This window comes from Kordia jejudonensis (genome assembly GCF_001005315.1).
GTDB classification, from domain to species: domain Bacteria; phylum Bacteroidota; class Bacteroidia; order Flavobacteriales; family Flavobacteriaceae; genus Kordia; species Kordia jejudonensis.
On record NZ_LBMG01000007.1, the window covers coordinates 1 to 115,343 of the forward strand.

At 35.1% G+C, this 115,343-nt stretch carries 92 protein-coding genes, 1 tRNA gene and 1 pseudogene (1 of these 94 running past the window's edge); 57 read left to right on the forward strand and 37 right to left on the reverse strand.

The genetic code is table 11. The features are described from left to right. Nucleotides 1-191 precede the first annotated feature (191 nt). The 4 genes from AA089_RS25430 to hflX form a co-directional block, all read right to left on the reverse strand. The gene (locus AA089_RS25430) at nucleotides 192-365 is read right to left on the reverse strand and encodes a hypothetical protein (RefSeq protein ID WP_173427046.1); all 174 of its coding nucleotides are present in this window, start codon (nucleotides 363-365) and stop codon (nucleotides 192-194) included. 65 nt (nucleotides 366-430) lie between these two features. Then, the gene (locus AA089_RS25435; protein WP_173427047.1) at nucleotides 431-604 is read right to left on the reverse strand and encodes a hypothetical protein; all 174 of its coding nucleotides are present in this window, start codon (nucleotides 602-604) and stop codon (nucleotides 431-433) included. A 24-nt stretch (nucleotides 605-628) separates the two neighbouring features. Continuing rightward, nucleotides 629-784 (reverse strand): hypothetical protein, encoded by a 156-nt coding sequence (locus tag AA089_RS25440; protein ID WP_173427048.1) that lies wholly within the window; start codon nucleotides 782-784, stop codon nucleotides 629-631. 218 nt (nucleotides 785-1,002) lie between these two features. After that, the gene (hflX, locus tag AA089_RS05135) at nucleotides 1,003-2,217 is read right to left on the reverse strand and encodes a GTPase HflX (RefSeq protein WP_046755863.1); all 1,215 of its coding nucleotides are present in this window, start codon (nucleotides 2,215-2,217) and stop codon (nucleotides 1,003-1,005) included. A gap of 82 nt (nucleotides 2,218-2,299) precedes the next feature. Between hflX and AA089_RS05140 the strand changes: the two genes are divergently transcribed. The 27 genes from AA089_RS05140 to AA089_RS05265 all read left to right on the forward strand — a co-directional run bounded on the left by AA089_RS05140 (nucleotide 2,300) and on the right by AA089_RS05265 (nucleotide 41,650). Beyond that, entirely contained in the window at nucleotides 2,300-3,262 is a 963-nt protein-coding gene (locus AA089_RS05140) for an endonuclease/exonuclease/phosphatase family protein (protein ID WP_046755864.1), read from the forward strand. 91 nt (nucleotides 3,263-3,353) lie between these two features. Beyond that, a complete protein-coding gene (locus AA089_RS05145; protein WP_082113201.1) occupies nucleotides 3,354-8,795 on the forward strand; it encodes a fibronectin type III domain-containing protein in 5,442 nt (1,813 codons plus the stop codon). 50 nt (nucleotides 8,796-8,845) lie between these two features. Beyond that, nucleotides 8,846-9,763, forward strand: coding sequence for a PorP/SprF family type IX secretion system membrane protein (locus AA089_RS05150; protein WP_046755866.1), 918 nt, complete (start codon nucleotides 8,846-8,848; stop codon nucleotides 9,761-9,763). Nucleotides 9,764-9,780: 17 nt separating this feature from the next. After that, complete coding sequence (locus AA089_RS05155; protein ID WP_046755867.1) at nucleotides 9,781-11,658, forward strand: OmpA family protein; 1,878 nt, start codon at nucleotides 9,781-9,783, stop codon at nucleotides 11,656-11,658. 81 nt (nucleotides 11,659-11,739) lie between these two features. After that, nucleotides 11,740-12,270 (forward strand): hypothetical protein, encoded by a 531-nt coding sequence (locus tag AA089_RS05160; protein ID WP_046755868.1) that lies wholly within the window; start codon nucleotides 11,740-11,742, stop codon nucleotides 12,268-12,270. 151 nt (nucleotides 12,271-12,421) lie between these two features. Beyond that, entirely contained in the window at nucleotides 12,422-13,261 is an 840-nt protein-coding gene (locus AA089_RS05165; protein ID WP_046755869.1) for a helix-turn-helix transcriptional regulator, read from the forward strand. A gap of 286 nt (nucleotides 13,262-13,547) precedes the next feature. Beyond that, entirely contained in the window at nucleotides 13,548-14,126 is a 579-nt protein-coding gene (locus tag AA089_RS05170; RefSeq protein ID WP_046755870.1) for a DUF4255 domain-containing protein, read from the forward strand. Then, nucleotides 14,123-14,929 (forward strand): hypothetical protein, encoded by an 807-nt coding sequence (locus AA089_RS05175; protein ID WP_046755871.1) that lies wholly within the window; start codon nucleotides 14,123-14,125, stop codon nucleotides 14,927-14,929. The genes AA089_RS05170 and AA089_RS05175 overlap by 4 nt, the downstream gene beginning before the upstream one ends. Nucleotides 14,930-14,978: 49 nt before the next feature. Further along, on the forward strand, nucleotides 14,979-16,559 hold the full coding sequence (locus tag AA089_RS05180) for a phage tail sheath family protein (protein ID WP_046755872.1): 1,581 nt from the start codon (nucleotides 14,979-14,981) through the stop codon (nucleotides 16,557-16,559). A 62-nt stretch (nucleotides 16,560-16,621) separates the two neighbouring features. After that, nucleotides 16,622-17,083 carry a phage tail protein gene (locus tag AA089_RS05185; protein WP_046755873.1) on the forward strand — a complete coding sequence of 154 codons (462 nt, stop codon included), beginning with the start codon at nucleotides 16,622-16,624 and terminating at the stop codon, nucleotides 17,081-17,083. Continuing rightward, nucleotides 17,076-17,522: a phage tail protein gene (locus AA089_RS05190; protein WP_046755874.1), complete on the forward strand. Its 447-nt coding sequence runs from the start codon at nucleotides 17,076-17,078 to the stop codon at nucleotides 17,520-17,522. The genes AA089_RS05185 and AA089_RS05190 overlap by 8 nt, the downstream gene beginning before the upstream one ends. Nucleotides 17,523-17,622: 100 nt before the next feature. Continuing rightward, nucleotides 17,623-17,793 (forward strand): DUF5908 family protein, encoded by a 171-nt coding sequence (locus AA089_RS24575; protein ID WP_156168908.1) that lies wholly within the window; start codon nucleotides 17,623-17,625, stop codon nucleotides 17,791-17,793. Between the two features lie 9 nt (nucleotides 17,794-17,802). After that, nucleotides 17,803-18,477, forward strand: coding sequence for a CIS tube protein (locus AA089_RS05195; protein ID WP_082113202.1), 675 nt, complete (start codon nucleotides 17,803-17,805; stop codon nucleotides 18,475-18,477). Further along, nucleotides 18,478-20,274, forward strand: coding sequence for a type VI secretion system tip protein VgrG (gene vgrG / locus AA089_RS05200; RefSeq protein WP_046755875.1), 1,797 nt, complete (start codon nucleotides 18,478-18,480; stop codon nucleotides 20,272-20,274). 374 nt (nucleotides 20,275-20,648) lie between these two features. Continuing rightward, nucleotides 20,649-20,951 (forward strand): PAAR domain-containing protein, encoded by a 303-nt coding sequence (locus AA089_RS05205; protein WP_046755876.1) that lies wholly within the window; start codon nucleotides 20,649-20,651, stop codon nucleotides 20,949-20,951. Further along, complete coding sequence (locus AA089_RS05210) at nucleotides 20,944-21,372, forward strand: GPW/gp25 family protein (protein WP_053002205.1); 429 nt, start codon at nucleotides 20,944-20,946, stop codon at nucleotides 21,370-21,372. The genes AA089_RS05205 and AA089_RS05210 overlap by 8 nt, the downstream gene beginning before the upstream one ends. Then, nucleotides 21,373-25,551: a hypothetical protein gene (locus AA089_RS05215; RefSeq protein WP_046755877.1), complete on the forward strand. Its 4,179-nt coding sequence runs from the start codon at nucleotides 21,373-21,375 to the stop codon at nucleotides 25,549-25,551. Next, nucleotides 25,548-28,382, forward strand: coding sequence for a hypothetical protein (locus tag AA089_RS05220; protein ID WP_046755878.1), 2,835 nt, complete (start codon nucleotides 25,548-25,550; stop codon nucleotides 28,380-28,382). The genes AA089_RS05215 and AA089_RS05220 overlap by 4 nt, the downstream gene beginning before the upstream one ends. Continuing rightward, nucleotides 28,375-33,045 carry a contractile injection system tape measure protein gene (locus AA089_RS05225; protein WP_046755879.1) on the forward strand — a complete coding sequence of 1,557 codons (4,671 nt, stop codon included), beginning with the start codon at nucleotides 28,375-28,377 and terminating at the stop codon, nucleotides 33,043-33,045. The genes AA089_RS05220 and AA089_RS05225 overlap by 8 nt, the downstream gene beginning before the upstream one ends. Nucleotides 33,046-33,182: 137 nt before the next feature. After that, entirely contained in the window at nucleotides 33,183-35,438 is a 2,256-nt protein-coding gene (locus tag AA089_RS05230) for a DUF334 domain-containing protein (protein WP_046755880.1), read from the forward strand. A gap of 5 nt (nucleotides 35,439-35,443) precedes the next feature. Further along, the gene (locus tag AA089_RS05235; RefSeq protein ID WP_046755881.1) at nucleotides 35,444-36,307 is read left to right on the forward strand and encodes a hypothetical protein; all 864 of its coding nucleotides are present in this window, start codon (nucleotides 35,444-35,446) and stop codon (nucleotides 36,305-36,307) included. Nucleotides 36,308-36,352: 45 nt separating this feature from the next. Next, a complete protein-coding gene (locus AA089_RS05240) occupies nucleotides 36,353-37,273 on the forward strand; it encodes a hypothetical protein (RefSeq protein ID WP_046755882.1) in 921 nt (306 codons plus the stop codon). Then, nucleotides 37,263-38,618: an ATP-binding protein gene (locus tag AA089_RS05245; protein WP_046755883.1), complete on the forward strand. Its 1,356-nt coding sequence runs from the start codon at nucleotides 37,263-37,265 to the stop codon at nucleotides 38,616-38,618. Before AA089_RS05240 ends, AA089_RS05245 begins: the two co-directional genes overlap by 11 nt. A gap of 10 nt (nucleotides 38,619-38,628) precedes the next feature. Then, nucleotides 38,629-39,147, forward strand: coding sequence for a hypothetical protein (locus AA089_RS05250; protein WP_156168909.1), 519 nt, complete (start codon nucleotides 38,629-38,631; stop codon nucleotides 39,145-39,147). A gap of 17 nt (nucleotides 39,148-39,164) precedes the next feature. Then, nucleotides 39,165-39,929: an eCIS core domain-containing protein gene (locus AA089_RS24170; RefSeq protein ID WP_082113203.1), complete on the forward strand. Its 765-nt coding sequence runs from the start codon at nucleotides 39,165-39,167 to the stop codon at nucleotides 39,927-39,929. 28 nt (nucleotides 39,930-39,957) lie between these two features. Beyond that, on the forward strand, nucleotides 39,958-40,740 hold the full coding sequence (locus tag AA089_RS05260; protein ID WP_046755885.1) for an N-acetylmuramoyl-L-alanine amidase: 783 nt from the start codon (nucleotides 39,958-39,960) through the stop codon (nucleotides 40,738-40,740). 73 nt (nucleotides 40,741-40,813) lie between these two features. Beyond that, entirely contained in the window at nucleotides 40,814-41,650 is an 837-nt protein-coding gene (locus AA089_RS05265; protein ID WP_156168910.1) for a DMT family transporter, read from the forward strand. 229 nt (nucleotides 41,651-41,879) lie between these two features. Here the strand turns inward: AA089_RS05265 and AA089_RS05270 are convergent, their stop codons facing one another. The 4 genes from AA089_RS05270 to AA089_RS05285 all read right to left on the reverse strand — a co-directional run bounded on the left by AA089_RS05270 (nucleotide 41,880) and on the right by AA089_RS05285 (nucleotide 45,301). Continuing rightward, complete coding sequence (locus AA089_RS05270; RefSeq protein ID WP_046755886.1) at nucleotides 41,880-42,455, reverse strand: DUF2911 domain-containing protein; 576 nt, start codon at nucleotides 42,453-42,455, stop codon at nucleotides 41,880-41,882. 2 nt (nucleotides 42,456-42,457) lie between these two features. Beyond that, complete coding sequence (locus tag AA089_RS05275) at nucleotides 42,458-43,270, reverse strand: DUF6503 family protein (protein ID WP_046755887.1); 813 nt, start codon at nucleotides 43,268-43,270, stop codon at nucleotides 42,458-42,460. 152 nt (nucleotides 43,271-43,422) lie between these two features. Next, the gene (locus tag AA089_RS23505) at nucleotides 43,423-44,685 is read right to left on the reverse strand and encodes a MutS-related protein (protein WP_053002206.1); all 1,263 of its coding nucleotides are present in this window, start codon (nucleotides 44,683-44,685) and stop codon (nucleotides 43,423-43,425) included. Nucleotides 44,686-44,701: 16 nt separating this feature from the next. Then, nucleotides 44,702-45,301: a class I SAM-dependent methyltransferase gene (locus AA089_RS05285; RefSeq protein ID WP_046755888.1), complete on the reverse strand. Its 600-nt coding sequence runs from the start codon at nucleotides 45,299-45,301 to the stop codon at nucleotides 44,702-44,704. A gap of 207 nt (nucleotides 45,302-45,508) precedes the next feature. On the opposite strand from AA089_RS05285, the gene AA089_RS23510 reads away from it, so the two are divergent. After that, complete coding sequence (locus AA089_RS23510) at nucleotides 45,509-46,171, forward strand: class I SAM-dependent methyltransferase (RefSeq protein WP_053002207.1); 663 nt, start codon at nucleotides 45,509-45,511, stop codon at nucleotides 46,169-46,171. Between the two features lie 63 nt (nucleotides 46,172-46,234). Here AA089_RS23510 and AA089_RS05295 read toward each other — a convergent pair whose 3' ends face one another. The 8 genes from AA089_RS05295 to AA089_RS05330 form a co-directional block, all read right to left on the reverse strand. Then, entirely contained in the window at nucleotides 46,235-47,404 is a 1,170-nt protein-coding gene (locus AA089_RS05295) for a glycosyltransferase family 2 protein (protein ID WP_046755889.1), read from the reverse strand. Beyond that, nucleotides 47,394-48,638 (reverse strand): glycosyltransferase family 39 protein, encoded by a 1,245-nt coding sequence (locus AA089_RS05300; protein WP_046755890.1) that lies wholly within the window; start codon nucleotides 48,636-48,638, stop codon nucleotides 47,394-47,396. The genes AA089_RS05295 and AA089_RS05300 overlap by 11 nt, the downstream gene beginning before the upstream one ends. Nucleotides 48,639-48,766: 128 nt before the next feature. Beyond that, on the reverse strand, nucleotides 48,767-49,855 hold the full coding sequence (locus tag AA089_RS05305) for an SGNH/GDSL hydrolase family protein (protein ID WP_046755891.1): 1,089 nt from the start codon (nucleotides 49,853-49,855) through the stop codon (nucleotides 48,767-48,769). A gap of 118 nt (nucleotides 49,856-49,973) precedes the next feature. Continuing rightward, nucleotides 49,974-50,813 (reverse strand): DNA damage-inducible protein D, encoded by an 840-nt coding sequence (dinD, locus tag AA089_RS05310; protein ID WP_046755892.1) that lies wholly within the window; start codon nucleotides 50,811-50,813, stop codon nucleotides 49,974-49,976. Nucleotides 50,814-50,869: 56 nt separating this feature from the next. Beyond that, a complete protein-coding gene (locus AA089_RS05315) occupies nucleotides 50,870-51,643 on the reverse strand; it encodes a LytR/AlgR family response regulator transcription factor (RefSeq protein ID WP_046755893.1) in 774 nt (257 codons plus the stop codon). Next, a complete protein-coding gene (locus AA089_RS05320) occupies nucleotides 51,640-52,704 on the reverse strand; it encodes a sensor histidine kinase (RefSeq protein ID WP_046755894.1) in 1,065 nt (354 codons plus the stop codon). Before AA089_RS05320 ends, AA089_RS05315 begins: the two co-directional genes overlap by 4 nt. Before the next feature lie 111 nt (nucleotides 52,705-52,815). Beyond that, entirely contained in the window at nucleotides 52,816-53,616 is an 801-nt protein-coding gene (locus tag AA089_RS05325) for a hypothetical protein (protein WP_046755895.1), read from the reverse strand. 2 nt (nucleotides 53,617-53,618) lie between these two features. Further along, complete coding sequence (locus tag AA089_RS05330; RefSeq protein ID WP_046755896.1) at nucleotides 53,619-54,041, reverse strand: ABA4-like family protein; 423 nt, start codon at nucleotides 54,039-54,041, stop codon at nucleotides 53,619-53,621. A gap of 419 nt (nucleotides 54,042-54,460) precedes the next feature. Here AA089_RS05330 and AA089_RS05335 point away from each other — a divergent pair, with 419 nt between their 5' ends. Beyond that, the gene (locus AA089_RS05335) at nucleotides 54,461-61,762 is read left to right on the forward strand and encodes a T9SS C-terminal target domain-containing protein (RefSeq protein ID WP_046755897.1); all 7,302 of its coding nucleotides are present in this window, start codon (nucleotides 54,461-54,463) and stop codon (nucleotides 61,760-61,762) included. A gap of 7 nt (nucleotides 61,763-61,769) precedes the next feature. Beyond that, the gene (locus AA089_RS05340) at nucleotides 61,770-62,774 is read left to right on the forward strand and encodes a PorP/SprF family type IX secretion system membrane protein (RefSeq protein WP_046755898.1); all 1,005 of its coding nucleotides are present in this window, start codon (nucleotides 61,770-61,772) and stop codon (nucleotides 62,772-62,774) included. Between the two features lie 121 nt (nucleotides 62,775-62,895). Here the strand turns inward: AA089_RS05340 and AA089_RS05345 are convergent, their stop codons facing one another. The 4 genes from AA089_RS05345 to AA089_RS05360 form a co-directional block, all read right to left on the reverse strand. Next, a complete protein-coding gene (locus AA089_RS05345) occupies nucleotides 62,896-63,402 on the reverse strand; it encodes a hypothetical protein (RefSeq protein ID WP_046755899.1) in 507 nt (168 codons plus the stop codon). Nucleotides 63,403-63,710: 308 nt separating this feature from the next. After that, nucleotides 63,711-63,784: transfer RNA gene (locus tag AA089_RS05350), tRNA-Asn, on the reverse strand. Nucleotides 63,785-63,894: 110 nt separating this feature from the next. Next, complete coding sequence (rseP, locus tag AA089_RS05355; RefSeq protein ID WP_046755900.1) at nucleotides 63,895-65,220, reverse strand: RIP metalloprotease RseP; 1,326 nt, start codon at nucleotides 65,218-65,220, stop codon at nucleotides 63,895-63,897. 122 nt (nucleotides 65,221-65,342) lie between these two features. Continuing rightward, the gene (locus tag AA089_RS05360) at nucleotides 65,343-67,097 is read right to left on the reverse strand and encodes a M1 family metallopeptidase (RefSeq protein ID WP_046755901.1); all 1,755 of its coding nucleotides are present in this window, start codon (nucleotides 67,095-67,097) and stop codon (nucleotides 65,343-65,345) included. Between the two features lie 141 nt (nucleotides 67,098-67,238). On the opposite strand from AA089_RS05360, the gene AA089_RS05365 reads away from it, so the two are divergent. The 4 genes from AA089_RS05365 to AA089_RS24580 all read left to right on the forward strand — a co-directional run bounded on the left by AA089_RS05365 (nucleotide 67,239) and on the right by AA089_RS24580 (nucleotide 70,495). Then, nucleotides 67,239-67,907, forward strand: a complete 669-nt coding sequence (locus tag AA089_RS05365; RefSeq protein WP_046755902.1) for an SCO family protein — start codon at nucleotides 67,239-67,241, stop codon at nucleotides 67,905-67,907. 77 nt (nucleotides 67,908-67,984) lie between these two features. Continuing rightward, entirely contained in the window at nucleotides 67,985-68,209 is a 225-nt protein-coding gene (locus AA089_RS05370) for a FeoA family protein (protein WP_046755903.1), read from the forward strand. A gap of 4 nt (nucleotides 68,210-68,213) precedes the next feature. Next, nucleotides 68,214-70,370 carry a ferrous iron transport protein B gene (feoB, locus tag AA089_RS05375; protein ID WP_046755904.1) on the forward strand — a complete coding sequence of 719 codons (2,157 nt, stop codon included), beginning with the start codon at nucleotides 68,214-68,216 and terminating at the stop codon, nucleotides 70,368-70,370. A gap of 5 nt (nucleotides 70,371-70,375) precedes the next feature. After that, on the forward strand, nucleotides 70,376-70,495 hold the full coding sequence (locus tag AA089_RS24580; protein WP_156168911.1) for a FeoB-associated Cys-rich membrane protein: 120 nt from the start codon (nucleotides 70,376-70,378) through the stop codon (nucleotides 70,493-70,495). Nucleotides 70,496-70,514: 19 nt separating this feature from the next. Here the strand turns inward: AA089_RS24580 and AA089_RS05380 are convergent, their stop codons facing one another. Next, nucleotides 70,515-71,165 carry an outer membrane beta-barrel protein gene (locus tag AA089_RS05380; RefSeq protein WP_046755905.1) on the reverse strand — a complete coding sequence of 217 codons (651 nt, stop codon included), beginning with the start codon at nucleotides 71,163-71,165 and terminating at the stop codon, nucleotides 70,515-70,517. Nucleotides 71,166-71,527: 362 nt separating this feature from the next. Between AA089_RS05380 and AA089_RS05385 the strand changes: the two genes are divergently transcribed. From AA089_RS05385 to AA089_RS05400, 4 genes are all read left to right on the forward strand, one after another. After that, on the forward strand, nucleotides 71,528-72,091 hold the full coding sequence (locus tag AA089_RS05385; protein WP_046755906.1) for a Crp/Fnr family transcriptional regulator: 564 nt from the start codon (nucleotides 71,528-71,530) through the stop codon (nucleotides 72,089-72,091). 70 nt (nucleotides 72,092-72,161) lie between these two features. After that, nucleotides 72,162-72,698 (forward strand): SRPBCC domain-containing protein, encoded by a 537-nt coding sequence (locus AA089_RS05390; RefSeq protein WP_046755907.1) that lies wholly within the window; start codon nucleotides 72,162-72,164, stop codon nucleotides 72,696-72,698. Then, nucleotides 72,695-73,198, forward strand: coding sequence for a DUF1905 domain-containing protein (locus AA089_RS05395; protein ID WP_046755908.1), 504 nt, complete (start codon nucleotides 72,695-72,697; stop codon nucleotides 73,196-73,198). The genes AA089_RS05390 and AA089_RS05395 overlap by 4 nt, the downstream gene beginning before the upstream one ends. A 78-nt stretch (nucleotides 73,199-73,276) precedes the next feature. Next, the gene (locus AA089_RS05400; RefSeq protein WP_046755909.1) at nucleotides 73,277-73,534 is read left to right on the forward strand and encodes a hypothetical protein; all 258 of its coding nucleotides are present in this window, start codon (nucleotides 73,277-73,279) and stop codon (nucleotides 73,532-73,534) included. Nucleotides 73,535-73,826: 292 nt separating this feature from the next. Here the strand turns inward: AA089_RS05400 and AA089_RS25495 are convergent, their stop codons facing one another. The 6 genes from AA089_RS25495 to AA089_RS05430 form a co-directional block, all read right to left on the reverse strand. Beyond that, the gene (locus tag AA089_RS25495; RefSeq protein WP_046755910.1) at nucleotides 73,827-75,215 is read right to left on the reverse strand and encodes a metal ABC transporter permease; all 1,389 of its coding nucleotides are present in this window, start codon (nucleotides 75,213-75,215) and stop codon (nucleotides 73,827-73,829) included. Then, nucleotides 75,208-76,293: a metal ABC transporter permease gene (locus tag AA089_RS05410; protein ID WP_394334125.1), complete on the reverse strand. Its 1,086-nt coding sequence runs from the start codon at nucleotides 76,291-76,293 to the stop codon at nucleotides 75,208-75,210. The genes AA089_RS25495 and AA089_RS05410 overlap by 8 nt, the downstream gene beginning before the upstream one ends. A gap of 41 nt (nucleotides 76,294-76,334) precedes the next feature. Continuing rightward, nucleotides 76,335-77,099 (reverse strand): hypothetical protein, encoded by a 765-nt coding sequence (locus tag AA089_RS05415; RefSeq protein WP_046755912.1) that lies wholly within the window; start codon nucleotides 77,097-77,099, stop codon nucleotides 76,335-76,337. 10 nt (nucleotides 77,100-77,109) lie between these two features. Beyond that, nucleotides 77,110-77,847, reverse strand: coding sequence for a metal ABC transporter ATP-binding protein (locus tag AA089_RS05420; RefSeq protein ID WP_046755913.1), 738 nt, complete (start codon nucleotides 77,845-77,847; stop codon nucleotides 77,110-77,112). 76 nt (nucleotides 77,848-77,923) lie between these two features. Continuing rightward, complete coding sequence (locus AA089_RS05425) at nucleotides 77,924-78,838, reverse strand: metal ABC transporter solute-binding protein, Zn/Mn family (RefSeq protein ID WP_046755914.1); 915 nt, start codon at nucleotides 78,836-78,838, stop codon at nucleotides 77,924-77,926. 207 nt (nucleotides 78,839-79,045) lie between these two features. Continuing rightward, nucleotides 79,046-79,699: a metal-dependent transcriptional regulator gene (locus AA089_RS05430; protein WP_046755915.1), complete on the reverse strand. Its 654-nt coding sequence runs from the start codon at nucleotides 79,697-79,699 to the stop codon at nucleotides 79,046-79,048. Between the two features lie 104 nt (nucleotides 79,700-79,803). Between AA089_RS05430 and AA089_RS05435 the strand changes: the two genes are divergently transcribed. Further along, nucleotides 79,804-82,077, forward strand: a complete 2,274-nt coding sequence (locus tag AA089_RS05435; RefSeq protein WP_046755916.1) for a TonB-dependent receptor — start codon at nucleotides 79,804-79,806, stop codon at nucleotides 82,075-82,077. Between the two features lie 145 nt (nucleotides 82,078-82,222). On the opposite strand, the gene AA089_RS05440 is transcribed toward AA089_RS05435, so the two are convergent. Continuing rightward, complete coding sequence (locus AA089_RS05440) at nucleotides 82,223-83,197, reverse strand: polyprenyl synthetase family protein (RefSeq protein ID WP_046755917.1); 975 nt, start codon at nucleotides 83,195-83,197, stop codon at nucleotides 82,223-82,225. A gap of 129 nt (nucleotides 83,198-83,326) precedes the next feature. Between AA089_RS05440 and AA089_RS05445 the strand changes: the two genes are divergently transcribed. From AA089_RS05445 to AA089_RS05460, 4 genes are all read left to right on the forward strand, one after another. After that, nucleotides 83,327-83,932, forward strand: a complete 606-nt coding sequence (locus tag AA089_RS05445) for a TetR/AcrR family transcriptional regulator (RefSeq protein ID WP_046755918.1) — start codon at nucleotides 83,327-83,329, stop codon at nucleotides 83,930-83,932. A 1-nt stretch (nucleotide 83,933) separates the two neighbouring features. Beyond that, nucleotides 83,934-85,361, forward strand: coding sequence for a TolC family protein (locus tag AA089_RS05450; protein WP_046755919.1), 1,428 nt, complete (start codon nucleotides 83,934-83,936; stop codon nucleotides 85,359-85,361). 84 nt (nucleotides 85,362-85,445) lie between these two features. After that, nucleotides 85,446-86,615 (forward strand): efflux RND transporter periplasmic adaptor subunit, encoded by a 1,170-nt coding sequence (locus AA089_RS05455; RefSeq protein WP_046755920.1) that lies wholly within the window; start codon nucleotides 85,446-85,448, stop codon nucleotides 86,613-86,615. Nucleotides 86,616-86,627: 12 nt separating this feature from the next. Further along, on the forward strand, nucleotides 86,628-90,191 hold the full coding sequence (locus tag AA089_RS05460; protein ID WP_046755921.1) for an efflux RND transporter permease subunit: 3,564 nt from the start codon (nucleotides 86,628-86,630) through the stop codon (nucleotides 90,189-90,191). Between the two features lie 223 nt (nucleotides 90,192-90,414). On the opposite strand, the gene AA089_RS05465 is transcribed toward AA089_RS05460, so the two are convergent. Further along, a complete protein-coding gene (locus AA089_RS05465; protein ID WP_046755922.1) occupies nucleotides 90,415-90,771 on the reverse strand; it encodes a toxin-antitoxin system YwqK family antitoxin in 357 nt (118 codons plus the stop codon). A gap of 272 nt (nucleotides 90,772-91,043) precedes the next feature. Between AA089_RS05465 and AA089_RS05470 the strand changes: the two genes are divergently transcribed. After that, nucleotides 91,044-91,721: a DUF6345 domain-containing protein gene (locus tag AA089_RS05470; RefSeq protein ID WP_053002208.1), complete on the forward strand. Its 678-nt coding sequence runs from the start codon at nucleotides 91,044-91,046 to the stop codon at nucleotides 91,719-91,721. A gap of 25 nt (nucleotides 91,722-91,746) precedes the next feature. Then, entirely contained in the window at nucleotides 91,747-92,646 is a 900-nt protein-coding gene (locus AA089_RS05475; protein ID WP_046755923.1) for a hypothetical protein, read from the forward strand. 302 nt (nucleotides 92,647-92,948) lie between these two features. On the opposite strand, the gene AA089_RS05480 is transcribed toward AA089_RS05475, so the two are convergent. Then, nucleotides 92,949-94,328: a TlpA family protein disulfide reductase gene (locus tag AA089_RS05480; protein WP_162200412.1), complete on the reverse strand. Its 1,380-nt coding sequence runs from the start codon at nucleotides 94,326-94,328 to the stop codon at nucleotides 92,949-92,951. Between the two features lie 4 nt (nucleotides 94,329-94,332). Next, the gene (locus AA089_RS24590; RefSeq protein WP_046755925.1) at nucleotides 94,333-94,596 is read right to left on the reverse strand and encodes a hypothetical protein; all 264 of its coding nucleotides are present in this window, start codon (nucleotides 94,594-94,596) and stop codon (nucleotides 94,333-94,335) included. A 238-nt stretch (nucleotides 94,597-94,834) separates the two neighbouring features. Here AA089_RS24590 and AA089_RS25780 point away from each other — a divergent pair. The 10 genes and pseudogenes from AA089_RS25780 to AA089_RS05535 form a co-directional block, all read left to right on the forward strand. After that, nucleotides 94,835-94,993 (forward strand): annotated as a pseudogene (locus AA089_RS25780) (hypothetical protein); the annotation flags it as partial. Nucleotides 94,994-95,044: 51 nt separating this feature from the next. Continuing rightward, complete coding sequence (locus tag AA089_RS05490) at nucleotides 95,045-95,293, forward strand: hypothetical protein (RefSeq protein WP_046755926.1); 249 nt, start codon at nucleotides 95,045-95,047, stop codon at nucleotides 95,291-95,293. Nucleotides 95,294-95,487: 194 nt separating this feature from the next. Beyond that, entirely contained in the window at nucleotides 95,488-97,242 is a 1,755-nt protein-coding gene (gene aspS / locus AA089_RS05495) for an aspartate--tRNA ligase (protein ID WP_046755927.1), read from the forward strand. A gap of 618 nt (nucleotides 97,243-97,860) precedes the next feature. After that, the gene (locus AA089_RS23515; RefSeq protein ID WP_053002209.1) at nucleotides 97,861-98,406 is read left to right on the forward strand and encodes a hypothetical protein; all 546 of its coding nucleotides are present in this window, start codon (nucleotides 97,861-97,863) and stop codon (nucleotides 98,404-98,406) included. Continuing rightward, nucleotides 98,378-99,289, forward strand: coding sequence for a tetratricopeptide repeat protein (locus tag AA089_RS05510; RefSeq protein ID WP_046755929.1), 912 nt, complete (start codon nucleotides 98,378-98,380; stop codon nucleotides 99,287-99,289). The genes AA089_RS23515 and AA089_RS05510 overlap by 29 nt, the downstream gene beginning before the upstream one ends. A 224-nt stretch (nucleotides 99,290-99,513) precedes the next feature. Continuing rightward, nucleotides 99,514-100,029 (forward strand): hypothetical protein, encoded by a 516-nt coding sequence (locus AA089_RS05515; protein ID WP_046755930.1) that lies wholly within the window; start codon nucleotides 99,514-99,516, stop codon nucleotides 100,027-100,029. Between the two features lie 163 nt (nucleotides 100,030-100,192). Then, nucleotides 100,193-101,971 carry a chloride channel protein gene (locus tag AA089_RS05520; protein ID WP_046755931.1) on the forward strand — a complete coding sequence of 593 codons (1,779 nt, stop codon included), beginning with the start codon at nucleotides 100,193-100,195 and terminating at the stop codon, nucleotides 101,969-101,971. Between the two features lie 36 nt (nucleotides 101,972-102,007). Continuing rightward, nucleotides 102,008-102,517 carry a hypothetical protein gene (locus AA089_RS05525; protein WP_046755932.1) on the forward strand — a complete coding sequence of 170 codons (510 nt, stop codon included), beginning with the start codon at nucleotides 102,008-102,010 and terminating at the stop codon, nucleotides 102,515-102,517. 25 nt (nucleotides 102,518-102,542) lie between these two features. Beyond that, on the forward strand, nucleotides 102,543-102,782 hold the full coding sequence (locus AA089_RS05530) for a hypothetical protein (RefSeq protein WP_046755933.1): 240 nt from the start codon (nucleotides 102,543-102,545) through the stop codon (nucleotides 102,780-102,782). 81 nt (nucleotides 102,783-102,863) lie between these two features. Further along, nucleotides 102,864-103,058 carry a cold-shock protein gene (locus tag AA089_RS05535; protein ID WP_046755934.1) on the forward strand — a complete coding sequence of 65 codons (195 nt, stop codon included), beginning with the start codon at nucleotides 102,864-102,866 and terminating at the stop codon, nucleotides 103,056-103,058. 91 nt (nucleotides 103,059-103,149) lie between these two features. Here AA089_RS05535 and AA089_RS23520 read toward each other — a convergent pair whose 3' ends face one another. Then, the gene (locus tag AA089_RS23520) at nucleotides 103,150-103,938 is read right to left on the reverse strand and encodes a TlpA family protein disulfide reductase (protein WP_082113205.1); all 789 of its coding nucleotides are present in this window, start codon (nucleotides 103,936-103,938) and stop codon (nucleotides 103,150-103,152) included. Nucleotides 103,939-103,958: 20 nt separating this feature from the next. Continuing rightward, nucleotides 103,959-104,414, reverse strand: coding sequence for a nucleoside deaminase (locus tag AA089_RS05545; protein WP_046755935.1), 456 nt, complete (start codon nucleotides 104,412-104,414; stop codon nucleotides 103,959-103,961). A 254-nt stretch (nucleotides 104,415-104,668) separates the two neighbouring features. Here AA089_RS05545 and AA089_RS05550 point away from each other — a divergent pair, with 254 nt between their 5' ends. After that, a complete protein-coding gene (locus AA089_RS05550; RefSeq protein ID WP_046755936.1) occupies nucleotides 104,669-106,438 on the forward strand; it encodes a 1-deoxy-D-xylulose-5-phosphate synthase in 1,770 nt (589 codons plus the stop codon). A 65-nt stretch (nucleotides 106,439-106,503) separates the two neighbouring features. Here AA089_RS05550 and AA089_RS05555 read toward each other — a convergent pair whose 3' ends face one another. Genes AA089_RS05555 through AA089_RS05570 form a run of 4 tightly spaced genes read right to left on the reverse strand, consistent with a single transcriptional unit; the run spans nucleotide 106,504 to nucleotide 114,082 of the window. Next, nucleotides 106,504-106,914 (reverse strand): DUF1801 domain-containing protein, encoded by a 411-nt coding sequence (locus AA089_RS05555; protein WP_046755937.1) that lies wholly within the window; start codon nucleotides 106,912-106,914, stop codon nucleotides 106,504-106,506. A 19-nt stretch (nucleotides 106,915-106,933) separates the two neighbouring features. Continuing rightward, the gene (locus tag AA089_RS05560) at nucleotides 106,934-109,738 is read right to left on the reverse strand and encodes a T9SS type A sorting domain-containing protein (RefSeq protein ID WP_053002211.1); all 2,805 of its coding nucleotides are present in this window, start codon (nucleotides 109,736-109,738) and stop codon (nucleotides 106,934-106,936) included. A gap of 59 nt (nucleotides 109,739-109,797) precedes the next feature. Beyond that, nucleotides 109,798-112,701 (reverse strand): M4 family metallopeptidase, encoded by a 2,904-nt coding sequence (locus AA089_RS23525; protein WP_082113206.1) that lies wholly within the window; start codon nucleotides 112,699-112,701, stop codon nucleotides 109,798-109,800. Between the two features lie 37 nt (nucleotides 112,702-112,738). Beyond that, entirely contained in the window at nucleotides 112,739-114,082 is a 1,344-nt protein-coding gene (locus AA089_RS05570; RefSeq protein ID WP_046755938.1) for a deoxyguanosinetriphosphate triphosphohydrolase, read from the reverse strand. A gap of 248 nt (nucleotides 114,083-114,330) precedes the next feature. Between AA089_RS05570 and AA089_RS05575 the strand changes: the two genes are divergently transcribed. Beyond that, nucleotides 114,331-115,343, forward strand: partial view of an inorganic phosphate transporter gene (locus AA089_RS05575; RefSeq protein WP_156168913.1) — the 5' end (the start) only. It continues 1,561 nt past the right edge of the window; the window shows 1,013 of its 2,574 coding nt (coding positions 1-1,013); its start codon is at nucleotides 114,331-114,333; its stop codon lies beyond the right edge, outside the window.

Consider the following 115,343-nt stretch of genomic DNA (forward strand, 5'->3'; position numbering starts at 1 on the left):
AGGCGAAACAGTTTCTAGCTTTTTGAAGCAAGAAGAAGGATTGTAGTGATGAGAGAAAATTAAATAAATTATAATATAAAAAAGAGGCTGTCTGAAATTCTGAATTGATACTGAATCAAGTTCAGCACATGATTCAGAATGACGTTTTTATACTTTTCAGGCAGCCGCTTTATCCGTTTTAAAATATATTTTTAAAAATCTCGTCTTGGTGGACAGTGATAACACATTGTTTGAAGTGTTGGATCTGTCGTCGTTAAAATAGTATCAATTGTTTTGATAGTATCTGCTATTCCTCCTTTAATTTTTTGAGATAAATTGGAAACTGATTTCTTATTCAGTTCCAGCTTTTTAAGACTTTGTTTCATATGACTAAGTTTTCTTAATTAGTTCCTACTCGTACGTTTTTCGGATACCACGTATTGTTTGTACCCTATAACGTATCAGGTGGACATATAAAACACATTGTCAATGCTGTTGGACCACCTGGTCCTGTAGTAAAGGTGTCAAATGTATCTTCTTGTCTTCTAAGTCCTCCTTTAATTGTAGTTGATAAATCTGAAACTGACTTTTTGTTGAGTGTTAATTTGTTGAAACTTTTTTTCATAAGTATATGGTTTTGGTTATTAAATTAATAAGTTACTGAGCAATCAAAACATCCTGTATTTGCTGTAGGATCATTGGTTGGAAACGTATCATTAGCTCTTCTAAATCCTCCTTTAATTAATTGACTCAAATTTGAAATAGCACTTTTGTGCAAGGTTAATTTTTGCAAACTTTTTTTCATGTTACTTTATTTTAATATTGCTCCTACTCTTACGTTTTTCGGATTCCACGTACACATGTGCAATGCTTTTGTAACAACAAAAACACAGCAATGCAACAGTATTAAAAGTTTTAAGGGGAATATATACGCAATTAGAATGACCTAATTTTGACATAAATTTAAAAAAAATAGCGAACAGTATCTACTATTCGCTATTCTTTTATGAAATAAGACGGTAATTAAGAGTCCAACTCTTCATAATCAGGATACAAAAAGTTGTTGTAAGGAAAGCGAGTTACGTGTATTTCACGAACCACTGTATATACTTTACGTTTGAACTCGTCTATGTTTTCTTTGTTAATGGCAGAAATAAATAAGGCGTTTTCGCCCATGGCATTCATCCACGTTCGTTTCCAATCGTCTAAAGTATAATGCGCTTTGGTTTTTTCAGTAACCAAATCGTCACTATCAATAGTTTCATGACTATACGCATCAATTTTATTGAACACCATTACTGTTGGTTTATCGGCACTTTTTATTTCTCCTAAAATTTTATTAACCGAAGCAATATGATCTTCAAAATTAGGATGCGAAATATCTACAACATGCAATAATAAATCTGCTTCACGCACTTCATCCAAAGTACTTTTGAATGAATCTACCAATTGTGTCGGCAATTTTCGAATAAATCCTACGGTATCACTCAACAAAAAAGGTAAATTTCCAATAACAACTTTACGAACCGTAGTATCTAAAGTGGCAAAAAGTTTGTTTTCAGCAAATACATCACTTTTACTAATTACATTCATCAAGGTCGATTTCCCAACATTGGTATATCCTACCAACGCTACACGAATCAATGCTCCTCTATTTCCACGCTGAACCGCCATTTGCTTATCAATGGTAACCATTTTTTTACGAAGCAACGAAATTTTATCACGTACAATACGTCTGTCCGTTTCAATTTCTGTTTCTCCAGGTCCACGCATTCCAATTCCACCTCGTTGACGCTCCAAGTGTGTCCATAAACCTGTCAATCGTGGTAATAAATATTGGTATTGTGCCAGTTCTACTTGTGTACGCGCATAACTCGTTTGTGCACGCTGTGCAAAAATATCTAAAATCAATCCTGTACGATCAATAATTTTACATTTCAACAAACGCTCAATATTCTTTTGTTGTGAAGGCGATAATTCGTCATCAAAAATAACCGAACCAATATCATTTGTTTTCACAAACTGCTCCACCTCTTCCATTTTTCCTGTTCCAATAAATGTTTTCGGATTTGGAATTTCCATCTTCTGTGTAAATCGTTTTACGACTTCGCCGCCAGCAGTATACGTCAAAAACTCAAGCTCGTCCAAATATTCTTTCGATTTGGTTTCGTCTTGTTCTTTTGTAATCACTCCTACAAGTACAGCGCGTTCGTACGCAATAGTTTTCTTTTCTAACATAAATAAAATAAAAAGCAAAGTTACGCAATTCCTTTATTGATTTTAGTACATTTATGTCTTATAAAGGACTTTTACATATAATATGGAGAAAAACAACACAAAACAATCCTATCATACGGTTGCATTTTACAATCTAGAAAACTTATTTGATACTGTTGATGATGAAAATGTGTTGGATAATGATTTTTTGCCTGAAGCAGATCGGAATTGGACTCCAAAACGTTATGAAAAGAAACTCTACAAACTAAGTACTGCTATTGCTAGCTTAGGTACCGATGAAACAGGAAATGCTCCTGTAATTATTGGTGTTGCTGAGGTAGAAAACAAAAAAGTATTGACCGATTTAGTGCATTCTGAAAAACTCCGCGCGTTTGATTATGACATTGTTCATTACGATTCGCCTGACGAACGAGGAATTGATGTTGGCTTAGTATATCAAAAAGGACATTTTCAAGTTATCCATTCCGAATCGATCCCTATATTATTATATAATGAAGAAGGCGTACGTGATTATACCAGAGATACGTTGTATGTAAAAGGTGTAATGCATGGAGAAGACATTCATGTTTTTGTAAATCATTGGTCGTCTCGTAGAGATGGTTCGGCGGAAACTGCTCACAAACGCATTGAAGCAGCACAAGTAGTTCGTAAAAAAATAGAAACCATTCAGGATACAGAATTTGATCCGCATATTATTGTTATGGGTGATTTTAATGACAATCCAACTGATGATAGCATACAAAAACACTTAATGCGGGCTGATTTATACAATCCGATGGAAAAGCTATTAACAATCTACAAAGGAAGTCTTAATTATAGAGGCGAATGGAACCTATTTGATCAAATTATTTTCTCTACAAACTTCTTCAATTACAAAAAAGGGACACACAGCTTTGCGTCGGCAGATATTTTTGACGATCATTTTCTGACCAATTGGAAAGGAAGATACGAAGGAACTCCTTTTAGAACCTACTCTGGGAGAAAATACCTAGGTGGCTACAGCGATCACTTTCCTGTATATATAAAATTAAAATTTAACCAATAAGGCGCATTTTTCGCAACTTAAATGTTAAAGTAAAGTTAAGTTTACTTTTTTTTACTATTTTTAGGGCTACTAACTATTAACCAACTTTTTTATGAAAAAAATTACATTGCTATGTATGGCAACGTTATTTTACACGTTTTCATATGCACAAGTATTAAATCAACCCGCGAGTTGGCCAAACACAAACTGGTCAGTTACAGGTACATATAATACAGATCCGAACGCATTTGAAGCAGATCCAACACTAACAGGAAACTTCGCTTTTGACGATGATGATGCAGGTAATGGCAACAATAATGACATTGCCGCAGAATCACCAGTTATAGACATTTCAGCAGCTTTTACCGCTGGAGAAACATGGCTTAATGTCAATGTTGACTACACCTACAATGACTTAGGAGGCTCGCTAAACCTAGAATACTGGGATGCTGATGCAGCTGCTTGGGTAGTCTGGCAAGTGTTTGGCCCTAGCGCAGACCAACCTCTTGGAGACTTTTGTAGTGGAACAAGAGATTCATTTTCGAGTGATCCTTTAGATATTTCAGGATTTACAGCAACACAACAATCTGGTTTTCAATACCGATTGGCATTTGATGATGCCGATGGTTGGCAATGGGGTTTCTGTTTTGACGCTCCGACAATTGTATCATCGCTTCCTCCTTCTTGTTTTGACATTTCAAACTTAACATCTGCAAATGTTACAGCTACAACTGTTGAACTAAGCTGGGACGCCAATAGTGGCGAAACTGCTTGGGAAGTTGCTATCCAAAACGCAGGAACTGGTGTTCCAACAGCTGCAGGAACTGGCGTAACTGCCAATGCTCCTTACCTTGCTACAGGATTAAGCGCAAGTACAGCGTATGAAGTATATGTAAGAGCTGATTGTGGCGTCGTAGACGGATTCAGTAACTGGATCGGTCCTATTAACTTTACAACATTAAACTTACCTCCACCAGCACCAGTTGGTGTTACGTGTACTACAGGAACTTCTTCTTTTATATTTACTGAAGATTTTGACGATGATCCACCATCAGGTTGGACAGGTACAGGTTTTGACGGAAGTAACGGAAACTGGGATATTACTGCCGGAGGCATAAACTCTGGAGGAACAGGTCCTTCTGCTTCTTTTAGTGGAGGAACTCACTTAGAGTATGAAGCATCAGGAAACTCTTCTACGATTGCTTCTGCGATTAGTCCAGCAATTGACTTAACACCTGCTGTAGACGGTGCAGAATTATCATTCTATCTACACGCATTTGGTGAAGATATTGGAACATTAAATGTAAATGTTGGAACTTCTCCAACAGGTCCATTTACAAATGTATATTCTTGGACTGGCGATTTACAAGCTACTGATACAGAAGCTTGGGTTCCAGTAGGAATTGACTTAGCTGCCTATTTAGGACAAACTATTTACGTAGAATTTAGCTACGGTGGAACAGGTGCAGGTTTCGAAGGAGATTTATCAATTGACTTCGTACGTGTTGAAGCATGTGGATCTTTCTGTATAGCACCGAGTAGCTTAACAGCTTCCAATGTTGTTGATACAAGTGCTGATATAAACTGGTTAGCCAATAGTGGCGAAACGGAGTGGGAATATGTTATACAACCTCCTGGAACAGGTGTTCCAACAGGTGCTGGTACTTCTACAACAACAAATCCAGTTACAGCAACAGGATTAACTTCTAGCACGGCTTATGAAATATATGTAAGAGCTATTTGTGGCCCTGGAGTCGAAAGTGTTTGGGCAGGTCCAATAAACATTTTGACTTTACCACAAGCTCCAGTTGGAGTAACATGTACTACAGGTGCTTCTTCTTTTATATTCACTGAAGATTTTGACGATGATCCACCATCAGGTTGGACAGGTACAGGTTTTGATGGAAGTAACGGAAACTGGGATATTACTGCTGGAGGTGTAAACTCTGGAGGAACAGGTCCTTCTGCTTCTTTTAGTGGAGGAACTCACTTAGAATATGAAGCATCAGGAAACTCTTCTGATATTGCTTCAGCGATTAGTCCTGCAATTGATTTAACACCTGCCGTAGATGGTGCAGAATTATCATTCTATCTACATGCATTTGGTGAAGATATAGGAACACTAAACGTAAATGTTGGAACTTCTCCAACAGGTCCTTTTACCACTTTATATACTTGGTCTGGAGAATTACAGACTGATGATACCGATGCTTGGGTTCCTGTAGGAGTTGACTTAACTGCTTATTTAGGACAAACGATCTACCTAGAATTTAGTTATGGTGGATCAGGTGGCGGATTTGAAGGAGATTTATCTATTGACTTCGTACGTGTTGAAGCATGTGGATCTTTCTGTGTTGCTCCAAGTAACTTAACCGCTACAAATATTACAAACAGTAATGTTGACTTAAACTGGTTAGCCAATAGTGGCGAAACAGAGTGGGAATATGTTGTACAACCAGCTGGAACAGGAATTCCAACAGGTGCAGGTACTTCTACGACAACCAATCCAGTTTCGGTTGGTGGTTTAATGTCTGAAACAGATTATGAAGTATATATAAGAGCTATTTGTGGTCCTGGAGACGTAAGTGTTTGGACAGGTCCTATAACATTTACAACTGGTATTGGTGTAGACTGTAATGGAGCACCTGTAAATACTACTTATTGTTATACAAATAATGACAATACTTCATTTACTTTCTTTAGTTCTGACGCAACCTCTACACTTGCTGTAATATTTAATGCAGGACAAGTAGAAAATAACTGGGATGAATTAATCATAACAGACTCCGACGGAACAGTAATATATAATGATTACGGAAATGCTGGAGACTTAGCAGGATTGTTTTTCCAATCTTCAGGTTCTTCAATAACCGTATCAATTAGTTCTGACTTTACGATTGGATGTCAATCATCAGGATTTACACCTTGGGATTTCACAGTTGCTTGTGTTGATCCTACTGCACCTCCAACTTGTGTTAGCTTAATTAGTCCACAAGATGGCGATACCGCTGTTGATATTATAGGTGGTGTAATCACTTGGGGGAATGCAATTGGTTCTCCTGCTGGATACATCTTAACTGTAGGTACAACACCAGGTGGAAATGATATCGTAAACGGATTAGATGTTGGAAATGTTAATACATATGCTCTAGGAGATTTAGTATATGATACAACATATTATGTGACTATCCTTGGATATAACGGAAATGGACTAGCATCTGGATGTGTTGAAGAAAGCTTCACGACACGCCCAGATCCAAACCAAGTATTTAACTTAGTTTGTGCTAATGGTCCTGTAAATGTGAATCACTGTTATACAAACAATGATGACAATACCTTCTTGTTTACATCTGATAATGGTTTCCCATTAGAATTGAATTTTACAGCAGGAACAATTTTAGATGATGATGATATTATCATTATATATGATGGTTCAGACAATACATTCCCTGTACTATATTCTGGAAATAATGCTGGTGACCTTGCTGGTTTGACAATCACATCTAGTCTTGGAAACTTATACATAGAAGTTATTAGTGATGGATTTACTAGTTGTGCTTCTGGAACAGGAGTTCCATGGGAATGGTCAGTAAGATGTTTAACATGTTTTAGACCAACTGCTTCCTATACAATTGTTGATGATTGTGCAATGGGAGATCAATTCTTAGTAGATGTAGAAATACTAGATACAGGAGATGCCGCTACTATTACAATTACAGATGATTTTGGTAGTGCACCACAAGTAGTTTCTGCTACTGGAATTTATACATTTGGACCGTATCCAAATGCTACACAAGTAGTATTTACTGTAGCAGATACAGATGATACAAACTGTGTATTGACAAGTAACCCACAAACACAAGCATTCTGTCCAGACCAAGCCTGTGGAATTATAAATGCAGGATACGATCAGTTACAAACATGTGATGAAACGTCAACAGATTTATCTGCTACTTTCATGACAAGTGCAATTACAACTGATACAAGTACGTACGGAATTACAGGATTACAATGTCCTCCTGATAACTTAACTGGATTACCAACATCTATTACATTAGATGATAGATGGTCTTCAGCGATCAACTTAGATTTTGAATTCCAATATTTTGGAAATACATATACACAAGTAATTATTGGAGCAAATGGACTCGTTTCATTTGATATTTCTGATGCTGGAAACTTCTGTCCATGGAACATTAATGCGGCAGATTTAATACCAACAGCAAACATGCCTACCAATGCAATTCATGGTGCATATCATGATATTGATCCAAGTGTTGCAGGTAACCACTACATAGAATATGCAGTAGTTGGCTCGGCGCCAGAAAGACAATTTAAAGTAACGTTCTTTGAAATTCCACATTTCTCTGCGGCATGTAACAACTTGTTAACGACACAGCAAATCATTTTACACGAATCGTCTAACGTGATTGATGTATTATTAATTGAAAAACCAGTTTGTACAACATGGAATCAAGGATTGGCAGTTGTAGGTATTCAAAATGGAGCAGGTAGTGTTGGATATTCGCCACCAGGAAGAAATACTGGTGCTTGGGCAGTAACACAACAAGAATTATGGAGATTTGTTCCAGAAGGAAATCCAAACTACACATTTGAGTGGTTAGATGAAAATGGAAATGTCATCAGTAATAATACTGATATTACCGTATCACCAACGGAAACAACAACATATACCGCATCTATTACCTATGCACTTGTTGATGGAACATTGGTAACACTAACAGATGATATGACAGTAACTGTTGAGTCAAATCCTGAAATTGCGAATACAATCGTAATTGAAGCTTGTGATGATGACTTTGATGGAATTACAGAATTCGATCTTTCAGCACAAGATGCGGAAGTTATTGGAACACAATTAGACGTTTCTGTTTCTTACTACGAAACACTTGCTGATGCAGATGCTGGTACAGGTATGTTAGCAGATCCAACTGCATATGTAAATACAACGCCTGATACGCAAACATTATATGTTCGTATTCAAAATAATACGACAGGATGTTTCACAACAGGACCATTTGACATTGAAGTATTAGAGATTATTGATCCTTCTGATATCGCTATTGAAGGAGAATGTATCAATGACGAATACACCATGACAGTTACACCGCTAAATGGCTCGTATGATCCAGCTACCGTAACGTATGAATGGTCTGGAGGATCTTCAACGAATAACACTGGTTCGCAATTCATTGCAACTGACGATGGAGAATACACCGTTTCAATTACAACTCCTGATGGATGCGTAAGTATGAAATCATTCACTGTAGTAAACTCTATGTGTTCATTCCCAAGAGGTATTTCACCAAACGGAGACGGACTAAATGACAATTGGAATTTAGCTGCATTTAGAGTACAGCAGTTAGAAATTTTCAACTCTCATGGACGCTCAATATATAAGAAACAAAATTATGTAGACGAATGGTATGGTCAGACAAATGAAGATGATGCATTGCCTGTAGGAACTTATTTTTACGTATTAACACTTGAAAATGGACAATCTAAAAACGGATGGATTTATCTAAACAAATAAGATGTCCACATACGTAAAAACTAACTCTATACTATAAATAATATCATATCATGAAGAACATATATATCGCACTATTTATATTACTTTTTACGCTGCCATCATTTGCGCAACAAGATCCACAGTATACGCAATACATGTACAATATGGCAGTTATAAACCCTGCGTATGCAGGTTCTAGAGAAGGAATATCTTTAGGTGCACTATACAGAAATCAATGGACCGGATTTGACGGTGCCCCAAGAACACTTACGTTCTTTGGGCATTCGCCAGTCGGTAAAAATGTTGGTCTAGGATTATCATTAATATCTGACCAAATAGGACCTGTAAAAGAAACAAACACCTATGCTGATTTTGCATACACTTTAAATTTAGGAGGCGCACATAAATTAGCCTTTGGATTAAAAGGAGGACTAACGTTTCACGATATCGGACTATTAGACCTTGTAGATCCTACGCTCATCGATGCAGGAGATGAAGCATTTTCTAGCAACGTGAGTGAAACTACATTCAACTTAGGAGCTGGTTTATTTTACTATACTGATAATTATTACTTAGCCTTATCAGTACCTAACTTTTTAAAAGGAAAACATTTAGATGTTAATGGAAGAAGCTATGGTTCGGAAATATCGCACTATTTCTTAACTGGTGGTTATGTATTTCAGGTAACACCAAATACAAAACTGAAACCTTCATTTTTAGTAAAATCGGCATTTGATGCGCCAACTTCGTTTGACCTCAACATGAATGCCCTATTTTATGAAAAATTTGAAATTGGAGCTTCTTACCGTTTAGATGATTCTTTTAGTGGAATGGTCAACTTTGCGATTAACCCGAGATTACGTATAGGTTATGCCTATGATGCAGTAACTTCAGAAATTTCTTCTGTAGCCAATGCTTCTCACGAAGTATTCTTATTATTTGATTTATACTTCCCAAGAAAAATTTCTCGTTCGCCTAGATATTTCTAACCTAACTCGCCAAAAAAATGAAAAAAATACTAATATTAATTCTCGTTCTAGCAACTTCAAACGTTTTTGCGCAGAACGACAGAACCAAAAAAGCTGACAAGCTCTATAACAGACTTGAATACGTAAAAGCGGCTGAGGAATATTTAGAAATCGCTATTGACGATGCTGATGCTTACGTATACGAACAACTAGCTAACTGTTATTACAACTTATTTCAAACCAAAGACGCTGAGCGTTGGTACAACCAAGCCATCACCGAAGGAAGTACAAGTGCTGATGTATATTTCAAATATGCACAAATGCTAAAAGCGAATGGTAAATACAAAGAACACAACGAATACATGGCTAAGTTTGCAGCTGCAAAACCAACGGATAAAAGAGCCATTGCATTTAATGAAAATCCGAATTATATTCCTCAAATTCTTGCGAAAGTAACCAAGTTTGAAGTGAAAAACTCTGAAATTAACTCAACTAATTCTGAGTTTGGAGCAGTAGCATCAGGCGGAATGGTGTACTTTACCGCTACACGTGATGGAGGAAAAAAATACGGTTGGAATGATCAGCCTTTCTTAGATATCTATATGGCTTCGTATGATGGAGACGGAAATTTGTCAAACGCTCAAGCCTTGTCTAAAGATATCAACACAAAGTTTCACGAAGGAACACTAGCATTTTCTCCAGACAAGAAAACGATGTATTTCACTCGTGAAAACTACTATGAAGGAAAGTTTAAAAAGGATGATGAAGGTATTGGGACACTAAACCTATACAAAGCTACGATGTCAGATGGCGAATGGTCTAATGTAGAACCGTTACCATTTAACAATGACGAGTATTCTGTAGGACATCCAACGGTTAGTGCTGATGGAAAAACGCTATATTTTGCTTCTGATATGCCAGGTGGACTTGGACAATCAGACATTTATAAAGTTGCCATCAATGACGACGGATCATTTGGAGAACCAGAAAACTTAGGTGGAGACATCAATACAGAAGGAAGAGAATTTTTCCCATTCATCAGTAACAATAATACTTTATACTTCTCATCTGACGGACACTTAGGAATTGGAGGACTAGATGTATTTGCGTCTAAAGTAAACGGATCATCTTATGGTGCAGTTCGTAACTTAGGAACACCTTTAAACAGTAATTCAGATGACTTCTCATTTACTTTTGATGAAGATGCTAAAAAAGGATTTGTCGCTTCAAACCGTGACGGTGGAAAAGGAAGTGATGACATTTATGAAACAACACTTATCAATCCTATTTGTGATGTTGACTACGTAATTTCTGTTACAGATAAAGAAACTGGCGCTGCATTAAGCGGAGCAAAAGTAGTATTAGCAGACGATCAAGGAAACAGCGTTGGAACTAAAACAACTGACGCAGACGGAAAAGTAACGTTCAAAGTAGAGTGTGACAAATCTTCTCAAATAGAAGCAACTATTCAAGGATACGTTCCACAACAAATTGATGTAAATAGTGGAGACAATCCTGAAAGAAGAGTTGATATTGCCTTAGCTCCTATTGAAGAAATCATTGAAGATGTTATTGTTTTAAATCCTATCTATTTTGATTTTGACAAACACAACATCCGACAAGATGCTGCTTTTGAGTTAGATAAAGTTGTCAATGTAATGACAAAGTATCCTAATATGGTAATTAAAGTGGAAACTCACACCGATATTAGAGGTCCAGCCTCTTACAATCAAAAATTATCTGAAAGAAGAGCAAAATCGACAGTTCAATATATCATTTCTAAAGGAATTGATGCAACGCGCCTAAGTAGTGAAGGAAAAGGAGAATCTTCTCCATTAATTGACTGTACAAAATGTACTGACGAAGAACACCAACAAAACCGTCGTTCTGACTTCATTATCATTAGCAAAGACTAAACATACACTAAGTTATGTACACAAAGCCTGTAATGTAAAAATTACAGGCTTTTTACATTTATAGATAATTCATACAACCTCATGAAAAAACTAGTACTCGTACTACTACTCTGTATTTTCTCGGCATGTGCAACGAAAAAAGACCAAAATATCGTTCTGATTGCAGCTATACATAAAGAAATTATCAACGCTGAACTCCAAAAAGATAGCACGCTTGCTGTCTTAGACACATCAAGAAACAATACATATCTTGACTTTCCTGAATTCACATCTTTTTTTGGCGATAAAGACACCACAATTCAACTCTCAAAAAATATATTAAAAGGAATAAAAGTGTACAGTTCGGATAGTTTAACAGCTTTTGCAAAAAAAAGTAGCAAAGGAAAAAACAAGCTTTCTGATTTTTTACCAACTTACAATGGCGAAATACTTCTATATCTATCCATCCCGTTTGGGAACAAAGATAAAAGCTCTGTGATCTGCGAAGCATCAATACTCAATCCTACAAACGAATCATTTGTAAGTCGTTTTTACAGTCTACAAAAAACAGAAACCGGATATACAATACGCAATATACGAACGCTAGATAGTACAGGAAAAGTTGTTGAATGAAAAGTTTCTTATCCAAAAATTAACATTAAAACGTCAAAAATCAAGTATTTCTACCGTGTTATAGCATCATTTTTTGAATTACATTTGAAACTATACTTTTATAAAGTTCTCCCTTACCAAAACTAACGTAAGATATAATTATAGTAAAATAATGGCTACGCATAGAAATATACTTATTGGGAGCGATACTTCTTCGTCTTTAACAGCTATCATAAAAAGCTTACAAGAAGTAAATAAATATAGCTTTATTACGGCTACGCGTGTGTCAGACATTGTACAAATTTCTAAATCATTACAACCTACACTCATCATTCTGAGTTTTAGAAACAATCAACAAGTATTAAGTTCACTATATTCCTATTTTCCAGAATTTGAAACTCCTGTAGTTTGTCTTCGACAGAGAAACGAATACAAAAATATTCAACTAAAAGAACACAATATTATATTTACTTATTCATACGAATATGGTGTACAACACAACAATTTAGGGAATAATGTAAAAGGAATTCTAAAGCTTTTACAAGCTGAAAAAGAATCAAAAAGCAATACAAATTACAGCAAACAGAATAACGATTTAACACGGTATACTTTAGAGTTAGATCAAAAAAAACAAATGCTTGATAAAATAAAGGAGCGCATCAAACAATTATATACCAATGTAGATACTGCCACAAAAACAAAACTAATGTCCATTGTGAACTCTATCAAAATGACGCACAACAATAACAAGCATTGGGACGATTTTAAACTGTACTTCGAAAACATAAATCCTAACTTTTTAAAGCAGCTTTCTTCTAAATTTCCGTGTTTAACGTCCAAAGACCTAAAATACTGCTGCTACCTAAAAATGAACATGTCTAATGAAGACATTCGTTTCATACTAGGCATCAATCAAGAAAGTGTACGTACACACAAATACCGCTTAAAGAAAAAAATGGTGCTAAACAAAGAACAAGACCTCAGAATGTTCATTCAATCCTTTGCGAGTTAAACACAAACCAACTCAACTAACATCATTGCTATTTCGTATCTTACTACAGTGTGAAGTATTGCTATCTTCAGCCAACACAAATTAAAAAAATTATGAACCACAAAATTGATGCATGCGCATGCATGTGTATATGACTTGTGACGTGTAAAAACAATTGTCTACGTTTTGTCTACGGTAAATTACTTACAACCGCAAAATGTATATAAATGGTATACGGTCATTATAGTTGTGTATGCATTGATATAGCTAATTTTAGCATACTCGATTTTCTAACCAACAACCAGTTATGATTGAAAAAGCATTTCAATTTACCGCAAAAACACTAAATCAATACGTTAAAAACAAATTTAGCCTAGATGATGATGCTGTAGTTATCAACAGAATTATTGAACAAGATGGTAAAATTCCTCAGTTGAATAAAAATCATATTGTGCTCTCTCTAATTCATGTAGAAGAAGAAACTTCGAAACAGTTTTACAACAGAGTGGAAACCGTTTCAGACGGAAACTATGTCAAAAAACCTGTTTCCAACCGATTCAATCTATACATGTTAGTAACACCAAACTTTGATGATTACAATGAAGCATTAAAATTTTTAAGTGTCACGATGCAGTTTTTTCAAACCAATGAACTCATTGACGCTACCAAATATGCTAACATTCCAACAGAAATAGAGCGACTAGAATATGAATTCCAAAAAGGAGATGGTTACATGCAAATGCAAAACCTTTGGACAGCACTTGGCGCCAAATATCAACCATCAATCATATACAAAATGCGAATGATCACAATTGCTTCTGACGAAATAGAAGGATTTGAAACCAAAGTAGATAGTATCCGAAATACCGCAAATCCAAAATCATGAATACGAGCTACACATCCTTATTCAGTCTAACAACCATGCACAGCTATTTTGCATCAGGTAGTTGCGAAACTGTAGCTTACCATCCAAGTGTGGAAACTAAGAAAATGATGGATACGTATGGCCTACTAATGCGAAAAATGCCCAATGGTTTTCAAATATACACTTCAACTAGTCAGTCCATTGAAACGTATATAAACTACATCACACAAGTAACAGGAATAGATGCTTTAAAATTTAACGGAACTGCTACAGAACAAGCGTTTTATAACTATACAGCACAAATTCCCTTAAATGAAATTGGAATGCTTTCGTATACCAATACACATCAAACAAATACGCCTGTACTTTTACAAGAAACATTCATTTCGCAGTCAAGCACAAACGATATCTTACAAATAACAATAACGTTTGAAGACATTGTACAAGCACAAAAAACGGGTACGGACTTAGCATATCAAATTCAATTCACTGCTCGTGAAACGCAATGGAACTATTACATTATTAACACTTCTAATCAAAACTATCATGAAATAGCGATTCAGAGTAGTACGGAAGAAATACAATTTTCAAATAAAGGAGAAACCACGTTACAAAACGGACAAAAAGCAATACTATTTTCCTCAGGAACTTTGCTCTCACTAAAAGATATTGCACAGCACAAATTTGATCTTATCAACACAAAACAAACCATAGCTGGCAATCGCAAGGAAACCATATTCAAAGGATTACCCATACCAAATGCATCGAACTTACAACTATTAGACAACAGCACCATTGCTTCACCAATGTATGTCTATATCTAATATGTATATAACAACCATAAAAATTATTACGAATTAATAACTATGTTTTATGAATTTATCAACCATTAAATCTCCAGGGGTTTATATCAATGAAATAAATGGGTTTGGAAACTCTGTTGTCCCAGTGGCAACTGCCGTTCCTGCTTTCATTGGATACACTCCACAGGCCATGTACGAAGGGAAATCGTATACGAATGTACCTACGAAAATTACATCATTCAGTGATTTTCAGGCAATCTTTTGTTATCCAGATGCTGCACCACCGGCAGATCCTGCAAAACAATACAGTCCACAGTACTACTTAGTAGCTGAAAAAAGTCAACCCGAAAAAGGCGATTACATGCTCATCGGCGACACGTACTATTCCATTGTACCCGATCCAAATACGGTATACTATCTATACAACAGTATTCGCTTATTCTACGAAAATGGTGGAGGAGACGCATACATTGTATCAGTAGGAACGTACGGAGAAGGTTCAGGTGCTGGAATGACACCAGGCGACCAAATTGTAAACCCTAATGTACAACTCGGCGATCTTACAGACGGACTTGCTTTATTGAAAAATGAACAAGAACCTACCATGTACATCTGCCCTGAAGCAACATTACTTTCGGTAGCAAACAACGGAACACTGATGGCTTCTATGTTGTTACAAGCAGAAACAATGCAAACTTCTGTTGCTATTTTAGACATCATCGGAGGAAGAAATCCTGATCCAATCATGTGGACGAATGACATTGAAACATTCCGTGACAATACAGGCGCAAACGGATTAAACTACGGAACAGCATACTATCCGTTTGTAGGAACAACCATTATGCAAACTTCTGACATTGACTATACAAACTTATTTGGTGGCGATGTAAAACAATTGCAACCATTACTAAGTCCTGCTTCCGATCCAAATCCTACGGTGGAAACCATTCTATCAAACATTGAAAACCCGCCAGGAACGCCTTTAACGGTAAGCCAATACAACAACTCACTAATTACTGCTAGTAAAACGTATAGCACCATCATTAATCATGTATTAAGTGATGCTAACATGCTTCCGCCAAGTGGAGGAATGGCTGGAGTAATTACAGTAACCGACAATGAAGTTGGTCCTTGGCAAGCACCAGCAAACACATCAATGGTAGGTGCTTCTTCACTTCCTATAAAACTATCAGAATCGCAACAAGGAGACTTAAACGTTGATGCCGTTTCTGGTAAATCAATCAATGCAATTCGTTTCTTCAACGGACTTGGAATTCTTATTTGGGGAGCCAGAACCTTAGACGGAAACAGTCAAGATTGGCGCTACCTTTCGGTAAGAAGAACCATGAATTTCTTAGAACAATCGTGTAAACTAGCGGCGCAAGCTTATGTATTTGCACCAAACGATAAAAATACATGGGAAGGTGTAAAATCGATGATTGGTAGTTTCCTTACGGGAATATGGAAACAAGGAGGTTTACAAGGAGCAACTGCTGCAAGTGCCTTTTCTGTTGAATGTGGACTCGGTTCTACAATGACGTCAGATGATATTTTAAACGGATTTATGAATGTTACGGTAAAAGTAGCCGTTGTACGTCCTGCAGAATTTATTGTATTAACATTCCAACAACAACAAGCTACATCTAGCTAAGCGTTTAGAATAAATACAAAAACTGAATAAAAATTAATTAACAAAACTAAAAATATAACATTATGGCAGATGATGGAAGTAAACAAGGCGCAACATGGCCCATGCCAAAGTTCCGATTTGAAGTAGACTTAGGAACTGAACTTAAAGGTGTTGCATTTCAAGAAGTATCTGGAATGGACGTAGAAAACCAAATCATTGAATACCGCAAAAGCAATAGCCCATTATTTTCTACCGAAAAAATGCCTGGCATTGTAAAATATGGAAACATAACAATGAAACGTGGTGTTTTTGTAAATGACAATACCTTCTGGGATTGGCATGCAGAAATTTCAATGAATACCATTAAAAGAAGAACAGTACTCATAAAACTATTAGATGAAACTGGAAAAGTAACGATGCAATGGCAGCTCAACAATGCGTGGCCAACAAAAATTACAAGTACCGACTTAAAATCTGATGGAAACGAAGTTGCTGTAGACACATTAGAAATAGCGCACGAACAACTAATTATTACAAATGGCTAATACTGATTATCCTGTTGGATTTTACTTTTCGCTCTCGTTTGAAGGTGAAGATGCGGCTTTCAAAGAAGTATCTGGCATCAGTAAAGATCTAGGCATAGAAGAAATAACAAGCGGTGGCGAAAATCGATTCAAATATCGATTGCCCAACGTAAGTTCTAGCCAAAATCTGGTACTCAAAAGAGCCATAGTTCCAACAGGATCAAAATTAATAACATGGTGCTCAAGTACGTTAGATGATGGCTTAGCAGCCGCTATTCAAACCAAAGATGTCTCTGTGAATTTATTAGACAACGAAGGAAAAGTGCTTAAAAAATGGACGTTTTACAATGCATATCCAGTAAAATATGCCGTTTCCGATCTAAAATCACAAGAAAGTGAAATTCTAATCGAAACCATTGAACTCGCATACAACTATTTTGATGTAGGTTCAAGCACGTAAATAACGAAAGTTTGATATAAAAGTGAGTTGCATCTTTTCCGGAAAATAGTAGCGAGTTTTCGTTAAAAGCGTATAGCAAATAGGTCTAAAAAAATTATTCATGCCGATAGAAATTAGAGAATTAGTGATCAAAACAGAAATACAATCAGTAACTCGAAATACAACGACAAGTCATCAAAAGCAAGACTTATCACGTTTAAAAAACGAATTGCTCGAAACATGCAAACGTATGATTTCTGAAAGTCACAAAAAAGAAAAGTATAAACGATAAATTACGATTATGGCTTTAGAATATATGAAAATAACTGGTTATCAAGACGAGGATTTCAAAAAACCTGTGTCTGGTGATCCATATAATCTAATGATTAATCCAGAATCCATAAAGTGGAATCGAACCATAGAATACAATGAACAACAACCGATAGATACAAGTTCAACGTCTCAAAAATACAAAAGTACACCAAGTGACAATCTCAGTTTTGACATTGTTATTGATTGTACTGGAGTGGTAGACAACAAACGAACCGATTTATCAAAAGAAATTCAAACGTTAGAAGACATCGTATATACCTATAACGGCGAAATTCACAGACCAAACTTTGTAAAAATCCAATGGGGAAGCAATCTTGTATTTTACAGTGTGCTCAAATCATTTGACACAACTTATACACTATTCAAACCTGATGGAAGTCCGCTAAGAGCTAAAATTTCCTTGAGTTTTGGAAAATATATCTCTGCTGATAAGCGTACCAAAGAAGACAGCGAAAGCTCACCAGATATTACACATATGGTAGAAGTTGTAGAAGGCGAAAGCTTGCCGCAACTATCCGAAAAAGTGTGGAACTCTCCCTACTATTATGTACAAGTGGCACAGTTCAATGACTTAAACAAATTTAGACAGCTAAAAGGCGGACAACAATTACTATTTCCTCCAATTATAAAACCAACAAGCTAAATGAGCGCAACAGAAATTACTAGTGGCGGATTGGTCACATTTACAATTAAATCTGAAGGAAGTGCTATTCCTGACACAATGGACGTGCAATCAATTCATGTGGAAAAAGGTGTCAACCGAATTTCAACAGCAACTATTGTCATCATTGACGGAAGTCCTGCTACGGAAACATTTGAAGCAAGTTCGTCTTCTACGTTTGTACCTGGAAACAAAATTATTATTGAAGCAGGGTACGATACCAAAAACGAAAGTATTTTTGAAGGAATTGTTACCAAACAAAGCATCCGAATTCACGGTGCAGAAGGTTCAGTTTTAATTGTAGAATGCCGTGATGAGGCTGTAAAAATGGTCGTAGGACGCAAAAGTGTAACCTATGCAAAAAAGAAAGATAGCGACATCATGAGTACCATCATTGGAAACTACAGCGGTCTATCGGCTACTGTAACGGCAACCACAACAGAATGGCCAGAACAAGTACAATATTACACAACAGACTGGGATTTTCTTTTAGCACGCGCAGAAACAAACGGAATGATTGTTACGGCACTCAACGGAAAAGTTTCGGTACTAAAACCAGATGATGACACGAGTTCTGTAATAAACATTACATACGGAGATAACTTATTAGAATTTAATGCTTCGCTAGATGCAGTAACGCAATTGGGTTCAGCAAAAGCGACTTCTTGGGACTTTACACAACAAAAAACGGCTTCGGGAGAAGCGTCAAGTAGTTATGCAGGACCAGGAAACTTATCCTCTAAAAAATTATCGGAAGTTGTGGGTTTGTCAGATTATGAATTGCAAAGTACAGCGCCGATTCAAAGTGCCGATTTAACAAATTGGTCAAAAGCGGCATTGGTAAAAAGTGCATATTCAAAAATTCAAGGCGATGTAAAATTTCAAGGAAGCAACTTGGTTGATCCTGCTAAATACATCACACTTGCTGGTTTGGGCGATCGTTTCAACGGAGATCATATCATTTCTAATGTACATCATGTCATTGCACACGGAAACTGGACAACAGAAGTATCCGTTGGCTTGTCTCCTATTTGGTTTACAGAAGAACCAGATGTTATGGCACCGCCAGCTTCAGGATTATTACCTGGCGCGCAAGGACTCTTCAATGCAACGGTAAAAAAGATGTATGAAGATCCTGATAATCAATATCGTATACTAGTTGACATTCCATTGTTTGATCCAAGTGGCGAAGGATTATGGGCTCGTTTAACCAACTTCTACTCCACTTCAGGCGCAGGTACATTTTTTATGCCCGAAGTTGGCGATGAAGTCGTTGTTGGATTCTTAAACGAAGATCCGAGATATCCTATCATTCTGGGAAGTATGTACAGTTCATCAAAAAACAAACCTTTTGACGGTTTAGATCCAAATGAAAAAAATACCATAAAAGCATTTGTATCAAAATCTGGAATCAACATACAATTTGATGATGAAAATAAAGTGCTTACGCTTGAAACGCCTAGTAAAAATACCGCCATTTTTAGTGATGATGACAAGAGTATTACCATCAAAGATCAAAATAGCAACAGTATTGTCATGTCAGATAGTGGAATTACCATAAAAAGTCCAAAAGACATTACCATTGAAGCAACTCAGAATTTAAACCTAAAAGGAACACAAGGCGTAAACATTGAATCTTCTGGTGGCGATGTACAAATAAAAGGACTCAACATTAAAGAAACGGCGCAAATGGAATATTCCGCAAATGGAAGTATGACAGCTTCTTTACAAGGCGGAGCACAAACCACTATAAAAGGTGCCATGGTGATGATAAATTAGATTGGGTCTTGGGTCTTGGGTCTTGGGTCTTGGGGAAAAAAAAACAGACTAACGTCACTTCGAGTGATTTTCGATAGAAAATCGTATCGAGAAGCAAAAATAAATCCGAGGTTTAATAATGAGCAACGAGTTTTCTCAATACTCAATACTAACATCTCAATACAAAAAAAAACGTCACTTCGAGTGATTTTCTGTCATATCGAGCGCAGTCTAGATAAACAGAAAATTATATCGAGAAGCAAAAATAAATCTGAGGTTTAATAATGAGCAACGAGCTTTTCTCAATTCTCAATACTAACATCTCAATACTAAAACATAAAACTTGAATCATTCAATAATTGAATCATTCAATCTTTTAATTAAATAAAAAAACTATGCCACCAGCAGCACGATTAACCGATTTTCACGAATGTCCAATGCAAACGCCAGCAGTTCCAGCGCCAATTCCACATGTTGGCGGACCTATAGTTGGTCCTGGAGCACCTAATGTATTAATTGGCGGATTACCAGCCGCACGCGTTGGTGACATGCTTGTATGTGTAGGACCTCCAGATTCTATCGTAAAAGGTTCTGCAACCGTACAAATTGGCGGAATGCCAGCCGCTCGAATAGGCGACTCAACCGCACATGGCGGATCAATAGTTTTAGGATGCTTTACAGTAATGATCGGTGGATAAGCAAGCAATCATACAAAAAGAGTTTCTAGGCTCAGGTTGGTCGTTTCCTGTAAAATTTTCATCAGGAAGCTACCAAGTACAGCTTACGAAATATGAAGAAAACATCAATGAAATGATCAATTTGATCATGCAAACGAACTTTAACGAACGTCCGTTTGAACCACAATTTGGAGCAGGATTGCAACGGTTTTTCTTCAAAGAAATGCGTCCAACATTAGAAGGAGAAATACGCGATGCTGTAAAATCGGCATTATTAGATAATGAACCTAGAATTAAAGTTTTAGATGTCACAGTTGAATTTAAAGATTTACAAACGGGACTGATTGAAATTACAATTCTTTACATATACAATAAAACAAATACAAGACACAATTATGTATACCCTTTTTACATAAAAGAAGGAACTAATTTAAAAAAGTAAATGAGTACCATAGACCAAAATAACGCAATGCTATCGCTTGAAAAAGCCTTAGTGCCAAAATCCAATCTGATTGACGGACGATCGGAAAAGGATCAGTTGCGCATGTTGGTCGACTTTGCAGCGTTGTTCAATTTTTATGAGCAAGACAATTCTATTCATGGAAATTGGTCGCCATTTCTATTAAAAGATCCTGTGTTTTTAGTGGCTTCTATTGCAAAAAGCACATTTCAAAAAACCTATACTTTATTCATCAATACTTGCATTCAAGTACAATTACTACTTGCTAAAATAGCCAAAGGTGATGACGTGGAAGAAAGCGTACTTTCAACGACTTACAATCAACTATTTGAACAACTTACCAATATTTTTCAAACCATTCAAGATTGGACGGTATACATGAAAAATTCAACTTATACATACAATCTTAAAACGTATGTGATCAACAATGTAAAAAAAACGTACAGCTTGTTACTTTGGTCACTATTAGAGTTTCAAGAAGCATTGTCAAAACAGACAATCATTCCATTACTTCAACCTGTAAACACGACTGTTTTTGAAACGTATGATCAAAAAATTTGGAAAACCAGCAAAGGCGAAATGCCGTATTGGACCGTTTTAGGTCTGCCAACATTTCCTTGTGAAGATGATGCGACACAAAACTGTTTTTACATCTCAAAAATAACGCCTACAGCTGTTTTTGATGCGTTGCAATACACTGGCAAAAAAATATTTTCATTTTTCAGCAATTGTGTTTCGTATGCAGATACAGAATTGGAAACCATTAAAAAAGTACCTGGACATTTTCCCGATACTTTACTGCTTCGCACTTTTACGAGTTTGCTCAAAATTTATCAAGCACAACTCAATGGATTGACTACGAAGCATCTCAACTTTTACTATCAAGATATTTTACTACAAAAACCGAAAAATACAGTTGCAGATACCGTTTTTGTATGTTGCGAACTGACCAAAACAACCGACACGTATAGATTACAAAAAAATACAACATTTGCCGCAGGTGTAGATGCCAACAAACAACCAATTCTATTTCAAACTACCAACGCAACTTCACTAAATCCTGCCAAAATTGTCAACGCATATACCTTAACCGCAGGAGCAACGAATGCCGCAAACACACAACTCTATTTAGACAAATTACCACCTGTAAATGTAATTACCAAAGACGAATCAGGTGTTGTACAACAATGGAATACGTTTGGTTCGCAACAGACACCAAAAGGAACCATAAAAGACATGGGAATAGCATTTGCTTCGCCTATGTTACATCTCACGGAAGCGAAAACAAGAACTATTACCATTACGATGTCGCTTTCAAACGATTCGTATTCGGCTATCATACAAAACGATACCAATTTCTATTTGAGTACGGCAGCAACATGGTTTCAAATTCTTACGCCAAAGCGTACAATCAACATCAAAAATAATGCAGTTACCATAACAATTACTTTAGATGCAACCGATCCTGCAATTACAGCATTTATCGAAAATCCTGATGGATATTCTTCAGATTGGCCATTGTTTAAAATGTCGTTTTCAGCATACGAAACCAAAACGATTCCACCTGCAATTTCATCACTGACCATTAGTGTGGATGTTATAGCATTGCAAAATTTTCAATTGTATAATGATTTTGGAGCGATAGATGCAACAAAACCGTTTCAACCTTTGGGTCCAGCACCAAATGTGAACCAAAATTTCATGGTAGGAAGCAATGAAGTTTTTAGCAAACCTGTCACAGACATATCGTTAACACTTACGTGGAATCCGTTTCCAGCAGGTTTTGATTTTTCGACTTATTACGAGGAATACAACGATTATTTTAATGGAAAGTATACGAAAGTAATTGTAAATAATCCAGAAGAAAAAGAACTGTTCAAAGATTTTATGAAAACAGTGAATAGCTTGTTTCAGAAAATACTAAACAATCAAAAAGCAATGTACAATTCCATTCTTAAAAGTGCTATTGATGTAATAAAAAAACTCATAGATGATGAAATTGCTACGTTGAAAGCACTTATCAAAACTGATGTGAATGCTTTAGAACAAAAAATTAATTCAGATCATGCAATTATGCAATATCTCAAAAATGCAGTAAACGCACTTTTGCACGATTTAGAAAAAATAGCTGCGGATAGTATAAAGGATATCACAGCAAATGGCATTGTTGACACAACCAAAGTAACCAATGCGAAAAATACGGCTACAACCAAAATTACGAATACTAAAAATACTATAGTACAGAAAGTTGGAGCTTTTCAAACAACAGCTTTAGCGCAACTTCCTAAAACATCTATATTTAAGAAAATTGGAGGTGCAATTGGAGGACTTTTTAAGAAAGATGTAATGAGTTCTTTAATTTTTCAATATTCAAATTCGACATTTTTTGTAGATTTTACATGGTTGCAAAATGGTGTGTGGGAAGGTTTTAGTATGAAACGAAAGGATGACGAAATTTCCTCAACAGCCACTGAAAATTTATTTTTTCCGCTTGATGATACAAATACGATTATTCCAGCAACACGCACATTTGATTTTTCTGGTATTGAAGTCGCTAGCACGCAAATTGATCCAACATTGCAGCACACTCCTTTACTGTTAACAGATACAACGTCACTTGGTTTCTTGAAAATGCAGTTTGTTTCACCAAGTTACGGATTTGGTTTAGACATATATCCAAAAGTAGTTGGCGCTATTGCGTTGTATAATGGAAGGTTGATGATAAAACATCCTAAAAAACCATTAGTCAATCCGCCAAGTATTCCTTTTACGCCAATGGTAAGTAAAATTACAGGAAATTACAGCGCTTCCACTACGTATGATTTTTCAAAAAGTAACAATGCATATCCGTTAGAATGCTTTTATTACACACCATTTCAAAACTATAAAGTATACGATACCACCAATGGAATTTCGGCAAAAGATACCACAATAGGAAATTTACCAACACGCGATTCCGATGGAAACTGTGTTCCGTTAACTGCATTGCCATTGGTTCCAAATTTTACAGCCACAGGACAATTATTCCTAGAATTGTCAAATGTTATCGCGCCAGCGCAAATTTCATTCTATTTTGAATTGGCACGCACGTACACAGAACAAACATTTGATGAAAAAACAGTTACGTTTTCATACTTAAGCACAACAGGTTGGAAAGCGCTTTCCATCATTTCAGATAGCACAAATGAGTTTACCTGTGCTGGAATTATTACGGTAAATGTTCCAAGTGACATTGCTACAACACATGAAAATATGCCTGGCAATAATTGTTGGATTGCTATTGGCACTACAAATACTCCAGATAGTTTTGCAAAAACAACATTTTTAAAAACAAATGGAATTACGCTGAAAAGAAGTATCACCGCTTCGGATGTTTCCAAAACAGCACCACAACTTATTGCCAATGTAATTTCGAGTCCTGAAAAGGCAATTCCTGAAATTTCGGCAACTGTACAACCGTTTCCATCGTTTGGTGGAAAAGCAGCTGAGACGAATCAGCAAATGAACTCACGTGTCAGCAAACGCTTAAAAACGAAAGATCGGTTGGTCACTTCAGAAGATTATTTCAACATGATTCGGTTGGAATTTCCAGAAGTGTATTATTCAAAAACAAACCATGATGCAACGAAGAAAAAAGTGATGACATATCTCGTAAAACGAGTTTCCGACGCTACTGTTGCCAATGCTTTTGAACCGTTAATTAGTGAATGTTCCGAACTTGCTATTGAAACTTATATCCAAAACAGAGTCAATGCGTTTACAAACATTGCTGTGTCAAATTTTGAACTGAAATATGTAAAAATTAAAGCAACAATTACGGTAGATGCAAACTATGAAATTACAAGCGTAAGCAAAGAAATAAATGATGGAATCAATATTTTTCTGTCGCCTTGGATTACCAGCGCACAAGAACAAATTACGATTGATAAAGGATTGAATACCGCACAAATAGCTTCGTTTATCAACAGTTTTGATGCTGTCATAGAACTTAAGGATATTTCATTTCAAATTGGTTCAAAAGATTTTACCACGGGAACGATTCGATATGATGAAGATCCAACACCAAAATATGAATTTACACCAAAAAACAATGCTTTAATTGTTCCATCACTAAACAATTTAACCAAGAAAAGTAGCATTACATATGCTTATCATATATGAATGAAGAAAATCACATCGTAGACACGCAACTTCCTTTGACGCTAGACTTTAAGTCGCTCAAAGCAGCTGGACTTGCCTACATCCAAAAACACAGCACAACCGCTTGGACAAATTTGAATCCGAGCGATCCTGGTGTGACGATTTTGGAGCAATTGTGTTATGCTTTTACAGAACTTGGCTATTGTGGAAATTTCCCAATGAAGGATATTTTGACACAAAAAGATGGAACGCTTCAAGTAGAAAATCAATTTTACACACCAAAAGAGATTTTAACGACTTCGCCCATTACGATTCAAGATTATACAAAACTGGTTATTGATCAAATTTCGGCGGTAAAAAACATCCTATTTAAACCAGTTACAACCTCGTTTTCGTTTGTACAAGGCATGTATGAAGTGTATCTGTTATTAGATATAAATTACACAGACAATACCGTTGACGACAATCCTGAATTTGATACATTTTTCTTGCTAAATACGTATAGAAATGTAGGCGAAGTATTTGCCATGCCAACAACATTGGTTGAAAAAACATATACCATTACAGGAAATTTAGAGTTGCAATCGGGTTATCATTATCAAGATGTATTACCAGAAATTATGCAAAGCATCAATCAATATATTTTTCCTGATGTTACCCAAACAGGATACGATGTATTGCGCAAAGAAGGCACAAGTACAAATGCTATTTTTGAAGGTCCAATCTTAAAAAATGGCTGGATTCCTACGGAAAGTATTCAACCCAAAAGAGATGCCATTCAACCTTTTGAAATCACAAAATTGATTCACGATATAAACGGTGTACAATCGATTTCTAAAGTTACTTTTCTGTTAGATGGAAAAGAAATTGACACTGCTATCTGTGCTGAAAATGAAATCTTACGATTCGATTTTACACAATCTATCAAAAATACGCTACAACTAGCAGTACATTCTGATGGAAAACAACACAATTTTGATGTAAATGCTTCCGTATTAGAAGAATTTGGCAACATGCAACAACCAGCTTCCAAAGTACATACGGTAGCAGCTGTAGTAACTGAACCTTCACTTCCAACAGGAAAATTTAGAGATATTACCAACTATTACGCCATTCAAAATACATTTCCAGATTCATATAAAATTGGCACAAATGCCGTAAATAAAAATACGCCTGCCTACCAAGTAGCACAATCGCGTCAGTTAAAAGGTTATTTAAATATGTTTGATCAAATGTTGAGCAATCAATTTGCACAATTGGCAAACATTGACAAGTTATTTTCATTCAAAAATACAGCGACGGGAAATCCTGCTGATTTAGAAAATTACAACGCCACAAAAACAAAAGAAGAAAAAGAACAACCAAAATATCCAGCGCCATTTCAAGCTTTTTCTCCAACTTATTTTTACCAATCATTGTACGACAGTGTGCCAAATATTGAACCGCTTTTGCGCGATTATACAACGTTCAATTTTGGTCCTGTATTAGAAACAGAGCAAGAGTTGGCACAGAAAAAATGGACGCGTTATAAAGAAGATCCATACAACGGATACATGTACGGATTGTTGGTAGCTACCGAAGAAGACAACGTAAATTTGAAACGCCGAAACGATTTGCTCGATCACGTATTGGCACGTCATGGCGTATCTCCAGCAATTATTGACACCTTAATTTACGGCACCATATATTCGGGCGATGTATTGAAAGATCGTGTGATTATTAAAAGTGTATACCTTCAAAATTTTGCGCTTTTATCATACAATCGAGCAAAATCATACAATTATATTGGCGCACAAAAATTACATTCATATCACTTAACAATTACTGCGGAACTTATTGAGGAACTTACTCAAAAAGACACTTTAATACCGCCAAATGAACAGGAAGAAAAGCTCACAAAAGAAGAAAAACAAGCTGCACTTTTAGCATACGAAGCAAAAACTGCGTTGCAACAAATTTTAAAACATTCGTATGAAACCAATGGAATTTTTGACAGCGTTCGTTTTGATACTTCACAAAAACTAACATCGCAAGATGTTATCAATTACAATACTATTGAATTAGAAGCATCATTGCTTTTGACATTGCAACCTTACTATATCAATTTCATACAAGAAACTGCTTTATATCAAGAATTAACTCCAAAAAAACAGACTGAAATAGACACTGCTTTTTGGTTATACACACAGCGAAAAGGCTTCATTACGATAGAAACAAATCTGTTGTTACAATCTGCAAGTTTTAAAATATATATCAAAAAAGTAATTGATCCATTAGACGGAAGATACATGTATTATAGTAATACTACAATGTTATCCTATCACGATTTTATAACACAAACTTCAGCTTTTGACACTATGACTTCTGATGCTATAAACAGCTTGGTAAGCGATACTTCGAAGTGGGAAACTAGCTTTGAAGTTTCTACAGCAATAGCAAGTGACACTTTTGATAAATTAGGAAGTTCAGCATATACATATACGGTTCAAGTTTCATGGGAAAATGCATACACATGCTCTATTCACAATTCAATTTTTGACAATACACTGTTGTTCTTTTTTCCTGATTTTATTCCTGAAATGAAAACAACAGCTTGGCAAAATAGACTTTCGTATTTCATGGAAAGTCAGTTACCATTGCAAATATCGCAAGACACAAAACAACTATCAGAAGACACCTTAAAAAATTTAATTCCTAAGTATATCGATTGGTACAATGCAACCATTTATACTGCCAAAACAACCACTGAAACACAAGAAGAAGTAGCCGCAAAAAGAAAACAAGAAACAACTACAAGTACGGGACATTTGGTAGCGTACGTAGACACAATTTACACAGAAAACAATGCATAGTTCAGGAGCACATATCGTCACACGTTGTGAGTGGAATACCGCCTTTGATTCCAAAGACCTCGCTACTACATTGCAAACATATATTAGCAAATGGAGTACGTACAAAATGCAACGTATTATCAACAGTGTTTTTGATCGTTTTTGTCCAGAAGGGCAAACCATGAAGATTAAAAAATTGTCGCTTGATTTGGGCGCAATTACATATGAAAATATGGAACGAGAATTGCCAATTCGACTCAAAAGTGCTTTGTATGATGCCTTATTTGCCTTAATAATGTATCCAAAAAGTGGCGATCAAACGCTGGAAGTTGTCAATGCAAGTATGGCGCAATTGAGCATTATAAAAGCATTTTTACTAGAAGGAATGTTGCCTTGGAATTATCAAGAAAGTTACGGTTCAGCCAATCAAATTATGCGTTTACAACTGACAAATAATCGATTGGAAATCATTCAATTAATCCAAAAAATTGGTCAAAACGCAAACGTCCGAAAACGAATTGCATGGCAGTTTGATGAAAAAATTATCAAAAAAATAATCACTGGATTAGAACCAAATAATCATCAACAAATTATCAGTTTCTCGGAAGAATTTGTCAAAATTCAAGAAAAAGAAAATGTACTCAAAACAAGTACACAAGCCTTTAAGAAAAACTTATGGTTGTGGATTTTAAACTATTTGTTTGTCGACAGAGGAACTATTTTTAATAAAATCGCTTTTGTGCGAAGTACCATTACACAAATTGCCAATCATTTTAATATTTCATACGATATCTTGGTGGAACTTATTGAAGCTGCCATTAACAAAAACAAAAAGTATACAATTGTAAATACTGACTTTATCGCAATTTTAAGATTATTGTCAAACGAATTACATCACAAAGCATATACAGAAGTTAATACCTTACAACAGCAAGAAAATTTCTGGAGAAAAGTTGTTCGTTATTTTAATAACGCTTCCGCGAGAAGTACCTCAACTCAGAAAAATGAATTCAACGAATTGGTCATTAATTTATCAAAATTAGATGCAAAGCGTTTTCAAAAAATCATCATTAGTGTTGAACAAAAACCAACACATTGGGAAGCAATTCTAAAGGATTTAATTCCAGCAGCCATTGAAAATTTATTCATTGCCTTATCGCCTTCACAATCGAAAAATATATTGACACAAATTGAGTTTTTGACACAATTGCAAACAGAAATTAGCACAAAAATAGCACCTGTAAAACTATATACGCTGGGTATTGAGTTTTGTGTAAAACATCAAAATGCTTCTGTTTCCAAACATGACTTTTTAACCTTTGTCATTGAAAAAATTGCCAAAAAACAACAACAGTCAAAGTTTAGCATTTTACATCAATTAATTGGAACGGCAATTACGAGTACAACGACTCAGAAAACCGTATTTATTCCTTTATTCAATGAATTGAAAAGTTTATTTCAGCAAGAAATTGTATCTGCAACTGTTACAACTACTGAAAAACTAGATACCATTATAGAAGACTATATAGAAGCTATTACTACAGGACAAATTTCTACAAATGAAACACATACACTTGAACAAAAAATAATACAGTGGATTGGTATTGCACCAAAAGATTTTTGGAATATTGCTACTAAAGCTCCAAAAAATGTACTTGTAACCAAACATATTAGCGCATTAATTGCTTCCTACGGAACACAACGTTTCATAACAAAAGTACAGCCAACTATTGCTTCATTTGTACAACAATTGCAACGCATACTTTCAGATGTTAGTTCCAAAAATCCAAAACAGGCAGCAACAATTCGTGTTATCAAACATGTATTGTTTGAAATCAGTTTTGCCATACTTTGGAAAGAAAACATACAACAGATCGATCGCTTTTTTGTAAAGTTGCTAGTGTACATTCAACGAGAAAAAGCTGTGCAACATACCACAGATGTACAAGAAGTAATTCAATTATTGCTACAGCATCCAAACATGAGAACCATTGGTTTTTCATCACAGGAATTAGTGACAATTCAGCAACAATTTCACACACTTTCTAAAAAAACTATTCTAACAAGAATCCTCGAAGCGACGCAAGAGATAAATCAGCAAGAAAAAGTAGCCGAATTAGTAACTGAAGTTGTCCGTTCTAAGAAAATATATCATGCGACCTATCAAAAACATACAGATGTAATTGTTTCGTATTTGCTTCCTAATGGAATGAAGATCCGCAAAGAACTTTTGGCTACTTATATCGCAAAAATCACCAAAGCAAACCCAAATTTTAGCAACATTAAGATAGAAAAAACGCTCAATGATTGTTTTTGGCAAACATTGCTATTGTATGTTTCATACCGAGGAAATGCACAAAAATTCCATAAGCTATTTGAAGAAACTATTGCGAATACTTTTCCTGAAATACAGATTGGCAGAAATGTGTTTCGTTCTAGTGAAAAAGTTCAAAAAGAAGCCGCAACAACCACGCTAGTAGCGCGTGCAGAAGTTGCTAAAAACGCCAAAAGACAAGAAAACTTCGCGTCAAAACTAACATTAAAAACTATTGAAGAAGCGATTCAGCAACAAAAATCAGCTGAAACAATTGCTGAATTAGTTGCTGAAATAATTCAAACAAAAAATATACAATTTTCAGATTACCAAACACATACGAAAACAATTATTGCGTATTTACTTTCTAATGGAGTTCACTTGCGTACAGAATTAGTTGCTACGTTTTTAACAAAAATTACAAAAGAAATACCAAATCTGAGTCCTGCTGAAATACGTCAAATTTTAGAAATTAATTTCTGGAAAACCTTAGTTTCGTACACTATACACAAAGGTAAGGAACAACGATTTAGAACACTGTTTGAAACCAATGTAACGAATGCATTTTCAATATATAAAGCGGCTTCAGTACAACTAGTTCATGAAACAAAAGCTCATGATATTGCATTAACAATTCCTATAAAAGTAACAACTACGGTACTTTTTGAGACGATTCAGCAAGCAATGCAAAACGCAACTACAACAGTTATTATTGGTAAAAAAACCTATACGTTTTCGGAAGCATTTGTACTTGGTTTGGAAACATCTCCAGCATTCATAAGACGTAGTATTCAGCAAACTGTACATACCAAAAAACAACGTGTACAATTGCAAAACGCCATCTCTTTTGAAGCATTTATTGTGTTAATTCCGAAAGGTTTATCCAACTCAGCAATAGTAATGTACAAGTCATTTCATATGCTATTTGTCATTGCAAAACACTTTGGAAATGCTCAAATTACAGCAATATTAGAAACGCTATTTTGGAAAGAAACTATTGCAAGTATTCAAACAAAAATACCAACGCAACAACAACTTAAAGCGTTAATAAAAATCACGTTTGATGAACTTTCAAATATAGAAACGTTAGACCTTTTAACCATTGTAAAATATATACAACGCAATCGATTGGCAATTCCGAAGGTATTAAAAACGGCATTGATTTCGCATCATACTATTTTTGAAGCAATCGCTGCAACAAATCGTAACGTATCGCTTTCTAAAGCAATTGAAACATGTGTAGCACATAAAAAAATTGATGTATTGAGCACACATCTCATTACACAATTTACCATTCCTGCATGGTTTCAACATACAGCATCGTACACGTATGAAAATATACTAAATACTTTACTTGCGGAACAACCTTTAGTGATGTTAAGCTCCATTCGAAGCAGTAAAGTTTCCGACATACAACTTACAAAGTTGTCGCAAACAATTCAGTTTTCGACATTAATTAACACGTTAATAAAATTATATCCTGTACAACGAAAACGACTCTTAGATATTCAAAAACTATATGAAAGTATGGCAATGATTTCTACCGCAGGAATTGCTACCAAAGAATTGCAAGACATACTCAGTAAAAAAGTATGGAAAGCGTGGCAAACGTCCAATTGGTCATTGTTAACACAAACCAACATTTGGAACGAACTCGTATGGGAAACCTGTGGCAAGAAAAACATGCACACACGTGACTTTGTAAAAGCCATTCAAAGTATCAAAACAAGTTTGCCAAACGCATTACAAGTAACATTTACAAGCTTATTTCCTGACAAGAAAAAAGCAGTACAAATAACAAGCGTAACAGAAACTAAAACCCTAAAACAAGTATCAATGCAAACACAAAATACATCACTTCCTGAAGAAGGTATTTACATTCCAAATGCAGGATTGGTATTGCTCAACAATTACTTTTTAATGCTCATGGATCGTTTGGGAATTATTGAAAACAATGAATTTAAAACCGAGGAAGATCAAGAAAATGCAGTGCATTATTTCCAATATATCGTCACTGGATTAACGGAAACTGAAGAAGCATTATTGGTCTTAAATAAAATTCTAGCTGGACTTTCGCCAACTACGCCTGTAAAAAGTGCGATAGAAATGACAAGCGATCAAAAAGAATTGATTGATGGTTTAATACAAGCAGCAATTGGGTATTGGCCAGAAATCGGAAATACTTCTGTTGATGGATTCCGAGGAAATTGGTTGGTTCGTGAAGGAGTTTTGCGAGAAACCGAAGAACGTTGGGAACTTACTGTAGAAAAAAGAGCGTACGATATTTTAATGATAAAAGCACCTTTTTCATTTTCAATTATAAAATTACCGTGGATGCCAAAACCACTTCATGTTACTTGGCCATTTTAAAAAAACGAACAACCATGAAAAAATATAGAAGTACACCAAAAATAGATAGTAGTTAGCTCAATATTAAAGAGTAAACAGAAAATTTAAATAACCACAAAAAGGTTAAAAATTATTAATAAACCAAAAAATAAAAATTTATGAGTTCTTACAATGACAATCTACATTCAAGTGTTGTTACCTCATTAAACACACAGGAATTAGAATTACAAAAAGTAAAATCGAAACAAGACGCGTCTATGTTTTCACTTTACTATGCACAAGGTGCACGAATTACAGCTTCTGAAAAATTGGAAGTAACGACGGAAAAATATGATTACCAACAAAAAGTAAACGGACAAGCCACGGTTGACAGTGACATTTCGACCAATGTATTAGCTTCGGCTAAAAACACAAAAACGTATGCGGACAAATCGGTTACCAACACATCTGTTGCCGCAGCAAATGTGCAAATTGCTACAAATGCAATTGTAAAACTGAGCAGTGATACTGGAAGTATTTTAAGTATTGTGAGCGCAGGCGATTACGGTACAGAAATTTACGAACAGGCAAAAAATGCTGCCATTTTAATGGATAATACTGCATATGTAGCCGAAGTTGCTTCACAAAAAAGTATGGAAGCTTCTGCGAGTATTTCGGAAGTCAGCACAAAAACGTTGTTAGATAAAGCCACCATAACCGACACTTCAATTAAGGATTTATTGAAAGTTGTTTCTGGACAATTAGAAGCTACCAACGATTTGGTACAAACAGAAACAAATGAAGTTTCCACTACTGGAATTGCAGAGAAAAAAGCGGAAGGACAATTAGAAGATATCAGGATTTCTTACAGAGCAACACAAAACGCATATCGATTGAGTAATGCGCAGCTCAACCTAAATTTAACGGTCCTTCCAGCATTAGACCATCAAAAGTTTACAGCAACGTTTGATATTTACGAAAATCCATTTTTCTCTAACATCACTATAGACGGTAATACTGAAAATACACCGCCGAATCCAGTAGAAAATTACTATGTTATGTTAGTAAAAGAAAGTAAAAAGCAAACTTTCTCTATCAACATAGCGGAAAATATCATTACTAACAATGAAAAATCGTATATAGAAATTTCGCCTTCGGATGCAGTAAACGGAAAAATTTCATCACTGATATATACGGCTGATCCAAACAACGATTCGGATGATATTACTATAAAAGTGTTGCATGATAGTGACGGAAACAAATTAAAACTGGGAGACGAATATGTCATTTTTGTGTTAACGGTATTTACCACAGTATACAAAAAATCAATCAATACGTTTGATGATTATTTATCGGCTCCATCAGCTATGTTTAGCATGGCACATAATTTGCTGGCTCCTAATTATCAAGATATTACTGTAATTCCTGCAGATAGTGCTCCACAAACTCTTGGTTTTCCTATTTTGCAGAAAACAAGTTTCTCATTTGATTTTAATAGTCCAAAAATTACCAGTATTACTCCAGAATACCGTTGTATATTTTTACCTGACAATTCTGAGCTTATTGACGGGTTAATGACTGCTAAAGATCTGTTTCGTCAGCAATTAATAATTGAAAATGAAGAATTAATCGCTGCTTACAAACATGAAATCAAGGATTTAGAAAAAAGAATTGAATTCTTAAAAGGTAAAAAAGCTAATGCTGACAGTTCCGCAAAAGATACAAAGAGCGTCAATGTTTCTGCTATTGAAACACAGATTGAAGAAAGTCAGTCGCGTATTACCACATTGGAAGGGTATCTTACTTCTATACAATCAAATCTTAGTGGAGAAGAAAGTGAAAAAATAAAGCCTGGATTCTTTTTTAACAAAACAATTGCAGCACAAATTCCTGCGGGAAGCTACACAAAAGGTACGGTAGAATCGCTTGATCCCATTGCGTATTTTTCCAAAAAATATCCGACAGAAATGAAAGATTTACAGGATAATGAGTTAAAAAAACTCCAAGATTCTATTAAAAAACTTACGAAAGATTTTCTGAAAGGTAAGTCGATTATAAAGCTTTACAGTGATTTTCTAAAAGTATTAAAAGATTCTATAAAAGTAGAAAGGAAAGTGAATTCGCTAATCAAAAGTGATGCGTTTCAACAAGAGTTTAATAAAATGATTCTTGGGTATGAGGCATTTTATGTAAGCATGGAATTGAAGCCAGAAACTACCGATAATTTTGGAAATAGGTTAATTGCCAACAACTTGTATATTCCTGCTGTATTGGTTGTAAGTGATGCTTCAGAAACCACTCAAGCTATGTTTACCAATGCATTATCATTATTTAGTAGTACTGCAAATTTCACCTATCATACTGAAAATCAAAAAAACTCTTACCAAGCAGTAAATGAGTTAGTAGCAAACCAAGATCAAAAATCTAAAAAATAGAACCCATGAATATAGAAACATTATATCAACAATCGCTTAATACACGTTACGGTGTAACTGAAAAGAAAAAGCAAGAACTCGATCGTTTAACGCAAGAAGTGCTCAATGCAAATGGCTCTGTACAAGAATATCAAGCCATTGTAGATTCGTTAACTGAAAAATTAACAAAATTACAAGGACAACTTGCTTCTGCGCAAGCGAATAAAGAGCAAGCATTGAACAATAAAAATTCGGTTGATACAGTTATTGACAACGCCAAAAACTTAATGCAAAACTCTAAAATTGTCATCGCTGAAATTTCAAATGCAAACGGTGATATTAAAGATACTGCCAAGCAGGTCAACTCATTAATCAACAAGCTTATCTATGCTGCTGAAATTGTAAATAAATTGGCAAACTTGATCATTCGTAAAAAAGCAACAAATCCGTTAATTTCTAATGAATTAATCACATTGGTCACACAATCACAAACGGACGCAAACAATGCAGTAGCATTAACGTTAGTGGCATTAGAATCTGTATTTACTTCACAAGCAACAACCTTAGAATCTACAGCAGCAGCTGAGTTGGAAGATGAACAAGTGAATCGTTTGTACAATTTACTGGTTTACGGAGATATGGAACTCGCACAAGCGACAAACACGGATGATTCTTCAATAGCAACACAAATAAATAATGATTCTATCAAAAGCTATTTGTACGAAGCTTACACAATTACCTCAGCCATGTATGAAGATGTTTTGACTGCTGTAAACGATACGACAAGTCAGCTAAACAATGCCAAAGCATCATTGAGCAAAGCACAAGTAAAATTAGCTTCGTTACAATCTGGACTTGCGGCGGCAAATGCAGCGGCACTAGCATCGTAAAATTCTGTATCTTAGAGCTATAAATCATCTTAAAACCTATAAAACATGGATCACATATCTAAAAAATTCTATAAAAGTTTTTATAACAGAACCAATGGTTTTATTCCAGCAAAACCGTTTAGTCAGTATATGTATCCAGGTGATTTTTTTCAAATTCAAAATGGAGAAATCATTGTTTTAGGTAATATTTTTAGAAATTCCATTATCAATGTCGAAGATGTCGTATTTGATAATGGAATACAACTCAATCCTGCCAGTTGGAACTTTAACGAAGGTGTCTCAAAAACCTATTCGGGTCGAGACAACGGACACAACGATATTGAAGGCAGTTTTGAATACAGCAAACAACTACTCACATTTGACGGATTTGGAAGTTTCTATTTTAAAGCGGAAACTCCCGAATCCGTGAAATTTGCAAATTGGAGTGACTTTCAACAAGAACTCATCATCAAAATGACGCAAGTAATGTACTCTTTTAGAGAAGTGTACATTGTTACAGAAACTGCGACAGCCGAAAACTGGACATTAGCCATTGCAGGCTCAGACAAAGCCGAATTGGAAATTGCTAAAACATCTGAAAACTTTGGATTGGTTGATATTTTCGGACATACCGATTCAAAAACCATTCAAGCAAGAGACATTGAAGTACATCTAAGAGAAGACAAAAAGAAACCTAATTTTTTCAAAGGGAAAAAACTCATTGTCCAACCACAAAAATTAGAAACATTTATCAGTCAACTAATAACTGACAGAACGCAAATTGCTCCTTGGGCAGCTACTTTTTATGACTACGATTTTTATCATGATACCACGTTTCCGCCACCTGTAACGCAAAATGCACAAGCTTCTATACTAGACATGTTGCAAGCAAATCAACTCAATCCTAATACAGCATTGCAATACTTTTCTTGGACAAATACAAATCTGGATGATGTAGAAAAACTATTTGCAAACTATGGAAACTAATAACTTTATTCTTTCGATCCATCGTGAAATAAATTGGTTGCAAGATGTTATCAATGCAGTCATTAGTAGCTATTTGCAACATGAAGGCGCAGATACACATTGGACAGATTTAGAAATTCCTGAAATTGAAGACGAAAATACGCCGTTTACAAACACCATACGAGATTTGAACCTTAATACAATTGAACGACTTGCGCTCATATTGGCAATTACGCCACACATTCGCCCTGAAACACTAGATATTTTCTTTGGTCAAAATAAAATATACAATCGTGGTTTTACCGAATTTGGCGGTGTCATCGATAAAGGTCACAGTGGTTTTTTGCCCACAGGACAAACCTTACTATTCTTAGTAACTGCTTTAGATCCTGAGCAATACACACCAGTAATTTCAATTTTTGACAACAATCATATATTTCAACAAGAACAAGTTATAAGCTTAGAAAATACCGAAGACTACTTACCAAAACACAACGGAATACTCAATATCAATTACAGATGGTTGCAATATTTCATCACAGGGGAAATGCCAGCATTGCAACACAGTATTACATTTCCTGCTCAAAAAATAACAACCAATTTAGATTGGGAAGATGTCGTGCTAAATCCAAATGTCATGGATCAAATTGTAGAATTGCAAAGATGGTTGACACATAAAGATACGCTTCTGCAAGATTGGGGATTGTCCAAACGACTAAAACCTGGTTACAGAGCCATATTTTATGGTCCGCCCGGTACTGGAAAAACTTTAACGGTTTCCCTGTTGGGGAAAAGTCTCGGAATGGACGTGTACCGTGTAGATCTGTCCATGATTATTTCAAAATACATTGGAGAAACCGAAAAAAACCTATCGAGAATATTTGACAGTGCAGCGCACCAAAACTGGATTCTATTTTTTGATGAAGCAGATGCGCTTTTTGGAAAACGTACGCAAGCAAATTCTTCAAATGACAGACATGCCAATCAGCAAACGGCCTACTTATTACAACGCATAGAAGATTTCCCAGGATTCATCATTCTGGCTTCAAACCTAAGAGGAAATATGGATGAAGCGTTTTCGAGAAGATTTCAATCCATCATTGGCTTCAATATGCCGTCTGTAGATGAACGTGTCAGACTTTGGGAAAAAGCATTTTCAGATACGTGCACGCTCTCACCAGAAATTGATATCTATCAAATTGCAGAAAATTATGAACTCGCTGGTGGCGCCATCATCAATGTACTTCGCTATTGCGCATTAGCGGCGATTCAACGAAATGATACTGTTGTACAAAAACAGGAACTCCTTCATGGCATCCGAAGAGAATTCAAAAAACTAAACAAAACCATGTCAATATTGCAATAACACGATGAATATGCAACAACACATACAAACTGGAGAATTCTCACGAATATTAGTGATGAGTTCTTGGAGTGATGACATTCCTGAAATGACACGGAATATCATAGTTGCCGACGCGCTCAATCATTGTGTAGAAAGTGAAGAATTGCTTGTCATGGGCTATTTAATAAAAAATCAATGTGTCTTTTTAATTGGTTTTAGTAGAAGTGTAAGTATAGAAGAAACACTGAATAATTTTTTCCGTCAAGTTGCCTATGAAATTGAAGAATATTACCAGCGAAAAAACAACTACAACTCCTATAAAGTTGACAATGTTAAAAAAATAGCTTCTTACGCATATGTTTTTAAGCAATATCCGTTTACGGACGATTACATTCGAAAAATCATCATGGGACAAACGATAAAAATGCCTTATTATGATCCACGTTTAGCACGATTGCAAGACTATTTGCGCTACGAAAATTTTTGTTCCGCGCTAGATTACGCTGGTGGAAAAAGTCCTGTATTAGTTACTATTAAACAAAAATATTAACATAATCTCTTAAAATTATGTATCAAAAAAAACAACAAAAAACTGTACAACCAAAAAGCGTTGCCAACCATATTGCTGACGAAAAAAATAGTGCAATGGCACTAAAAGATAATCGTGAGACATCAATCATACAACAGAAAAAAAACAATACAGGTTTACCAGATAACTTAAAATCGGGTATGGAAGGTATTTCCGGACATTCGTTGGATGATGTAAAAGTACATTACAACTCATCCAAACCTGCACAACTCAACGCGCACGCATATGCACAAGGCACAAATATTCATCTCGCTTCTGGACAAGAAAAGCATTTGCCACATGAAGCTTGGCATGTTGTACAACAAAAACAAGGTCGTGTAAAACCAACCATTAAAAAAAATGGTGTTGCTATAAATGACAATGTAGGTTTGGAAAAAGAAGCAGATGTGATGGGCGCAAAAGCATTGCAAAGAAAAGCAGTTTCAAACGAAACTACACAACTTCAAGAAGTAGCACAATTAGGAGATACACCTAAATTTAACAAAGGTAAAAAAAGTACGACCAAGAAAAAGAAACCGAAAGTAGAAAAAAGTCCTGAGGAAAAAGCAAGAATAGCATATAATAGAATGAGAAAAACACATGGAGGAGCAAAAGCACATGGTAAAAAACAAAGAGCTAGACCTAAAAAGAGGCGAGATAAATATGAAGAAGAAAGTTTTAATAAAGTGTTAGACAAATACAAAAAAGGGCCAGATCGTGGTCCAGGACCAGGTGGAGGAACTGGAGGAGGAATCGCTACTTAAAAAAGTTAACCATTAAAAACCAACCAATATGCAAGCAACCAGTATATCCAATCATGAAAGTGATTTTTTTGAAACAGGAAGAGATTCTCACGGAAAACAATTCAATTTAACAGAGATGTCGGTTCCCATTAAAGGAACAAATGAAGTATTGGAGTATGTAAATTGCAGATTGAAAAATAATGATACTTCCTTCTTCTTCCAAGAAAGAAATACCAAAACACAAATTGTAATTCACTTTACTGCTGGTTTTTTAAGAGGCGATGTTGCAGCATTATCCACACCAAATAATCATGTGTCGACTGCTTTTATCATTCCTAGAAACGGAAAAACGCTAAATATGTGGTCGTCTGCATATTGGTCGTATCATTTGGGAATTTCGCCAAAAGCTAATAATATCAAAGCTTCGCAACGAACGATTGCTATCGAAATTTCAAACATTGGTTACTTGATAAAAAAAGGAAATGAATTGGTTACCATTTACAACAATGGAAAAGATGATTATTGCACGTTGGATGAAGACTATTACTATACAAAATTAGATGCGCCATTTAGAGGACAAGAATATTATGCGACGTTTTCAGATAAACAGTATCATAGTTTAATTACGTTACTTCGCTATTTAACAGCACAATACGATATTCCAAGAACATTTTTACCCGAAAATAAAAGATATAATACATTACCTATTGATGAGTTATTTGATTTTAAAGGCATTACATCACATGTAAATTATAGACCTTCTGGAAAATGGGATATTGGTCCTGCATTTGATTGGGAAAGAGTCATCAAAGGTGTTACGAAAGGATTGTAATTTTTTAAAAGCAATCATTTATATTTTATGTTGAAATCCTGTACTTTTGCGTGAATTCTTAACGAAAAAATTCATGCTCAAAAAGGCAATTCAATTTATGATCATTAGCGCACTAGCGTTTGCTTTTTTGAATGCCATTGTGAAGTATTTAGGCGATTTTAATGCCTATCAAATTGTGTTTTTTAGATCGATTGGCACCTTGGTTTTTACGATTCCTTTTTTACTAAAACACAAAATTTCTATCTACGGAAATAAAAGAACCCTATTGGTATTACGCGGAATTTTCGGAGTCATATCCATGGCACTATTTTTTATGTCACTCAAATATTTACCGATGGGATCAGCAGTTTCACTCCGCTACATCTCTCCTATTTTTGCGGCTATTTTTGCTGTATTTCTTCTCAAAGAAAAAATTAAATATGTACAATGGTTATTTTTTGGCATTGCGTTTTGTGGCGTGTTAGTTTTGAAAGGATTTGACACACAAATTGGAACAATAGGATTGCTATTTGCCGTTATTTCTGCATTTTTTAGCGGTTTGGTTTTTATCACTATTCGAAAAATTGGTTCGAGCGATCATCCTGTTGTTGTTGTCAATTATTTTATGATGATTGCCGTATTGGTCGGAGGAATTTTGTGTATTCCGTATTGGAAAACGCCCCTAGGTTGGGAATGGGCATTATTGCTCAGTTTAGGAATTTTTGGCTACGTTGGTCAATTGTACATGACGAAAGCGTTGCAGCTTGCCGAAACCAATAAAGCCGCACCTTTAAAGTATATCGAAGTTATTTTTACCATGCTTATTGGACTCAGTTGGTTTAACGAATCGTATACACTGTGGAGTTTGCTTGGAATCCTTTTGATCGTTATCGGACTGACATTGAATACGTATACGAAGACTAAAAAGTAACCAAAAAAGCACTCACAATTTCTTGCAAGTGCTTTACGTTTAAATAGAACTCGTTTAAACTTTTTTAATTTGCTAAAAAATTGCTCTTTTCAGACCTGTTTTTACCTTATTTTCGTTCCGTAGCGCTGCTATGAAACTCAAAAAAGCTGTCAACAGAACTTAAAACTGCTAATTTTCGCCTAAATCCGAAAAGTTTAAACGAGTTCACTAAATAAAATAATTGAAATTATTATTTTAATGTTATCGGAAATTCAGCAACTGTTGTGTCCCATCCAATTTTTAAGTGTACTACATTTTTACTTTTTTCATACAAAACAACTGATAATTGCTCTATTTCTTTGTCACTTTTTTGTGTTGGTACCGTAATACTTGCTACGTCTTTTGAAGCGTCATACGAGTAATTTCCCCAACCGTCATTTTCCGAGTTAATTTTTAACGTCCAAGAATCTTTTTCAGGAATAATAATTACTGAATAACGACCTGCTTTTACGTTGGTATCGCCAACCATAACATCCGTCATAAATAATACTTCCGTAGATTCGTTAGCGCCTACTCTCCACGCTTTTCCAAATTTTAACAATCCGCCAAAAACGTCTCTTCCCTTTTTGAAAGGTCGTGCATAAATCACTCTAATTTTTGGCTCTAATGATTTCTTCTGATCATCCGTTTTTGCAAACGCTCTTTTAGCTGCATTTGATGGATAATGTGCTATATCTGTTGGACTTTTATCAACTTTAGGGAAATCTTGTGCATTTACGGTACTTACTGCTGCGAAAAACGCAAGCATCATAATGATTTTCTTCATGATTACTGTTTTAAATTAATTATTTGTTGGGTTTCTATTTTTGATAATTCTTTCAATTTTCCTTTTTCATACAACGCTGGCAACTCTTTTAAAGGCGTGCCAACTGGCGCTTTGTAGTTAATATAATCTTGAAACGTAATTCCGTCAACTACACGAACATTGTACGCGCTTCTAAAACGAACGCCACCGCCATTTACTTGATAATTGTAAGCTAAATAGTCTACTTTTTTAGTTGTTTTATTGATCCAATAATGGTATTCATCTTCAAAATCTTCGCCACCACCTTCTTGACTAAAGGTAACTTTTATAACATTATAGGTTTGATTTTTAATTGTCGTTTCTTCTACAAATGATGTATTTACCGAAGTATCTTTTAATTTGTGTGGAAGTGTCGCAAAATAGATTACAGAATTTACAGCTCCAATAGCACTTGTTGTGTTCTTTTCCGAAAGTTCGACAGATTTATTATTGATTGTTCTTGAAAATTTTCCATTGTCTAAAACGTCTCGTATGATTTTGCCATCTTTTGTGCTTTCTACTTCATACACATACGAATTTCCATCATTTTTGAAACGATAGGTTTTATCTCGAAATACAAATTGATAGTTTGCTTCATCATACAATTCGCCACCATGCGATTGAATAGTTTCTTCTATAATTTTCGTGGCTTTGTCTACCGTTTTTGTAGTTTCAGCTTGTGCAGATTCTTCAACGGAAGTTGGAGTTTCAGAATTGCTTGTAGATTTCTCTTTAGCATCGCAGGCTACCAAAAAAATGCTCAATACGAATGCTAAAAATAATTGGATAGGTTTCATTAAAACGGTTTAGGTCTTCAAATTTAGTTCTAATTTTTGTCGTATTATCTATACTTCCTTTCTAACTTTAACAAAATTTAACATCAAAAAAGTGTCAGCGGTCTTTTTTTACCACGAATTCACGAATATGTTGTGTCCAAAAGCAAAGCAATTTATTTCAACAATTCATTTAAGCCTTCTTTTTCAAATAAAATTCGTCCAACTTTAATATCTGACCAACCTTTTTTTAGTTTATACGTAAATGTTGGCTTGTTTTCTACAAGTTCACAATCGATATAATAGTTAGAAATGTCTGCATTCGATACATTTTTAAGTTCTTGAATGTGTGTAGAAATTAGAAATAGTGAGTTTTCATATTTGCGCAATCCATTGATGGTTGTTTTACAAATTTCAAACGCATCTTCTACATTCGTTCCGCTAAAAAGTTCATCAAAAATGGCAAAACATCGTTTTCCGTCAACGGCATTTTTCACTACCTTTTTAAGGTTTACTATTTCTGTCATAAAGTGACTGTAGCCGTTGAGAATGTCGTCTCTTCTATTGATTTCAATGGAAAAATTATTAAAAAACGGAATTGCTCCCGAAGTCGCAGGAATTCCAATGCCTAAATGTGCAAAGTAAACACACAGTCCAACAGCTTTTAAAAAAGTAGATTTTCCAGACATATTGGGTCCGTTCAGAACAATAACATTACTCGACGTTTCAAAGTCATTTTTTACTGGATTTTTAATTAATGGATGGTAAAACTCCGTCAATGAAATTTGTTTTTCTGTAAAACTTGGAAAGACAAAATTGTTTCTTAAAATTGTAGTATGTATGGATAAATATGCTTCAAATTCGAAGAAATTTTCCCAAAAAGAAAGCGCTGCGCCATTGCCTCTAAGTTCAAAAATTTTCTCAGTTAACGCGATAACGTGTTTGTCTTTCAATCGTTTTTCTCGAACAATATATTCGTATTTGTAGAGTTCAAAGTGTGAAAAAAACGTTAGAATTTCTTTTATTTTTAACTGATATTCTTCTGGAAACTGCTTTATATTTAAGCGTGTAAAATACCTCGATTCTAAACGATGAAAGAACAATATTAATTGATTAAATCTGCTTATGTAGCGTATTTTTTCCTGTTTTGAAGCAAGCAATTTATACTTCAGTTTTCTTTGTGACAAATCTTCTATTTTTTCATTGACCAGAAAAAAATGAACTTCATTTAGGTACAAAACTGTATAGGAATAATTGTCTAGTATTTTTTGATTTGCGGCAAATCCTTTTAAGATTTCTTGACGCTGCATAATTGCCGTTACAGATTGCAAAGGTCTATTTAGAATTTCTCCAATTTTCCTTTTTGCAAACATGTTTAGCGAATAATCAAACAATGGCAATAGTTCTTTCTCAATGTGTAAGTCTTTCAGATTATTCATTTATTCGTTATTGCTTTTAAGATTTTACAAAAATTCCAAACAATTCATTTCCAGCGCGTGGTGCAATGGAATTGTATGCTTTTTCAAAGGTTTTTAGTGTAAAATACGGTTCAAAATAACGTAGATATTCTGTTTTGCTTCCGCCAAATGGACGTTTTTCTAAATCGTCAGTTAATGGAAAATCAAACCATACACCTACCAATTTTCCATGCGCGCCAAGCAAATTAGCCATTTGTTTTGCATATTGTTTTCGTGTTGCTGGCAATGGTGGAAACGAACAAAAGAAGGTTTGTTCTAGAATTAGATCATAGATTCCTTGATGCGTAAAAAAATCATCGCATATTAAATTTTCAGCAGGAAAATCGGGATTTCGTTGTTTGAATTCTTGCAAAGGAATTTCAGAAATATCTAAAATGTAGACATTGGTAAAACCTTGCTGAACTAAATATTCCGCTTCATAGGCGTTTCCTGCACCTGGAATTAAAATCTTAATAGTTTTGTCTGTCAATTGATCAATATAGGTTTTCAATGGTGTTGATGGCGCACCAATATCCCAACCTGTGCGTTCGTCTTTGTACCGTTGTGACCAATATGTTTTCGTTTCGGATGAATTCATTCAAATTAATTTTACGCTTAAAGTTCTAAAAAGAATTTGATTCTGCGCTTACATTAACTTTATTTTAATAGTGCTTTGCTACATGAGATGCTGAATGATGAAATGCAAGAGATCCAACAAACATTCCCACCTTCTCGGGAACAGGCCCAAAAACAAAACGCCCTAGTATAATAATACCTATATTTACCGCTTCATATTATAACCGTAATGAGTTCTCCGTTAGCAAAAGATAAAAAAAGTTTTTTCGATAAGCTCTTGATCAAATTTCACAAGAATGCTTCCCACAGCAATCGGATTGGTATGTTGAGTGGTTTGTTTACACAAGAAATTCAAAACTTAGCTATAGAAAAAGAAACGATTTCGTTGTTAGATATTGGTTGTGGCGATATGAAAATTACGAAGGTTTTATCGGAACAAAATTCACAATTGGAAGCTACAGGAGTTGATATTTATCCAAATACCCAAAACTGGGAAAACTATGTTTCTTTTGATGGAAAAACACTTCCGTTTGAAGATAAAAGCTTTGATATTGTATTATTTAGTGACGTTTTGCATCACGATGAAGAACACATTGATCAGTTGTTGAAAGAAGCCAAACGGGTTTCAAATTTTATCATTATTAAAGATCATTTTGAATATGGTTTTTTCTCTCGAACACTTTTACAACTCGCGGACATTGTTGGAAATTACGGATATGGCGTTTCCATTCCGAAGCGTTATTTTACTAAAAAACGTTTTCAAGAAATTCTCAAAAAACAGCAACTTACAGAAATTAAACAGTTATGTCCGGTATATTTATACAATCATCTTCCGCTGGTACCCTATATTTTTAAAGGGAAATATCAGTTTGTGAGTGTGATTAAAACTTAATGCGTTAGGTTGTTAATTTCACAAAGTTGTCAATGGATTCCTTCCTGCGAAGGAATGATAGATTTACGCTTTCTTTTTTGGTGCAATATTTCGCTTTAAGCCTAAAATACTAAAGAAAAAACTAAAGAGTATAATTTGCAATCCTAGCATGACTGTAAATACTGCTGGAACTACGATACGCAAGGTTTCAGCAGGCTTTAAATCGCTAAAACTTGTCGCTTTCCAATCTAACAATCCGTTTATACTTAGATAAATTCCTAAAGCAAGTATTAGAAAACCCGCAATGAGTCCTTTTTCTAAGTTGAAGTACTTGAAAAGGTTGTCATATCGATCACTTTTGGGTAATAATCCGTTTTCTACGGCAAAGATTTTGGTTAATGCATAAAATGCCAAAAATTGAAATCCGACCACAACTGAACTTGCTGTGTATAAAAGTGTGTGCACATCAAAAACGATTCCTGCAAACGTAATTGGCTGTATAATTAAGATGGTTGATAAGATCGTTCCGACAAGAATCATCACGATTGCTGGATACAAAAACAACCATCGTGGACTGTACAAAAGTAAGAAACGTAAGTGTCGCCAACCATCGCGCCACGTGTTCAAATGTGGCGGACGCGAACGTCCATCAGGATGTAAAATAGTTGGAACTTCTGCAATGGAAAGTCCATTGAGCTTCGATTTTACAATCATTTCGGAAGCAAATTCCATTCCTGTGGTGTTCAAGTTCATTCTAGCGAAAGCTTCTTTTGAAAAACCACGCAATCCACAATGAAAATCACCAATTTTGATATTAAAAAATAGGCGTCCAATAAAGGATAATACTGGGTTTCCTAAATATTTATGCAAAAACGGCATGGCTCCTTTTTTGATGCCGCCTTTGAAACGATTTCCCATGACCAAGTCGTTTCCTTCGCGCAATTTTTCTAAAAATGGTTGCAAGGCTTCAAAGTCATAACTATCATCTGCATCGCCCATAATTACATATGTGCCTAACGCAGCATTGATGCCGCCTCGCAATGCACTTCCGTATCCTTTTTCGGCTACAGGAATCACACGTGCTTGCAACTTTTCGGCAATGGCTTGCGAACCGTCTGTACTGCCATTATCAGCCACAACCACTTCTCCATGCACTTCGTATTTCTTGAAAAAAGATTGTGCTTTTTGAATACAGATTGCTAAGGTTTCCGCTTCATTAAGACATGGCATCACGATTGATAATTCAGGACTCATATATTTTTTTGTTAAGCGAATTTAGTAAAATAAAAATGGTTAGAAACAGAACCCAATCATTATAAAAGGTAAATCGGACAATAGCGTGCATTCCAACAGAAACCAGCACCAAATTACCAATGAAAAGCATGGATAGTAACAATAATATTTTATAAATTTTTGTATTGTATTTTAGAATTCCAATTATGCTGCTGAGCAAAATGATAAGGTATAAGAATACGAATTTGATGCCGCCAAAACCAAAAATGAGATTTCCGATATAGAGTTTTGTCCATTCCGAAAAGTTGTCTAAAATTAACGGTGTTGACATGCTTTTGGTCATTTTTTCAAGCGCAATGTATTTTTCATCTTCCGAAAGTGATGGATCTAAAACCGCATTTCCATTTTTGAAAATTGGTCCCATGGTAATGTTTGCAAATTCGTTTATATACACCTCAGTTTTACTATGCGTATTTCTTTCTAAGTGATGAATGTTTAAGTGTGCTTTTGCCAAATCTTGATATGTATTTTGGAAAAATTGCTTTTCTGCTGCATCACCAAAAATTGCTTCATCTTCTGCATTAGACACATAAAAAGCTGCCGTAATAATGTTCATTCCTGTCCACGGCGTACTTACAAAATGATTGTGTACTATTTTGTGATAGGTTCTATCTACAAGTGATGTTGCAATGGGCAAACAGCATATAAGGATGATGATTAATCGGTATGTTTTCCATTGTTTTTCTTTGAAGTTTATCCAAAAAATCATCACTAATGCAACTGGAATTAGGTAAATAAATTGGTAACGTGTAATGAGCAACAAACTTAAAATTGGCAACGCGTAATAGAGTTCTTTTTTGTTTTTTGAGATGAAAAACGCAATGAAATTACCGACCACAATTAGGTATAAAGCGTATGAAATTGCTTCCGTAAGGATATTATTTGCCACATGAATACCAAAAACAAACGGCAATAATAAAGCAAACGAAAGGCAACAACAATAGAACTCATTTAGCAATTGTACACTTCGTATTTTTTGAATAAAAAAGTAAATGGAGAAACAACCAATTACGGTTTGTATGAAACATACAGCGGTTTCAAAATTACTTCCAAAAATTGATTCAATAAGTTTTAAAAATATTGGATATCCAGGCGTACGATTGATCATCATATTGAGATATCCTGTGGAATCTGGAAAGGAATTTACAGGTCTGCGAAGTATCCATATAAAAGCAATTAGGAATAGTATTCCCATAAAAATATTGCCCTGTTTTTTACTAAGTTTCACGGATTCCTTTTTTGTAAAAGTATGTATATATTTTTAGATTTTTCGGAATGAACTTGTGAATATCTCAACTCCGCTTCATCTGCCTCTTTTCCTTTTTATTTAACAAGTTCGATTTGCGTCATTTTTTGATAGATTTTTTTACCGAGTTTTGCTGCGCCAGCTTCCGTCATATGATAATAATCGTAAAAATCTTCTGGTTGCCAATCGTCCTCACTCGAAATATCAATAACAGGAAAATCGCTTGCCGCTTCTTTGATGGCATCGTTTAGTTTGGTCAGTAGTTTGTAATATCCAACACCATTGTACGCGTATTTTTCTTCTATATAATTGATATTTTCCACACCGAAAACTTCGCCATTTTCAATTTTGTATAAAAACGTAGGTTGTGTAATGAAAATAGGAATCGCGCGCATTTTTTTTGAATATGCAATCAATTGCTGTACACGTACTTTGAATGCTTTCAAGTTTTTTTCATCATATAATGCTAGCAATGTGGAGTCTAGCACTTCTTCTTGCGTGTATTTCGTAGCTGAAAAATCTACTTTAAAATGTCCAACCTTTACTTTTTGTGCCTTTCGGATGCCTTTTAGTTTTCGGTACACATTGTACAAAACCGATTTGTCTTTGATGGTATTTTTGAGTCCTGCATGCTCGTATTGTTGAATGGCATCGTACTTGGCATCGCTACTGACTTTGTAAAAATCGTTGATTCCGACGTAGAAGAAAATCATTTCGGGTTGTAGTTTTTCGATGTTGGAAAACCACAATTCGAAACTTTTTAGATGTCCGTAAGTTGATTGTCCGTCCACACCTGCATTGGAAACCAACCAAGTTTCTTTTTCTTGGGAAAGTGCTCTTTCGAGTGCTTCTTGCCATGTTTTGGCATCGTCAATATAGCGCTGATCGGTTGTGCTTCCGCCAACGGTAAGAATGTCTATTTTAGAAGGTTCATTAAAGGTTGAAATACCGCGCAAACCATATGAATCTCTAGTATATGTAATGGTTGGCTGATCGGTTTCATACAAATGATTTACCGTATACTCCAACTTCACATCACGCAAAATGCCAATATTACTCAATTGATTGTTTGCATTGAACCAACCACCAAAGATGAGTTCAATAAGCAACAGTCCTATCAAAAGAATGGACAAGTTTATTAGGATGATTTTTAGTTTTTTGGGCATTACAAGACGAAAATAGCATTTTATGTGCTAAAGTCAATTGATTGCATTCCATTTATGTAATATTTGCCCGATTGAATTGCTGAATTAGGTTTGGGATACCAATTTTGTGAAGAAGTTTTCAATTTAATTTATCAGGATTTTTTCCGAGTTTTTTTGTTTCAGAATTCACTCTTCTTTCCAATTTTTTAATGTCTTCTTCGGCAGGTAAATCCTCTGGTTTTATTCCTCTTTTTAGTAAAATATTTCTAACACCTCGATTATTCGTTATATGTTCAGCTGAAATTTGCCTTTCTGTTGAAAGACCTTTTTCCTTCGTGTTAAAAACCGTTATTTCCGTAGCAAAATCCTTTGCTTTGATTGTTATAGTGGGAAGATAATCTGCTAAAGCCCGTCCTTTGGGAACTCCAAGCTTCGTTTTCATTTGTTTTGTGGTTATTCCGAATAATGCTTGGTCTCCTTTACTTCTTATAAGTCCAAAATTCTTATCATTTCCAGTTTGCTCGTATATTAATTCTGAAAGTTCTTTTTCTGACAGTGTAAGTTTTTGACGAGCTTGTAATCTCTCCCAATCTTTTATTCTTTTTTCAATTTCCTCAAATTTCCGAGTCTGTATAGCAAAATAATTTTGAGCGAAGGCTATTTGTTCTTTTCTAGGATCTCCATTCTGAGCTATCAAATAACAAGCATATCTTGTTAACATTAAATCTTCAATTTCTCTTTCACTACCTGAGCCCAGTTTTACCATTTTGTTAACGTCAACAAAATGGTCTAAAACATCATTTCCTGTAGCTTCACACGAGATTTTAGCCTTGATAATTACTTTTTGAAAATTTCGCCACTCAGTATATCCCAGTAATTGCTGAATATCTCTAGCAAACCAAAATTCTATTCCATTGTTTGTGGTCTGAGAGTGATCTTCAAAATTGTTTGATAATGATTTTATTATTTCAGATTTCATATTATAAAAATACTATTTTATCGCATAGATTGATACTAAAATAAAGGAAAATCAAATTACCAATTCATCCAAGCTTTGAAATCACTCGTTTTTTGTCGGCTCACAATAAATTCCTGATCGCGCTCTTTTAAAATTGAAAGTTTTACACGATGATTGAAGTATGGATTTATTTTTTGAATGGCTTTTTTGGCAACAATTTGTCCACGATTTATTTTGTAAAATTGTTCTTGATCTAAGGAATTGAACAACTGATCAATAGTTTCATCAATAATGTAACGCTTACTTTCCGTGACGCCAAACGTAATGCTATCTTCCGAATACACGTATAATAAATCTTCAATTTTTATTTGCACAAAACCTGTGCCTTCTTTGACTAATAAACCGCTTCGTTTTTTAGTGTTTTTTTGCTCGGTTTGTGTTTGAATACTGCTAAGCAACTGTTTTAAAACGTCTGTATGAATGTGTTCAGGTTGCGTTGATTTTGAAAATTTATCCAATGCTTTTTGTACATCTTCTTGCTGAATTGGTTTCAATAAGTAATCTACACTGTTTACTTTAAAAGCCTGAATGGCATATTGATCAAATGCAGTCGTAAAAATAATGGGCGCTTCTACCTCAACATTTTGAAATATTTCAAAGCTTAAACCATCTGCCAATTGAATATCCATAAATACCAAATTGGGCATTTCGTTGGTTTGAAACCACGTAACAGCATCTTCAACCGTATCAATAATATCGAGCAAATTGTAGTCAAAAGCACATTTTTTCAACATGTTTTGTAACTGATTTGCTGCGCGAAATTCGTCTTCTATAATTAAAACATGTATCATGATGTAATAGTGTCTGAAGGTGTTAGTAAAGGAATAGAAACGGTAAATTCTGTTCCGCTATTTTCAATTTTTGGCACTTTATTGGTAATTAACGCATGCCGTTTTTCAATGTTGATCAATCCTAATTTTGTTGATGGTAATTGTGTTGATTTTGCTTGAATTTTATTCGTCACAACCACATAATCGTCTTGTATTTTTACATGAATTGTCAATGGTTTTGATCGTGAAATGACATTGTGTTTGATGGCATTTTCAAGCAATAATTGCAAACTCATTGGTACAATCATGCGATCTAAATCTGTTTCAGGAATATTCCAATGTAGCTTCAAGTTATCGCCAAAACGTTCGGTTTGAATGTGAATGTATGCACGCGCAAATTTGAGTTCGTCACGCAACGGAATTATGTTTGCATCGCCAGAATCTAAGATAAATCGGTATACATCTGACAGTTTATCTACAAACTGCTTGGCATCATCTTTTGAGTTTTGATCAATGATATCGCGCAATGTATTTAAACTGTTAAAGAAAAAATGCGGTTGTGCCTGATTTCGCAAAGCGTCTAATTGTGCTAAAACGACCACTTGTTTGGCTTGTTCTTCTTGTCGGATAGATTTTTTGAGTTGAATGTAAAAATATATTGCTTCGTAAATCGCCATGACCATCACACTAATAATAATGATTGGCAATAATACACGATACCGTTCTGAGAAATAGTACGTTTGATCAAAAATATATCCTACAATCGTACCGCCAAGCGCATCAATAAGCGTGACCGAAATAATGATGGAAATAAATAGTAAGAAGGCTCTTTTACCAACATCTTCAACATTTGGAAACTTTTTTCGCAAGAAAATAAAGTTCGTCCGCATCACAAACCAATTTGTAATGGAAAACATAAGTGAAACGCTCCAATTAATGATAGCATCTCCAAACGAATAACGCATAAACGAATTGCTGAATAAATAATCGGTCACAAAACTCAATACGATGATTCCGATAATGACGAACCAAAGATCGTTGAATCCTATATATTGTAAGCGTTTTTGTTTGTTGAATAACATTGTGTTTCTATAATTTAATTACTTTTTGTTAACTAATTCATTTTAAAATTACATTAGTTTATCCGTTAGTCACAGTAAAGTCAATATTCTTAATTTTAAAAGCGCAGCAGTCTAAAATCTAATTAACGGAATTCCTTGTTTTGCTTGATAGAACATGTAGGTTATCCAAGCAGAATAGGCTAATCCGAAGATTAGGGTTGCAATCACTTTAGTTGTGGTGGATGTTTTCCATTTTTTAGAAAGTACCATTGCGAATAACGGAATTATTTGTATACCATGCAATCCGAAGAAATGTGCAATGCGTAAATCGCCCGCAACCGTACTCCAATTTACAAGTGGCAATCCTTCGCCTCCATCTGCGATACCGACATTGTGTGCCATTTGGCTAATCATTTGTCCGCCAACCCAACTTCCGACAATCATTACAATCCAACCCATAAAAATGGCAACTTGTACAGGTTTTGCGACTTTCATTTTTAATCGAGCAGCGTCAAAAGCGAATAAAATCATGAGTAATACGTTGATTCCTATTAAAATTCCCATGGCTGCGAATAACATTCCGTCAAATAAAGAATCTTGATTGTAATGAGAACGTACACCGCGTGTTGCTTGGTAAAATATGATGCCCACTTCAAGTAAAAGTGTCCATGAAACAATGTTGTTGAGAATGTTTTTCTTTCGTGTGGAATATGGATATTTGGTCATTAAAAAACCAACAGTAAAGATGTAAATAGCGCCTGAAATGCAGAATTTTAAAGGTTTTACCCAAACATTTACGCCCATTAAGGTTCTATCGTCTATGAACAATCCGCCAATACAAACCAATCCACCAAGAACATGAATTAGTACAATTGTAAATAATATAGGACTTGCTTTTTTTACGGTACGAATACAATTTTTTAGAAAATTCATAACTAGGCTTTTTTAAGTTTAATAGCTCTCATAATCATAAAAAGTAAAAATCCGACCGGTCCTAACATGAAACTTGATAGTAAACAAGGTATGATTAGTAAATGATGAATTTTTATGGTTTTATTTTGATTCAAAATCCACATTCCGACTAGTAGATCGAATGCTAAATAGTGAATCCAACCTGCTAATACTGCATGTTCTTCGGTAAATAATGCCATGACTGATTGTAGACTTCCAAAGTCCATTCCGCCACCAATTTGCATGGCTTGAATGATATAAATTACATAGATAATGGATAGTAGTATTGGAATAATTTTATAATCGATAAAAAATCGAGTTACCTTCCATTTTGGTAGAAATACCATTAAAATCCACATGGGCATGGCGAGCATTCCGACAATTTTGAAAACTTCTGCTGGTGTCATAATTGATTGATTTTTAAAGTTCGTTTTTTGATTGATGCTTCAAATATGTGCCGTTTTAAAAAAAAATAAAATTGTTTTTTGTTGAAGTGTCGTAAAAAGGTATTGAATTGTAAGTTCCCTATAAATCACTAGTAAAAATTCATCACTTATGCCCATTGCTGGTATTGAACGCAAGTAATAACTTAGCCACAAATAATTCTCAATCAATAAGAAAGTAAAGAAATAGTTGAAATTTTAAATAGTGAGGAAACCCATAAGGATAGCTGAATTCTTATGATTTATTTTGACACTGTAAAGTAATTAATATTTTTTTGGTTGAATTCTTACGTCATGAAAAAGATATTGAGTACTTTTATTTTGTTAAAATTTTAACATTTGCTTACGCAAAAAAATATGTCGTATAAATAGATCGCCTTTTTATGGTAAAAAAATACTTTTTAGCATTATTCTTAGTTTGTTTTTCGCTACAGCTAGTGAATGCTTCGTCCCGAGATTCGAAAAATGCACATTCAGTCCTAATGCCTGATGCTACAATTAGTGTAGACATTACAACTGTTTGTCAGTATAATGATTCACCCGTAATTACGTTTACAGGTTCGGCTGGAACGGCTCCGTATACATTTACGTATACAAGAAATGGAGATGTCAGAACTATTAGTACTGTAGGAAATTCTAATAGTGTAACGTTGGATGCGAATACCAGTTTTTCAGGAAGTATCACCTACGTTTTGACAAATGTTCAAGATCAAACTGGTACAAATACTATGGTTACGGGACAAACAATTACAATTGATATTACCGAAGGACCTGATCCTACGCTGAATGGTGATGGAGCCGAACCAAGTCAATTTTTATTTAGTATTTGTGATGGTGATCCTACAGCTACGTTTACGTTTACAAATGCTTCTTCAACTGCTTCAACTCTAAACACGAATTATACTATTGATTGGGGCGATGGTAGTACTCCTTTTACAGGCACTACTTGGAATTTATTAACACACGATTACAATCAAGGAACTTATACACTTACGTATACAATTGTGGGAAATAATGGTTGTACAACGGTACAAGAATATACTGTATTTTTAGGTTCTACACCTGGAATTGGGTTTGATACGCCTGGAAATACTACAATTTGTGCAGGTGGTTCGCTTACGTTTCAAATTACAGGTTTTGAAAATAACCCGCCATCTACAACCTACACAATCGTTTTTAGTGATGGAACTACCTTACCAACCATAACACATCCGCCTCCATCCTCTATAACGCATCAATTTAATGTGACTTCTTGCGGAACAAATAGTGGTGGATTTATGAATTCTTTTTCTGCCACCATATCTGCTTCCAATTTATGTGCAACTTCTACTGCAACGGTTGCACCAATTCTAATTTCATCAGATCCAGTAGCCGATTTTTCATTTCCTACAGAACCTTCTTGTACAAATACAGAAGTTTGCTTTGAAGATTTATCGATGGGAAATGCTACAAATGGTACTAACAATGATTGTGATACAAACCCAAGGATTACATGGCAAATAACGCCAAATACGTATACTATAAATAGTGGAACTTTAGGAAATGATTTTGGGTCTACCAATCCTAATCTTTGGATTTCTGGCTCTGAAGATTTATGTGTTAATTTTACACAAGCAGGAAATTACACGATTACACAAATGGTTGGAAATACGTGTGCAGTAGACACAATCACGCAAACCATTTGTGTAGAAGAACCTGTAAATCCACAGTTCAATTTGAGTGCCACTTCAGGATGTACACCTTTAGATGTAAATGTCACTAATACTACCGATGAAACCACAAGTTGCAATCCGCCAACGTATCAATGGCAAGTAACCTATGCGGCAGATTTTTGTGGAACAGCACCCGAAGTTTGGAGCTTTACCAATGGAACATCTGCAACTTCAGCAAATCCTTCGTTTAACTTTGTTACGCCTGGAACATATACAATTCAACTGACTGGTACCAACGAATCATGCGGAAGTGTAAGCAGTTCACAACAAGTGATTGTTAAACAACCGCCGACAGCTACTATTAATCCTATCAATGATTTGTGTAATGCAACTTCTATAACACCAACGGCAATCATAAATAATTGTACTGATAACACAAGTGCAGTAACGTATGACTGGCAATTTCCTGGAGCTACTACAACTTCGTCAACCTCTGCAACGCCTGGAACTATTGATTATTCTTCTCCTGGAACATATACAGTGACACTTCAAGTTACAAATGATTGTGGTGTTTCTACATTGGTCTCAGAAACATTTACGATACAAGAAGTTCCTGTCATCACAAATACAGACCTATCACAAGATATTTGCTCCGGAGTTTCTTCCACCGCTATTAATTTAACATCTAGCGTAGCAGGAACAACCTATTCATGGACGGCAACAGCAACAGCAGGAATTAGCGGATTTATACCTTCAGGCACTTCGGCAACGATTCCTTCACAGATTATCACAACCTCAAATACAGCACCCGGAACTGTGACGTATACGGTAACACCAACGTTAAATGGTTGTGACGGAATGCCCGTAATATTTACCATCAACGTAAGTCCAGCACCCGAAATTACAGTACAGCCACAACCAAGTACCGTTTGTCAAAATGGAACTCCCGCAACATTGAGTGTTGCTACTTCAGGAGCTTCTCCACAATATCAATGGTTTAGCAATACTGTAGATAGTACTACAGGCGGAACGTTGATTTCAGGCGCAACCAATGCAGATTATGTACCACCAACAACTACCGTAGGAATGTTATATTATTATTGTGAAATCACGTTTGCTTCTGGAGGTTGCTCCGTCATCACTTCGCAAACGGCTTTGGTTACGGTAACGCCAAATGCTAGCATCACAAATCAACCAACACCAACACAAAGTTTATGTGTAGGAAGTACCATTTCGAATCCTTTATCGGTCGCTTTTACAGACGGAACAGGAACGGTTTCTTACCAATGGTTTAGCAATACTACGAATAACAATACAGGTGGAACAGCAATTGCTGGCGCAACAAACGCTAGCTTTACGCCACCAGTTTTTACTACAGCAGGCACTTTTTATTATTATGTAGAATTATCTTTTGCTGGAAGCGGTTGTAACAATGTTGTGAGTGATGTGTCAGAAATTGTTGTTGTCGATTTACCAACTATCGATTTGCAACCTATCGCATCGCAAACACTGTGTCAAAATACAACACTGCAAACCTTAGAAGTACAAGTTTCAGGAGGTTTGGGAGCTTTTTCATACCAATGGTATAGCAATACCACGAATAACAATACGGGTGGAACAGCAATTGCAGGCGCAACTAATACTACTTATGTGCCACCAACAGATACCGTAGGAACGTTGTATTATTATTGTGTAATTTCACAAGCAGCAAGTGCGAGTTGTACCGTAACGAGCACTACTTCTGAAGTTATTGTAAATGCTGCGGCAACAATTGATACGCAACCCGTTTCACAAGAATTATGTTTGGGTGAAACTGTAAATAATTTAACAATTACATACAGCAATGGTGTAGGAACACCAAGTTTTCAGTGGTATTCAAATACTGTAGACGATACTACTTCTGGAACGCCAATTTCAGGAGCAACAACGACTACCTTTACGCCTGATGTCACTTCTGTGGGAACAAACTATTACTATTACACCATCACATTTGGCTCTGGTGGATGTTCCGAAGTTACATCTGATACGGCTGAAATTATTGTAAATGAAACACCAAGTATTAGCAATTTTACCGAAACCATTTGTAGTGGAAACGATATTTCCATCACGCCAGATACTTTAAATGGCGATATTGTTCCAACAAATACAACCTATACGTGGACAACACCAACAATCGTACCTGCTGGAAGTGTTACTGGTGCCACTTCGGAAACAGTACCACAAACTTCAATTAATCAAACATTAGTAAACACCACAAATGCAACTGCGGTTGTAACGTACACCGTAACACCAACTTCTGGCAATTGTAGCGGAACTCCTTTCACGATAGAAGTTACGCTCAATTCAGCACCAGAAATTACAACGCAACCACAACCAAGCACGGTTTGTCAAAATGGAACACCAAACACGTTGAGTATTGTGTTGGGAAGTACTGCCGACACACCACAATACCAATGGTTTAGCAATACTGTAGATAGCAACACTGGCGGAACTTTGATTCCAGGTGCAACCAATGCAGATTATGTACCACCAACGGCTACTATAGGAATGGTATATTATTATTGTGAAATCACGTTTGCTTCTGGAGGTTGTGCATTGCTGAGTTCACAAACGGCTTTGGTTACAGTCACAGCAAATGCAAGCATTACCAATCAACCAACCGTGACGCAAAGTTTATGTGTTGGAAGTACAATTCCGAATCCTTTATCGGTCGCTTTTACAGACGGAACAGGAACCGTTTCTTATCAATGGTTTAGCAATACAACAAATAGTAATTCAGGTGGAACAGCTATCGCAGGCGCTACAAATTCTGATTATACACCACCAGTATTTACCGCCGCAGGCAGTTTTTATTATTATGTTGAATTATCTTTTACAGGAAATGGTTGTAACGATGTCGTAAGTGATGTTTCTGAGGTTATTGTGGTAGATTTACCTGTAGTAGATGTACAACCAATTGTTTCACAAAATTTATGTCAAAATACGTTGCCACAAACCTTAGAAGTACAAGTTTCAGGTGGTTTGGGAGCATTTTCATACCAATGGTTTAGCAATACCACAAATAACAATACTGGTGGAACAGCCATTGCGGGAGCAACGAATGCTACGTTTGTACCGCCAACTGATGTGGTTGGTACTTTTTATTATTATTGTGAAATTACACAAGCAGCCAGCACAAGTTGTTCAACGGTGAGCAATACTGCGGAAGTGATTGTAAATCTTGGTCCGATGTTTACTTCACAGCCACAATCGCAAGCATTGTGTTTGGGTGAAACTGTAAATAGTTTAACCGTAAGTTACAGCAACGGCGTTGGTTCGCCAGCGTATCAATGGTATTCAAATACGGTAGACGATGTAATTTCAGGAACGATTATCACAAGTGCAACAACAGATACATTTACACCTTCGGTTGCAACTGCTGGAACAACTTATTACTATTGCATCATTACATTTGCTTCTGGTGGATGTTCCGAAATTATTTCGAATACTGCAGAAATTATTGTGAATGAAACACCAAGTATTAGCAATTTTACCGAAACCATTTGTAGTGGAAATAGTTTTACTATCACGCCTGATACTTCAAATGGCGATGTTGTCCCTGTAAATACACAGTACACATGGACAGCTCCAACAATAGTACCAGCAGGAAGTATTACGGGCGCAAGTGCTGCAACAACTCCACAAAATAATATCAGCCAATTATTAACAAATACGACTACAGCTCCAGCCGTTGTAACGTATACGGTAACACCTTCAACTGGCATTTGTGATGGTATTCCGTTTACGGTAGAAATTACGGTAAATCCTGCTATTTCAGCAAATGTGATGATTACAAATATTGATTGCTTTGCCAATAACAATGGCGCAATTACTACAAATATCACTGGCGGAGTACCATTTAGTTCTGGGGCACCATATATTATTTCTTGGACAGGGCCAAATGGTTTTACAGCAACTACGGCTAATATTTCAAGCCTTGAACCAGGCGATTATACACTTACAGTTCAGGATGAAGGTGGTTGTCCTTTTTCGGAAACATATACTATTACGGAACCTACCGAATTAACTTTAACGGTTGACACAGAAACATCTATCAGCTGTTTTGGTTTAACAGATGGTGAGATTGCCATTACCGTTTCTGGCGGAACTCAAAATTACACCTATAATTGGACGAGAAACGGAGTACCATTTTCAACAGACGAAGACATTTCGAACTTAAGCGCAGGAACTTATGAACTCACACTTTCTGATGCTAATAATTGTGGCCCTATTTTACAATCTTTTGTGATCACACAACCTGCAGCATTGAGCGCTTCCTTACTAAATCAAACAAATGTTGCCTGCTTTGGAGAAGCTTCTGGAGCCATAGAAATTAATGTTACTGGTGGAACACCAACCGAAACTTCGCCAGGTGTTTTTGAGTATACGTATGCTTGGACAGGACCAAATGGTTTTACAAGTACTTCACAAAACCTAACAACACTTGTAGGCGGAACTTACGATCTTGTTGTTACAGATGCAAATGGTTGTGATGATACTTTAAGTGTCATCCTTACACAACCTGACGAAATTGTGATTACCACAACGAACACCGAAATTTTATGTTTTGGCGATGATGATGCTTCAATTACGATCACTAATATTACAGGCGGATCAGGAAGTTATACTATTGCTTGGAGTAATTTGGGGCAAGGTATGAATCAGACAAATTTATCTGCGGGCGATTATACCATTACGGTTACAGATTCTAATAACTGTACAGGTTCAACAACTGTAACGATTCCGGCACCACCAATTTTTACCATTGACCCTGTGGTAACGCAAATTTCTTGTTTTGGTGCAAACGATGGTCGTATTATATTGAATTTTCAAGGCGGACAAGATCCTATTGATTTTTCATGGGCAGACGATCCGAATGCTGGTGTAGAACGAAACAATCTTGGTCCAGGTGTATATACTGTTAATATTATAGATGCTGTTCCTTGTACCATCACGGAAACGTTTATCATTTTAGAACCTGCTGAACTTTCACTTTCGGCAAATATTACCAATGCGTTGGATTGTGATGATCCAAATTCTGGAGCCATTAACTTATTAATTACTGGTGGAACAGCTCCTTTTACGGTCAATTGGTCCAATGGAGCAACTACAGAAGATTTAGACGCTATTCCTCCTGGAGATTATGTTGCTACTGTTGTTGATGCTAATGGTTGTGATATTACGGACACGTTTACTGTAGTGCGTCCGTCGCCAATTGTTATTGATGTAGCTACGGAAACTATTACAAATTGCAACACTTTTACGGTAAATCAGACTTTTACAGCACAAGTTTCTGGTGGTGTTCCTCCGTACGATCTCAATTGGTCTAGCGGAACAGTTACAGGTGCAAATGATGAAATGATGACTACGATGCAAAATGGGTTGGTTATTTTGGAAGCTACGGATGCGTTGGGTTGTGTAAGTAGTTTTACGTTTGAAGTAGATATTCCTGTGTTGAGCAATCCAGATTTTAATTTGTCTTCTATTGCATTTGACACCTATGGAATTTATTCACAGCTTGATCCTATTCAGTTTACAAATGTTACTACGGGCGATTTTACAAATGTGTCTTGGAATTTTGGCGATGGTAATTTTTCCAATGAAGAAAATCCGTTACATACGTATGCTTCACCAGGTTCGTATACGGTGATTCAAACGGTAACTTTCCCTGGCGATTGTGTGTATGAAAGAGTCATTACATTATTAATTGAAAAAGGATACAAACTCATTATGCCAACAGCTTTTACACCGAATGATGATGGATTGAATGATTTCTTCCGACCTGTTTTTGTAGGTTTAGACAATATGGAACTAAACATTTATGATACTTGGGGAAGTTTAATTTATTCTGAAACTGGTGACGATATTCAAGGTTGGGACGGAAAAGTCAAAGGCGAACTTGTCGAAAATGGAAATTACTATTACACCTTTACTGCTAAAACATTTTTTGGATCTGTCGTTCGCGAAAACGGACCACTTACGCTAATACTATAATCGCATTATGAAATTAAAAATATGCATCTTACTTCTTGGGCTATGCTTCATTCCTAAAATGAAAGCACAAGATCCTATATTTTCACAATATTTCTTGGTACCACAAACTATCAATCCTGGGTTTGCAGGGTTTTTAGAAACTACGCATGTAGGAATCATTCATAGAACACAATGGCCGGCATTAGGTTTACGCATTGACACTAATTATGCGTTTGCTAGCACGTGGTTTCCTGAAGCAAATAGTGGTGCAGGAATTAGTTTTCTGAATCAGCGCGAAAGTCAAAGTGGCTATGTTTTTTCTCAGTTCAATGTAAATTATGCGTATCAGGTACAACTGAGTGACGATTGGTATTTTAGACCAGGTTTGGAAGTTGGCCGTGGCTGGAAAAATCTTGGTTTTCAAGGCTTATTATTGGAAGATCAAATCAACATTCAAACCAACACCATCAGTGCTACTTCTATTGATTTATTATCATTGAATGATGGCGCCATTGGTTTTTGGGATATTTCTGCTGGATTGTTGTTTAATACAGAACAAGCTTGGATTGGCGTTTCAGCAAAACACTTAAATAGACCAAATATTTCGTTGACATTAGGTGGAAATGTTCCGCTGGAAACGTTTTTCTCTATTAGTGCAGGTTACGAATTTTTAGTAACTGACTTTATTGACGTACGTTTTTTACCATTTGAAACTCGCTTGATGATTACAGGAAATTATATGCATCAAGGTCGTTTCAATAGGTTTGATATTGGAACTTCTCTTTCGGTTGGTCGTTTCTTTTTAGGTTCTACTTTGGTGACCAATCCTGCTAAGAATAGCGGAAATAGTCACTTATTAACTTCTATTAATGCATTTACAGGTTTGCAGTATACAAATTTCCGTTTTGGAGTTTCGTATGACTTTAATACTTCGCAAATAGGACGAACTGGCGGTGTTTACGAGCTTTCGCTGACGTATCAGTTTGACTCAGAAGCCAAGAGATGTTATGGATGTCCTGATTATCAAAAGTAGTATGAATTATTGGCGGTGTTTTGGGTGTTAGTTATGATGTAAGTTTAAACTTGCGCTAGCAATGGCGAAGAGGTAAAATCGCTAAAGATTTATTAGCGGTTATCTATTTACTTACGTTATTTTATTTGAAATTACATGCGCCTCCGCAGATACATGCTATTCTGAAGTCATAGAATTTATTTAATTTCTCCGTTTCTCTTATGAAGTCTTTCCAAACTTTTGGTGAAAAAGAGCAAGGTGCATAAATTTCATAAATGATATTATCTATGAATAAAATTAAATTAAACTCTTTGCCTATATCTAAAGATGCATCTTTAGATGATTGTAATTCATTATAAATTAAATTAACCTGTTTATTATTATCAAAAATATGAATCATAACATAAACAGAACTATTATTAGATGTACGCGTATATTCTTTTAGTTGAGATTTTCCTTTACTTCTTTTTGTGAAAAAACCATAATCAATTTCTTTTTTTGCATTTAAGCTATCAAATACAAATTCAGCGTCATTAAAAACCGTATTTAATTTAGCTTGAAAATTTTCCACGTTGTTTGTTATTTGGGAATGAACTTTAAGTAAATTAAAGAGACAAATAGTCATAAAAATAACAGTAAGTTTTCTCATAATAATTAGTTATTTCTTAATTGATGTACTTCTTCCCTTCGCTAGCGCAGGTTTTTCAACTGGTGCAGATACACCACATTATAACCTAAATAAAAATAGTAATTATTTCTAAAATGGTATGACCACAAAGATTCCTATTTTGATGGACTATAAAAGCTGCGTTTTCAGTTATTTGTTAGTTACAAAACCATTATCTTTTCTATAGTTTGATTCTAATTTTTGTTGGATAGTATAAACAGTCTTGTAAAGTAGAGAAAAAGTATGCGCATAAAAAAAGCCATCATTTCTGATGGCTTTTGAAAGCTTTGCTCCCCCTCTTGGGCTCGAACCAAGGACCCTTTGATTAACAGTCAAATGCTCTAACCAACTGAGCTAAGGAGGAGTGTTATTGCTTTTTGCGAGGGCAAATATATGCTATTTTTTATTTTGAACAAACAATTTTTTTAAAAATTTGAAAAACTTTTTAATTCTTCACAAAACCATTCGCAGTGTTTATTTGAATAAGTTCCAAATGTCATTTCCAAAGATGACAACCATCAAGCTCATAATAAGCACAAATCCTACAACTTGTCCTACTTCCATTACTTTTTGAGATGGAGCTTTTCCAACAATGATTTCATAGAGTAAAAACATCACGTGTCCGCCATCTAAAGCAGGAATTGGAAGAATATTAAGAAACGCCAACCAAACAGAAAACATTGCCATAAAACCCCAAAAGAATTGCCAATTCCAAGTTTTAGGCATAATTTCTACAATTCCTATAGGTCCTTTTACTTTTTTATATCCTTTTATAACAGGATTGAATATCAGTTTAAATTGCTTCACCTGACGCACCAATACATTAATCGTTTCTTCAAAACCTCTAGGAATGGCTTCAAAAACACCATATTCTTTGGTAATGAATAGTTTTTGTTCTGCTAGTGACATATTTTGTCGAACACCTAAACCTAAGCTATCAGAAACGTTTGCTGTAATGTCTATGAGTTCGTTTTGTCTTTTTACTTTTAACGCAATGGTACTTCCAGCACTTTTATCTATTTCTTCTGTAAACTCATCCCAGAATTCTAGTGATACATTATTGGCTGCTATGATTTCATCTCCGGCAAGAATTCCTGCTTGTTTGGCATACGTACTATCAATGACTTCTCCAATAACTAAGGAATTGTATCGTGGTACTATTATTTGCTGTCCTCTGCGTTCTAAAGCGGCTTTTTTACCTTCGTCACTTAATGGAATAGTAACTTCTTTTCCATCTCTCATTACGGTCACATCATCACCAAGTAATAAGTCCATGTTAAGATACTTGTCAAGCTTTTCAACAGGTTTTCCATCTATAGCAATGATATTATCACCCGTTTTTAACCCAATTTGTTCGCTGACACTATCAAAGTACAAACCGTTTTCTATTTTGTTTACAGGAATGTAATTTTCGCCATAATAGGTAAATAATACAATATAAATTACCCAAGCTAATAAGAAGTTTACAATAACACCACCTAACATGATAATTAAACGTTGCCAAGCTGGTTTTGATCGGAATTCCCACGGTTCTGGTGGTTTTTCCATTTGTTCCTTATCCATGCTTTCATCAATCATTCCCGCAATTTTGACATAACCTCCAAGTGGAAGCCATCCAATTCCGTATACGGTATCTCCAACTTTCTTTTTTACTAATGAAAACCAAGGATCAAAGAATAAGTAGAATTTTTCCACTTTTGTTTTAAAAAGCTTCGCTGGTATAAAGTGTCCTAATTCATGAAGAATCACTAAAATTGATATGATAAGGACAAACGATGTAATCTGAATAAATACTCCCATTTAGGTATAAAAATGTTTATAGAACGCACAAAAGTAAGCTTTTATGACAACTTAAAAAAGGGTCAAACCTATCGATGTGTGTTTTTTAAAATAATTAAATGGAAATTGAAAAAATTAGAAACCTATTTTTCAGTAGAAATTGCTGTAGTTTTACGTGTAGTATCAGTTAGTGTTGGTTTAATTTCCAAATCTGCAACCGCTTCAATATCAATACCTATAGTATTGTTTCTAGAAATTAAATCATATTGAGGATCAAAAACAATATCTGCAATTTCAAAACCTACTGAAAGTGTAAATTCTTGTCCATTGAAGGTATTATCTAAGGTGATTAATTTCTTTTCTCCTTCAATTCCAACGACTAAGAAAGGAACATTCATTTCAAAGTATGCCACTTTTCTATTTGATTGTGCTTGATTTACTCTAATGTTTACATCATCTTTTCCTGATTGGTACCAAGCAACATCATATGAAGGATATCCTTCTCCGTAAATCCAATCGTTAAAAAATTCCGTTAAGTTTTCTCCGCTTTCTTTTTCTAAATGTACTTTTAATTGATCCGTATTCGCATACCCATATGCCAATTCTTCATCATTCAAATAATTTCTAATTCCTTGAAAAAACACATCGTCACCTAACTTTTTGCGCAACATGTGAATTACCATTGCACCTTTGTTATACGTCAAACGTGAACTAAAGATTCGTCCAACATTCGCTAATTTTTCATCTTCTACATACACCGAACCGTTTCTTGACGTTGTAATGTCTGCTATTTTTCCACGCTTCCAATTGATAAAATCTTGTTCTCCATCAAAATGATCTTCTACCAAACCTGATAAATATGTTGCAAAACCTTCATTTAACCAAATGTCATTCCAAGAATCACACGTTACTTTGTTTCCAAACCATTGGTGTGCCAATTCGTGTGCAATTAATGATCTGCTAAAATTCCCCATAAAAGAAATTGTAGAATGTTCCATTCCGCCACCATAGGCAAATTCGGCATGACCGTATTTTTCATCTTTAAAAGGATAATCACCAAATAAATCTTGAAACAAATTCATCATTTCAACCGTTACTTTCGTGTATTCTTCGGCTTTTTCTCTTGATTCTGGATACACATAATTTACAATATCAAAGCTTTCTCCATTGTTTTCAATTGTTTGTGAAAACACTTCGTAATTTGTGACCGCCATTCCAATCAAATACGAAGGAATTGGGTAATTGTGTTGCCAATGTGTTGTTACGAAATCGCCATTAGTTTGTTCTGAAATAATCATTCCGTTTGAAACGGATTTGTATGCTTTTGGCGCAGTAATGATCACATCAATCTGATCAATTTTATCATTTAAATCTTGCTTACATGGCCACCATTCTCTTGAGCCATAAGGTTCTGAAAGTGTGTATAAAGATGGTGTATTGTTGTGTGTAGTTGTGATAAATCCGTTTCCGTCTTTATTTACTTTTGGAGTTCCTTCGTATGTAATGGTTACTTTTTCGGTTGCATCTTCGCAAAGACCTTTTGCAAACGTAATTGTTAATTCATTATTTTCGTGTGTAAAAGCCAACTCTTCATCAGTGGTAGTTACTGATGCCACTTCTAAATTATCGGACAAATCAAAAACGATTTTATCGGTATTTTCCAACGTACGGAATTCAGTAGTTACTTCTCCTTTGATGTAATTTTTTGCTGGATCTACTTCGAACTGAAGCTTGTGATATAATAAATCGTATGAAGCTGTATTTACATTTGCTTCGAAATCTTGTAACTGAGCTGCCTTCGTATATTCTCCCTTAACCACGTCAATCAGTTCTGTACCTGATTGCGCGCTGGCGATAAAAGTGCATAAGAAACCAATGGCTAAAATGGCATTCTTCATAGTAGTAAGTTAGATTTGGGACAGACAATATAGGAATTTTTCCCAGTCAAAAATAAAAATCGTAAATTTGCACAGGGTTTTTTCGATGAATACCCCAAAACAAATCGACGAACTGTAATTTTTTACGTTAAACGACACTATATGCTATCATTTTTCAGCAAATACAGACTTTTTGCGATTGTAATGACTTGTTTATCAGCTATTATCATCACTTTAATCTATCTTACCCTTAAACGAAAAGAAGTGTTGCCAATATATCAACCTGCTAATGTAAATGTCGAATTAGTTGACAATTCCATACAACACGTTAGTAAATACCATAAAATAAAAGATTTTTCCTTGACAAATCAGAACGGAGAAACCATCACACAAGAGACATATAAAGGTAAAATTTATGTTGCCGATTTCTTCTTTACTACATGCGCTACTATTTGTCCAATTATGACAAAAAACATGGCAGACATTCAGAAGGAAATCCTTAATGATGAAGATATTATGCTATTATCACATTCTGTAACGCCTGAAATTGATACAGTTGCACAACTAAAACGATACGCTATTGAAAAAGGTGTAAATGATAAAAAATGGAATTTAGTCACGGGCGATAAAAAGCAAATTTATGACTTAGCGCGCAAATCATATTTAGCAGTAAAATCGGAAGGAGATAATGATTACGGCATGGTACACACCGAAAATTTTATGCTGATTGATAAAGAACGTCGCATTCGTGGTTTTTATGATGGCACAAAAGAAGAAGATATTGAAGAACTCTTGGAAGATATCGAAATCTTAAAAAATTCATATAAATAGCGGTTTTTCTACAACGAAATTTTCTAACTTAACTTTTTAGCTTATTTTTGCTTCTTTAAAATTAATCTAAATAAAGAATGCTTACTATTGCCAACTTACAAAAAGGAGAAAAAGCAAAAATTCTTGACTTTCCAATAGATACCATTCCACTAAAACTCATAGAAATGGGCTGTTTGCCCGGAAATGAAGTTACGTTGGTACAAACTACACTTTTTAATGGTCCTTTATTTTTAACGATTAATGGAAGTAATATTGCCGTTCGAAAAGATACAGCAGCGCAAATTTTTATAGAAAAACTATAATCCTATGAGTGACACAGTGATACAAGTAGCATTAATAGGAAATCCGAATACAGGAAAAACGTCATTATTCAATCACCTAACAGGATTGAACCAAAAAGTGGGAAACTATCCAGGAATTACGGTTGATAAAAAAACAGGAACCTGCAAACTTTCCAAAACACAGAAAGCCACCATTTTAGATTTACCAGGAACGTACAGTTTAAATGCTTCTTCCGCAGACGAAAAAATAGCGATTGACGTTTTAAACGATCCTAATAACGAAAATTATCCTGATGTTGCTGTGGTAGTTACTGATGTAGAACAACTAAAGCGCAACTTGCTGATTTTTACACAAGTAAAAGATTTACACATTCCTACAATTTTAGTCATTAATATGGCTGACCGAATGAAACCGAAAGGAATTACCATTGATATTCCACAATTGGAAGCCGATCTAAACACAAAAATTGTTGTCATCAGTTCCAAGTTGCAAACTGGAATTTCAGACGTAAAAGAAGCCATTCTTGCGTATAAATCAATTTCAACAGAAGTTTGTATTCCCGCAGAACGCTTCAAGCAAAATACCATTAAAAATCCTGAATTACTAACGTCGTTAACTGCTGCCGAACTTAAAAAAGTACAGCATCATGAAACCGTAATTCGGTATCAATTCATTAATAATAGTTTAAAAAATTCATACAAAATAGACAAAGAAAAAGCATCTGACTTGCAAACCAAGCTCGATCGTATTTTCACACACAAAATCTTTGGCTACCTCATTTTCGGATTGTTGCTATTGTTGATTTTTCAAGTAATTTTTGAATGGAGTTCTGTTCCAATGGAATTTATTGATGAAACATTTGGCGCACTTGCCGATTGGACAAAAGCGACGTTACCAGCAGGAATGTTTACCGATTTACTCGCCGAAGGCATCATTGCAGGACTCGGCGGAATCGTAATTTTTATTCCACAAATTGCATTTCTATTTCTGTTCATTGCCATCTTAGAAGAAAGTGGCTATATGAGTCGTGTTGTGTTTTTGATGGATAAAATTATGCGTCGTTTTGGTATGAGTGGAAAAAGTGTTGTGCCGCTAATTTCAGGAGCTGCCTGTGCTATTCCTGCAATCATGGCAACCCGAAACATTGAAAGTTGGAAAGAACGTCTCATTACCATTTTAGTCACACCATTTATTACCTGTTCGGCACGTTTGCCAGTATATGCCATCTTAATTGCGTTGGTAATTCCGAGTGAACGTGTGTTTTGGATTTTCAATTGGCAAGGACTTACCTTAATGGGATTATATGTTATTGGCTTCGCGATTGCGTTACTTTCTGCATACATTTTACACAAAACCTTAAAGATTGAAAGCAAGTCGTATTTTGTAGTAGAAATGCCAAAATATAAAGTGCCACTATTTAAAAATGTAGCATTAACAGTAATAGAAAAAACAAAAACCTTTGTATTTGAAGCTGGAAAAATCATTTTAGCAATTTCAATCATTCTATGGGTGTTGGCTTCTGTGGGCGTCAATGATGCGTTTACAAATGCAGATAAAATTGTAACAACTTCAATTGAAGAAAACGGTTTCAATGAAATACAAGAAGTATCGTTGCAAAACAAAATGATACGTTTTGAAGAAAGCTTAAAGGAAGAAGCTAGTAAATCCAATAAAACCTTAACAGCGCAAGATGTAAACACCGCTATCGCTGAAAAAATGCCCGAATTTAGACAAGCTGTTATTGAAGATGAAATTGCCGCATTGAAACTTGAAAACTCAGCGCTAGGAACCATCGGAAAAGCTATTGAACCCGCTATAAAACCACTTGGATACGACTGGAAAATAGGCATTGCTTTGGTAAGTTCGTTTGCCGCGCGTGAAGTATTTATAGGAACTTTAGCAACCATTTACAGTGTTGGAAGTGAAGGCGACGACGAAGAAGGAAATACAATTATTGCCAAAATGCAATCAGAAGTACATGCCAATTCAGGAAAAAAAGTATTTACCTTTGCTTCAGGAATATCGTTATTATTATTCTATGCGTTTGCAATGCAATGTATGAGTACGTTGGCTATTGTAAAACGTGAAACTAACGGCTGGAAATGGCCAATGATTCAATTGATTGGAATGACGATCATTGCGTATGTTGCCGGATTAATTGCGTTTCAATTTTTAAAATAATTGTTATGATTCAAGCATTCTTAGTAGGAATTACATTTTTAATCGCTGTTGGTTTTCTAATCAAGAAATTTTTCTGGAAAAAGAAAACCGCAAAAGCTTGTGGAAAAGACGATTGCGGTTGTTGATTACACGTTTTTAATCTTCCTAAAAATAATAACTCAATCCGAAAACTAAGTTTGAAGTATTCAGTGAAAAGTTAAAGCCTTTGGCATCACTTTCTGCATTATTCTGTCTGTTTTCTAGTTTTTCACTGGTATATCCTAACGCACCAATAGTAGTTTCTATCGCTAGACATTTACTAACCATATACGTAAGTCCAGGACGTGCGCCAATAAAAAAGCTGTTTGTATCTATAAAATCTTCTCCATTACTTTTGGTTTTTCCAGTAGAAAATTGTGTTTCTCCTTGTACAAAAAACGCCAAACGCTTCCCAATTCCTTTGTAATAACGGATGTATGGAAATATACGGAATGTATCTGAAGTCGTTTCTTGAACAGGCGATCCTGGTATGTCATTTTCCCGCTTGTTGCGAATATAACCAAGTCCTAAACCTATAAATAAATCGTCGCTTATTGCATATGCATATGAAGAATTGATTCCGAAACCAAAACGACTGTCTTCTTGCTCTAACGTCGTTGTTGTTTCTGTATTGGTTGAATTTAAAAAGATACCACCATTTACAAAACTTGTTCCTTTCGCGAAATTTAATTTGTCTGAACTAGAATTTTGATCATTTTCTTGTGCGTTTACAAACCCAATAATGAGCATGCATACAAAAAGTGCAATTTTTTTCATAATTATTTTTTTGATGAATTAAAGTCTTAAATTATCAAAAAAAACAATCACAACAAATGATTCTGAACGTTTTTACTTGATTCCTACAAATAGAAAATATAATAGTTCTTAACATTCACTGTGGTTCGCTTATATTTTATTCCATACAAATGATTGACGATTCAAAGACTAAAAGTATCATATATCGGGACATCAAAACGCTAAAACGGCTGAAATATACACGAACTGGTATTGCAACAATCAAAAACACTTTGGATAACTTTGACTTTGAAGAAGAAAATTGTAGTTTTAAAATGACTAAATTCCCAAAATAATAGGAATTCCTATTGTACACTTGTTAAGCACAACACCAAAACACATCTGTGAACAAACTAAAATCTGAAATAAAAAGACTCTCAAACGGAACGGAATCTGAAATACATGAGATTTACGAAAATCTAACTTTAACAATTTTTAGCAAAGGCGATTTTTTGTTAAAACAACATCATATCTGCAATCAATACTTCTTTGTAGAAAGCGGAACAGTGAGATTATACTATTGGAAAAATGACAAAGACTTTACAGTTTGGCTTGGGACTGAAGGACAAATTTTCACAGAATTAGATAGTTACTTACATCAAAAACCATCACTTGTATCCATAGAAAGTGTGGAAGAAAGTTTGGTATATCGAATCACAAAAGAAAAAAGCGACCAATTGGCAAGAAAATCTGCAGCGTACAACACACTTTTAAGAAGAACAGTTGAAGAAGCATTTGCAAATATGTCGAGAAACATTATTTCGTTTCAAAGTGAAGACGCAACCGAGCGGTACAGAAGAGTTGAAAAAGAGAAAAATTGGCTGGAAAAATATCCACTAAAATATGTATCGAGTTTTATTGGCGTTACTCAAAGTTCACTAAGTAGAGTTAGAGCTAAAAAAGAATGATTTTTTATCCTATGGCAAAAAATTGAAAATTAGTTCGTTATAGCTTTGCCAAAACCAATAAAAGAAAAAAATGGTAACAACAATTTTACTCTCAATCGGATTTGGACTTTTAATCGCTTTGCTAATTTTGGTATTCAAACTGCCAACCAAAATTCAATATATTGAAGAAATAGAAGTCAATGCATCAATTAATACCGTTTATGATGCCATTCGCTATCAAGAAAAGTTAATGAAATGGTCCGCTTGGCCAAAAGAAACAAAATCACAATGCGCAGTAAAAAACGTAGATGGACAAATTGGTGCCCAAACAGTTTATCTTCAAAAAGACAAGCAATTTGGCTACCAAGAAGTAACCGAACTTATAGAAAATGAAAAAGTTAGTTTCTATTTAACAAGTAAAGCACCTTTTGAACAAGACACAAGACTGCACTTCTTTCTAAAAGAAATTGAACATGACAGAACCAATGTTTGTTTGTATTTTGACAATACATTAAAAAGACCAAGTCACATTTTTCCACATATTTTCGGAATCATCCATTGGACACATAACATGCACCTAAAGGATTTGGCAGGACTTAAAAAATTTGTAGAGCAACAAACACAATGAAATCGTACAACGGAAAACAAAGCATCAAACAACTCGAAAAACGCAAAGGCGGCTATTATTATCTGAAAATTGATTCCGAAATCATACATCAATTCAGCAAAAAAAGAGCTACTAGAATGATATGCACGATTGATGACAAAATTTCTTACCGTTGTGGACTTAATCATTTGGGCGATGGAAATTTTTATGTAATCGTTGCGGGAAAATATCTTGAAAAACTACACAAAGAACTTGGCGAAGAGGTAAATTACAGAATTGATGAAGATCCAGACCAATTAGGCGTTGAAATACCCGAAGTTTTAACCGCTTTTCTTACACAAGATCTAGAGTCAAAAGCAATTTTCGACAAATTAACAGACGGAAAAAAAAGAAGTCTTATCTATAGCTTTGTCAAAATAAAAGACATTGACAAAAAGATAAAAATTATCATGGAATTCTTGCACAAAGAGCAATGGAAAATGAATCAATCACAAAAAAATTCTGAGCCTGACAACCTATAAAAATGTATGCATAATAGAAAGCGTTACATCGAATACAAATTTTATTGAACTATAATTAAATTATCTTACATTTAGTATATGATTACACTAATGGAGTTCCTGTCGTATGCATTTCTATTATTAATAGGAATTGGATATTACTATGATTTTCGGCAAAATCCGAAACAATTCAAAGCTGATATCAAAGGAGGAACATTCTATTTGCTAGGAATTTTGATCATTATACTATTGGAAAGAATACTATTTACTATTGGAATTATATACATCGTATTACAAATAGCAGTTTTGATACTAATATCATTTTTGATAAAATCTGTACTCCAAAAAGGAAAATAAAAGACATAAAAAAAGAGAACGTTAAGCCTCGTTCTCTTTTTCTATGTCGATCTCTTGATTTTACTTAATAGCAAATCAATGAAGACTGTTTTTAAAATTACTCAGTACTAAAGTAGTTTGATTTTCAACAACTTATCAGATATTTAGATTAACTAACTATGTTGGTCGATAAACGGATTGTTTTCATAGATAAACGGTAAGCGTATAATCCCAGAAAACGAAGTAACCTTCTGGAAAACAAACTACTAACAGCCGTTAACTCCTGTACAGAACTGTAAAAAAATTGTACATATTATCCTCGAAATAAGAAAAAATCATCTTTCATTTCTTCTATTTCTGTGTCTTTATTTGTGATGATATAATCAATCGCTTTTTCGGTAAACTCCTCGCCTTTTTCGGTTAATGAAATAATGTCGTTATCAACAGTAATCATATTATTTTTCAATGCCAATTCTACCACAGAATCAGAGCGTAAACGTTGCCAATTTATATGTTCGTTCAAGTGTTTTACATGCCGTTCACTTTCTTCTGTATGATTTCTGATGTGTAATAAAAATACCAACAACATAATTTCCGTCTTTTGTTGTCGCACTTTATAATATCCGTAAATCACGCCTCTTTTGGGCAAAATGTATATCAATAAAACGGCGCAAACTCCTCCAACTAACATGATAGTTACATAATCTAAAAGGACAAATTCCGCAAAAACTCTACTTATCTTTTCGCTTAGCGCGAATTGTGCAAAACCCGTTTCAGTTAGTAATTGCTGATAATATTGATAAAAAATTACGCTGGTGGTAGTTGCCAAACCAATAACTATGGAAGTAATAATTGGTTCGTATACCAATAAGAAAAGAATCGCTAAAACGGTTGTCATTGATCCAGAAATAGAAGCATCTAACAAATGCGCCAACCAATACCCTGAAATGGCGGAAAACACCCCAAAAAAGCAAGCAAGTACCAGCATTTTTTTCAGGTCTTTTGTAAACAAATATGCTGTTGCCGCAGGTGCAATCATCAACGCGACGACTAAAATTGGTCCTACAGCATCAAAAGCGCCCACAATAGTAATGGACGAAACGGTCATTAATCCGTAATGCATAATTACTGGTGAAAATCCTAAAGCTGCCGCCAAACCTGCATCAAACGTACTCACTTTTAATTCTTTGAAAAAAGCAAACAATAAAACTAAGGTAATTACCAAAATGGTTCCGATAACCCAAATAGCTTTTGGTCCTAAATTGATGCATGAATCGGCAATTCCTTCCGTACAATTGATCAATAACGGATCAAAAGGTGCCAAACTGAGATCGCCAACCATTACAGAATCAATATCCAAATGCACGTCATTGGCGTTTTTCGCAATCAAAATAACTCCAATACTAAACAAAGCAGGAAACACAAGTCCAATAGCTGTATCTTCTTTTACCAAGCCTGTTTTTTGAATAAATTCAACCAAAAAAACCGTGACAATTCCCGCGAAAGCGGCCAATACAATAAGTAATGGAGAAGACGTATCGCCTACAATAAAAAATCCAATAACAATTCCCAACAATATAGAATGACTAATGGCGTCACTAATCAACGACATCTTTCGTAACACCAAAAATGTTCCTGGAATGGCACAAGCAACGGCAACGAGCGCCACAATGATTTGTATGGTAATTTGTGCGCTATTCATGGGTATCTTTTACTTGTTGATCGTATAAATTTTCAGCCGTATTATATCCTTTTTGTGTCATTGACCATTGTTGCCCGTTGATTTCAACATAATTTAAATCGACGAGTTCTTGCAATGATCGTTTTGAAAATCCTTGAAAACCATTCAAAATTTTAATGGCGTGTGGATGTGCTATATTTTCGTGGTTTTTGGCAATTCCGTACATAAATGCCAAGGTTTTCTGCATTTTGATACTATTTCTATTTTTCATGAAACGAATTTGACGAAATAGCAAACCTCTACTTGGTGAAAATATAAACGAAATCAGCACAATACTTGCCGCAACCAATACAATTACAGGACCTGTTGGTAAGTTGCTCTGGCTCGCACTAATTCCTGTGCCGACAACACCTGAAAATGCTCCAAATATGGCAGCCAAAATAACCATAATCCCTAAACTATTTGTCCATTGACGCGCTGCTGCTGCTGGCGCTAACAACATAGCACTCATTAAAATAACACCTACCGTTTGTAAACCTAAAACAATGGTAATTACAATAAAAGTTGTGATTAAAATGTCTATAAAACGTGTATTGAAACCGAGTGTTTTGGTATAATCAGCATCAAAGAGTAAGATTTTGAATTCTTTCCAGAAAACCAATAAAATGATTAGGCAAATTCCTGCTACGATAGCCATGAGCCACACATCTTTTTCGAGTAAAGTCGCGGCTTGTCCAAAAAGATACGTGTCCAAACCTGCTTGATTGGCATTGGGTTGTTTTTGAATAAAGGTTAGCAACAACATTCCAAAACCAAAAAATAAGGAAAGTGTCAAACCTAAAGCCGTATCTGATTTTAAGTGTGTTTTGGTCGTTATTCCTTTAATCCAAAATGTTCCAATCAATCCGCTAATTAATGCGCCAATAAGTAAAATGTTGGTGTCTTTTGCGCCCATAATTAAAAATGCAATGGCAATTCCTGGTAAGGCTGCATGTGAAATGGCATCGCCAAGCAGACTTTGTTTTCGCAATACGGCAAAGCTTCCCAACATACCACAAATGGCGCCTAAAATTGCCGTTCCGAGCGTAATGGTTCGCAAGGTATAATCTTCAAAAACAAGCGATATGTATTCTTGAATGTCTATGGTTTCTCGTTTTTGATTTGTTTTACAAATTGTGTTCCATCAAACGTTAACAATACCTTTTTTCCTGTGGGAAGAAAAAATCCGCTATCGTTGTCCATAACAAATTCACTATGTGTAATGGTTTTATTTTTTGTCAAGATTTCTAAATCGAACTCATATTTTCTTGCAATTTTGAACACATATGTATCTTGATTGTTTTCAAAAATGGCTTTTCGAACTAATTCTTCATCGATCAATTCAAAATAGGTAATAATTTTATGATGATGTCCGCTTCCATACGTTCCGTAACCTTCAAATAAATAGCCTTTTTCAAAAGGATAGATTCCCAAAATTATTGCATCTGCAAACATATCATTTCCTTCCTCTTCTTCATCAATAGGTTCATCATCTTGAAGTGAAACTACATGTATTTTTTCATCCGATTTAAATTGAATTAAACTTCGCAACGCATGCCAACTTCCACCTGTGAGACTGTCCCAACTAAAAGTTCGTATTTTTTTATCTTTTGAAGTTTCTATATTGATATATTTGCGCAGTTCAGGAAATTTATACGACCAACTTTCTTCTTTCAACAATACTGTTTTCAAGGTTTTTTCAAATTTAATTGCAGCTTTATCTCTATCAATAGTTGCATCTTTCGAACGTAGTTGTGTCAACGCTGCTAGCACTTTTTCCTCTTCCACTTTCATGTCTATTTGTGCACACATGGAAAGTGTATAAAAACTTAAAAACGTTATAATAAAGAAGGTTTTTGATTTCATAGATTTTTGTTTATTCTTGAACACTCACTTTGTAATTGATTCCGTACGTTTTGGTTAAATTATCATCGTTGAAAATGTCTTTTACAGGTCCAGTAGCGATCTTTTTTACATTTAAAAACGTTACCCAATCAAAATATTCAGGAACCGTTTGCAAATCGTGATGTACAACTACCACTGTTTTTCCTGCTTTTCGAAGTTCTTTTAAGATGTTTATGATTGCTTTTTCGGTCGTTGCGTCTACGCCTTGAAAAGGTTCGTCCATAAAATAGATAGAAGCATTTTGCACCAACGCTCTTGCCAAGAAAATACGTTGTTGTTGACCGCCCGAAAGTTGACTAATTTGACGATTTTTGAACGGTAACATGCCTACTTTTTCTAAGGCTTCTAATGACGCCTTTTTTTCTTTTTGTCCAGGACGTTTAATCCAGCCAAGACTTCCGTACGTTCCCATCATGACTACATCTAATGCCGTTGTTGGAAAATCCCAATCGACACTTCCTTTTTGTGGTACATACGCAACTAATGAACGTTGTTGTTTATACGATTTTCCAAAAATAGAAACCGTTCCCGCAATGGGTTTTATGATACCTAAAATGGCTTTGATTAAAGTAGATTTTCCAGCGCCATTTGGTCCTACAATACACATCAATACACTTTCTGGAATTGCCAAATCAATATCCCAAAGTACCGGTTTGTAATTGTAAGCAACCGTAAGGTCATCAACTGTAATGGCGTATTTTTGTTTCATTTTTTTGAGGTGTTTGGATCTTGCGTTTTTGGTGTTAGGTGTTTATAATTCAACATTTATAATTCTGAATTCATAATTATCGCAACGCATTTACAATGGTTTGTACGTTGTATTTGTACATTCCGATATACGTTCCTTCTTCCGTTCCTGCGTTTCCAAGCGCATCCGAATATAACGTTCCGCCAATAGCTACTTCATGACCTTTGGATTTTACCGCAGCTTGCAACGCTTCAATGGTCCGTTTTGGCACTGAACTTTCTACAAAAATGGCCTTGATATTTTTCTCAATGATAAAGTTTGCCAGCTTTTGCACATCTTGTACGCCAGCTTCCGTAGCTGTTGAAAGTCCCTGTAAACCAACGACTTCAAAGTTATGTAATTTTCCAAAATAGTTAAATGCATCATGCGCTGTGACTAAAATTCGTTTTTCTACAGGCAAGGTTTCAATGATCGCTTTGATTTCTTTTGCCAATACGTCTAATTTTTCAAGATAGATTTGCCCGTTTTTTTCAAAATCAGCTGCATGTTCAGGATCGAGTTTTTTGAGTTCGTCCACCACAAATTGCGTAGCTTGTTTCCAATAACCAATGTGAAACCAAATGTGCGGATCATAGCTAGACGCAAAGTATTCGGAACCTATTAAACCGCTTTTGTCAACTGCATCCGAAACCGCAATGGTTTTCTTTTGTTGCTTGCGCATTTTTTCAAAAATGTCTTCCAATTTTCCTTCTAAATGTAATCCGCTATAAATAATAACATCTGCATTGAACAACTTAGTCACGTCGCCTTCGCTGGCTTTATATAAGTGTGGATCAACGCCGCTTCCCATTAATCCTTGTACATTTACTTTATCGCCACCAATATGTTGAACCATGTCCGTGATCATGGTTGTTGTGGTTACAATTTGAAACGTTCCATCTTTTGATTTTTGTTCCGTTTTGCAACTGATAATTGTGAGAATGATAAGAAATAAGTATGTGTATTTTTTCATTTTTTATTATTGATTTGGAGCATTCTTGTTCAGTGTTCGCTATTCGCTATTCGTTATTCGTTATTCGTTATTCGTTATTCGTTATTCGTTATTCAAAACTACTTTTACATTTAGCATGAATATTTTTTGTCACGAATTCACGAATTGTTTTCTTTGGTCTTTGGTCTTTGGTCTTGGGTCTTTATTCTTTATTCGTTATTCAAAACGCTACTTCTTAATATAAATGTTATTAGCTATTTGCTGTGATATCATGAATTCTTCTTTTTTGATGCGAATTTTCATAGAATTATCAAATGGTTCTTTGTCGATCACTTTTACTTTTTTACCCAATGCAATTCCTTGTTTGTCTAAATATTTAAGGAATGATGATGATGAATCTTTTACACCTACAATGATTCCTTTTTCGTTTTCATGAAGTGTAACTAACAGTACATCAGCATTATCTGAAACGTTTCCGTCTTTATCTGGAATTGGATCTCCGTGTGGATCACGCTTTGGAAATCCTAAGAATTCATCCAATTGATTGATGAGTTTTTCAGATTTTATATGTTCCAATTGTTCCGCAACATCATGCACTTCGTCCCATGTAAAATTTAACTTTTCCACCAAAAACACTTCCCAAAGTCTGTGTTTCCGAATGATGTTTGCCGCCACAAATTTGCCTTTTTCTGTCAATTCAGAACCTTTATAACGTTTATAATTTAGCAAGCCTTTTTCAGAAAGCTTTTTAATCATATCGGTTACAGAAGAAGCTTTCGTATTCATCTTTTCTGCAATAGCGTTTGTACTAATACCGCCTTCGCAGACATCACTGATATGATAAATTGCTTTTAAGTAGTTTTCTTCTGAAAGTGTCATCATAAAGAGTTGTTTAATAGCACAAATATACAATTTTTACTCATATGCTTTCTATTTTTTTAGACAAGACTAAAAATTAAACTTATATTTGCAAAAAATTTCTTTTGATGAAGCTTAATTTATGTTTACTTTTTATCTTTATTTCTTCCGTAGTTTTAGCTCAAACTACTGAAATAAAAGGAATTGTATCTTATGAAAATCGCCCTGAAGGCTTTGTAAATGTATACATTAGAAATGGAGATAAAGGAACTATCACGAATGATAAAGGCGCATATTCGCTAACTGTTTCACCTGGAAACTACACATTGATAGTTCAAGCTTTAGGTTTCAAAACAATACAAAAAGATATAACTGTTGGAACTTCAATAGTTGTTTTAAATTTCAATTTACAAAAAGATTTGCTAGGATTAGATCAGGTTGTGGTTTCTGCTACAAAAACCGAACTTAATCGTCGTGAAGCGCCAGTTTTGGTAACGGTTACCAATGCCAAATCCTTAAAAAATGTACAAGCCGCAACATTGTTTGAAGGTTTAAATTTTCAACCTGGATTACGAACCGAAGTCAATTGTCAGAATTGTGGTTTTTCACAAATTCGAATTAACGGTTTGGATGGAGCATATTCGCAGATTTTGGTAAATAGCCGTCCTGTTTTTGGTTCACTGAATGGAATTTACGGTTTGGAGCAAATTCCAACGAACATGATTAAACAAATTGAAGTAACGCGCGGTGGCGGATCGGCTATTTTTGGTTCCAATGCTATTGCGGGAACAATTAATATCATTACGAAAGATCCACTAGAAAATCAGTTTCAAGTAGCTTCTAAAATTGGATTGATTGATGGCGAAAGTACGGATGCCGTAACAACTTTTAATTCTACATTTGTCTCCGAAGATTTAAATAAAGGAATTACGTTTTTTGGGATGCATCGCGATCGGGAAGGCTACGATAATAATGATGACGGTTTTACAGAAATGACCAAACTGCGCAATTTGAATTTCGGTTTTAAATCGTTTTATAAGTTTGATTTCAGGCGAAAATTGACCTTAGAATTCAATAATTCACACGAATTCAGACGCGGTGGAGATTTTATTGACAAATCGCCCATTTTTGCCAACATAGCGGAAGAAATTACAAGTAATGTGATTGGCGGAGGCATTACGTTTGACTATTTTTCGGAAGATTATTTGCAGAAGTTTTCCGCGTATGGAAATATTCAACATACACGGTCGGATAATTATTACGGAACCAACCAAGATCCAAATGGTTTCGGATTGACGAAAGATTTTGTAACCGTTGCAGGAATTCAACATACGGCACAGTTTGAAGATTTTGTCAAAGGAAGTATGGATTTGACTTCTGGCGTAGAACATCGATTCAATCGCATTACGGAACGTCGCGAAAACCCTCTGATTATTCCTATTACACAAAACACCAATACACTTGGAATTTACACACAATTGGATTGGAAAATTTTAGAGAATTTGAAACTTTTGGCTGGCGCAAGGGGCGAATTGTTTACCTCTAATTTGAACGACAAGTCGCTTTTTATCGTGAATCCGCGAGTGAGTATTTTGTACAATATTTCGAAAAAGTTGAGCTTTAGAACTGGATATTCACAAGGTTTTAGAGCGCCACAATTTTACTCCGAAGATGTCCATTCTGAGATTATTACGGGCGAAGTGCGAAGAATTCGTTTGGCAGAAAATTTAAAAAAAGAGTTGTCACATAGTTTTATTGGTTCGTTGGAATATTCGCATCAGCATGAAAATCATCAATTGATGTTAACTTTTGAAGGTTTTTATACAACGATTAACGATCCGTTTGTGTATGAAGCGCGCGGAGACATTGGCGGATTGCAGATTAAGGAGAAAATTAATGGTGATAATGCGATTGTAAATGGTTTTAATTTGGAAGCACGTTTTAGTCCAAATCCGAAGTTTTTGTTTCAGCTGGGCGGAACGTTTCAGAATAGTTATTTTGAGAATTCATACGAACCCGAAGAAGGAATTGTGACGAATAAAATCACGCGTACGCCAAATATTTATGGGAATATGATGGTAAATTACACACCAAATGACCGATGGGATTTTAACTTAAATGGTGTGTACACAGGAAAAATGTTTGTACCACATGTTGCTGGTTTTATTCCTGAAACCGTATTGGAAGAAACGCCAAACTTGTTTGAAATTGGCTTGAATGCTAGTAGAACTTTTACAGTTTCAGATAAGTTTCAGTTTGAAATTAATGGTGGCGTAAAGAATCTTTTTAATGCGTATCAAGATGATTTTGATAAAACTATTGACAGAGATCCAAACTATATTTATGGACCTTCGCAACCGCGAACTGTTTTTATTGGCTTGAAGTTTGGAACGGATTTGTAACTAGAGATCGCTGGCGCTTTTAGATATTTAGATATTAGATGCATTCCATCATGCTGAACTTGATTCAGCATCACATAACAGTAAGAAAATCTCAATACTCAAATCTACCTTCTCAATTCTCAAAACTCAAAACTCAATACTAAACCTAAACTGTTCTATTCATCAATTGCTCACCAAATGCTTGCAATAGCTGCTTTTCTTTATCGCCAATATTTAACGTTTTTAATACAGCAAAAGCTTTTTTGGTATACGCTTCTATCGCTTCTTTAATAGCTTCTGGCGCGTTACTTTCGCTAAATATTTTCATAACTGCAGCTACTTTTTCAGTAGTATCTTCTGGTTGAATAGAAAATAAATGCTGTAAACTTTCTTGATTATCTGCTGAGCTATTTTCGTATGCTTTTAAATATAAATACGTCTTTTTATTTTCAATGATATCGCCTCCAACTTGTTTTCCAAATGTTTCAGGATCGCCATATGCGTCTAAATAATCATCTTGTAACTGAAACGCCAATCCTAAATTTCGACCAAAATCATAAATGCCTTCTGCGTCCGTTTCACTTGCTTCGGCAACAATAGCGCCCATTTTCATGGCAGCTCCAACCAAAACAGCCGTTTTATATTCAATCATTTTTAAATACTGAGGAATGGTCACATCGTTTCTAGTTTCAAAATCGATGTCATATTGTTGTCCTTCGCAGACTTCAATCGCGGTTTTACTAAACAATTCTGCCAATGATCTAAACGTTTTCCCTTCATAGTTTTCAAACAGTTGATACGCCAAAATTAGCATAGCATCGCCTGACAAAATTCCAGTATTGATGTCCCATTTTTCATGCACCGTTTTTTTACCTCTTCGCAAAGGTGCATCGTCCATAATATCGTCATGTACTAATGAAAAGTTGTGAAAAACCTCAACTGCCAACGCAGCATCTAAAGCTTTTGTATGTGAAGTTCCAAAAATTTCGGCTGTCATTAACGTCAATACGGGACGCAATCGTTTTCCGCCTAATTGAAGAATGTATACAATGGGTTCATATAAACTTTTGGGTTCAGTCAATACTATCTTTTCTTCTAAATAGTTTAGAAAGGTTTCACGATAGTCAGCAATATGTGTCATGCAATAAAATTTTAACAAAAATACCACATTTACAATTTATGCTGGTAAAAATCAATTGTTAAATAATTGTAAAAACTCAGGAAACTTTTTTTGTTTTCAAAGTTTCCGTGTTACATTTGCACTCTACTTATGAAAGAGAAAATTAAAACAACAGCAACAGAGTTATTCTTAAACTTAGGGTTTAAGAGTGTTACCATGGACGATATTGCTAATGAAATGGCGATATCTAAAAAAACCATTTATACACATTTTAATAACAAAACGGCGCTGGTAAATGAAGTAACAGGTTCGTTGTTTTGTGAAATTAGTGAAGGAATTGACTTGATTTGTGCTGCTGAGAAAAACTCCATTGAAGAACTGTATGAAATTAAACGTTTTGTAATGGAGCATTTAAAAGATGAAAAATCATCGCCACAATATCAGCTCCAAAAATATTACCCAAAAATTTACATGAACCTGAAAAAGAAACAGTTTGATGTAATGCAAGATTGTGTAAAAGACAATTTAAAACGTGGAATAGATTCAGGAATGTACAGAAGTAATATTGATGTAGAGTTTGTATCAAGAATTTACTTTAACGGCGTAATTGGTATTAAGGACAATGAATTATTTCCAGCAAAAATGTTTCCAATGCACGTATTAATGGACTACTTTTTAGAATATCACTTGCGTGGAATTTGCACACCGAAAGGACTTGAAATATTACAAAAATTTATAACAACTAATCAATCATAATATGCGAAACAAACTAATTTTTATCTTTAGTTTATGTTTTCTAAACGTAGGGTTTTCTCAGGAAAATCAAGAAATACCGAAAAGCTTTTCGTTAGATGAAGCCATTACTTTTGCACTTGAAAACAACAGAACTGCTAAAAATGCAGTGCGCGATATTGAAGCCGCTAAAAAACAAAAATGGGAAACTACCGCTGCAGGACTGCCACAAATTAATGCCGCAGTAGATTATCAAAATTTTATAAAGCAACCTGTTTCTTTACTTCCCGCAAGTGCTTTTGATCCGTTTAATCAAATTAGACAATTGAATGAGTTTTACGATCTAAGCAGTTTGCCCGTAATAGACAACATTCCTGCTGCGCCAAGAGATGACGAGTTTATTCCCGTAGTTTTTGGAACGAAACAAGCTGTAAATGCAAATATTACCTTGAATCAGTTAATTTTTGATGGTTCGTATTTAGTCGGATTGCAATCTGCAAAAGTATTCTTAGAAATTTCTCAGAATGCGAAAGAAAAAACAGATTTAGAGGTTCGAAAAGCGGTAATTAACGCGTATGGAAATGTATTACTTTCAGAACAAAGTGTTGCCATTTTAGAACGAAATAAAGCGACTCTTGAAAAGAATTTGAACGAAACGAAGAAAATCTATGAAAATGGATTGACGGAAGAAGAAGATGTAGAACAACTAGAAATTACGCTATCAAGTATTGAAAGTAATTTGAGAAATGTGAAGCGTTTGCGCGATTTATCATATAAAATGCTCAATATTACTATGGGAATCGATTTGAATCACGATACAACGTTAACTGATACACTTCAAGAGTTGACCATAGAAAATATTGCACCTTCTTTATTAGGAACTGATGAAGATGTTACAAAAACAGTGGATTATAAAATTGCTGCAAACGATACACGCTCTAAAGAACTGTTGTTAAAATTGGAAAAAAGTAAAGCACTACCTTCTCTAGCAGGATTTGTAACAGCTGGATACAACGGAAATGCAAATTCTTTCGATTTTTTCCAACGAGAACAACAATGGTTTGGAACTGCAGCTTTTGGTTTTAGCCTAAATATTCCAATATTTAGTTCACTACAAAGAAGTGCGTCCACACAACGTGCAAAAATAAATCTAGAGAAAGCAACAGACGATTTAACAGAAGTAGAACAGCAATTAAAACTACAAGTTGCTGCTGCAAAAAGTGATTATCAATTATCTATTGAAGAATATGAAACGGCTAAGAAAAACTTGCGCCTTTCTGAACGTATTGAACAAAAAAATCAAGTAAAATTCTTTGAAGGTGTCGGATCGAGTTTCGAACTGCGTCAAGCACAAACACAACTATACACAGCACAACAAGAATATTTACAAGCAATGCTAGATGTAATCAACAAAAAAGCTGCTTTAGAAACTATTTTAAATCAAACGAATTAGAAAGTGAGTTGTTGAGTAATTAAGTTTTACACAACTAAACTTCTAACCAAATAAACGAATAAACACACAAACAAATCAACCGCAATGAAAAAAATAAATATACTACTGCTCTTTCCTATCTTGCTACTTATAGCTTCCTGTGGTGGTGGAAATAAAGATATAGATGCACTCATAGCTGCAAAAGATGTCAAAAAACTAGAAGAAAAAAGAGACGAATTAAAAGCTGAAAAAACAGCACTTGAAGCGGAAATAAAAAAACTTGTAGTGGCTATTGAAGACATAAATCCTACAGAAAAGAAAACGCTGATTACTACGTTTGCTGCAAAAGATACTATTTTTAACCACTTTCTAGAATTGCAAGGAAATGTAGACACAAAGAAAAATATTGTGATTACACCTGAAATGTCTGGAATTTTAAAGCAAGTGTTGGTTAAAGAAGGACAACGCGTTTCCAAAGGACAAGTATTGGCAAGAGTGGATGACAACGGATTGAATCAACAATTGGCACAATTGCAAATTCAGGCAGACTTAGCAAAAACAACCTACGATCGTCAAAAAAGATTATGGGATCAGAAAATTGGTTCTGAACTGCAATTTTTACAAACAAAATCTTCATACGAAGCACAACAAAAAGCGGTTGATCAATTAAAAACACAACTCGCCAAAACTGCCATTAGAGCGCCATTTTCTGGTGTTATTGATGATGTGATTACAGAACAAGGTTCAGTGGTTGGCGCTGGGCAATCGCCAATAGTTCGTATTATAAACTTAAGTGATATGTATGTAGAAGCGGTAATTCCTGAACAATACCTGACCGATGTAAAAGAAGGAAAAGATGTAGAAGTATATTTCCCTATTTTAGGCGAAACTATCAACGCTAAAATACGTCAGGCTGGCGATTTTATCGATCCTAACAATCGTACATTCAAAGTAGAAATTGCCATTCCAAACAAAAAAGGAAACATTAAGCCAAACCTAACGGCAAAACTAAAAATCAACGATTATACCAACGAAAAAGCCATCCTAATTCCACAAAGTGTCATCTCTGAAAATGCCGATGGAGAACAATATGTGTTCATTGCAAGTGATATTAATGGAACAACGGCAAAGGCAAAACGTGTGATTGTAACTACAGGTAAAACGCAAGGCGATTTTATCGAAATTACCTCTGGACTAAAAGATGGTGATGCCGTTATAAAAGAAGGTGCGCGTAGTGTAAAAGATGATCAGGAAATTGAGATTATAAACAACTAATGAGCGAACCAAATGGCTAAAAATAAAACCAACAAAGAGTTCATTTTATCCTCTTGGGCGATTGATAATAAAACGATTATCTACATCGTAATGGGCTTAATTCTCGTCTTGGGAATCTCCGCGTACTTTAGCATGCCACGTGAAAATTTCCCAGAAGTTATCGAAACCAAAATCTACGTAAGTACCATTTATCCTGGAAATACTGCGGAAGATATAGAAAAACTCATTGTAGATCCGCTAGAAGATCGACTCAAAAATATAAGTGGCGTAGTTGAAGTTACCTCAACATCTCAAGAAGATTACGGAATCATCATTGTAGAATTTAGTGAAAAAATCAGCGTCGAATCGGCTAAACTCAAAGTAAAAGATGAAGTTGATACCGAAAAAGGTGGCGAAGATTGGCCAACATTCAACGGTGCAAAAGTAGAACCGAATGTATTCAACCTGAATCTTTCGGAAGAACAACCGATACTGAATATCAATATTTCTGGAAACTATCCGGTAGAAAAACTAAAAGATTTCGCAGAAGACCTTCAAGATGAAATTGAAGACCTCATGGAAATCAAACAAGTTGATATTCGTGGAGCACAAGAAAAAGAAGTAGAAGTTGCCGTTGACGTTTATAAAATGATGGCAGCAAAAGTAAACTTTGACGATGTACGAAACGCTATTGCCAATGGAAATGTAACCATTTCGGCAGGAAATCTTATTTCTTCTGGACAACGACGTACAATTCGAATTTTAGGCGAAATTGAAAATCCGCAACAGCTCAACGATTTCGTTGTAAAATCAATTGATGGACCTGTCTATCTAAGAGATATTGCTACCGTTAGTTTCAAAGAAGAAGACAAAACTACCTACGCACGTAAATTTTCCGAAGATGAAACGATCATTGCGCGTGATGTAGTCATGCTCGATGTAAAAAAACGTGCAGGAGAAAATATGGTGGCTGCCGCAGAACAAATAAGCGTAATCATCAAAGATTTCAAAGAAGAACACAAAGATTTAGATATTTCGGTTACCAATGATCAATCTGAAAAAACAATCAATCAAGTAAACGACTTGGTAAACAATATCATTTTCGGAATCATATTAGTCGTATTTGTACTGATGTTTTTCTTAGGATTTAGAAATGCATTATTCGTAGGATTGGCAATTCCGATGTCGATGTTTATGTCGTTTGTTATTTTAGATTTCTTAGGCTACACGATGAATACCATGATTCTTTTTGCTCTCATTATGGGACTTGGGATGCTGGTTGATAACGGAATTGTAGTGGTTGAAAACGTATATCGTTTAATGGACGAAGAAGGAATGTCGCGCATTGAAGCCGCTAAAAAAGGTATTGGAGAAATTGCATTTCCAATTATCATTTCTACCCTAACTACTGTGGCTGCCTTTGTTCCACTTGGAATGTGGCCAGGAACTATGGGACAATTCATGATCTACTTCCCTATTACACTTTCTGTCGTATTGGGTTCATCATTATTTGTTGCCATATTCATCAACTCATTAATGGTATCGCAATTTATGGAAGTTGGCGAACGCAAGTTAAAAGTGCGTCAACTCATCATCATAAGTGTTGTGCTTGGAGTGCTTGGACTATTGTGTGTAGCCATTGGCGGAGCCGTAAAAGGTCTCGGAACCTTATTGATCTTTATTGCACTAATGTTCTGGATTTACAAATACGTTCTAAAACCTGCAGCACGTTTCTTCCAAAATAGAATATTAGCCGCTTTAGAGCGCACATACGAACGTTTCTTGCGTTTCGCTTTGGGCGGATGGAGACCGTATTTATTTACCGCAGGAACATTTATCTTACTATTTGTTGCCTTTGGACTCTTTGGCGCATCAATGGAAAGTAAACGTACCAAAGTAGAATTCTTCCCAGACAATAAACCAAATCAAATTATTGTTTACATCGAATATCCGCAAGGAACATCAATTGAAAAAACCAACAAAATCACGAAAGACATTGAAAAACGTGTATACACGGTATTAAATGGTGATGAATACATGGATAACGGTTACAATTTCTTAGTAGAATCTGCGGTTTCTCAAGTTGGTGAAGGTGCTGGAAATCCACAAACAGATGGCGGTTCAGCTGCAGAAATGCCACATAAAGGAAAAATTACGGCGTCCATGCGCGAATACAAATTCCGAAGAGGAGAAGACAGTGAAGTATTGCGTCAAAAAGTAACGGAAGCCCTAAAAGGAATTTATCCTGGAGTAGCCATTTCTGTAGAAAAAGATGCCGTTGGTCCGCCTGTGGGTTATCCAATCAATATTGAATTGGAAGGCGATGATTATTCGGAACTTATTATAGAAGCTGAACGCTTGCGTGATATCATCAATTCTAAAAATATCCCTGGAATTGAAGAATTAAAAATTGACGTAAATAAAGGAAAACCTGCCATGCAAGTCGTTGTCGACAGAGAAAAAGCTGGAGAATTAGGCGTTTCGGCAGGACAAGTGGGACAACAATTACGAAACTCACTATTTGGATTAAAAGCTTCTGTATACAAACAAGATGGAGACGATTATGACATCTACGTTCGTTTTAATGAAGACAATCGATACAACCTGAGTTCTTTGTTCAATCAGAAAATAATTTTCAGAAATCAGATGGGACAATTAAAGGAAATTCCACTTTCTGCGGTTGTAAAACAACGAAACACATCTGGTTTTAGCGCCATAAAACACAAACAGAAAAAACGTGTCGTAACCGTCTATTCAGGATTAGCTCCAGGATTTACAGATGCTGGCGCCATTGTGGCTCAAATTCAGACAGAAATTGGTGACGAATTTGATGTGGAAGAACAAGGAATTAATGTCGATTTTACAGGGCAAATAGAAGAACAAAACAAGCAACAAGCATTCTTAGGAGGTGCATTCTTTGCTGGTTTAGGACTCATTATGCTGATTCTAATATTCCAATTTAGTTCTATCTCAAAGCCAACAATTATCATGATTGCTATCTTTTTAAGTTTGATTGGTGTTTTTGGTGGAATTTTAATCACAGGTGCGCCATTTGTAATTATGATGACAATGATGGGAATTATTTCCTTGGCGGGAATTGTGGTAAACAATGGTGTGGTTTTACTTGATTATAATCAACTACTCATTGATCGTAAAAAAGAAGAACTCAACATAGATGAAGACACTTATCTACCTATCAATCATGTGTTTGACACGGTAGTTCGAAGTGGAAAAGCACGTTTGCGTCCTGTATTACTAACAGCAATTACAACGGTATTAGGATTAATTCCGTTAGCTATCGGATTTAACATTGATTTCTTTTCACTTTTCAGTGAATTTGATCCAAAAATATATCTTGGTGGAGACAACGTAATTTTCTGGGGACCATTAGCATGGACAGTAATTTACGGATTAATCATTGCAACATTCCTAACGTTAATAATTGTTCCGATACTATTCTTCCTCATCACAAAATTCAAGTTTTGGTTATTCAAAAGTAAGCAGCCAGAGCAAGATGAAGATGGTGTAAGTATCAAAGATGATACTGATGAAGAAGATGACATTAACGAAATTGATGTACCTATAGAAACAGTATAAATATATAATCACAAACGGAAAAAGGTTGTCTCAGAAGTAACAATTTCGTCAAACCAAACTCAATTTGGTTCCTCATGACGATTTTAAAAACTTTTAAGACAACCATTCTTCTTTCTGAAAAGTCGCTCGAAAAGCATAAAATTTCTTTTAAACATATCTTTCAAAAACAAAAAAATCCCGAAATCTATAGACTTCGGGATTTTTATAGGATCGTTTATTTTCTTTATTTGTTACTTACAACAGTACTTGTACGTTGCCACTTATTTACATTTTTAATTTTACTACCATCATAATCTACTTCACTTAAGCTGTTTGTGTTCCAAAAAAACCACTTTCCAACTTTTTGTCCGTTCTCATAATTTCCAACAGCAACTTTTTTTCCATTTGCATCATACGATTTCCATTCGCCTTGAAGCTTTCCTTCCAAAGTAAAAAATCCTGTTTGTGCAATAGTTCCATTGGTATGAAAATACGTAGCTTCGATGATATCTCCTTTTTTCTCTAATGTTGGCTTGTTATTTTGTGCGAATGCAGTTGCTCCTGAAACCAAGAAAACTGCTATTAAAAGTAACTTTTTCATATCTATATATTTTTAAAATGATTTGGGCTTATTAATATTTACGTTACAAACTTAACATTTTTTTTACTTTTAAGCAACAATTGCGTAACATTAAATTAACATTGAGGGCTTAAAAGTCTAATATTTAACATTTTAAAAGTTAACAAACAAAGATATTCTTACACAAAAAGGGTGTAAACCCTATTCGCATTTTAGGATTTACACGGAGCTAAATACATAAGATACATTCTAGTTTTGCAAAAACTAGAATAAAAAATTAAAACTAAAACTTTATGGGATCAATAGGAATTGAATGGGTCAACCAATACAACGGAAACGCATCCGATCTTAGTAATAACGACGACAATGCTAGAGGTTTTTACAACACATTGCATGGTGTAAAACAATTTGACTACGGAGATAATCTCGCTTGGGATCGTGATTTTGAACAAGAGGGAAAAGGAAATCCTTCAAGAGGAACCGATACTATCTATGCAGACAATGTCGATATTGCATTTTTCTCAGGTCATGGCTCTAGAAGCTATCTTCTCTTCGGAAGAAATGACTTTGATGACGGAAAAGCTAGAAATACAGAAATGTTACTAGGCGACAAACAATTAGAATGGATTGTTTTTGACGGTTGTCAAGCACTCGAATTTAACGATGTATTCTCACGTTGGGGATGGGGCGTTTTTAAAGGATTGCACTTTATACTTGGTTTTGCCACAATATGTTATGACAGAAGAGATCGAGGCGAAAAATTTGCCCGACGTTTAAATGATGAATGGACTATGCGTGAAGCATGGATTAAAGCCTGTGTAGAGACAGAACCTGTAGCAACAGAGTGGGCATATTTACGCGCTAGCGAAGGAAGTATTAACACATTTAGTGATCATTGGCATGGAAAAGGTCCCGTAAGTTTCGATCCTACCAATCCTACACAATTAGCATACGCAAAAGGAAGCTGTTAACATTCAACCATCAAAAAAATAAAAAATGAAAGATTCATTATTCAAAATCAATACACAATTACCACAACATATTTCAGACGTTCCAATGTACAGAACGTTTCACTTTGATACGGCTTCGGCTAAAAACAAATCGTACGCAGATTATATTGCAAAACGTGTCGAATTTTTACGTTCAAACTTTAAAACAGACGGAGAACTCAGAGATTTAGGCGATCAACTCATCATTAGAAATGATATAGAAGCATTGGAAATTTACACAGGAAGCGATTCTTTTTGGTGGACAGATCGTGAAAATGCATACAGCGAAAAGAAAGAATTAGCTGAAAATTTACCTTCTGAAAAAGAAGCGATTCACAATGCACAAAAACTTTTGGAGCAATTACAAATTGATCAAAAAACGATGAAAGTACATTCGGTTACAAACTCTTTTGCGGCATTTAGTGAATCTCCTAAAGATACTGATGTGAAAGAATTTCCAACCAGTGTAAATGTAAACTTTATACACGAATTGAGTGGTTTACCCGTATTTGGTTCTGGTGCAAAAACACAAGTTTCGTATGTAAATAAGGATCAATTAGTACAATTGTATCACTTTCATAGAACTCCAAAACAAGAAGGAAAAGCGGCCGTAATTTCGCCTGAAGAAGCTTTACAACAAGTACTCGATGACAAGCGATTTGCCATCATCAAAGAAGAAGGAAAAAGTTCGGGAGAAATCACAGATGTAAGTTTGGGCTACTATGCGACAAGTCCGTCAGACTTACAACGATTTTTAATTCCTGTATACAAAGTACAAGGAAGTGTATCAACGCCTGAATTGGAAAATTACGATTTCAACTTGTTTGTTATTGCAGCAAAAGAAAGTCAGGAAATGGCAAAACGCAGAGGATTAGCGAATCAGCCACTAGAAACGGTTTTCAATTAATAAAAACACAAACACTACTAAAAAACGCTTTGCAGCTTCTTGCGGAGCGTTTTTTTATTAAACTAAACTCATTACCGTTTCTCCTTCGGTTTCAAAATTAAATATCTCAGAATATTCTTTAGTTCTAAGTCTTTAAAAAAAGATAGCTTTTGAATAGTTTATTGCTGGCAAACTATGACTATAAAACATTTTCATCTTCAATAGCTTTTTCCAACTCTCGAAATTAATGTAGATTGAAATAAATACAAGATTTTAAACTCTTATATTATTATATGCTGATGTTTTCAAATTACAGCTACTATCTACCAATATTTAGCATTATCCAAATCATTGAGTTTTGAAAGGAATAATAATTCCTGTGGATGGAGAAAAGATTCATCTATTAGATTCAAGTTTTTATCTACAATAATATATCTTGGTACAGATTGTAATTCTATAAACTTTAAAAAATCTTGATTTTCAGAAACTTCATCCTTTACAAGAAAACTAATTTCTTGATCTAGATTTTCTGTCATTTTTTTCCATTTTTCAGTATCACTTTTCCTATCCAAACTAAGACTGATAACAGAAACATTTTTTGGGAATTCCATTTCTTTCATGATATGAACGCCTTTGATACATGGCTTACACCAAGTCGCCCAGAAATCTATCAAATAGTACTTGGAAGGATTACTTTTTATGATATCTGAAAAAGCAAATTCTTTATTTTGCGGACTTAGTATTTGGAGATTTTTTAATTTCTTTTTAAAAAGAGTATTATTTAGTGGAGCAATCTGTTTTTCGATTTGAGAAGATTCCTTTTTGTATAGTTCTGTTGTTTTGAGCCAATCAATAGCCGAATTATATTTCTTATCTCCTTTGTTATCTTGATGCTTTAAAAAATTGAATACGCCAATAGATAATAAATCTATGTAATTTTGAGAATAATTTTGTGTGTTGAGATGTGAAAAGTCAAAAGTATCAATATTATCTTTCACATAGGTAAACGTTAAATTATATAATGGATCTCCTGCAATGATTGGATGTGATATTTTTTTAATAAATGTATCGACTTGTTCATTTTTAGGTTCAATTAATTGAAGACTATTGTAATAATGATATTCATTAAGTGTACTTAATATCCTTTGACCAGTAGTATGATATTTTTTTTGAAAAAATGTATAGACACTATCCAACTTCACATGATCTAGCGATGTGTTGATTTCTCTATATTGCTGAAATAAATCATCTAAAAAAAATAATTGATCTGATTCTTCCGATTTCAAAACAATATTTCCTTTATCAAATTGAAATTGGATGCCTTGATTATCGCTATGTACTAGGTAATAGTGTCGATACGTAGTCATTTTTCCGTGAATAACACTAAAACCAAAATATTTTAATACTTGATAATCATATAAATTCGGAATGGTTTTAACTATAAGCGCATCTTTATTTTGAGTATTTTCAAACTCTAAATAATCATAATTGAGAAATTCGTCAGGAATACTGATACCCGTTTTCATTTTTTCATTAAAGAGAACAGCTAATGTAAGTGAATCATTTTTTTCTACGACTACCGGAGTGTCATTGGTTTCCTTCGTAGCCGTTTTTTTATTCTCCTCACAAGATAATAATGTGATAAGCGTAAAAAACAGTAGACTAAAAAGCCTACTGTACATAATTATTTTGTGATATTTCATTTTTTTATTGTCCAAATCCATCGTGTTCACAATCATAGAAACATCTTGAAACACCAGGTTCACTTTGTACTGTCTGTGAACAAAAGTTACTTGCGGCATTGGAAATGTCTTGACCTGTATCGCCTAAAAAATAGCCGCCGCCTGGTTCTCTTCCTCCGTTAGAATAAATGATGGTAAGTCTACAATATCCACCGCCTCCACGAACATTTTGTTGTTGCTTCTTGTTAAGAATTGTTACTCTTTCTAAAGTTAAAATGTTTTTTAACATAATCTAATTTTTAATAATTTAAAAGTTTTCTTGAACATTTAAAGACACTCAAGAAGTGTGTCGCAAATACACAACACAAAAGTAAGTAAAAAACTATATATTTTGTAAGTATAATAAATATTAAAATGTATCATAACAGATGTGATGTTTTTTATTGTTCTTTGTAATGACAAAAGAAGAAAACAGATATCTCAACATTCTGGGTAAAGCATTTCCTTTTTAACAAAAAAATGGATTTACACAAATTGAGGTTCGTGATGCTATAGATATAGAAAAACCCAACTTATCCGCTATAGAAAACGGTAGACAAAATACAATCACACTAACTTTACGAAAAATAGCCTTAGCAATAAATATAGAAGTACATGACATTTTCAAAGAAGGTTTTAATTACTAAATCAATTTTTAGTTCTATTTACGTATGTTTGTTAGTATAATACTTCATATAATGGAAGCAGTTATATTAAAAAATAAAATACAGTCCTACTTAGACAATGCTGATGAAAGAGTGTTAGCTATCGTTAATGGAGTTTTCGAAAACTACTACAAAGACGAAACTGTTGCTTTTCATCCTGATGGAACTCCTATGTCAAGACACGAATATAAAGTAGCACTTGATACTGCAGAAGAACAAATTAATAACGGAGATTTTATTTCTGTTGAAGAATTTGAGCAACAAAAAATTATGGGTAACTGAATCAAGTTCAGTTTAACGCAAAGAATATTTTTTAGATAATTTATATTTTTAAAATCAACTTCGATTTAAAGTTCAACCTATACTTAATTTTCGACTTCGATTTCAAATTCAAATTCTTCTCCCAAAATATTTCAATTCCTACACCATTCATCCGCCAAAAACCATTAAATTTGCGCTTTTAAAATCGCATACACATGTACAGATCACATAGTTGTGGTGAGTTAAGAGCATCACACATTACACAAGAAGTTACCCTTTCAGGTTGGGTTCAAAAGTCTAGAGATAAAGGATTTATGATTTGGGTCGATCTTCGCGATCGCTACGGAATTACACAATTAATCTTTGATGAAGAACGTACACCAACAACCATTTTTGAAAAAGCAAAAACACTTGGTAGAGAATTTGTGATCCAAGTAACAGGAGAAGTGATTGAGCGTGCTTCTAAAAACTCAAATATGCCTACGGGAGATATTGAGATTTTAGTCACAAAACTCACGGTTTTAAATGCTTCGTTATTACCACCATTTACGATTGAAGATGAAACAGATGGTGGCGAAGATATCCGAATGAAATATCGCTACTTAGACATTCGTCGTAATCCTGTAAAAGATAGCTTAATCTTCCGTCATAAAGTAACGATGGAAGTTCGCAAATACTTATCTGAGCAAGAATTTATCGAAGTAGAAACACCGTATTTAATCAAATCGACGCCAGAAGGTGCACGTGATTTTGTAGTGCCTTCTCGTATGAATGAAGGACAATTTTACGCCTTGCCACAATCGCCACAAACTTTCAAACAATTATTGATGGTTGGCGGAATGGATAAATATTTTCAAATTGTAAAATGCTTCCGTGATGAAGATTTACGCGCCGATAGACAACCAGAATTTACGCAAATTGACTGCGAAATGGCGTTTGTAGAGCAAGAAGATATTTTAAATGTATTTGAAGGCTTAACACGTCACTTACTAAAAGAAATCAAAGGAATTGACATTGAAAAGTTCCCTAGAATGACGTTTGATCACGCGATGAAAACCTACGGAAACGACAAACCAGACATTCGTTTCGGAATGGAATTTGGCGAACTAAACGACGTTGCACAACACAAAGAATTCAATGTATTCAATTCGGCAGAATTAGTCGTTGGAATCGCAGTGCCAGGCGGCGCAAGTTACACACGTAAAGAAATAGACAAACTCATTGATTGGGTAAGACGTCCACAAGTTGGTGCACTAGGAATGGTATATGTAAAATGTAACGAAGACGGAAGTTTCAAATCATCTGTAGACAAATTCTACGATCAGGACGATTTGGCAAAATGGGCAGAAAAAACTGGCGCAAAAGCAGGCGATTTAATCTGTGTATTATCTGGAAATACCAACAAAGTACGCGCGCAACTAAGTGCCTTACGTATGGAATTGGCAGAACGCCTAAACTTGCGTAATCCATCAGAATTTGCTCCACTTTGGGTAATGGATTTCCCATTATTAGAATTGGACGAAGAAACAGGTCATTACCATGCAATGCACCATCCATTTACATCTCCAAAACCTGGTCAATTGGAATTATTAGACACCAATCCTGGTGATGTAAAAGCAAATGCTTACGATTTGGTTTTAAACGGAAATGAAATCGGTGGTGGATCCATTCGTATTCACGATAAAGAAATGCAAGCAATTATGTTTAAGCATTTAGGATTTACCGAAGATGAAGCAAAAGCACAATTTGGGTTCCTTATGGATGCTTTCCAATACGGAGCGCCGCCACATGGTGGATTGGCTTTTGGTTTGGACAGATTGGTTGCCATTTTGGGCGGACAAGAAACGATTCGTGATTTCATTGCGTTCCCGAAAAACAATTCGGGTCGTGATGTCATGATTGATGCGCCAGCACCAATTGATGACGAACAACTAAAAGAATTAAGCATCAAGCTTGATATACAAGCGTAAAAAGCTGAACATATACATAATACAAAACCCTGCAATTTGCAGGGTTTTGTATTATATAAAAATTATTAAACGAAATCTTAGTTTATCATAATAAGTGTGTGCATGTTATGAGTTAAATCAGAGAAAAGAAATAATTAATGTAGCCGCTATTGATATTGAAAGTAAAATAAGCTTCATATTTTTTTGGGTTTGTTTTTCTTTTTTGAGCGAGTTCACAAGTATAAAACCTGATATTACAAAAATAACTGCTAGTGAATACATTTTATATTCAAATACATCTTGATAAAAGTTCTTAAAGAATATGATATGAATTACGATAAAAAGTAATGGAACAAGTCTAATTATTTTTTTCATGTAGTTAATTGGTAAGTATTACAACAAATATAGTTTTTTCTTACAAATAAATAAATTTACCAATTATTTTTTTCAATTATATAGATTATAAAAAAACTAGACTGAAACTCAACGGTGTTTTAATATACATTAGAGAAAATAATTTTTCAAATTAATACAGTTCATACTAAAGTAATGGAACTTCGTACAAGTATTTAAGTCATGTGTGCATATTATATCATCAATTTCCTTTTTTTCATTAGATTTATATGATAAAACCAACGAATGAAAATTTTTAAAATAATTATTTCCATTGTACTACTTGCGATTTTTGCCTTTGCAGGATTTTTAGCTTATTCCTATTACAGCTATACGGAAGCTTTTAATACAGAAAACAAGCCTTATAAACACTATGTCGGTTATATTGATTCTGAAAAAGCGTTGCTAACTGACGAATTTGATCTTTGTGATGAAGGCAGAATTTACCATACATACAGCAGTGCAAGCTTAAAAGCGTATAAAGGTTCAAAAAAGCGTTTCCGCGATCATATCCAAACGAGCTTTAATGACAATACATTTACAGATTCTGGCTATCTAAATTTTCGGTTTTTTGTAAATTGTGAAGGAAATGCAGGCATGTTTGAAATTATTCAAATGGATTTAGATTTAAAAGAATCGCCACTAAATCCACAACTCGTAGATTCACTATTTACGCTAACTTCAAATCCTGAAAACTGGGAAATTATTGAATATTACGAAGCACCTAGAAATTATTACATGTACATATCATACCGAATAGAAAATGGAAAAGTTACTGAAATTATCCCTTAGTTTTTGTTGTTTATGCTTGTTATTTTCTTGTGGAAATGATGCCGCAAACAAAAGACAACGCGCTGAAAAACGCTATAAAGAAGCAATTCGATTTACACAAGGCACAACAGCTTTTCAAAACGGAATTGCCGAAGCTGTCGCTATTGACTCAACCTACGAAGATGCCGTATACGAACTTTCCGTAGCACACCTAAAACGCGGAATGCCACACAAATGGTTGCCACAATACAACAAAGCACTTGCACTAAATCCTGAATATCGATATCCATGGCGCGGTTATTTATATCTTTGGTTTTATAGAGATTACAAAAAAGCCATTGCAGACTTTGACGCTTCTGACTCACTTACACCTAATTTTATTGATGCGCCACAAGGTCATAGTGTCGATTTTTGGCGCGGAATTGCCTATTTGGGTTTAAATGACCACAAAAATTCCATTGCCTATTTTGACAAACACATTCAAAAAGAAACCGAAGAAACTGGTGAAGATTGGGTAGAACATGAAGCTTTTCTCTACAGAGGAATTGCACATTACGAAGCTGGAAATCAGGAAGAAGCACTCAAAAATTTCAATACCTTACTAAAATACAACTCCGATTTTGCGGACGCGAAATATTACAAAGCTTTGTTGCTTCGTGATACACTGGAAAAACTTCAACAGGAAATTGAAATGGCAGGATCAAGATATGGCTCTACATTACACACAAAAATTCCAAGAGAAAAATTCCAAGAGAAAAAACAAGAAGCACTTTTACTAATTGACGAAGCTATTGACAACTTCAACAATGGCTATTCAAATCAGCGTCCATATGTGGAAACATTGCGACAATTATATGGGGAAGATTATATAAACCTAAAAACGAAATTAGAGGCAATGTACTAATTTTTCTTGCGCTCAACTTTCAACTAATATGTCCCAACTACGGTATCGTTTTGTGCTAGTTAGAAAGATAACACAGATAAATTACTTTTAAATTTCGTTGATTACGTGTCTAATATTTTGATTTCCATCAATATTATTATAGCTTTAGCATGAACGGAAATTTCTATACAACTACGTGTAGTTTATTTCAATAACCAACAATATTTCACCAAAATCTAACAAAAATGAACCTTTCAAAAAAAATCAATCGTATTGCAATTGCTTTTCTACTCATAAGTGCAATTGCTTTTCAAAGTTGTGGCGACAAAGATAAAAAAGACGCTATGGAGAAAGAATTAGCGGCAGTACATCAAAAAATGGATTCAATTCATGACATGATGGAAAAAGATCACGAGCGTTTTGAAGCAAAACATAAAGAATGGCAAAAAATGCATAAAGTGACAGATACTACCAGCAATGAAAATGAGCATGTTGCTTTTGAAACAAAACATCAAAATATCATTAAAAAACATTCCGCTATTTTAGACAATCATGAAAAATTGATGGAAGAACATGAAAAAATAGAAGAAGCACATTTATCTGGCGATAAAACAATAGAAGAAATAAAAGCTGAGCATGACAAGATACAAGCTGATCACGAAAAAATGGAAGCAGAACACAAACAAATGGTGGAGGAACATGAAAAAATGGAAGCGGAACACAATAAAATGAATAAAGATCATAGCGAACCAAAAGAATAATACATTCTATACCAATCAAATAAGTACAACAGTAAGAACAAAAAATGAGCAAAGGAAACTTGCTCATTTTTTTGTTTTATTGCTTATATTGAATACACATTCGTAATTTATAACATCCGTTTTTAAAGCGAACAATGGTAAATTTCTCATAAATAATCAAAGTATGCCAACGCAGAAAAAATCATTATTTAGACGTTTCTTAATTTGGAGATACAAACATATATCCAACAAGAATTTTGTTTTCATCCTGAGCATTTTAGTTGGTTTAGGATCTGGTTTGGTTGCGGTTACGATTAAGAATATTACATTTTGGATTCAAGCATTATTAGAAAACGGCATCATATTTTCTAAAAATCAACTATACTTCATTTTACCGTTGGTCGGATTGTTTTTAGTCTATCTGGTTTCTAAATTTATCTTTAAAAAACAAACGGAACACGCTATTTCGTCCATTTTATATGCGTTATCCAAACGCACTGGAATTATTCCAAATCATAAAATGTATGTACCGCTAATTACAGCGCCGTTAACGGTTGGTTTTGGTGGTTCGGTTGGATTGTTAGGTCCCGCAATTGCTTCAGGTTCGGCTATAAGTTCCAACATTAGTAAACTTTTTCACATCAACAGTAAAACCCGAATGTTGTTGATTGGTTGTGCGGCAGCTGGCGCAATTTCTTCTATCTTTAAATCGCCCGTAGCAGCTATCATTTTCGCCATTGAAGTCTTTAGTTTAGATTTAACGCTCACTTCCTTAATTCCACTTTTATTAGCATCCGTTTCGGCAGTTGTAACGTCGTATTTTTTTCTTGGGAATGAAAACTTGTTCAATTTTACACTTTCAGAACAATTTCAACTAAGTGATATTCCATTTTATGTACTGCTTGGCGTAGGAACTGCGTTTGCGTCTATCTATTTTACTAAAATGCACTTTGCCATCACTACCTTTTTTGATCGATTTAAACAAAAAATCACTAAACTCATTATTTGCGGATTGGGCATTGGTGTCATGCTCTATTTTATTCCGCCTTTATACGGAGAAGGTTTTGGCTTCATTACCAATTTACTCGATGGAAATCATATTCAAGCATTGGGAAAAACGCCTTTAGACAATTACACCGAAAATATTTGGGTGGTCATTTTGCTGCTTATCGGAATTACCATTTTTAAAGCGATTGCCATGACTACAACTTTTGCGGCTGGAGGTTCGGGCGGAATTTTTATTCCAACAATGGTTATGGGAAGCGCGCTTGGGAATATTGTTGCCAAAGTCATCAATCAATTTGGATTTAGTGTTTCGGAAGCTAACTTCACATTAGTTGGCATGGCAGGTTTAATTGCTGGCGTATTACATGCGCCGTTAACGGCAATTTTCTTGATTGCTGAAATTACGGGCGGATACGATTTGTTTGTACCGTTGATGCTTACCTGTGCAATTTCGTTCTTAATTACAAAAAATCTATTAAACTATACCATTTACACACGCGAACTTTCTGAAACGGGCGAATTGTTAACACACAACAAAGATGAAACGGTACTTACGTTGATGGCGTTAGATAGTGTAATTGAACAAAACTTTAGCACCATAAAACCCGAAATGACACTCGGCGAAATGTTGCACGAAGCGGTTGCAAAATCGAAACGAAACTTGTTTCCTGTAGTAGATGAAGAAGAAAATTTGGTTGGAATTATTGTATTAGATGATATTCGAGAGTTTATGTTTGATACGTCTTTATACGATTCGCTTTCGGTAAACGATTTTATGCACGACGCGCCCGATTATATTATTTATGAAGAAGATAATATGAAATCTGTGATGAAAAAATTTCAAGATAGCAGCGCTTGGAATTTGCCTGTTTTGAAAGATGGAAAATACTACGGATTTGTGTCAAAATCGAAATTATTAACGGCATATAGACGAAAGTTAATTACTTTTACGCGATAAATTGAAGTTTACTATTATATGAGACTACTTATATACATGTTTCTATTTTTAATGCCTTTATCTGTTATTCAATCTCAAGAATTAACAACAATTGATAGAAATGGTTTTTCAATAACGTTCCCCAATTCTTGGAAAGAAGAAAAAGTTCCTAATTGCCTAATTTATATTTTAGAATCTGAAACTGATAAAATACAAACTAATTCCTTAACAAGTATAGGAATACAAGAAACTAAAAACAGTCAAACGCTAGAAGCATTTTCCAAAGAATATGAAGATGACTTAACTAATCATAAAAACTTGAAAGATTTCAAAATCAAGGCAAAGAGAAATCTAATGTACGGTAGTAAAAAAGCTATCCGGTACTTTTACACAGCTACAGATTCACACATTCCTATAGAGGTAATGGCAATTGCAATTGAAAACGAAGGAAAAATTATCTTAGTTACTGCAACTATTTATTGGTTTAGACCTAATAGTAAAAAATTAGATTTCGTACAATTACTTAATAAAACAGAAAAAATACTTAATTCTATAAAAGTAGAATAGTGTTTTTACTTTAAAAAATAAACACATGAAATACCTTCTCATCATACTACTCATCGCATTAATAGGCGTTGGAATTTTTGCACATTATTACGAATTTCAAGAAGAAAACTTTGATCAAAAAGTAATTGGTATCTGTATTTTGACGTTTTCTTTTATTTGGATGCCGCTATTTATTTACCATCGATACAAAGGACGAAAAAAGGAAGATTTTATACTTTCTAACGAGAAATTGAAAGAAATGAATGACTTCAACCGAAAAGAATAACATAAAAATAGTGTTCAGGTATGCTAGTTATGCTTTAAAAACAGTAACTTAGATATCTATTAATTTTATTTTTTATCACAAATGACTGGTACAGTTAAATTTTTCAATGAATCTAAAGGTTTTGGATTCATCACCAACGACGAAACAGGAAGAGACATTTTTGTCCACGTTTCCAACTTAAACGGCTTAGTTATAAACGAAGGCGATAAAGTTTTTTTCGAAGAGGAACAAGGAAAAAAAGGAATGGTCGCAGCACAAGTACAAATTATTGAATAGTACTTTTACGAACACATTTTACAATTTCACGCGCAATATATATTGCGCGTTTTTTATGTTATTTAGTATTGTTACTACAACGCTAGTACACTTATTCCGCTAGTAATTTTTGAATTTCTACAGCTAATTTTTCAACATTTCCTTCCGAGTTTCCTATAGAAATGTATCGTACGATACCTTTTTTATCGATCACAAAACTTTTTGGAATTGCGCCTGTAGCATATTCTTTCCAGATTTTTTGAGTTGTATCAAATCCAACATTAAAGTCAACTTCATACTTTTTTAAATCGCGCATCTTTTTTTGAACCTTTTCTTGCGTTTCTCCTATAGAAATTGGCAATAAAACGAAATCTTCATTTTGAAATGGTGTAATTATTTGAGATGGGAATTCTGTAAATTCCATCAAACAAGGCGCACACCATGTTGCCCAAAAGTTGATCAATACCACTTTTCCTTTTAATTTGGATAAGGTAATTTTTTGTCCGTCGAGCATTGCAACCGTAAAATCTTTTGCTTTTTCGTCTACGTTCAATCTTAATTCATTCGCTCGATTTTTACTTTTAGCTGAACTTTTTTTCGCAGAAGATTTGTTTTTCGCTCGTGCCTTTTTTTCTTCTTCCGTTAATAAAGCGACTTTTATGATAAACTCTTTATCGCCAATAACATCTCCAAATTTTAGCGCAAGTCCGTTACGTTCTGCTTCGGTTACGCCTTTATTCATACTTTTGATATAACCGTTTTTTCCATATGCATCTAACTGCTCTTTTGTAATGATTTCATTACCAACAATGATGACGTATTCAGGTTTTTTGGCAGCATTTTTTTGTCCAAATGCTATCAATCCGCATAAAAAGAAGCATATAAATAGTAGTTTTTTCATCGTGTGTTTTTTTGACTGGATTAATTTAAATTTCGCTTTTCAATAAAAAAACGTTTCAATAGTTGCGAAGCTTCTTTTGCCATTACACCACCTTTCATAACTGTTTTTGGATGCAATTTTGTGTCTAAGGCTATACAACCACGTTCTTCATCACGAGCGCCGTATACAATGTTTGAAATTTGACTCCAATACAGCGCGCCCGCGCACATTTGACACGGTTCGAGCGTTACGTACAACGTACATCTTTTTAAATATTTTCCACCTAAAAAATTTGCTGCTGCCGTAATAGCTTGCATTTCTGCATGTGCCGTCACATCGGTTAAAGTTTCCGTTAGGTTGTGTCCGCGCGCAATGACTCTATTGTCAATCACAATGACAGCGCCCACAGGAACTTCGCCTTTTTCAAACGCCATTTCCGCTTCTTGCAGTGCTTTTTTCATGAAATAATTATCGTCGAAGATGTTTTCGAGTTGCATAGACTAACTTTTTTTAGGCAAAGCTACGGTTTATACTATACTTTTTAATGCCAAAAGTGCCACCATTTGCATATATGACCTCCAAAATTGGCAAATGCTGATACTGAAAAAGTTAAAGTTACTACCAAAAGTAATTGCGAACGTTTGGTTATTTTTTTCATATTGAATTCTTTATGTTCTCAAATTACAAAAAAAGTAAACAATAAGAACACCTCAATTTAAAATCGTAATTTTACAATTCTTAATTGTTTTACATGAACAAACTCCTTTCACATATCAATTCGCCTATCGATTTACGTAAACTTTCTAAAAACGAATTGCCACAAGTTGCGCAAGAATTACGCGAATTTATTATTGATATTGTCGCTACGAAAGAAGGACATTTGGGTGCAAGTTTGGGCGTTGTCGATCTTACAATTGCCTTGCATTATGTATTTGATACACCAAAAGATTTACTTGTTTGGGATGTTGGTCATCAAGCCTATGGACATAAAATTTTAACGGAAAGAAGAGCAGTTTTTCATACCAACCGACAAAAAAATGGAATTTCAGGTTTCCCAAAACGCGATGAAAGTGACTATGATACCTTTGGCGTGGGACATTCGTCTACAGCAATTTCTGCGGCTTTAGGAATGGCAATTGCTTCCAAGTTGCAAAATAATTTTACCAAACAACATATTGCCGTGGTTGGCGATGCGTCTATTGCCAGTGGAATGGCGTTTGAAGCCATGAATCATGCAGGCGTTACAGATACAAATATTTTGATCATCCTGAATGATAATGCGATTGGAATTGATCCAAGTGTTGGTGCGTTGAAACAGTATTTAACGAATGTAAAGAAAGGAACACAGAAGCAAGATAATATTTTTGAAGCGCTAAATTTTGATTATTCTGGACCCATTGACGGACATGATATGCTAGGTATCGTTGCCGAATTGAAACGCTTGAAAACTGTAAAAGGTCCAAAGTTTTTGCATGTAATTACTACGAAAGGAAAAGGATTACGCAAAGCTGAAGAAGATCAAGTAAAGTATCATGCGCCAGGAAAGTTTGATAAACTCACAGGAGAATTAGCGCCAAAAAATACCGCACATTTACCACCAAAGTTTCAAGACGTTTTTGGACATACGATTGTAGAACTTGCCAAAGAGAATAAAAATATTGTGGGAATCACGCCAGCAATGCCAACAGGAAGTTCGTTGAAATATATGATGGAAGCGATTCCTGAACGTGCGTTTGATGTTGGTATTGCCGAACAACACGCTGTAACGTTAGCCGCTGGAATGGCAACGCAAGGTTTAATTCCGTTTTGCAATGTATATTCTACATTTTTGCAACGCGCATACGATCAGGTAATACATGATGTTGCGTTGCAAAATTTGCCTGTAATTTTTTGTTTGGACAGAGCCGGATTGGTAGGACAAGATGGTGCTACACATCACGGTGTGTTTGATTTGGCGTATTTGCGCTGCATACCAAACCTCATCATTTTTGCTCCTTTGAATGAAGTTGCGTTGCGAAACATCATGTATACTGCGCAACTTGGTTTGAAACATCCTATTGCCATTCGTTATCCAAGAGGTCGTGGCGTCATGACAGATTGGAAACAACCGTTTTCTACTATTGAAATTGGAAAAGGAACATGCATCAATGAAGGTAGTGAAGTTGCAATTTTGAGTATTGGAGCTATTGGAAATAGTGTGATTGATCTGTGCAAAGAAGCTGATTTTTCAGGTAACGTAGCTCATTATGATATGCAGTTTGTAAAACCGTTGGACGAAGTGTTATTACATGAAATTTTCAAAAAATTTGATGCAATTATCACACTTGAAGATGGTACCATACAAGGTGGTTTTGGAAGTGCTGTGAGTGCGTTTGCTTCGCAGCATCAATATTCAAATAAGTTGTATGTATTAGGAGTTCCTGATCGTTTTGTGGAACATGGAACTGTAGATGAATTGTATGAAGAATGTGGAATTTCGAAAGATGCAATTAAGGAATTAGTGTCGAATTTATTGACATAAGTCACGAATTTATATTTTTTTGGCATGAATTGTAACTCGCTTTTGCAGTGGAATCTGTTTTTGCATCATCGTTCCCAAAGATCACTTTTTTCAATGAGTTGTTTGAGAATTTCCATATCAACATCTGCCAAATTTTTAATGTATAAACAACCTTTGCCCGTTTTGTGTTTTCCGAGTTTACTGAGCAATTCTTCCTGTGCACTGACATCGAACATCATGTATAATGACATGTGTGCTTTTGCTGGAGAAAATCCTGTATTGAACCATTCAAATTCGTCTCCATTTTTTCGCTGATAAGAATATTTGCCGTAACCAATCATCTTCTTTCCCCAAATTTTAGGCTCTTTTCCCGTGATTTCTTTGAAAACTTCTAGTAATGTTTTGCTATCTGCTTTCCGCGTTTCGTTCTCAACAGCATCTACAAATGCATATACATCTTGATCTGTTTCCGCATTGACAAGTGTTTTTTTAGCCATGTTTTAGATTTTTTAACTGTTATTTTATCAGTATTCGAATCACTTTTGTACGTTCTCCTTGTCGCATCTTCACAAAGTATATTCCTGAAGATAAAGAAGTTAAATGTACGCTTTTTGGCGCATTTTTGGTAAGATTTACAGTTTGATTGTACACTTGTTGTCCTGATATATTGTAAATTAACATATCTGCTTGCCCGTTTTCATTCGCGCTAAGCGTAATGTTTCCATCAGAAATGGTAGGATAGATTTTGAAGTTTTCCGTTGGAGAAAATTCAGAAGTCGTGAGTGTTCCTGTTAAGAATTTCCCCGTAAATAAACCACGTCCGTACGTAGATGCCAACACCGTATGATCTGAAGTGCGTTCGTCTAAATCTGTCACAGAAACGGCGCGCATTCCGTTGTTAGATTGTATCCAAGTTGGCGAAGTAGTATCAAAATTTTGCGATCGCCAAACGCCTAAATCGGTTCCTACGATCACTTCTGAGCCCGCCGTAATTAACGGATTCATCAAGATACATTTTACGGGTAAATCGGGCAAATTTCCTTCTTTACTTTGCCATAAAACTCCTTGATTATCAGAGAACCAAATATTTGAAACTCCGTAATTATGAAACGTAACCAATAGCTCATTTTCCGTGAGACCAAATTCAATATCAGAAATACTTCCGACAAAATTAGCATCACTAATGTCTGTAAATGTTGGTGTTTGCGTGTGAGGATTATCGATTTTCAGGAGTTTCCCATTTTTTAAACCTGCATATAAGGTTTGTCCGTCTGCTGCTATTTTGAGCGCTGTGGGAGCATTATCAAGCAATGGATCTGTTAAGTTGAAAGTGGCAACAGTACCATTTCCTCCATTTACGTTTGTGTGTTGTCCTATGCGAAAGCTTCCATTAGACGTTGATGCATTTGTATATAAGATGTTTCCTGTTTTATCTAATGCAGCGGCGTTTATAAATTCGCCTTCTCGAAAACTAACTGTATTTGATTCGAATGCGATAAAATAACCCACATTTACATCAAACGAGGGATATGGAACATGTGCATGATTCATAAACGGAAACGAAATGACGGCATATCCATCGTCTTCGTCAATTTCAAGATACGCACCATCGCCAGAAATGATGGAAGTAAAGTTATTGCTTCCTATAGCAGCATCAATAGCTGATAGACTTCCATAGTCTTGTGTTCCACCAGCAATGTCGTCTCCATCTAAGATGTCATTTTCTGCAATAGCTCCAGTATAAAACTGCGTTACATTGTAATTTAGAACTCTTTTTTGAATGGCATTTGCATCATTTACTGCCGTAGAAAAGTGATCGCTATAGTATACGCCTCCATCGTTTCCAATGATTGCTTCGTTGTTGTTATTAGGTCTAAAAACGATGGCATGTTGATCTGGATGAATGAGCGAAGCCGTGATGTTTTCTAAACCGCTGTTGTTTTTCCATTTGGAAATTTGATCCCAATTGTTGTTCGTTGTGTTGTATTTGAAGAGATCAATACCGCCAACATATAGATTGTCGTTTGCGTCTGCTTCAACTACTAAGTCGTAAAATGCTTGATTTCGAGTGAAATCGGTAGCAGGAATACCACTGTCAGCATCATTCGGTTCTACGAATGGCGTTACTGTGTTGAAATTGTCATCTGTGAAGAATATATCTGCTTGATTGTTGACTTCGGCAAGTATCCAAAATGTTCCTGGCGTTGTGGATGAAGGTTCTATTTCCGTGCGTTTAGCATTTGGAATGGTATGTTTTTGCTGAAATGTAATTCCATCGGAAGATGTATATATTTGTCCGCCAATGTTATTGAAGAAATCGCCTGTTGTTGCTAACCAAATGTCATTGTTTAGATCAATTTCAATATCGTTTGGATTTTGGTACAATCCACTTGGATATTGAATGGGAAAGCGTGACCAATTGTTTCCGCCATCGGTTGATTTGTACAATCCGCGTTGGTTGTATCCTAATACATTGAATGGTCCATGCGCATTTCGGTAAACGGCACTTGCTACAGAAGCATATAATTCGGTTGTTCCGTTGTTATTTCTCGCGACCAAATCATTGATATAAAATACACCATCAACATAGTATGTAGCGGGATCAGCAGAAGCTGTTCCAAAGTTTCCGCCATATATTTGTTGCCAAGTTGTACCGCCATCAGTTGATTTGTAGATTCCGTTTCCAACAGCATCGCCAGTTATATAAGATTCGCCAGAACCTAAGTATAACGTATTGGTATTATTTGGATCGACTATGAGTACAGAAACCGAGATATTATCGGGCAAACCCGTGACCAATTGCCAAGATGAGTTTGCGTCTGTGATATCGTTATTTACCCATAATCCACCTGAGACACTTCCTGCAAAGACACGTGTATAATCGTCTGCTGGATTTGCATTGTTGACATCGTTTGGATCAAATAGGATGGCGCGCGTACGTCCGCCAGTATTGTTGGGACCTCTTTCTTCCCAAGCATTATCAAACCTATCGCCTGGTGCGCGTTCTTGTGTATTTTGCAATTGTTGTTGTAAACGTGCTAATACTTCTGGCGTTGGTCTTCCTAAATTGGGATTCATGGTAAGTTCCCATTGTTGTTCAAAGTATGCGTTTGGCGGTAATCCTTGTAATTTTCGCTCTTGGCGAGCTAAGTTTTTAGAAACTTGAAACGGACTGTTTTCTAAGTGATACGCGTGCGTTTCTTGAATACTTTTTTTAGGAACTTTTTCTTCTTCTTTTTTATATTTACTACTAAGTATGTAACCGATAATGGCTAGAAATAGCAGTATATAAAATATCCTTCTCTTTTTTCTTCTGTCCATATGTATAGATCGATTTTCCAAGAGAAGGATATTTATGTTTGTAATTGAGTGTTTATGTATTACTCAATGATAATTTTTCTAGATTCTGTAAAATTGTCTCCTTCAACTCTTAGAATGTATAATCCAGATTGTAGGTTATCTAAATTAAAGTTTACAGTTCCTGTTAAAGTTACATTTTTTGTGTAAATACTTCTTCCATTGATATCAAAAATATTTACAGAAACATCGCCTAAGTTTTTATTAGCCTGAATGTTAAAGCTTCCTTTTGATGGGTTTGGATATACTGAGAAGCTATTGTTGTTTGCAAAATCGTCAACACTTAAGCTAGAGTTTACTGCTAAGTTATCAATGATTGGTCCTTCTTGGTTTGTAGCTTGATCAGCAACCATTGCAAATCTGAATACGATACTTGATTCACTACTTAAAGCGATTAAGTTATAGCTATATTCTTGCATTGTTGTGTTTGTTCCTGTCCATTGTGCTCCAGGGCAGTTAAAACAGTCTGTATTTCCTGAAGAAGCTGCTGTTCTGTCACTGTTGTACCAGTTCGGATCGTTTGCAGAACCTAATATATTCCAGTTATCGCCTCCATCTGTAGTGTATTCTACGAAGAGAATATCCCAGTTTTGCTCAAGATCGTATGCTAAGTCGAATACGATTTGTGGATTTGTAATCTGCGTTAAATCGTAACATTCCGTTAGTAAGTAACTACGGGTATTTTGGAAGTGATTTCCGTTAAGATTCGTTGCATATACATCTCCTTCTAATACTGTTGATTGGAATACGCTTCCTGCTTGTGCATACGTTCCTCTACTCCATAGTTGAGGAATTCCTTCCGCGTATGTATTTAGTTCATCATCTATCGATTCAAAATCATTCACTGCTTGTGGCGTTCCAACTTCATTGATTCGGATAGCAAAACCTTCTGTATTGTTGGTTGCATCTTGATCGTTAGGTGTTGCAATTGTAAAACTTACGGCATGGAATCCGCGTGTCATTGTTATTGCAGGAATGTTAATGTCTTGCGTTGCTCCAACAGGAATATTTACATTGAACGTTGAAGTTGTAGCTGCTCCGCCATCAATTGTATAGCTTACATCTACGGAAGTGATTGCATTGGTAACACCTGAATTTTCTACTGTTATTACTGGACTAAATGTGTTTAATCCACAGTTGATTTCAGGATCCGTTATAGCTGCTATACGTGCATCTGTGTCTAGTGCTACATATGGACCTCCTACGTTTACTGCGTAGAATGCATCTTGTGTTGCAATAGCTTCTGGACTGTTTGAGCCGTATAAGTTGATTGCTATTTCTATTCCTGCATTTCTAGCATCTAAGAATGTACTGTTTGGTGTTAAATAGTCTCTTAATGTTAAGTATGCTATTTCTTCGGCTTTTTGCATTCCGATTCCATTTACATTGAATACATCAAATACATCATTTGTTCCAGATCCACCTTGTACTAATAAGTAAAACCAGTGGTTTAGTACACCACTATTACTGTGAACTCCACATTGATCGTTTGAACTATTTGGTGTAGGACAACCTGAAACTGTGGTTGCTCTCCAGTTAGCTCCAAGATATGTATCAGGATCTCCAAACATATTTGGATTGCTCATGCTACGAATTCCGAGTCCGTTAGAAACAATTTCTTCTCCAATTTGCCATGTTTCAGCATTTGGGTTTAAGTCATCTGCGTTTCCTTTTGCATAGAATTCAATGGCTGCTCCCCATAAATCAGAGTATCCTTCGTTTAATGCTCCAGATTCTCTTGCGTATACTAGGTTGTTGGCAAATTGTGTGACTCCATGACCAATTTCGTGAGCAACAATATCTATACATGTTAATGGCTGAATTCCTCCGCCACCGTCTCCGTATGACATTACCGAACCATTCCAAGCTGCATTTACCCAGCTTCCTCCTGTTTGTGGACTGTTTACGTGAACGTAGCTTCGCATAGAAAATCCGTTTCCGTCAATACCATCTCTTCCATGTACCGCTAACCAATAATCGTATGATTGCATTGCTCCCCAATGTGCATCTAAGGCAGCATTGTCAGGACTTGGAAGTGACCAAATATTGTCAGCATCTGTAAATTCAGCAAAGTTATTGATGTATCCACCACCAAAAGGAATGTTTTGTGCATCTCTTGTGAATACATTTCTTGAGTCATCATTTAGTGTAAACACACCTGTAGTTTCTAAACGTGTTTCAATGTCACGTAATCCGCTGTAACGTGTGTTTGCAGATCCAAGAACAAACATTGCAGATTCAGCTTTGTTAACTGAAACTAAGTTTGCAGGATTGTTTAGTATTTCACGACCTTCGTTGTTGTGATGTTTTATAATTTTATTGTAAAATAAGATTTCTCCATTTTGAGCGTCCACATACACTTCTCCTCTACTTACAGGTTTTGTAGCGTAGATATCAAATTTGTAAGCTAGGTTTAGTAAACCAGAATAGGTATCCATTTCAGGAAGTAATACCAATTCGCCTGTTGGTTTTGAATAGTTAATGGCAGCAGCTTCTGAAGCGTTTGACCATAAATATTCTTGTGCTCCAATGTGTGCAGTTGCTTTGTTAAATGCTTCTACAGGAGATAATGCAGGAGAAAGGTTGACACCAACTCCATTATATACTTCTCCGTTGATACTTTTTACAGTATTGTTTTTAGAATGCACAATCAACGTACCAAATTCTACTTTGATTCCGTTGTAGTATTGTTGCATTTTCTCGTGTTTCATTCCTTTTCTATCCTGATTGACAGTTGTAGATTGAAATACGTTGTTTTCGTCTAATTTAAATTTTTGCAAGAATTCACGCTGCGCTTGTGCCGAAGAGACATCTTTTGTGAATTGCATACGCTTATTCGCAGATACGGCTTGGTCTTGTGCATTTGTTTGTAAGATAAACATAGCACAGAATAGCATCATTCCAGTTTTAATGTAATTTGAATACATAGATAGTAAATTGGGTTAAAATATCTTAATTATAAATTTATAATGTTTTGGCTGTCAATTTGTTAAATAAGAATACCGCCTTACTATCTGATAATCTAGATACGAAATTAGTGATATTCATCAGCCTTTTGTACAAATGATCTGTAGAGTAGTCTACAGTTTCAGGTAAAACTTTCAAAATTAATTTGTCATAGTTTGATAGGGAATCATTATGGTAGTTTGTTGTTGCTGTAATAAATGTATCCAGCAGGTGTTGCAATACGTGATAACCTGTAATTTCTTTTTCTATAACTTCCTTACTCTGATATATCTTTTCAACACTTATTTTAATAATGTCATCAATTTGTGCTTTATATTTACTCTTATCTAATATACTTACGAGAAAATTACCATTTCGGATTGCTTCTTCGTTTTCTAAAAAGATTCGAGCCGCATCATTTATGAGTGTATTGATAGATAGTGCTCTTAGATAACTCAACCGATCTTCACGATATTGTAATGAGTTATACTTTTCCGTCTGAATATTGTCTCGAACTAAGTTGATTAAATATTCTAATGCATATTCTTCCTGAATGAGCCCAAGATTGATTCCGTCTTCAAAATCAATGATTGTATAACAAATATCGTCGGCAGCTTCTACTAAAAATGTCAATGGATGTCGCGCATATCTGAGGTCGTTTCCTTCTCCGTAAGTTTTTAAACCTAATTCGTTGGCTACATCGGTAAATGCATTTTTTTCCGATTGAAAAATACCGTACTTTTTATCTGCTATATGCTTTGTGGGCTTTTTGGGTAACGATTGCTTCGGATATTTCATAAACGCGCCAAGGGTTGCATAACTTAGACGTAAACTTCCATTGACTCCTTTACGGTTTTCGGTTAAAATTTTAAAACCATTGGCATTTCCTTCAAAATCACATAAATCCTGATATTCTTTAGGTGTTAGTTGTGATTGAAATTGTGTACCGTTTTTAATTTTAAAATATTCGCCAATCGCTTTCTCTCCCGAATGTCCAAAAGGTGGATTTCCAATGTCGTGCGCTAAGGCTGCCGCAGCAACAATAGCACCAAAGTCATTGAACTGAAATCCGTGAACTTCTTTAAGGTGTGGATACTTTTCTAATAGTTTTTTTCCAACACTTCTTCCTAAACTTCTCCCAACAACCGACACTTCCAAACTGTGTGTCAATCGGGTATGTACGAAATCTGTTTTGGATAACGGAACAACTTGTGTTTTGTCCTGTAAGCTACGAAAAGCAGAAGAAAATATGATTCGATCATAATCTACTTCAAAGCCAAGCCTAGTTTCATCTTGTTCTTTTCGAAGTCGCTTATGGGTATCCCCGTAACGTTTTAACGAGAGTAATTGTTCCCAATTCATTGGTAAATAGCATTTTTTCCTTGCAATATACTACATAAATAATTGATATGCCAACCTTAAGGATTTCTGAGGCGTATATTATTGATTTTAAGCAAAAAATCGTGATTTTTACTTACAAATTTGACTTATTTGTTATATTTATGAATCGTAATAAATACAAAACTCATTATCAACTAAGATATAACCTTATGGTAACATTACATTTGGTAACACTATTGATATTTGTAAATTATTTTTAATACCCTCATATGGATAATATTTACTTACTGATGATTATTGCACTGACTGTGTTAGCAATTGCTGATTTGGTCGTTGGAGTGAGTAATGATGCAGTAAACTTCTTAAATTCTGCCATTGGTTCCAAAGCTATTTCTTTTAAAACGATTATGATTGTTGCCAGTCTTGGTGTTGCCATTGGTGCAATTTTTTCAAGCGGTTTAATGGAAGTTGCGCGTAAAGGAATCTTTAATCCTGAACATTTTGTTTTTCATGAAATCATGATCATTTTCATGGCTGTTATGATTACCGATATTCTACTACTCGATTTTTTTAATAGTGTCGGAATGCCAACATCGACAACGGTTTCCATCGTTTTTGAATTGCTTGGAGCTGCCGTAGCAATGGCGTTAATTAAGATCAATAGTGCTGATGTAGGTCAGAAAATGGAGTTGTTAGAATATATAAATACATCACAAGCGACTAAGATTATTATCGGAATATTGCTCTCCGTTGTCGTCGCATTTACCATTGGTGCCATTGTACAATGGATTAGCCGATTATTATTGTCATATAATTTTGATAAAAAAGCACGTTGGGTTGGTGCCTTGTTTGGCGGAATTGCCTTAACAGCAATTACCTATTTTATTTTTGTAAAAGGAATTAAAGGAACTGATTATTCTAAATCAATTGTCGATATTTTATATAATGGTCCCATTGATGGAGTTGTGGCTTGGGTAAACCAATACTTTGGCACAGAATACAAAACCGTTCAGGAAATCTTGAGTCATGATGACATGAAGGGAATCATAACAATTGATACTACTTCAGGTGTAACTTCATTGACATTGAAAGGGTTTTTAGAAATCTATGTATTGCCTATTGTTGCTATCAGTCTTGTCGTTTGGTCTATTATTTCCTATTTGGTAATGTCATTGCTAAAAACCAATATCTATAAACTCATTATTATTGTAGGAACGTTTGCTTTGGCACTGGCTTTCGCTGGAAACGACTTGGTCAACTTTATTGGTGTACCAATTGCTGG

What these genes read in the sequence shown, in the direction of transcription:
- AA089_RS25430 (WP_173427046.1), bottom strand. Translation starts at nt 365, where the DNA reads ATGAAACAAAGTCTTAAAAAGCTGGAACTGAATAAGAAATCAGTTTCC.
- AA089_RS25435 (WP_173427047.1), bottom strand. Translation starts at nt 604, where the DNA reads ATGAAAAAAAGTTTCAACAAATTAACACTCAACAAAAAGTCAGTTTCA.
- AA089_RS25440 (WP_173427048.1), bottom strand. Translation starts at nt 784, where the DNA reads ATGAAAAAAAGTTTGCAAAAATTAACCTTGCACAAAAGTGCTATTTCA.
- hflX (WP_046755863.1), bottom strand. Translation starts at nt 2,217, where the DNA reads ATGTTAGAAAAGAAAACTATTGCGTACGAACGCGCTGTACTTGTAGGA.
- AA089_RS05140 (WP_046755864.1), top strand. Translation starts at nt 2,300, where the DNA reads ATGGAGAAAAACAACACAAAACAATCCTATCATACGGTTGCATTTTAC.
- AA089_RS05145 (WP_082113201.1), top strand. Translation starts at nt 3,354, where the DNA reads ATGAAAAAAATTACATTGCTATGTATGGCAACGTTATTTTACACGTTT.
- AA089_RS05150 (WP_046755866.1), top strand. Translation starts at nt 8,846, where the DNA reads ATGAAGAACATATATATCGCACTATTTATATTACTTTTTACGCTGCCA.
- AA089_RS05155 (WP_046755867.1), top strand. Translation starts at nt 9,781, where the DNA reads ATGAAAAAAATACTAATATTAATTCTCGTTCTAGCAACTTCAAACGTT.
- AA089_RS05160 (WP_046755868.1), top strand. Translation starts at nt 11,740, where the DNA reads ATGAAAAAACTAGTACTCGTACTACTACTCTGTATTTTCTCGGCATGT.
- AA089_RS05165 (WP_046755869.1), top strand. Translation starts at nt 12,422, where the DNA reads ATGGCTACGCATAGAAATATACTTATTGGGAGCGATACTTCTTCGTCT.
- AA089_RS05170 (WP_046755870.1), top strand. Translation starts at nt 13,548, where the DNA reads ATGATTGAAAAAGCATTTCAATTTACCGCAAAAACACTAAATCAATAC.
- AA089_RS05175 (WP_046755871.1), top strand. Translation starts at nt 14,123, where the DNA reads ATGAATACGAGCTACACATCCTTATTCAGTCTAACAACCATGCACAGC.
- AA089_RS05180 (WP_046755872.1), top strand. Translation starts at nt 14,979, where the DNA reads ATGAATTTATCAACCATTAAATCTCCAGGGGTTTATATCAATGAAATA.
- AA089_RS05185 (WP_046755873.1), top strand. Translation starts at nt 16,622, where the DNA reads ATGGCAGATGATGGAAGTAAACAAGGCGCAACATGGCCCATGCCAAAG.
- AA089_RS05190 (WP_046755874.1), top strand. Translation starts at nt 17,076, where the DNA reads ATGGCTAATACTGATTATCCTGTTGGATTTTACTTTTCGCTCTCGTTT.
- AA089_RS24575 (WP_156168908.1), top strand. Translation starts at nt 17,623, where the DNA reads ATGCCGATAGAAATTAGAGAATTAGTGATCAAAACAGAAATACAATCA.
- AA089_RS05195 (WP_082113202.1), top strand. Translation starts at nt 17,803, where the DNA reads ATGGCTTTAGAATATATGAAAATAACTGGTTATCAAGACGAGGATTTC.
- vgrG (WP_046755875.1), top strand. Translation starts at nt 18,478, where the DNA reads ATGAGCGCAACAGAAATTACTAGTGGCGGATTGGTCACATTTACAATT.
- AA089_RS05205 (WP_046755876.1), top strand. Translation starts at nt 20,649, where the DNA reads ATGCCACCAGCAGCACGATTAACCGATTTTCACGAATGTCCAATGCAA.
- AA089_RS05215 (WP_046755877.1), top strand. Translation starts at nt 21,373, where the DNA reads ATGAGTACCATAGACCAAAATAACGCAATGCTATCGCTTGAAAAAGCC.
- AA089_RS05220 (WP_046755878.1), top strand. Translation starts at nt 25,548, where the DNA reads ATGAATGAAGAAAATCACATCGTAGACACGCAACTTCCTTTGACGCTA.
- AA089_RS05225 (WP_046755879.1), top strand. Translation starts at nt 28,375, where the DNA reads ATGCATAGTTCAGGAGCACATATCGTCACACGTTGTGAGTGGAATACC.
- AA089_RS05230 (WP_046755880.1), top strand. Translation starts at nt 33,183, where the DNA reads ATGAGTTCTTACAATGACAATCTACATTCAAGTGTTGTTACCTCATTA.
- AA089_RS05235 (WP_046755881.1), top strand. Translation starts at nt 35,444, where the DNA reads ATGAATATAGAAACATTATATCAACAATCGCTTAATACACGTTACGGT.
- AA089_RS05240 (WP_046755882.1), top strand. Translation starts at nt 36,353, where the DNA reads ATGGATCACATATCTAAAAAATTCTATAAAAGTTTTTATAACAGAACC.
- AA089_RS05245 (WP_046755883.1), top strand. Translation starts at nt 37,263, where the DNA reads ATGGAAACTAATAACTTTATTCTTTCGATCCATCGTGAAATAAATTGG.
- AA089_RS05250 (WP_156168909.1), top strand. Translation starts at nt 38,629, where the DNA reads ATGCAACAACACATACAAACTGGAGAATTCTCACGAATATTAGTGATG.
- AA089_RS24170 (WP_082113203.1), top strand. Translation starts at nt 39,165, where the DNA reads ATGTATCAAAAAAAACAACAAAAAACTGTACAACCAAAAAGCGTTGCC.
- AA089_RS05260 (WP_046755885.1), top strand. Translation starts at nt 39,958, where the DNA reads ATGCAAGCAACCAGTATATCCAATCATGAAAGTGATTTTTTTGAAACA.
- AA089_RS05265 (WP_156168910.1), top strand. Translation starts at nt 40,814, where the DNA reads ATGCTCAAAAAGGCAATTCAATTTATGATCATTAGCGCACTAGCGTTT.
- AA089_RS05270 (WP_046755886.1), bottom strand. Translation starts at nt 42,455, where the DNA reads ATGAAGAAAATCATTATGATGCTTGCGTTTTTCGCAGCAGTAAGTACC.
- AA089_RS05275 (WP_046755887.1), bottom strand. Translation starts at nt 43,270, where the DNA reads ATGAAACCTATCCAATTATTTTTAGCATTCGTATTGAGCATTTTTTTG.
- AA089_RS23505 (WP_053002206.1), bottom strand. Translation starts at nt 44,685, where the DNA reads ATGAATAATCTGAAAGACTTACACATTGAGAAAGAACTATTGCCATTG.
- AA089_RS05285 (WP_046755888.1), bottom strand. Translation starts at nt 45,301, where the DNA reads ATGAATTCATCCGAAACGAAAACATATTGGTCACAACGGTACAAAGAC.
- AA089_RS23510 (WP_053002207.1), top strand. Translation starts at nt 45,509, where the DNA reads ATGAGTTCTCCGTTAGCAAAAGATAAAAAAAGTTTTTTCGATAAGCTC.
- AA089_RS05295 (WP_046755889.1), bottom strand. Translation starts at nt 47,404, where the DNA reads ATGAGTCCTGAATTATCAATCGTGATGCCATGTCTTAATGAAGCGGAA.
- AA089_RS05300 (WP_046755890.1), bottom strand. Translation starts at nt 48,638, where the DNA reads ATGGGAATACTATTCCTAATTGCTTTTATATGGATACTTCGCAGACCT.
- AA089_RS05305 (WP_046755891.1), bottom strand. Translation starts at nt 49,855, where the DNA reads ATGCCCAAAAAACTAAAAATCATCCTAATAAACTTGTCCATTCTTTTG.
- dinD (WP_046755892.1), bottom strand. Translation starts at nt 50,813, where the DNA reads ATGAAATCTGAAATAATAAAATCATTATCAAACAATTTTGAAGATCAC.
- AA089_RS05315 (WP_046755893.1), bottom strand. Translation starts at nt 51,643, where the DNA reads ATGATACATGTTTTAATTATAGAAGACGAATTTCGCGCAGCAAATCAG.
- AA089_RS05320 (WP_046755894.1), bottom strand. Translation starts at nt 52,704, where the DNA reads ATGTTATTCAACAAACAAAAACGCTTACAATATATAGGATTCAACGAT.
- AA089_RS05325 (WP_046755895.1), bottom strand. Translation starts at nt 53,616, where the DNA reads ATGAATTTTCTAAAAAATTGTATTCGTACCGTAAAAAAAGCAAGTCCT.
- AA089_RS05330 (WP_046755896.1), bottom strand. Translation starts at nt 54,041, where the DNA reads ATGACACCAGCAGAAGTTTTCAAAATTGTCGGAATGCTCGCCATGCCC.
- AA089_RS05335 (WP_046755897.1), top strand. Translation starts at nt 54,461, where the DNA reads ATGGTAAAAAAATACTTTTTAGCATTATTCTTAGTTTGTTTTTCGCTA.
- AA089_RS05340 (WP_046755898.1), top strand. Translation starts at nt 61,770, where the DNA reads ATGAAATTAAAAATATGCATCTTACTTCTTGGGCTATGCTTCATTCCT.
- AA089_RS05345 (WP_046755899.1), bottom strand. Translation starts at nt 63,402, where the DNA reads ATGAGAAAACTTACTGTTATTTTTATGACTATTTGTCTCTTTAATTTA.
- rseP (WP_046755900.1), bottom strand. Translation starts at nt 65,220, where the DNA reads ATGGGAGTATTTATTCAGATTACATCGTTTGTCCTTATCATATCAATT.
- AA089_RS05360 (WP_046755901.1), bottom strand. Translation starts at nt 67,097, where the DNA reads ATGAAGAATGCCATTTTAGCCATTGGTTTCTTATGCACTTTTATCGCC.
- AA089_RS05365 (WP_046755902.1), top strand. Translation starts at nt 67,239, where the DNA reads ATGCTATCATTTTTCAGCAAATACAGACTTTTTGCGATTGTAATGACT.
- AA089_RS05370 (WP_046755903.1), top strand. Translation starts at nt 67,985, where the DNA reads ATGCTTACTATTGCCAACTTACAAAAAGGAGAAAAAGCAAAAATTCTT.
- feoB (WP_046755904.1), top strand. Translation starts at nt 68,214, where the DNA reads ATGAGTGACACAGTGATACAAGTAGCATTAATAGGAAATCCGAATACA.
- AA089_RS24580 (WP_156168911.1), top strand. Translation starts at nt 70,376, where the DNA reads ATGATTCAAGCATTCTTAGTAGGAATTACATTTTTAATCGCTGTTGGT.
- AA089_RS05380 (WP_046755905.1), bottom strand. Translation starts at nt 71,165, where the DNA reads ATGAAAAAAATTGCACTTTTTGTATGCATGCTCATTATTGGGTTTGTA.
- AA089_RS05390 (WP_046755907.1), top strand. Translation starts at nt 72,162, where the DNA reads ATGGTAACAACAATTTTACTCTCAATCGGATTTGGACTTTTAATCGCT.
- AA089_RS05395 (WP_046755908.1), top strand. Translation starts at nt 72,695, where the DNA reads ATGAAATCGTACAACGGAAAACAAAGCATCAAACAACTCGAAAAACGC.
- AA089_RS05400 (WP_046755909.1), top strand. Translation starts at nt 73,277, where the DNA reads ATGATTACACTAATGGAGTTCCTGTCGTATGCATTTCTATTATTAATA.
- AA089_RS25495 (WP_046755910.1), bottom strand. Translation starts at nt 75,215, where the DNA reads ATGAATAGCGCACAAATTACCATACAAATCATTGTGGCGCTCGTTGCC.
- AA089_RS05415 (WP_046755912.1), bottom strand. Translation starts at nt 77,099, where the DNA reads ATGAAATCAAAAACCTTCTTTATTATAACGTTTTTAAGTTTTTATACA.
- AA089_RS05420 (WP_046755913.1), bottom strand. Translation starts at nt 77,847, where the DNA reads ATGAAACAAAAATACGCCATTACAGTTGATGACCTTACGGTTGCTTAC.
- AA089_RS05425 (WP_046755914.1), bottom strand. Translation starts at nt 78,838, where the DNA reads ATGAAAAAATACACATACTTATTTCTTATCATTCTCACAATTATCAGT.
- AA089_RS05430 (WP_046755915.1), bottom strand. Translation starts at nt 79,699, where the DNA reads ATGATGACACTTTCAGAAGAAAACTACTTAAAAGCAATTTATCATATC.
- AA089_RS05435 (WP_046755916.1), top strand. Translation starts at nt 79,804, where the DNA reads ATGAAGCTTAATTTATGTTTACTTTTTATCTTTATTTCTTCCGTAGTT.
- AA089_RS05440 (WP_046755917.1), bottom strand. Translation starts at nt 83,197, where the DNA reads ATGACACATATTGCTGACTATCGTGAAACCTTTCTAAACTATTTAGAA.
- AA089_RS05445 (WP_046755918.1), top strand. Translation starts at nt 83,327, where the DNA reads ATGAAAGAGAAAATTAAAACAACAGCAACAGAGTTATTCTTAAACTTA.
- AA089_RS05450 (WP_046755919.1), top strand. Translation starts at nt 83,934, where the DNA reads ATGCGAAACAAACTAATTTTTATCTTTAGTTTATGTTTTCTAAACGTA.
- AA089_RS05455 (WP_046755920.1), top strand. Translation starts at nt 85,446, where the DNA reads ATGAAAAAAATAAATATACTACTGCTCTTTCCTATCTTGCTACTTATA.
- AA089_RS05460 (WP_046755921.1), top strand. Translation starts at nt 86,628, where the DNA reads ATGGCTAAAAATAAAACCAACAAAGAGTTCATTTTATCCTCTTGGGCG.
- AA089_RS05465 (WP_046755922.1), bottom strand. Translation starts at nt 90,771, where the DNA reads ATGAAAAAGTTACTTTTAATAGCAGTTTTCTTGGTTTCAGGAGCAACT.
- AA089_RS05470 (WP_053002208.1), top strand. Translation starts at nt 91,044, where the DNA reads ATGGGATCAATAGGAATTGAATGGGTCAACCAATACAACGGAAACGCA.
- AA089_RS05475 (WP_046755923.1), top strand. Translation starts at nt 91,747, where the DNA reads ATGAAAGATTCATTATTCAAAATCAATACACAATTACCACAACATATT.
- AA089_RS05480 (WP_162200412.1), bottom strand. Translation starts at nt 94,328, where the DNA reads ATGAAATATCACAAAATAATTATGTACAGTAGGCTTTTTAGTCTACTG.
- AA089_RS24590 (WP_046755925.1), bottom strand. Translation starts at nt 94,596, where the DNA reads ATGTTAAAAAACATTTTAACTTTAGAAAGAGTAACAATTCTTAACAAG.
- AA089_RS05490 (WP_046755926.1), top strand. Translation starts at nt 95,045, where the DNA reads ATGGAAGCAGTTATATTAAAAAATAAAATACAGTCCTACTTAGACAAT.
- aspS (WP_046755927.1), top strand. Translation starts at nt 95,488, where the DNA reads ATGTACAGATCACATAGTTGTGGTGAGTTAAGAGCATCACACATTACA.
- AA089_RS23515 (WP_053002209.1), top strand. Translation starts at nt 97,861, where the DNA reads ATGAAAATTTTTAAAATAATTATTTCCATTGTACTACTTGCGATTTTT.
- AA089_RS05510 (WP_046755929.1), top strand. Translation starts at nt 98,378, where the DNA reads ATGGAAAAGTTACTGAAATTATCCCTTAGTTTTTGTTGTTTATGCTTG.
- AA089_RS05515 (WP_046755930.1), top strand. Translation starts at nt 99,514, where the DNA reads ATGAACCTTTCAAAAAAAATCAATCGTATTGCAATTGCTTTTCTACTC.
- AA089_RS05520 (WP_046755931.1), top strand. Translation starts at nt 100,193, where the DNA reads ATGCCAACGCAGAAAAAATCATTATTTAGACGTTTCTTAATTTGGAGA.
- AA089_RS05525 (WP_046755932.1), top strand. Translation starts at nt 102,008, where the DNA reads ATGTTTCTATTTTTAATGCCTTTATCTGTTATTCAATCTCAAGAATTA.
- AA089_RS05530 (WP_046755933.1), top strand. Translation starts at nt 102,543, where the DNA reads ATGAAATACCTTCTCATCATACTACTCATCGCATTAATAGGCGTTGGA.
- AA089_RS05535 (WP_046755934.1), top strand. Translation starts at nt 102,864, where the DNA reads ATGACTGGTACAGTTAAATTTTTCAATGAATCTAAAGGTTTTGGATTC.
- AA089_RS23520 (WP_082113205.1), bottom strand. Translation starts at nt 103,938, where the DNA reads ATGAAAAAACTACTATTTATATGCTTCTTTTTATGCGGATTGATAGCA.
- AA089_RS05545 (WP_046755935.1), bottom strand. Translation starts at nt 104,414, where the DNA reads ATGCAACTCGAAAACATCTTCGACGATAATTATTTCATGAAAAAAGCA.
- AA089_RS05550 (WP_046755936.1), top strand. Translation starts at nt 104,669, where the DNA reads ATGAACAAACTCCTTTCACATATCAATTCGCCTATCGATTTACGTAAA.
- AA089_RS05555 (WP_046755937.1), bottom strand. Translation starts at nt 106,914, where the DNA reads ATGGCTAAAAAAACACTTGTCAATGCGGAAACAGATCAAGATGTATAT.
- AA089_RS05560 (WP_053002211.1), bottom strand. Translation starts at nt 109,738, where the DNA reads ATGGACAGAAGAAAAAAGAGAAGGATATTTTATATACTGCTATTTCTA.
- AA089_RS23525 (WP_082113206.1), bottom strand. Translation starts at nt 112,701, where the DNA reads ATGTATTCAAATTACATTAAAACTGGAATGATGCTATTCTGTGCTATG.
- AA089_RS05570 (WP_046755938.1), bottom strand. Translation starts at nt 114,082, where the DNA reads ATGAATTGGGAACAATTACTCTCGTTAAAACGTTACGGGGATACCCAT.